We start from the raw sequence: 100000 nt of genomic DNA, 5'->3' as shown, positions 1-100000 counted from the left end.
GCATCGCCTTTTTCATAAAAGACATGGCCTTCTTCGCGTGCCAGAGCGGCTTCCAGCGATTGTTCAATCGCGCGGGTGTCCAGCGCGCCAGCGGGTCGCTGCTGCCACTCGACCGGCACCATCAAGGCCGCCTGCTGGGCCTGCCACCAGGTTTTACCCACCACGGCAAAGCCGGCAGTAGAGCCCGCATAGGCCGGCAGCCGCACCAGGCGCTCCACACCCGGCAAGGCCAGCGCCGTATTGACCTGGATCGCACCCGCTGAACCGCCCAGCATGGGACAAAGCCGGATCGCCGCATACACCATGCCCGGCAACCGGACATCGAGGCCAAAAACAGCCGTGCCATTGACCTTGGCAGGTAAATCCAGCCGCGGGGCGCTGCGCCCTATCAGCTTCCAGTCCCCGCGGCTTTTGAGTGTCACGTCGCCCGGCGGAGTCGCTGCGGCAAATTTCGCCAGTTCACCGTAGTGGGATGAGGGACCTGAAGGGTGCGAAATCACGCCGTTTTTGACTGTGAGCTCATCCACCGGCAATTTCCAGTCCAGCGAGGCGGCCCCCAGCAGGGATGCCCTGGCCGTGGCAGCGGCCAGCCGCACCACGTCCCAGGCATCCGCCAGGCTTGAGGAACCCCCTGTCGCGTTGATGCCGAGCTCACGGGCGACCTTGCCCATCATCCACTCGCCGATCCTGACCGGAGTAGGGCGAACCCTGGGGGCGCCTTCTTTGGCAAAGTCATCGACGTCCAGTGGGTGAAAAGGCAGGCTGCCCACCAGCATCGCGACATTACCGTAAATGGCATCAGAACCCGCCTGCGCCACGGTCACCCGCTGCAGCGGCACGTCAAGCTCTTCGGCCACCAGCATGGCCAGCGCCGTGTGCACGCCCTGGCCCATCTCGCTGCGCGGCATGGCCAGCACCACACCGCCGTCCGCCCGTATCTTGACCCAGCCATTGAACACCGCGCCATCAAGCTCGGGAATGCTCGCAGGCCAGGGCTTGGCCGGGCTGCCCAGCCGGGAGCGCGCCGGCAACAGGCTCCAGCCCACCAGCAATGCGCCTGCCGCACCGGTTGCACTGAGCAGCCAGGCTCTTCTCTTCATGAGGACGTGGCCCCCACGCTTTTCGCTTCGCGTAAGGCGCTGCCCCTTTTTTGCATATTCCGGGGCTCGTTTCCTTGGGGCGGCCCGGCGGAAAATTGAGCCCTAGGTGTTGGGCCCTTGCCGCCGGGCGCCATGCCGGCCGCGCGCTTGATGGCCACCCGGATCCGCTGGTAAGTGCCGCAGCGGCAGATATTGGTCATGGTGGCATCGATGTCCGCATCTGTCGGCTTGGGGATTTTGTCGAGCAGGGCGGCGGCCGCCATCAGCATGCCCGACTGACAATAGCCGCATTGGGGCACCTGTTCGGCAATCCAGGCGACCTGCAGGGCGTGGGGCTTGTCCGGCGCACCCAGCGCTTCAATGGTCTGAATGCGCTTGCCCACCACAGCGGACACCGGGACGACGCAGGACCGCACCGCTTCGCCGTCCACCCGCACCGTGCAGGCGCCGCACGCGGCCACGCCGCATCCGAACTTGGTGCCCGTCATGTTCAGCACGTCGCGCAGCAGCCAGAGCAAGGGCATGCCGGGGTCGGCGTCGGCCTGAACGGCCCGGCCATTGATTTGCAGTTCCAAGGTCCCTCCTTCAGCGATCGAATCGCCGGAACGGACGACTATATCGGCGAGGCGTGGCAAGCGATAGGGCGCAGATGCGACACCGGCCACCCACGTAATAACTTGTATTTAACGGATGGCACGTATGTGGCCAAGGGTGGGCTTGCGGGGCCGATGAAGAGCCTATAAAGAAACCGCGTCACGGCAGGGGCGGATAATCTGCCCCCTTATGGCACTTATTACCTTACTGGACGCCCAACTCGCTTTTGGGCACGTCGCACTGCTGGATCACGCAGATTTTTCCCTTGAAACCAACCAGCGCATCGGCCTGATCGGACGCAACGGCACGGGCAAGTCGTCCCTGCTGAAAATTCTCGCCGGCCTCGAAAAACCCGATGACGGCACGCTGCAACTGCAACAGAACCTGCGTATTGCCTACGTGCCGCAGGAACCCAGCCTGGACCCGCATGCTACGGTTTTTATAGCTGCCAGCGCAGGACTGGCGCGCACAAGGCATGTAGTTGAGCAATATCTCGCAGCCGACGAAAACACCGACCTGGACGCCCTGCAGTCGGAAATCGAGGCGCTGGACGGCTGGACCTGGGAGCAGCGGGTCGAGGAAACCCTGCACCGCCTGCACCTGGACAAGGACGCCATCGTCGGCTCGCTCTCGGGCGGTACCAAAAAACGCGTGGCGCTGGCCCAGGCGCTGGTCGCCAAACCCGACGTGCTGCTGCTCGACGAGCCGACCAACCACCTGGACCTCGATTCCATCGCCTGGCTGGAGGACCTGCTTGTCAATTTCAACGGCAGCATCATCACCATCACGCATGACCGGGCCTTCCTGGACCAGGTCGCCACCGTCATCGTCGAGCTCGACCGCGGCAAACTGAACAGCTACCCCGGCAATTTTGCCCAGTACCTGGTGCAAAAAGAAGAGCAGATGGCCCAGGAAGCCGTCATCAATGCCAAGGCCGACAAGCTGCTGGCGCAGGAAGAGGTGTGGATCCGCAAAGGTGTCGAAGCGCGCCGCACCCGCAGCGTGGCCCGCATTGGGCGCCTCGAAGCCCTGCGCGACAACCGTGCCGCACGGCGTGATGCGGTGGGCCGCGTCAACCTGGATGTCTCCAGCGGCGAGAAGAGCGGCAAGATCGTCGCCGAGCTCACCGACGTGAGCAAGAGCTTCGGCCATCCCGGTTCGGAAAAGCTCATCGTCAACAAGTTCACCGGCACGCTGCTGCGCGGCGACAAGGTCGGCCTGCTCGGACCCAACGGCGCCGGCAAGACCACGCTGCTCAAGCTCATCCTGGGCGAGCTGCAGCCCGACGTGACGAATCCGCCCGGCAAGATTCGCCAGGGTGCCAACCTGCAGGTCGCGTACTTTGACCAGATGCGCGACAGCCTGGACCTGGACGCCACCCTGGAAGACTTCATCAGCCCCGGCAGCGAGTGGGTCGAAATCAACGGCCAGAAAAAACACGTCAAGAGCTATTTGACCGACTTCCTGTTCTCGCCCCAGCGCGCAAATTCACCGGTGCGCACCCTGTCAGGCGGCGAGCGCAACCGGCTGCTGCTGGCGCGCCTGTTCGCGCGGCCGGCCAACGTGCTCGTGCTCGATGAGCCCACCAACGACCTGGACATCGACACCCTCGAATTGCTGGAAGACCTGTTGCAAAACTACGAAGGCACGGTGTTCCTGGTCAGCCACGACAGGCGCTTCCTGGACAACGTGGTCACCAGCACCATTGCCTATGAAGGTACGCCCGAGAACCCGGGCTTCTGGCGTGAGTACGAAGGCGGCGTGACGGACTGGATCACGCAATCCAAACGCGCAGCGCAGATCACCGGTGCCAACAAGCCCGCCAGCAGCCCCGCCGGCAGCAAAACTTCAAGCAAAACAAGCCCGCAGCCCAATAAGGACGAGCGCGAGCCGCTATCAAAAAAGAAGCTGAGCTACAAGGAGCAGCGCGAGCTCGACGGCCTGCCGGCGCTGATCCAGCAATTGGAGTCGCAGCAAAAAGCCATCGAGCAGGAGCTCTATGACGGAACGCTCTACACCACGAATGCCAAACGGGCGGCGGAACTCAACGCGCGCAACAGCAAGATCGAGGAAGAGCTGATGGCCGCACTGCAGCGTTGGGAAACGCTGTCGTCTTAACGCGCCGGCTTCGCGTGTTTCCGGCGCGGTCAGTGTAGTCAAGCCTCGCGCCTACAAGAAAAATAGGCGCGAACGCAGGGACCGGCGGCACCAAATACATCTCCTTACGCTAAAGTGGCCTGCACCATGCAGACCACTTCCCGCGCCCTTCCCGGCATCCGCTTGATCCCGCACACAGGCTGGCGCGCGTTGCAGGGGCTGGCCATGGCCTTCGCCGCTCTTTGGATTGCGGGTTGCGCCTCGCTGCCCAGCGAGGTTGACCGCCCGGTTTCCACGGCACTGGCCAACCCGGCCGAAACGCGCCTGGGCAGTCTGGTGGCAGCCCGTGCGGCCAAGGCGGGAACACGCAACGACTCGGGGTTCGCGCTGGTGGGTGACGCCGAGCTGGCTTTCACCAGCCGCATGACGCTGATCAAGGCAGCGCAAAAGACACTGGATATCCAGTACTACGCGATCTTTGCCGACGAAACCACTGAACGCATGTTTGACGCGCTGCGCGAGGCGGCCGGCCGCGGCGTGCGCATCCGCATCCTGCTGGACGACTTCAACACCTCGGGCAAAAACGCGCAGGTGCTGAAGCTGGCGTTTGAAAAAAACATCGAGCTGCGCCTCTTCAACCCCCTGCCGGGCGGCCGTGGCTCGCTGATGTTCCGAATCCTGGGCAACCTCAAGGACACGGCGCGCATGCAGCGGCGCATGCACAACAAGATTTTTGTGGCGGACAACGCGGTGGCCATTACCGGCGGACGCAACCTGGGCGAAACCTACTTCGGCCAAAGCACCGGTACCAATTTTGTGGACATCGACGTGTTGGCGGCCGGCCGCATCGCGCAAGATCTGTCGCGCAGCTTTGACCAGTACTGGAACAACCCGCTGGCATACCCGGTGCAGTCGCTGATGACCGAAAAGGAAATCGACGCACTCAAGCGCAAGCCGCCGGCCCCTGAAAACCGTTCTTCTCCCGCAGGCACGGCACAGGCCGCTACCCTCCAGGCGGGTGACGGCGCGGTACCCCCCTCAACCCGGCCGGAACGGGCGACCTCTGCATTGCCGACGCTGCCGGATTCGACCGACCTGCGGCTCTTAACCTGGACCTGGGCACCCTCGGTGCTGCTGGTGGACAAGGCGTCCAAGATCGCCGCCGACGCCGACACCACTGAAGAATCGCAGGACACCACGGTCGACGGGCTGCTGCAACTGATGTCGCAGGCCAAAAACAACCTGCTGATCGTTTCGCCGTACTTCGTGCCCGGCGAACGCATGATGAAGCAGTTTGCCGACCTCCGGCAACGCGGTATTCGTGTGCGGGTGCTCACCAACTCACTGGCATCCAACGACGCGCCGGCTGCCCACGTCGGTTACGCGCGCTACCGCAAGGCCTTGCTGGAGATGGGCATCGAGATTTACGAAATGCGCGCCGAGCAGGAAGGCTCTTTCAGCAGCTTCGGCTCGGCAGCGATCGCGGGGGGATCCACGGGCGGTTCCACCGGCGGCTCACGTGCCAGCCTGCATTCCAAGGTCGTCGTCATGGACGACCGGATGCTGGTCGTGGGCTCCATGAACCTGGACCTGCGCTCGCAGCTGCAAAACAGCGAAGTGGCCATCGTCATCCGCAACCGCGCCATCTCGGCCGAAGCCACGCGGCTGATCGAACCTACGCTGGCGTCGGGCGCCTACCGGGTCGAGCTGGAGAACAGCCGGCTGGTCTGGCGCGCGCCGCAGGGCTCGCCCCTCAAGGACTCCATGATCGAGCCGGATGCCAGTTGGGGACTGCAACTGATGCTCAAGCTGATCGGGCCCTTTGCGCCGGAAGAGATGCTTTAAAGATCGGGGCTTTGGCTCATCAAGCGGCCGCTGCAGCCTTTTGAATGGCTTCCCGGTGGGCGCCCGACTCGTCCTGAAACCCTGATTTCTGGTTTACATGACGCCCCTGCCGCGCTGCGCCCTGTCTTCCGGCGTGCAGCGGCGCAGCCGGCCGGGCGGCACCCAGCAGATCGGCCAGGCAATTGGGGCGGCCGCGTGCGCCGCTGGCCAGGTAGTCGGCCAACAGTGCGCTGAGCACCTCTGCGCTGACCAGGCCCCGCACTGCGGTGAGATGCTCAAACAGCAAATCCACCAGTTTCTCAGGTGCGAACTCATGGGTTTTACCGGTGCTGGCCCAGAGCCAGTCGCTGAAATGCAGAAAATGGCCGAATGCCGAGCCCGGTGCCAGGAGCAGCTGGAGCCCCCGTGCAAAACGCCCTGAGTTGGCCAGCATTTCCCAATACCGTGCGAAGCGGTTGATGCGCTGCATGGTGACAAAGTCAATCGTGGAGCTCTGCAAAATCGTGTACGGCGTCTGCGGGTCATACGCCATGGCGAACTCCGCCGTGTGCCGGGTAATCGGAGTGCCGCGCAAGCGCTTCAGGATGCCGAACTGGATTTCATGCGGCGCCAGTTCATGCAGGCGATCAAAACCCTCGGCGAAGCTCTCCAGCGTCTCGCCGGGCAAACCGAAGATCAGGTCTGCGTGCACATGGGCCTGGCTCTCGTTCACCAGCCAGCGCAAGTTGTCCGCGGTCCTGGCGTTGTCCTGCTTGCGCGAAATGCGCTGCTGCACCTCGGGGTTGAAGCTCTGGATACCGACTTCAAACTGCAGCGAACCTGCCGGGAACTGTGCAATCAGCACTTTGAGCCGGTCGGGCAGGCTGTCGGGCACCACTTCAAAATGCACGAACAGGTCAGGCGCCATCCGGTCCAGGAAAAACTGCAGGATGCGCACCGAGTTCTCGACCTTCAGGTTGAACGTGCGGTCCACAAACTTGAAGTTGCGTGCGCCGCGCCGGTAGAGTGCGTCCATCCCGGCCATGAACGCGTCCAGATCGAAAGCCCAGGCGGTCTTGTCGAGCGAGCTCAGGCAAAACTCGCACTTGAAGGGGCAGCCGCGCGAGGCTTCGACATACAGCAACCGTTTGGCAAGGTCTTCGTCGGTGTATTCGCCATAAGGCAAGGCCAGCGCCTCCAGTGCCGGCTGCTCCCCCGCAACGACCTTCATCAGCGGTTGCGGGCCCTCGAGCAAGGCACGGCAGAGCTTGGGAAAACTCACATCGCCCCAGCCGGTGACCACATGGTCGGCCAGGCGGCAGATTTCCTGTTCGCCCGTCTCGTAACTGACCTCGGGTCCGCCCAGCACCACCTTGATGCCGGGCCTCAGGGTTTTGAGCAGGCGCACGACCTGGGTGGTTTCCACCACGTTCCATATATAAATGCCGAGGCCGATGACTTCAGGATCGAGCGCCAGCAACTCCTCGACGATCTGCATGGGCCGTTGCTGGATCACAAATTCGCGCAGCAACGTTTGTGCGCGAAGGCCGGGGCCGCCATGCAGGTCCATATTGGCCAGCAGGTAGCGCAGGCCCAGCGAAGCGTGGATGTACTTCGCGTTGAGGGTGGCGAGGACAATGCGCGGCATGCCCCTATTATCTGGGCTGACTCTGAAAACGGCTGTAATAAGGCAGCGTGAAAACGGACTAACCGTCATCGAGCGATGCCCGCACGCTGTCTTGCCTCCTAGCCTTCCAGGAACTAATCTCTGCGCCACCCGCTCACACTTGCACAATGAATGCCCTGCGTTTTCCGTTTGCCAAGCTAGCCGCTACATTTTTGATAGCTGCTTGCGCAATCCCCGTGCCCGCCAGCGCCCAAAAGGCCTTTAGCGACATTCTGGGCAAAGGCACCCCGGGCACAACCGGTGCGGTGGTCACAACGGAGCAGGTCAGTGCCGAACTGCTGGCCTGGGCGCCGCAAGGCGTGGAGCCCGGCAAGCCGGTCTGGGTGGGGCTGCGGCTCACGCACCAGCCCGAATGGCATACCTACTGGAAAAACTCCGGTGATTCCGGGCTGCCGACGCAGCTCGACTGGCAATTGCCCGCCGGCATCACTGCAGGCGATATCGCCTGGCCGACGCCCAAAAAAATCCCGATTGGCACGCTGGCCAACTACGGCTATGAAAAGGCGGTGCTGCTGCCCGTGCCTTTGACCGTGGCGCCCGGTTTCGCCGCCAGGCAGCTGGACGTCAAACTCAAGGCGTCCTGGCTGGTGTGCCGCAAGGAATGCATTCCGCAAGAGGGTGACTTTTCACTGAGCATCCCGGTGCGAAGCTCGACCGCGGCCAGCGGCCAGTTGTTTCAGGACACGTTCGCCGCCACGCCCAAAACTCTGGCCGCCGGCGCCAGCCAGGTGGCAGTCGAAGGCAAGGCGATCAGCATTTCCCTGGCCGGCTTGCCCGCTGCCCTGCAGGGCAAAACACTGGCGCTGTACCCCGAAACCGGTAGCGTGATCGAGCCCGCCGCCCCCTGGCAACAGGCTTGGCAAGGCGCGGTGTGGACGGCCCAGGTGCCCCTGTCGGGCCAGCGCACCGAAAGCCCGGCCAGCATGCCGCTGGTGGTGGCCCTGGAGAACGCCGCCTATCGCATTGACGCGCCGGTCAAAGGCCCTTGGCCTGCGCCAGCGGCTGCCACCGTCGTGCCGCCGGCACTTGAAGCGGCCTTGCGCGCCAACGCGTCGGCCGGTGCGGCACCCGTGCAAACCAGCGCACCACCGGTCGGCCTCATCGCCGCCATGCTGGGTGCATTGCTCGGCGGCCTGATCCTCAACCTCATGCCCTGTGTGTTTCCGGTGCTGGCCATCAAGGTGGTGGGTTTTGTGCAGGTGAAGGACCAGGCCACGCGCCTGACCACCGGCCTGGCTTACACCGTGGGCGTTATGGTGTCTTTCCTGGCGCTGGGTGCACTGCTGCTGGGTTTGCGCGCCGCGGGCGAGCAACTCGGCTGGGGCTTTCAGTTGCAAAACCCGGCGGTAGTGGCATTGCTGGCGGCGCTGTTCACCTTGTTGGGGTTGAACCTGGCGGGCCTGTTTGAATTCGGCAATGTCCTGCCGGGCCGGCTCGCCGGCTGGCAGGCGAAAAATCCCACCGTCAACGCATTTTTGTCGGGTGTCCTGGCCACCGCCATTGCATCGCCCTGCACCGCTCCTTTCATGGGCGCCTCGCTGGGCTATGCGGTGGGGCTTCCGGCGCTTGAAGCGCTCGCGATTTTCGCGGCCATCGGTATAGGTATGGCATCGCCTTATCTGGCGGCGAGCGCCATACCGGCCGTGGCAAGAATGCTGCCGCGTCCCGGCCCCTGGATGGTGACCTTCAAGCAGCTGATGGCTTTCCCGATGTTTGCCACAGTCGCCTGGCTGGTCTGGGTGCTGGGCCAGCAAAGCGGCATCGACGGCGCGGGTGCACTGCTGGCCTTGCTGGTGTTGATGGCACTGGCGATCTGGGCCTTTACCCTGCGCGGCACGGCACGCACGCTGCTGGCAACCTTTTCCGTGGCGCTGGGTGCGCTGGGGCTGTGGGCCATTGGCCCGAACATCACCAAACCTGCGGCCCTGGTGTCGGCAACACCGGCAGTGGGCGGTTGGCAAGCCTGGGAGCCGGGCCGGGTTGACCAGCTCACCGCGCAAGGGCAAAGTGTGTTCGTGGATTTCACCGCCGCCTGGTGCGTGACCTGCCAGTACAACAAAAAGACCACCCTCTCGAATGCCTCGGTTCTGGCCGACATCGAAACGAAGAACGTGGCGCTGTTGCGTGCCGACTGGACGCGGCGCGACCCGGCAGTGACAGCGGCACTGAAGCAACTGGGCCGCAACGGTGTACCGGTATATGTGATTTACAAGCCCGGCCGCGCGCCGCTCGTGCTGTCGGAGATTTTGTCGGTGGACGACATGAGGGCCGAACTGGCCAAGCTGTAAAGAACCTGTTGTCGTGTTGTTGATTATTTCTTCCTGAAGGAGTTCAAGCCATGTTGAATACCCCTCTGCAGCCCGTCCGGGCACTTACCCGCCGCAACTTTTCCGGCGCTCTCGTTGCCGCCCCCTGGCTGGCGTCGGCCGCCTTTTCCGTGCAGGCGGCCACAGCAAGTGTCGGCCAGGCAGCCCCCGACTTTTCAGCCCCCGACACGGCTGGCAAGACCCGCAACCTGGGCGATTACAGAGGCAAGCTGGTGGTGCTGGAATGGACCAATCCGGGCTGCCCTTTTGTGCGCAAGCACTACAGCGGCAACATGCAAGGCCTGCAAAAGGAGTTCACCGCCAAAGGCGTGGTGTGGCTGTCCATCAACTCCACGGAGGCCGAAAGCAGCGACTACCTGGCGCCGGCCAAACTGGCCGGCTGGATGGCCGAGAAACAGGGCCAGCCGACTGCGACACTGATGGACGATTCAGGCAGGATCGGCCAGCTTTACGGCGCCAAGACGACACCGCACATGTACATCATCAGTCCGCAGGGCCAGCTGATTTACGCAGGCGGTATTGACAGCATCCCTTCTGCCCGCGTTGACGATATCAAGACCGCCACCAATTACGTGCGCCAGGGCCTGACCGAAGCGCTGGGCGGCAAGCCCTTGAGCGTAGCAACCAGCCGGGCTTATGGCTGCTCCGTCAAATACAAGGCATGAACCAGCCATGAACCCCTTGCCACCTGCGGAGCGCATGCCGCATATCCTCAACCACTGCCGCACCATCGCGGTGGTGGGCTTGTCGCCCAAGCCTCACCGCGCCAGCTTTGATGTGGCGCGCTACATGCAGGCCAATGGCTACCGCATCATCCCGGTCAACCCGAACGCCGCCGAGGTGCTTGGCGAAAAGGCCTATTCGACGCTGACCGAAGCCGCGCAGCACGAAAAGATCGACCTGGTGAACTGCTTTCGCAACAGCGAAGATATTCCGCCAGTGGTCGACGAAGCCATTGCGATAGGCGCCAGGGCCGTGTGGATGCAGCTCGGAATTTCCAACGCCACGGCAGCTGCGAAGGCGGAAGCGGCGGGCTTGCTGGTGGTACAGGACCACTGCCTCAAGATTGACCACCGGGTGCTGCTATCCCGCGGACTGTTGCACCCGATTGCCCAAGTGGGCGCGGCTTCCGCCTGAGCTTGCCCCTGCAGCCGGCGGCAGCCCGGGAAAGCCATGCTTGCGCGGCGCGGCGCAGCCGCTGAAAATGCCCCATGTCCTTGCGCACGGCACCCATCTCCCTTCCCGCACCAGCCATTTCTCCTTCCATTTTTTCATTCTTCCGCCCTCCCTTGCTGCTGGCCCTGGCTGCATTGGCCGGGTGCGCCAGCCAGGCGCCCACGCACAAGGGCGAAGCACAGGCCGCCCCGATGGCCGCCAGCGAGATCGGCCAGTCGGACGTGAACCGCATGGCCACCCTGGGCATGCGCGATAACCTGGAGGGTTTGCTGCGCCTGGCCGACAAGCTGTACCGGCGCAACCCGGCGGAATGGCGGAAAACCAGTACGCTCGGGCGCGACGCGGCCCTTGCCCAGCTGCGCGTGGCGGTCGATACCCGTACGCCCTGGCCCGAACTGCAGGGCAAGCGCGACATCGCCGCGCTGTCGCTGGCGCTGGGGCCCGACTTCAAGGGCGACCGCGTGGCGGCGTTCATTTATGCCAGCGCCGACATGGTGGTCACGGCCCACGGCGGGAAAACAGCGTATTACCTGACCGACAGCCTGGATGCGCAATACATCTACAACGCCGCCCGCAACATTGAAATCGCCGTATGGATGCTGTCCAACCGGCGCAATGCCGCAGGCCAGCCCTTGCTGCTGGCCGATGAAATCACCGAGCGCGAGCGCAACCTGAGCTTTGAGCGCGAGTTCGGCAAAATCATTGGCCGGCTGGATCTGCTGGCCTCAGTGCTGACGGAGAAGTACCGGCGCGCGGTGATCACCTATGTTCAGAACTTGCTGGGCGGCACGTTCCTCCAGTTCTTGCCCGTCAGGTAGGTTCACCCCCTTCTCGGCTCACTGCGTGTAGCCGGATCCCCCCTTGCAGGGGGCGGCCGCTGCGGCCCGGCAAAGCCGGTTCCGCGCGGCCACTGGATGGGAGAGAGGTTTCCGGCGCGGGGCGATCCTGGGCGGAGACAATAGGCTTTTGCCAATCGTTTTTCCGGAAGCCTCCATGCCCGACAACTATTTGCCCGAAGTCAGAAACCAGTATGAGGCGCTGCCTTATCCGCCCTGCAATCCGCAGGACGACCACAAGCGCCTGGTGCGGACCTGGCTGGAAGATTTGCCCATGATCAATCACTATTGCTTTGCGGGGAAGCAGTCGTTCCAGAATGGCTTTCGTGCGCTGGTGGCAGGCGGCGGCACCGGCGACGCCACCATTTTCCTGGCCGAGCAGTTGCGCGACACCGACGCACAAATCGTGCATCTCGACATGAGTGGAGCCAGCATCGCACTGGCGAAGGAGCGCGCGCAGATTCGCGGGCTGGCAAACATCACCTGGGTTCACGATTCATTGCTGAACCTGCCGGCCCTGGCGGCAGAGCTCGGCACCTTCGACTACATCAATTGCAGCGGCGTGCTGCACCATCTGGCCGATCCCGATCTGGGATTCAAGGCGCTGCGCAGCGTGCTCAAGGACGATGGCGCCATCGGACTCATGGTGTATGCCACCACGGGCCGCACCGGCGTGTACCAGATGCAGGAACTCATGCGCCTGGTCAACGGCGACGAGGCGGATGCGCAGCGGAAAATCGCCAACACGCGCGACTTGCTGGCTAGCCTGCCCGCCACCAACTGGTTCAAGCGCAGCGAAGACCTGCACCACGACCACAAGATGGGCGACGCAGGCATCTACGACCTGCTGCTGCATTCGCAGGACCGCTCATACAGCGTGGGCGAGCTGTTTGACTGGCTGGGCGGCGAAGCGCATGGCGCAAAGAGCGGACACGGCATGCACCTGGAGTTCACCGATGTACAGCGCGGCCTTTCGCCTTATTTGCCGCACATGGTGCTGGGAAGCAAGCCGCCGGCCATGGCCGCGGCATTGCGCAAACTGCCGCGGCGCAAGCAGTACGAAATGGCCGAACTGATGGCCGGTACCCTCATCACCCATTCGCTATACGTCACGCACGGTGACACTTGCAAGGCGCCCTATGGCGATGCGGAATACGTGCCGTTTTTCTACCACGAGCCCCTGACCGGCGAACTTGCCGCGCAGGTGTTCGGCAGCAACCGGGGCCAGCCCTTCATGCTCAGGCACCAGCATTCAGGCATCGCGGTCATGGTCAATCCCGGAAAATACGGCGCGAAGATTCTTTCGCTGGTGGATGGCCAGAGGAGTTTTGGCGAAATCTTCGACCAGTTCCGCGCTGCATGGCAAGGCAAGGCCGCGGCACCCGACAATGCCACGCTGTTTGCCGACTTCGCCGAATCCTTTGGCACACTGGCTGCCCTCGACAGGCTGCTGCTCAGGCATCCCTCGGCCGGCCCGTTAGCGGCCGGATAAGCATCCCGTCAGGGGTCCGGCCGGGCGGCACTCATGCGGCCGAGCCGGACAATTTGGGTGCCGCCAGGGGCTCTGTGGTCTGCAGATCCACCACCAGCACAAGCTCTCCGCCAAACCTGCCGATGCCCAGGCCACTCATCAGGCGTTGTTCTTCCTCGGCTGTGGCCATGCGCAGGAAGCACAGGGCCTGTTGCTTGCCGGCGTGGGAGGCCGGCAGGATATTGAGCTGGGTGACGGAGCCAAAACGGGAACACATGTTTCTCAGGACCGTTTGCAAAGTGTCGATATCGGGGCATTGCTGCAATTGATCGAGTTCAAGAGGGGGCATTTGTGCTTCGCTGAAGAGGAAAGATCACGAAAATCGGGAAACCTGAGGAGGCAGGAGCGATGGGCGATGAGAGGTGTTGCAGCATGCAACGCGCTACCGCCAGGTACGGTGAGGCAGCGACAGAGAGCAGCGTAGGACAAATTCGCTTCCGGGTACGCAACAGAACGTTTTGCAACGCTTTATGGTCAACACTTGCAAATCTCACACGCCGCTGACGCTAATTCACGGCGCTATGCATCAGCATCAAAGGCTGTAGTTTGAAAAGCAGGTGTTGCTCCCGTGTCCGTTTCCACTGTCGATCCAGCGTTTGCGCTGCACGTCCTGCCGCAGGGTGGCGAAGAGCACGATGCCACGCGTCCAACCAACGCCGACCGGCTTACCCGGCTGGCGGCCCGCTCCTGCGCCACGCCGATTGCCATCATGGTGGCGATGGAAAACGGGCAGCCGGCTTTCAGGTCGGGCACCGGCTTCGCTCCGCATGAGCGTGAAGGCCTGGTGACGCTCTGCGTCGCCACGCTGGAAAACCCGCCGCGCCAGCCGCTGATACCTGCCCGTTGTGCTCCCGGCATCAACTTTTACCGCGGTGTGCCGCTGGCCGGCGGCGACGGCGTTTTGCTGGGCGTACTGGCCGTCATGGACAGGGTTCCGCGGAACCTGGACGCAGCGCAAGAGGAAGACCAGGACACGCTTGCCGGATTGATCGCTGCGCAACTGAACCTGCAGCAGCATGCGCTGCGAACCGCAGGGGCAGAAGGACATGAGGAACCTGGGGACAGCGCAGCCGGTACGGCCGGCCAGCAGACCGAAGAAGACGCCCAGCGGCTGGCCACCCGCCTGGGCATCACGCTGGAAAGCATCACCGAGGGGTTTTACACGCTGGATCCGCAATGGCGCTTTACCTACCTCAACCGGGAAGGCGCGCGGCTGCTCCGCCGACCCAGCAAGGACCTGCTGGGCAAAAGCATCTGGAAGGAATTTCCGGGCGCCATCAACACCTCGTTTTCCGAGCAGGTCCGGGCCGCGGTTGCGGGCAACTACCAGGTGGAATTTGAAGCGCTCTATGCACCGCTGGACAAATGGTTCGAGATCCGCGCGTACCCGTTTCCGGACGGAGTCGCCATCTACTTTCGCGATATCAGCGAACGACGCAAGGCCAGGGAACAGCTCATGCTGCTGGAGACAAGCATCTCCCGCCTCAACGATATCGTGCTCATCACGGAAGCGGTACCTTCCGGAAAACCGGGCTTGCGCATCATCTTTGTCAACAACGCCTTCGAGCAACATACCGGTTATAGCCCGGAAGAGGCCCTCGGCCATTCGCCGCGCCTGCTGTGCGGGCCGTTAACCCAACGCAGCGAACTGGAGCGCATCAGCGCCGCCTTTCAGAAAGGCGAACCCGTCCAGGCCGAACTCATCACCTACAAGAAAAACGGCCGGCACTTCTGGATGGAAGTCGACATCGTGCCGGTCGCGGACGACGCCGGCGTTTTCTTTACCCATTGGGTTGCGGTGGGGCGCGACATCACGCGCCGCAAGGTGGCGGAGAGTGAAATCAAGCACCTGGCCTTCTACGACCCGCTGACGCAGCTGCCCAATCGCCAGCTGCTGATGGACAGGCTGCAAAAAGCACTCACCCACAATTACAGGCACCCGCGCGAAGCCGCGCTGATGTTCATCGACCTGGACAATTTCAAGACGCTCAACGACACCATGGGCCACCAGAAGGGAGACCTGTTGCTGCAACAGGTGGCCAAGCGCCTGGCGGCCTGCCTGGAGCAGCCCGACACGGTGGCACGGCTGGGCGGGGACGAGTTTGTGGTCATGCTGGAGGACCTGGGCCAGGATCCTCGCGAAGCGGCCGCAAAAGCTGAAGCGGTGGGCACGCGGATTCTTGCCGCGCTGAGCGAGCCCTACAGCCTGGCGGGCTACCAGCACTACAGCACCTGCAGCATCGGCATTACCTCGTTCAACCAGACCCTGGACAACATCGGGGACCTGCTCAAGCAGGCCGATCTGGCCATGTACCAGGCCAAGATGTCGGGGCGCAATACCATCTGCTTTTTCAACCCGGCGATGCAGGCCGCCGTCACCGCCAGCGCCGCGCTGCAGTCGGACTTGCGCCAGGGCCTGCGTGAAAAGCAGTTCCTCCTGTACTACCAGCCGCAGGTGGGGCGTGACGGGCGCATGACGGGCGTCGAGGCGCTGTTGCGCTGGCAGCACGGCGGGCGTGGCCTGGTACAGCCGTCCGAGTTCATTCCGGCGGCTGAGGAGGCCGGACTGATATTGCCGCTGGGCCAATGGGCGCTCGAGACAGCCTGCCGCCAGCTCGCAGCGTGGGCCCATCGTCCTGAAACCGCAGCCTTCAGCGTGGCCGTCAATGTGAGCGTGCGGCAATTCCGGCACCCGGAGTTCGTGGACCTTGTCATGGCTGCGCTCAAGGAGACGAAAGTCAGCCCGCACAAGCTCAAACTGGAGCTGACCGAAAGCCTGCTCGCCGAAAACATGGATGTCACCATCACAAAAATGGCCCGGCTCAAGAAGATGGGCGTGACCCTTTCCATTGACGATTTCGGCATGGGCTATTCCTCACTCTCATGCCTGAAGCGCTTGCCGCTGGACCAACTGAAAATCGACAAGTCTTTTGTGGAAGACATCCTGCGCGACCCTAACGACGCTGCCATCGCACGCACCATCATTGGCCTGGCGCAAAGCCTGGGGCTGGGCGTGGTGGCGGAAGGCGTTGAGACCGAAGCCCAGCGCGACTTTCTGTCGCGCCACGGTTGCGACTGCTACCAGGGCTATCTGTTCTGCAAGCCCCTGCCCATCGACGAGCTCGAAGCCTTCATCAAGACACTTCGGATTTAACGGTGACGGCAGGCAAAGGCGCGGCCTTGTGGTGTTCCAGCCGGAAGATCACCTCCTTGACGATGCCGTACATCACCGCGCGGTCGCGGCCAGGGTGGTCCGCGAAATGCACCGTCGTGGACCCGAGCGTCGCGCCCCCGGCGTCATAGCTCACCGTGATGCCGTAGGCCGTCATCAGCGGGCCACAGGCACGCCAGTCGCGCGTCCACTGCGGCAAAGCCTGATTGCTGTCCCAGAGGGTGCCTGCGCTTTCGTAGCATTCCTCGATGTGCGCATGGCCCAGCAGTTGCGCAAGGTGCCGCTCCTTGGCGATGCAACTGCGGAAATACTCCTGGTCGTTCATGCGCATGAAACACCTCTTTCGGACCCGGCGGGGCCCATGAGGCCATGGTAAATCCGAACCCGCACAAGTGCCACCCCTGCGGATATCCCGCGATGGGAGGGCCCGCCTCACACCTGAGACAATCAGGGCATGTTCGCACCCCTTCAAAACGACACCTTTTTGCGCGCCTGCCTGCGCCAGGCCACCACCCATACTCCCGTCTGGCTGATGCGCCAGGCCGGCCGCTATTTGCCCGAGTACCGCGCCACGCGCGCCCAGGCCGGCAGTTTCATGGGCCTGGCCACCAACACCGACTACGCCACTGAAGTCACGCTGCAGCCGCTGGAGCGTTACCCGCTGGATGCAGCCATCCTGTTCAGCGACATCCTGACCGTGCCCGATGCCATGGGCCTGGGCCTGTCGTTTGCGCTCGGTGAAGGCCCGCGCTTTGCCACGCCGGTGCGTGACGAAGCTGCGGTGGCCAAGCTGGAAGTGCCTGACATGAACAAGCTGCGCTATGTTTTTGACGCCGTCACGTCGATCCGCAAGGCGCTGAACGGCCGCGTGCCGCTGATCGGCTTTTCGGGCAGCCCCTGGACGCTGGCCTGCTACATGGTCGAAGGCGCAGGCTCCGACGACTACCGCCTGGTCAAGACCATGCTGTACCAGCGCCCGGACCTGATGCACAAAATGCTTGCCGTGAACGCCGACGCGGTTGCCTCCTACCTGAACGCACAGATCGAAGCCGGCGCCCAGGCCGTGATGATTTTTGACAGCTGGGGCGGCGTGCTGGCCGACGCAGCCTTCAAAACCTTCAGCCTGGCCTACACGGCCCGCGTGCTGGCCCAGCTCAAACGCGAGCACGAGGGCGTCAAGATCCCCCGCCTCGTCTTCACCAAAGGCGGCGGCCAGTGGCTCGAAGCCATGGCGCAGCTCGATTGCGAAGTGCTGGGACTGGACTGGACGGTCAACCTGGCCAGGGCGCGCGCGCTGGTCGGTGAAAACGGACCACATGCCAAAGCCTTGCAGGGCAACCTGGACCCCAACGTGCTGTTTGCCAACCCGACCCAGATAGAAGCCGAAGTGAAAAGCGTGCTGGACAGCTTTGGCAAGCCCCATATTGATGCCAGCAAGCCTGGACCGGCCCATATTTTCAACCTGGGGCATGGCATCAGCCAGCACACGCCCCCCGAAAGTGTGGAAGTGCTGGTGCGCGCAGTACACGCTCACTCTCGCAGCATGCGCGCCGCTGGTACCTAAACTTTCCGCCTACGTCCAGAAAAGGCCACTGGACGAATGATTTCAACCATGGCTAGCACAAAACCGGGCGATGGCGCCCGGACTTATGCACAAAATTCGTGTTGCGGTGCCGCAATGGTGAACGCAGGCGGCATGCTTCGCTATCAAAGCAATAGCGGACGTAAGTTGTTGATTTATATAGAGACTTTAAATTGCTTTTTTTCCGGGCAGTTTAAGAAAAGCCTTGATTTACAAGGCTTCGCGACGCGCCACGGCAAGCTATCAACAAAGTTATCCACAGAAAATCTGGAAATCTGTAAAGCGATGGTAAATCAAGGACTTAGCGCACTATCTGGATGTACTTCTCAAGAAGTAAACACATTTAGTTACTCCAAATGAGCTATTGGCTTCAAGTTGCCGTTGCCGCGCCCGCGCACAGTTCCATTGGCGGGCCACTGACCTACCAAAGCGAGTTGCCGCTTGCTGTGGGTGCCCTGGTGCGCGTGCCGCTGGGTAAACGCGAAGTCCTTGGGGTGGTGTGGGAAGTCGTACCTGACAGTGGAACGCTGCTGGAAATACAGACGCGTCATGTCACCGGTGTGCTGGAAGGGCTGCAGCCTCTTTCGGCGACCTGGCAAAAACTGGTGACGTTCACCGCCGCTTATTACCAGCGCTCCCTGGGCGAGGTGGCGCTGGCGGCATTGCCGCCGCAACTGCGCGACCTGAGCAATGTTCAGCTGGCGCGGCGGCTCAAGCGCCCGGTTGCGGACACCAGCGGCCCGCAGGACACCGCGGCTCTGATGCCGCTCAGTGCGCAGCAGGCTCTTGCCCTGGCTGAATTTGACAACGATACCCGGCCCGCGCTGCTGTTCGGCGCCACCGGCAGCGGCAAAACCGAGGTCTACCTGCGCGCCGCGGCCCGCGTGCTGGAGCAGGACCCCACAGCCCAGGTGCTGGTGATGGTGCCCGAGATCAACCTCACGCCCCAGCTGCAATCGCGCTTTGAAGCGCGTTTTGCCCACCTGGGCAAAGAGCGCGTGGTGGCCTTGCACAGCGGCCTGACCCCAGCCCAGCGCCTGAAAAGCTGGCTGGCGGCCCACGCCGGCCATGCGCGCCTGGTGCTGGGCACGCGCATGGCGGTGTTTGCCTCCATGCCGAATCTGCGCCTGCTGGTGGTCGATGAGGAACACGACCCAAGCTACAAGCAACAAGAGGGCGCACGCTATTCCGCCCGCGACCTGGCGGTCTACCGCGCCAAGATAGAGACCGAGGACGCCACGCATGACCATGGTCCTTGCAGGGTGCTGCTCGGTTCGGCCACGCCATCATTGGAGAGTTGGCAGGCGACACTGGCGGGCCGCTACCAACGCCTCACGATGAGTGAACGTATCGGTGACGTGGCCCCCACGCTTTTCGCTTCGCGTAATGCGCTGCCCCCCGAGGGGGCCAATTTTCCTAGGGGCGGCCCGTCGGAAAATTCCTCAGCGACGAGCTCTTCAGGAGGCCTGCCCACAGTTCGGCGCGTGGACATGAACCACCAGCCCAAGCACTGCGTGATTGCGCCGCCGCTGCTGGATGCCATCGCGCAGCGCGCAGCCCGTGGCGAGCAGTCGTTGATCTTTTTAAACCGGCGCGGCTATGCGCCTGTGCTGGCCTGCCACGACTGCGGCTGGAAAAGCGAGTGCCCGCACTGCAGCGCCTACCGCGTTTTTCACAAGATAGACCGCACCCTGCGTTGCCATCACTGCGGCTTCACCGAACGTGTGCCGCGCGCCTGCCCGAGCTGCGGCAACATCGACATCGCGCCCGTAGGACGCGGCACCGAACGGCTGGAAGAACATTTGGCCGAATTACTGGCCGGCGTGAAGCGGCCAGACGGCGAGCCGCCGCGCATTGCCCGTATCGACGCTGACACGACGCGGCTCAAAGGGGCGCTCGAATCGCAGCTGGCCAGCGTGCATGCGGGCGAGGTCGACGTGTTGGTCGGCACGCAGATGATCGCCAAGGGCCACGACTTTCGCCACATCACGCTGGTGGCGGCCATCAACCCTGACGGGGCGCTGTTCTCCAGCGACTTCCGTGCGCCCGAGCGCCTCTTCAGCCTCTTGATGCAGGCGGGGGGCCGCGCCGGCCGCGACGCGCGCCACAGTGAAGCCAGCGAGATGTGGGTGCAAACCTTCCATCCCGCCCATCCGCTTTTTGAAGCATTGAAAAAGCACGACTACCCGGGTTTTGTCGCGCAGCAGCTGGCCGAGCGCGAAGCGGCAGGCATGTCGCCCTTCGGTTTTTCAGCGCTGGTGCGCGCCGAGGCACGCGCGCAAGACGTGGCGCAAGGATTCCTGAACGCAGCAGCGGCCCAGGCCGAGGCGCAACAACTCACAGGGCACGAACAGGTCACCGCTTACCCGGCCGTGCCAATGACGATACAGCGCGTGGCCAATATCGAGCGTGCGCAAATGCTGGTTGAAAGCCCGTCACGCGCGGCGCTGCAGCGCTTCCTGGCGGTGTGGCAGCCGGTGCTGTTTGAAACGCGCCAGCAGGCTGAATTCAAAAGCCTGATCCGTTGGGCGATTGATGTGGATCCGATTGCGATTTGATGGGGTGGCGGGCAGCGCATGCTTGTCCGCTCGATGGAAGGACTAGGCGGCATCTTTCACGACATGGTGCTCCATGCGTGAGCTCCAAACTTCTGGCCGACCCACCAGGCGACCGCGGCGCAGCCATAGGCCAAGAGGATGAGCGGTGGGCTATCACCCGAAAGACGCGTGGAGGCGATGGCCGGTGCGGCAACGAGGCCAAAGAAGACAGCCAGCCAAACAAGCATGAGGAGCAGGAAGACAATTGCTTCCAAAAACTTCATTTCGCGCGTAGGGCGTGCCAGGAAGAGGATCAGCCGATTCGTCGTTGTTGGACGGACGCCTTGCAAGACATCTTTGTGCGACGCTACGGAAAACCCAAGCACCACACCAAGGCAGCCGCCTGCAAAAAAACCGACGAGAGCGACAAGAATGGCGGCGATCATGGGTGAATGATAGCTCTGACGGTTCTTGCGAAGCGCACGGATCCGCACATGTGACGGGTTCAGGCGGCCATGGGCCGCGGCACTTGCCGCGCAGGAAACGCATCCCCTTCGGTGACTTGCCGCCAATCCTCCTGCCCCATCCAGTCGCGCAGCGCCACCACGCCTTTGGGCGTGATCTCCAGCGCTCGCATGCCTTGGCGGCGCAAGAGCCAGCCGCGCTCCAGGCTGTGGTTGCAGATCAGCGTGCCGAGTTGCCCGGCGACGTGAAAGCGGCGCTCGCTCCAGTCAAGACATGGGCGGCAATAAGGCCGTTTGGTGTTGATGCTGGTGGGCGACGTTGACAGCTCAATGCCCAAGCGCGCCAGCACGGCGTCGGCTTTGGGGGTGACATGGCCGGCTTCGCCGTCAAACGTGATGGCGCCATCGGCCACCAGGTGGCGCGCGATGGCCACGCCGAGGCGGCCGGCGATGTGGTCGTAGCAGCTGCGGGCCATGCGCATGGCGGCGTCTTTGGGGCCGGGTACTACGGCGTGGCGTGGCACGGGTGCGTTTTGTGAGGCCAGCTGTGTGATGCCTTCGAGTACACGAGCCACCTCTACCGAAGCCAGGCGGTGATAACGGTGCCGGCCGTGCTGCTCTACGCACAGCAGGCCGCCTTCGACCAGCAGGGCCAGGTGGCGGCTGGCGGTTTGTGGCGAGACATTGCCGACGCCGGCCAGTTCATGCGCGGTGAGCGAGCGGCCATCGAGCAGCTCCATCAGCATGGCGGTGCGGGCCGGCTCGCCGACCAGCGAAGCGATGTGCGCAATTTGGTTGGTATTCATCATGGTTTATGACCTTCCGGGTACCAACCTTAGCAGCATCGCAAACCCCATGCTTCGTTCCGGGGCGAAACATCGCGCACCCTCTTCGCCGCACCATGAAGGCCATGCAGCAGCCGCTGCCTTCTCACCCGGAGAACTTCATGGAACTGCCAATGACCCCTGCCCTTCAGCCGCCGGCGCCTCGCGCGTTTTACGGAACCACCGTGGTACGGGCCGCCTTTGTGCTGGCCATCTTTGGCTGGGGTGTGGGCTTTTACAGCCCGGCGATTTTTCTGCATGCGGTGATCGCGCGCACCGGCTGGGCGCTGCCGCTGGTGTCGGCGGCCGTGACGTTTCACTTCCTGTTTGGCGCGGGCGTGGTGGCTTGCCTGCCGCGCATTCATGCACGCTTGGGTGTTGCCACCACTACCGCAGCAGGCGCCGCCGCGTTGGCACTGGGCCTGCTCGGCTGGGCGCTAGCCGCGCAGCCCTGGCAGCTGTTTGTAGCGGCGGTGCTGACGGGCGGCGGCTGGGTCACCATGGGCGCGGCGGGCATCAACGCCATCATCTCGCCCTGGTTTGTGCGCGGCCGGCCCCTGGCGCTGGCCAAGGCTTACAACGGCGCAAGCCTGGGTGGCGTGATCTTCTCGCCGCTGTGGGGTGCGCTGATTGCGGTGATGGGTTTTACTGCCGCCACCGTATTGGTGGGCGGCGCCATGCTGGCCATCGTGGTTTGCCTTTGTTTTTGCGTGATCGCGCAGACGCCTGAGCACATGGGCCAGCAGCCCGATGGTGACGCGCCAGGCACGCCAGCACGCAGCATCACCTCGGCACACGCCAAGCCGCTGCCAGGCCGCCTGCTGTGGCGCGACCGCAGCTTTCGCACGCTGGCCGCGGCCATGGCGCTCAGCCTGTTTGCGCAAGCTGGCTTGATCACGCATTTGTATTCGCTGCTGGTGTCGGCACTCAGCACCCAGGGCGCAGGCCTGGCGATGGCGCTGGCCACGGCCTGCGCCATCGGTGGCCGAACAGTGGTTGGCAAATTCATGCCTGCCGATGCCGACCGACGCGTCGTCGCCAGCGTGAGCTACGCGGTGCAGATCGCGGGCTCACTGCTGCTAGCTTGCGCGGCGGAACACCAAACGGCGCTGATCCTGCTGGGCGTGGTGCTGTTCGGCGTTGGCATCGGCAACGCGACCTCGTTGCCGCCGCTGGTGGCGCAGGTGGAATTCGTCAAGGAAGATGTGCCGCGCGTGGTGGCGCTGATCGTCGCGATGTCGCAAGGGCTGTGGGCATTGGCGCCTGCGACTTTTGCTCTGTTGCTGGTGACGGTGAACGGAAGCCCCGCGCACCTCGGCTCAGGAACAGGCCTTTACTTTGGCGCGACGGTGCTGCTACAACTGGCCGCCATCGCCTGCATGCTGGGCGGCCGCAAGCCTGCTGCGTGAAACACGTCAGGAAAGGCGCGGCGTGGCGTCGGGCTTGCAGGCCTCAGCACGCGCCAACAGCAACTCGCGTTCACGCAGGTTGCGCGTGAGTGAAGCAGCGCGTTCGAATTCGGCATGGGCTTCCTCGAGCCTGCCGAGCTTGAACAGAAAGTCCGCGCGCACGCTGGGCAACAGGTGGTAGTTTTTCATCAGGGGCTCTGAGAGCAGTGCATCGGCCACCTCCAGCCCCGTCGCCGGGCCAAAGGCCATGGCCAGCGCCACGGCACGATTGAGCTCCACCACCGGCGAGGGCATGAGCTGCGCCAGCGCATCGTAAAGCGCGGCAATGCGCTGCCAGTCGGTGTCCGCACCGGTGGGCGCACGCGCATGGCAAGCGGCGATCGCGGCCTGTAACGCATACGGCCCCAGCGCGCCGCCTAACGCCTCAGCGCGTGCCAATGCGGCAAAGCCGCGGCGGATCAGGATATGGTCCCAGCTCGCACGGTTTTGTTCCAGCAGCAAGATGGGCTCACCCGACGGCCCGGTGCGCGCCTTGGCGCGCGAGGCCTGGATTTCCATCAGCGCCACCAGGCCATGAACCTCAGGCTCCTGCGTCGCGAGTTCGGCCAGCACACGCCCCAGCCGCAAGGCCTGGTCACACAGAGCGGGCCGCATCCAGTCGCCGCCCGAGGTGGCCGAGTAGCCTTCATTGAAGATCAGGTAGATGACTTCAAGCACCGAAGCCAGCCGGGCTTCGCGCTCGGCAGGGCCGGGCACCTCAAAGGGCACCCGCGCCTCGGCCAGGGTGCGCTTGGCGCGCACGATGCGCTGGGCCACGGTGGGTTCGGGCACGAGGAAGGCGCGCGCGATTTCGTCGGTGCTGAGACCGCCCAGCAGCCGCAGCGTGAGCGCGATGCGCGCCTCAGTCGACAGCACCGGGTGGCAGGCGGTGAAGATCAGGCGCAGCAGGTCGTCACCATAGGCGTCATCGCCCTCGTCCCCGGAGCCGGGCTCGTCTACATCGGCGAAGGCCATTTCCTGCTCCAGCTCAAGTTCATGGCCCAGCTCTTCATGCTTGAGCGCGAGCAGCTTGCGCCGCCGCAGGTAGTCGATGGCGCGGTGCTTGGCGACGGCCATGAGCCAGGCGCCCGGATTGTCCGGAACACCGGTCTTCGGCCAGCGCTCAAGCGCCGTGACCAAGGCGTCCTGCGCGATCTCTTCGGCCAGGCCCACCTCTTGCACCATGCGTGCAACCTTGGCGATGACCTTGGCCGATTCGATGCGCCAGACGGCGTCGATGGCACGGTGGGTTTCATGCGACGCCATGCGGCTTCAGGCGCCCTTGCCTTTGCTGGTACTTTTGCTTTTCCCGCTGGGGGCCTGCTGCATCTCGACGAAGCCGGCGGCGGCTTCCTGCACGTCGGGCGGGAAGTCCGACATCTCCTGCACCTGGCGCACTTCGATGATTTCGTTCTCGCCGCCCGGGCAGCGCGTTGCCCACTTGATGGCTTCCTCGCGCGAGGCCACGTTGATCATCCAGTAGCCGCCCAGTACCTCACGGGCTTCGGCAAAGGGGCCGTCGCTGACATGGGCCTTGCCGCCCGGAAAGCTCACGCGCGCGCCCATGGAGGGCGGGTGCAGGCCGTCCAGCGCGAGCAACACGCCGGCTTTTTGCAGTGCTTCGTTGTATTTCATCATCGCGGCGACGGCGTCGGCGCTGGGCATGGTGCCTGCGTCGGCAGTTTCGTAGCCCTTGGGGATCATCAGCATCATGAATCGCATTTGAATACTCCTTGAGTGTGGGGCGGGTGAGCCGGGCTTACTTTTCTGCAGCAGCCTTCAGGTCGGCCAGGCCGGCTTCGAAATCCTTGCCCACCATCTTGTCCATATCGAAGAAGACATGCATGACCCTGGCCATCAGGGGCGCGGGGCCGGCCATATCCCAGCTGACCAAGCTGCCACCGGCTTGCGGCTGGAGAGTGAACACCACCTTGTTGTGGGCTTCGAAAGGTTTGCTGAAGTTCAGGTCTATCTTGACCAGGGAAGACGGTACGGACTCGGTGATCAGCATGTCACCCGTGCCGACTTCCTTGCTTTCCCAGGCGTAGGCAGAACCTTTGCCGGTGGCCGGGCCGCTGAAGCTGCGCTTCATGGCGGCGTCCTTCTTCTCCCAGGGCGACCAGGCGGCCCACTGTTTGTAGTCGTTGATCAGCGGAAAGATTTTTTCGGGTGGCGCCTGGATGGTGGTCTGGCGCTGGACGCGGAAGGTGTCGGGCTTGTTGGAGGCCAGTATCAGCACGGCCACGATAAACACCACAATGGCGACGGCTGCAATGATGGCGATGGTCTTGAACATGTTCTATTCCCTTAAGTTGGTGTTCGTTCACTTCGATGAATGGGCGAGCGCCGGGTTTATCGGGCCTCTCCGGCCCCAAAAAAACGTCTGCTCACTGGTACGACGAACGAAAAATGCGAAATCGACACGCCCGGTGAAAAAAATTTCAAATATTTTTGACCGAAGCCCTGAACGTTAGGCCGGGGCGAAATCTGCCGCCTCATATAGCAACCGGATCTCGACCTCAACCTCTTCCGTATCGCGAAACGGAAAGGGGTAACTCAGCGCCCAGTCCACCGCAGCCTGCAGCGAACGCGCCCGGATGATCCAGAAGCCGGCCAGCAACTCCTTGGCTTCGGCGAACGGCCCGTCCATCACGCTGGGTTTGCCTCGGGTGAACTTCATGCGGGAGGCGCTGGCGCTGGGCTTGAGCCCTTCACCCATGAGTAGCACGCCAGCCTTGACGGCATCGTCGTTGTGTTGGGCCATGCGCCCCAGCCACTGGTTGTCGGGCACGATGCCGGCTTCGGCGCGGTCATTGGCCTTGAGCAAAATCATGAAGCGGCGGAACCCCTCGGGCAGCGGCGGCGCGCCTTCCCCGGCGACGCCGCGCAGGCCGCCGGGGCAGCCACCCTCGCGGATTTCCAGCGAGGTATTGCCATCCGCATCCTCTTGAGGCCAGCGCTTGAGCCATTCCAGTGCGTCATCCCTGGAAGCCGCCTCAATCATGGTGAAACCGGCGATCAGCTCTTTGGCTTCGGTGAAGGGGCCATCGATGACCGTGGGCTTGCCACCGGAAAACCGGATGAGCGCGCCCTTTGAGCTTGCCTGCAGGCCCTCGCCGCCCAGCAGCATGCCGGCCTTGGCGAGTTCTTCGTTGTAGGCGCCCATGGCGGCCAGCAGTGCGGGGCTGGGCAGCTCGCCGGCTTCAGTGCTCGCGTCGGATTTGCGCAGGATCATGTATTGCATGCGTGGAATCTCCTTGGAACCCGGTTTTTACCTCAAACACGGGCCCGGCAGCCGGACGCCCGTTTTCAGGACTTTTCGCCGGACTGCGCCTCCACCTGCCGGCGCAGGCGTTCTTCGGCTTCGCGAAGCTCGGGCGTGAATTCCGCGCCAAAGTCTTCAGCCGAAAACACCTGGCGGATTTCAATTTCGGCCTCGCTCTCAGGTGGCAACGGGCAGCGCTTGACCCATTCAATGGCCTCTTCTTTGGACGAGACCTGCAGCATCCAGAAACCGGCGACCAGTTCTTTGGTTTCGGGAAAAGGCCCGTCGATGACGGTGCGCTTGCTGCCGGAAAATCTGACGCGCGCGCCTTTGGAACTGGGATGCAGCCCCTCGCCCGCCAGCATGACGCCGGCCTTGACCAGCGATTCGTTGAACTTGCCCATGTCGGCCAGCAGTTGTTCACTGGGCATTTCACCGGCTTCGCTGTGTTTGTCGGCTTTGATGAGAACCATGAATTTCATTTCGGACTCCTTGAAGTTGCGTTAGTTGCGTTGGGAGCGGAGAGCCCGGACAACCCAGGCAGAAAAATCCTGCTCTTACCGGTACGACGAACAGAAAGAGCGGAATCGACAGCGCGGGGCCATCTTTTTTCAGGTTTTTTTGTAACGACAGCCGAAAAGGCCTGGTACCTGGCTCAGGTCAGCAGGGTCACTGCTGCCGAAAAGCTGAAAAAGGCCAGCACCGTCGACAACAGGATGATGCGCGCGATGCGGCCGTTGTCCGCACCGAAACGCTCGGCCAGCAACGCCACATTGCTGGCGCTGGGCAGCGCCGCCACCAGCACGATGACGGTCAAAGCAAAAGGCTGCAAAGGCACGCCCACTGCGATGGCGCCCAGCCCGACGAGGCCCACCAGTACCGGGTGCACCACCAGTTTGATGAGAGCAACCGGCACATACTCCTTCAGGGGTGTGGCTGCCGTGCTGTTCATCTGCGAACGCGCCAGCACCGCGCCAATGGTGAACAGCGCTACCGGCGAGGCCGCATCGGCCAGCAGCCCGACGGTCTGCATCACCGGCGCGGGCAACATCACACCCAAGCCGGACGACAGCGCGCCCAGCACGATGGCCCACGGCATGGGATTGAGCGCCACGCCCTTGAGCGCATTCTGCGCGGCGACCTCGGCGCCATGAATGTCGGCCGAGTCCAGCCGCGACAGCGCGATGCACAGCGAGCTTGTCACCAGCAAATCAACCAGGATGGTGACGATGGCCGGTCCGGCGGCCTGCGCACCCAACAGCGCCACCAGCAGGGGCACCCCCATGAAGCCGGTGTTGGGGAAGGCCGCCACCAGCGCGCCAAAAGACGCATCGTTCCATGCAATGCGGCCCTTGCGCGTGAGCATCACGGTGAAAGCCACCATCAACAGAGCACACACTAAATAGACGGCCACCAGGCTCGCGTCCAGCAGCTGCGCAATCGGCGTGCCGGCGCCAAAGCGGTACAGCATGCAGGGCAGTGCGAAATACAACACGAAGGTGTTCAGGCCAGGAATGGCCAGCTGCGGGAGCAGGCCCCGGCGTGCGGCAAGGTAGCCGCACAGCACCAGGGCAAAAAAAGGAAAGGTGACGAAAAGAATGCTGAGCACGGCGCTGATTGTCGCCCACGCCCTTGCATACGGGTGCGTAGCACGGCCCCGCCAGCACGCCGATTGAGCATAAAAAATAGCTGCGACGCAGGCAGTGCCTGCGCAAGCAGCTATATTTTTAATAGCAAAAAGTGGCTGGCCAGCTGGCCCGCGTCAGGTGATCCCGATCTGAACCTGCCGGCCTGCCGCCGAACGCATGGAACTCGCCCGGCAGCGTTGCCCTTTAAAAGCTGTGCGCGATACCCGCGTAAACGGTTCTTTGCCCCTGGTTGACCGCCGGATTTCCCGAAATCCCCCCGTCCACCCCGAAGTTGGCACCACTGGAGTTGCTGACGCTACCGAATGACGCGTACAGCAGCGTGCGCTTGGACATGTTGTAGTCCGCACCCACCATGCCCAGCGTGGCCTTGCCGGCCACCCGGTCAGATTTGACGTGGAAGACCGAACCGATCAGCGTGAGCGCCGGGGTCACATCGTAGCGAACGCCAACCCAGGCATGCTTGAGCTTGGACGCGGCGGTGAGGGCCGCGTCGGGTGCGGTGATGTAGTCGTAGGCTGCATAGAGCTTGGCCGGGCCGAACTTGTAAGTGCCGCCTATGATGGTTTCCTTGGAGGTGCTGAAAACATCCGTGAAGGTGGCGGTAGCATTACGGCGCTGGGAATAGATGGCGCGCAGCATCAGGTCCTGGTTCGCATAGGTCATCGATATGCCTTCGCCGCGGTTGGCCTTGCTGTTTCCAGCCTGTTCGCCAAACGAGATTTGCCCGGTGGCGCTGAAGCCGCCCATATCAGGCGTTGAATACTCGACCACGTTGCTGGCACCGGGCCAGCTGCGGCCCCTGACCAGGGTGGCGCTGCCCACCCACTGTTGGCCAGTCGGGTCCAGGTCCCACACGTCGTTGCTGATGAACAGGTTCTTGCCAAGACGGAAGCTGCCCCAGCTGGCGTTGGACAGACCGACATAGGCGCGGCGGTTGAACAATGCCGAGCCGACCGAGCCGTTTTTCAGTTCAAACCCGCTTTCGAGAAGGAAGTTGGCCGCCAGCCCGCCGCCCAGGTCTTCCTTGCCCTTCATGCCCCACATGCTGGTGCCCCACTGGTTGCTGGCCACCATGGCTTTGGAGAAGCTGGCATTGGCCACCGGGTCATACACATTGTCAATATAGGCCAGGCCGGATACGGCACGTCCGTACAAGGTGACGCTGGACTGGGCCGAGGCCAACTGCGGCGCCAGCACGGCCGCGCAGGCCACGCCGAGGTACACACTACGGAAAGCAGCTTTCATGATTTGTCTCTCTTTGCTATGGTTAGGTTGAGTCAGTTAAAAAGTCCGGATATGCCCATTCGCCGGCATGGCTGCCCAGAGCGAACCCGGTTCGGGCGGGGAAAATCTGCGGCGAGCTTCATCGCGCTTTTCAGGGCTCGGTAGCTGGCAACGCCGCATGGCGTTTTGGCCGTATGGATGTCTGTTCATGACGGTCAGCCGACAGGTAAGGCGCGGTCCAGATGCACATAGCCGCCATCGGGATGAATCCACTGGCCCGTCGTGTGCGAGGCGCGATCGGACAGCAGGAACACCACCGTGTCGGCAATTTCGCGGTCGGTCGTCATGCGCTGGCCGAGGGGAATCCGGGCCGTGATGTCGGCCAGCGCCGCTGCGGGGTCGGCAAAGGTCTTGAGCCACGTTTCATAGAGCGGTGTCATGACTTCGGCCGGCAGCACCGCATTGACCCGCACGCCATGCGGCGCCAGCGCGGCAGCCCATTCGCGTGTAAGCCCCAGCTGGGCCGCCTTGGCCGCGACATAGCCGCTGGTGTTGCCCTGCCCGGTGAGCGCCGTCTTGGAGGAAATGTTGACGATGGCGCCGCGCCTGGCCTTGAGCTGGTCCAGGCACAGGTGCGCCATCAGGTAGTAATGCATCAGGTTGGACTGCAGCGAGCGCTTGAAGGCCTCGGGGCCGGCCTCCAGGCCGACGCTGTCGTTGACGCCGGCGTTGTTGACCAGCGCATCAATGCCGCCGAATTCGGCCACGGCGCCCTGCACCGCGGTCCGGCAGGCCGATTCGCTTTCAAGGTCGAGCTGGAAAAACCCGTGGCGTGCACCGAGATCCCGCAAGGCCGCGGAAAATTCCGGCAACAAGGGGCTGCGGCCGAAGATCACCGGCACGGCGCCTTCGCGTGCCAGCTGCAGGCTGATGGCCCCGCCAATTCCGGCGCCCCCGCCGGTGACAATGACAATCTTGTTTTGAAGGTGCAAATTCATCAAGGGCTCCGGTGTCAGATGTTGGTTATGGTCAGGCTCAGCCGAGGGTGTGTAGCGGCCATCAGCCCTTGAAGGCGTACTGCGCCAGCGATTCGCGCTTCATCTCAATCGAATAACCTGGCCGCTGCGGCGGCATGTAGGCGGCATGGCGAATCACGCAGGGGTCCACGAAATGCTCGTGCAGGTGGTCCACGTATTCGATCACCCGGCCTTCCTTGGTACCGGCGATGCAGAGGTAATCGATCATCGACAGGTGCTGCACGTATTCGCACAGGCCGACGCCGCCGGCATGCGGACAAACCTTGAGCCCATATTTGGCCGCCATCAACATCACGGCCAGCACCTCGTTGACCCCGCCCAGGCGGCAGGCGTCGATCTGCACCACGTCAATGGCGCCCTGCATGATGAGCTGCTTGAACATGACGCGGTTCTGGCACATCTCGCCTGTGGCGACCTGCATGTCGCCCTTCACCGCCTCGCGGATGCGGCGGTGACCCTCAATGTCGTCGGGGCTGGTCGGCTCCTCGATGAACCAGGGCTTGGCAAAGCCCAGGTGGCCCAGCCACTCAATCGCCTCGTTGACATCCCACACCTGGTTAGCATCAATCATCAGGGTGCGGTCGGGGCCGAGTACCTCGCGGGCGACGCGCACCCGCCGGATGTCGTCCTGCAGGTCGCGGCCCACCTTGAGCTTGATGTGCGAAAAGCCGGCGTCCACCGCCTCCTGGGCCAGGCGCCTGAGCTTTTCGTCGTCATAGCCCAGCCAGCCGGCGGAAGTGGTGTAGCAAGCGTAGCCTTCCTGCTCGAGCGTCTTCAGGCGCGCGTCCTTGCCGGCGGCCTGGCGCGTCAACAGTGCCAGCGCTTCGGCCGGCGTGATGCAGTCGGTGATGTAGCGGAAGTCGATCAGCCTGACGATCTCTTCCGGGCTCATGCGGGCCACCAGCTTCCACACCGGCAGGCCCTCCTGCTTGGCCCACAGGTCCCACACGGCATTGACCACCGCGGCTGTCGCCAGGTGGATCGCGCCCTTGTCGGGGCCGATCCATCGCAGCTGGCTGTCCGAGGTGATGTAACGCCAGAAGCGGCCCATGTCTTCGGTCACCCAGTCCATGTCGAGGCCGACCACCAGGTGGCGCATGGCTTCTATGGCGGCGCAGCAGACTTCATTGCCACGGCCGATGGTGAAAGTCAGGCCATGGCCTTCAAGCCCCGGCTCGCCGGTTTCCAGCACCACATAGGCCGCCGAATAGTCCGGGTCCGGATTCATCGCGTCCGAGCCGTCGAGATGCCGCGACGTGGGAAAGCGCACATCGACGACACGCATGGATTGGATAGTGCTCATGAATGATTGCCTGGGGATTGCTGTTTGCCTGGTGAAGAAGCGCTTCAGCGCGTGGCCCTGAGGCCGCCGCACCCATCAGTCATACAGAACCGCAGCGATCTTGGGATCGTTGATGGTGGTCTTGTCGTAGTAGTAAAAGCCGGTATCGATGATCTTGGGGAGCTTTTCGCCCTTGAGGGACTTGACCGCCGCCTCCACCGTCTTGTAGCCAATGCCGACCGGGTTCTGGGTGATGGCGCCGGCCATCGAGCCATCCATGATGGCGGCCTTTTGCTGCTTGCCGGAGTCGTAGCCGATGATCACCACCTTGCGCTTCATTTCCCTGGCGCCGTTCAGCGCGCCGATGGCCGAGCCTTCGTTCGCGCCGAAAATTCCCTTCAGGTTGGGGTTGGCCTGCAGGATGGACTTGGTGATCTCGGTCGATTTGAGCTGGTCGCCGCCGCCGTACTGCACGCTGACGATCTTGATGTTGGGATAGGTTGACTTGATACGGTTGACAAATCCGTCGGTGCGATCGATGCCGGTGCGGCTGGTCTGGTCATGCACCACCAGGGCGACATCGCCGCTTTTACCGATCAGCTCGGCCATCTTGTCGGCAGCGAGGGCGGCGGCGGCCACGTTGTTGGTGGTGGTCGTGGTTACCGGAATATCGCTGTCCACGCCCGAGTCAAAGGCGATGACCGGGATCTTGGCGGCCTGGGCTTTTTTCAGCAGCGGGATCGACGCCTTGCTGTCCAGCGCGGCAAAGCCGATGGCCGACGGCTTTTTGGCCAGCGCCGCCGCGAACATGTCGATCTGCTTGTCCACCATGCTCTCGCTCTCGGGGCCTTCGAAGGTCACCTTGACCTTGTAGTCCTTGCCGGCCTGCTCGGCGCCGGCCTTGACGGCTTGCCAGAACTGGTGCTGAAAGCCCTTGGAGATCATTGGAATGTAGATCTCGTCGGCGGCCAGCGCCGTCGTGCTCAAGGTGGAAGCCAGGCCAAGGCCCAGCGCAAGGCTCAAAAGTGTTCGTTTCAAAATCATGGTCATCTCCGGATCGTTATGGGTGTTGCAATGAAATATCAGAAATCAAACGTTGGCAGGGCCTGGGGTTTGGGTTTCTCCTTCGTAAGAACTGCACGCAGGCGGATAGCGGCTGAAACCGCACTTGCTTTCATTTACTTGCGCTTTCGCAAAATATCGGCATACACCGCCACGATGATGATCAGGCCCGTCACCACCGTCTGCCACTCCTGGGCCACCGACATGATGCGCAGCCCGTTGGTCAGCACACTCATGATGAAGGCGCCGATGATGGTGCCCAGGATCGTGCCCGCCCCACCGCTCAACGAGGTGCCTCCGATCACGACGGCGGCAATCGCGTCCAGCTCATAACCCTGGCCCAGCGCCGGCTGCGCGGAATTCAGGCGCGAGGCGATGAGCAGCCCGGCCACGCCGCAAATCGCGCCGCTGAGCGTGTAGACAATGATCTTCCAGCGGTCCACATTCACGCCCGACAGGCGTACCGCCTCTTCGTTGCTGCCCAGCGCGAAGGTGTAGGTCCCCAGCACCGTCTTGTTCAGGATCAGGCTGGATACCACCGCCACCACAAACAGGATCAGCACCGCATTGGGGATGGGCAGATCGGGCAAGAAATAACCGATCAACGACTCCTGGGAAATGACCGAGAACTCCGGCGTGTCGTTGAAATAGATTGGCTTGGATTGGGTGATGACCAGCGACAGGCCTTTGAGCATGAGCATCATGCCCAGCGTGGCAATGAAAGGCGGGATCTTCAGCTTGGCAATCAGCACGCCCGAGGTGAAGCCAGAGAACGCACCGAAGAAAATGGCGGCCAGCACGCCCAGGTAGAAGGGCAGGCCCCAATAGGTCAGCACCACCCCGGCCATGACGGCGCAAAAGGTCATCAAGGTGCCCACCGACAGGTCGATGCCCGAGGTGATGATGACAAAGGTGCAGGCGATGGCCAGCACGCCGTTAACCGCAGTGGCCTGCAAAATGCCCACCATGTTGTCGGTCTGCATGAAACTGGACGAGGCCATGCTGAAGAAAATCAGCAACCCCAGCAAGCTGGCAAATGCCAACAGCTTTTGACGGGTGTTGCTGCTAAAAGCTGCAGTTTTGAAACCTTGCAGCAACTTGGAGACGGTCATGGATGGTGGTTCCGGTATTCTTAGAAGGCAGCAGCGGCAACCGTGCCGGAAACGGTAGCCGTGGCTTCGCGCTGGGTGGCGAGCTGCATGATTTTTTCCTGGGTCGCGTCCCATGCCGCCAGCTCGCCGGTGATGCGGCCCTCGCACATCACCACGATGCGGTGGCTCAGCCGCAGCACCTCGGGCAGTTCGGAGGAGATCATCACGATGGCACGGCCCTGCGCCGCCAGCGCATTGAGCAGCTTGTAGATTTCACTCTTGGCGCCCACGTCAATGCCGCGCGTAGGCTCGTCAAAAAACAGGATCTCGCAGTCGCGCACCAGCCATTTGGCGACGACGATTTTTTGCTGGTTGCCCCCCGACAGCAGCGCCACTTTCTGCAGCGCGCTTGGGGTCTTGATGCCCAGTTGCGCGATCAGCTTCGCAGCCGTGTCCTGTATGGCCGCGGGCTTGAGAAGAAACCCGAAGCTCAAGAACCGCCGCAAGCTCGACAGCACAATGTTGGTCTGCACATCCATGCCGGTGGCCAGACCGAAGTGCTTGCGGTCTTCCGACAGGTAGCCGATGCCGTGCTCAACCGCGTCGGCCGGGCTATGCACCCCGATCTGGCGGCCCCTGACCCAGATCTCTCCCGAATCCCTTTTGTCGGCGCCGAACACGGCACGCGCCACTTCGGTTCGGCCCGCGCCCATCAGGCCGGCAAACCCGAGGATTTCGCCCTTGCGCACGGTGAAGCTGACATCCTTGATCGTACGGCCGCGATTGAGCCCGCGCACCTCCAGCACGGTCTCCCGGCCCTGACCGGTTGCCGGCGGCCTCTCGTCTTCAAGCAGCGCGCGCCCGACCATCATGCCGATGATGGTGTCCATGCTGGTGGTGGCAGTCGGCACGGTGCCGATGTACTGGCCGTCGCGCATCACTGTCACGCGGTCCGAGATGCGCTTGAGCTCGTCCATCTTGTGCGAGATGTACACGATGCCGACGCCGTGGCGCTTGAGCTGGCCGATGATGCGGAACAAGTCGTCGATTTCCGCATTGTTCAGCGCGGCAGTGGGCTCGTCCATGATCAGCACGCGCGAGTCGAACGACAGCGCCTTGGCGATCTCCACCATCTGCTGGCGCGCCACCGTCAGGTCGCAGACCAGCGTGTGCGGTTCCAGGTTCAGGTTCAGGCGGTCGAATATCGCTTTCGTGTCACGGGCCATCTTCTCGGTATCGATGAACAGCCCCAGCCGCCCGAGCGGCTCGCGTCCGATGAAGATGTTCTGCGCCACGCTCAGATGGCTCATCAGGTTGAGTTCCTGGTGGATGATGCCGATGCCCAGCGCCTGCGCAGCGCGCGGGCTGGCAATCTCGACCGCCTGACCGTCGATGCTGATCTCGCCCGCATCCTTCTGGTAGACCCCGGCCAGTATCTTCATCAGGGTCGATTTCCCGGCGCCGTTCTCGCCCATCAGCGCATGCACCTCGCCTGCGGCAACCTCAAGCCGGGCGTTGTGCAACGCGCGCACTCCCGGAAAGGATTTGCACAGGTTGCTGATGCTCACAAGAGGTGTCATGGGCGGTTCCGGACAGGCGCGGTGCTCGCTCAGATCGGCGCGATGTCGTTGACCGTGGCCAGACGGCCCGTCGACCGGCCCGGAGTGCGCCCAAACCAGGCGCTGCAGCAACGCCCGGAATCACCCGGGGCCAGGCAAACCGTTGTACGGGCCTGGCCGACGCCTTGGGCGGCCGCGCAGATCGATACTGTTTTTCCTTCCAAACTTCCTGGGTGCATGACAAAAACCTTTTTGCGTTGACGGAACCGTTCAATGAGGCGAAGGCACCAAAATCAGGAAACTTATTGTTACAAATGGTTCATTGATGAACAATCTATTCACTTATGGATTGAAGCGGTGTGAATCATAGAAATTTGCTCATCTTTCCAAGCCCCGGACTTTCCCTAGGTCAAGATTTAATTTATTGATGAACATTAAGTGCAAAAGTAAATAAATCTAAAACAATGAAGGCGAAAGTCTTCGCGAGCGCCGCGTGCCATATCAAGAGCGCTGCGTTACATATCAAAATTGCAATGCCTTTGACCTCACCCACCCTGCCGCCATGACACAAAAATATTCCGTTCTCCCGACGAATGACCAGAACACGAACGACGCCGTCGTCACCGCATCCCCGCCTCTTGCCGACGACCGCTACCGGGCACCGGCGCTTGACAAGGGCCTGGACATCCTTGAGTTGCTGGCTCGCCAGCCGCAGGGCCTGACGCGCGCGGAGATCGTCAAGGAAATGGACCGCAACGCGAGCGAGATCTACCGCATGCTGGAGCGGTTGGTGGCACGGCAATATGTCATGCGCTCGCTCTCGGGCGACCGCTACTCGCTGAGCCTGAAACTCTTCACGCTGGCGCACATGCATCCACCGCTCAACCGGCTGGTGACCCAGGCCATTCCCATCATGGAGGCCTTTGCGCACAAGGCTGAGCAGGCCTGCCACATGGGCGTCTATGACCAGGGCAACGTGCTGATCACCGCACAGGTCAACGGCCCCGGCACCTGGAGCATGACGATCCGCGTGGGCGTGCATGTCGGGCTGGTCGATACCGCCTCGGGCCGGGTGTTGCTGGCTTTCGCGGATGCCAGCCAGACTCAGCAAATGCTGACCCAGCACACCGCACTCGAAGGCGAAGTGCCGATCGGGTCCGATGCATTGGCTGCCGCCCTCGGTGTCATCCGGGAGCAAGGCTATTTCGAGCGCGACAGTCTGCAGTCTTTCGGCGTGGCCGATATTTCCTGCCCCATCTTCGGGCCCGACCACAGCGCCCTGGCCGCGTTGACCTGCCCTTACGTGCGGCGCATAGACCGCCACGTCGGCCCCGACCAGAAAACCGTGCGCCTGCTGCTGCAGCAGGCAGCCCAGGCACTGTCGTTGACGCAGGGTGGGTTCGCCCCGGCGAGCCGGAACGCATGAAGCCGCGCCTGCTCCTATGCTATTGATTCGATAGCTGCCAGCGCAGACCAGCACTGCGCTGCAAGCATTTATTGCTTGAATCCGGGGCTTGTGGTGGTTCCGTGCGGGCGCGGTCTTTTTTCATCCAGCTAAAGCGCCAGGCATGAAACCTGCGGTGCGGTCCAAACCGAGCTACAGGCTCCAAAAGGGCAGCCGCTATGATTTGCCGTTCCCTGGCTGTCCCTGACAGGGCCGGTCCCGCGCATTTTTCCCCTTGGAATCGATTGTTTTCATGACCCACGGCCTGAACCTCGCCCAACAAGAAGCCGTGAACTACCTGCATGGTCCCTGCCTGGTACTGGCGGGCGCCGGTTCCGGCAAGACGCGAGTGATCACACACAAGATAGGCCGGCTGATCCAGTCAGGGCTCAAGCCTGAGCAGATTGCCGCGATCACCTTCACCAACAAGGCCGCCGCTGAAATGCGCGAACGGGCCAAGGCGCTGATCGGCAAAAGCGCCAAGGGCGTGCTGGTCTGCACCTTCCACGCACTGGGCGTGCGCATGCTGCGCCAGGACGGCGCGGCGCTGGGCCTCAAACCCCAGTTCTCGATTCTCGACAGCGACGATGTGACCAGCATCATCAAGGACGCCGGCGGCAGCACCGATGCGGCCACGGCGCGGCAATGGCAATGGACCATCAGCCTGTGGAAGAACATGGGCCTCAATGCAGCAGAAGCCATGGTGCAGGCCAATGGCGACGAAGAGCGCGCCATCGCCCGCGTGATGGCGCACTACGAAGAGCGCCTGACGGCCTACCAGAGCGTCGACTTCGACGACCTGGTCGGCCTGCCGCTCAAGCTGCTGCGCGAGCACGACAGCGTGCGCGAAAAATGGCAGCAGTCGCTGGGCCATGTGCTGGTCGACGAATACCAGGACACCAACGCCACGCAGTACGAGATGCTCAAACTGCTGGTCGGTCCGCGCGGCCGCTTCACCGCCGTGGGCGACGACGACCAGTCGATTTACGGCTGGCGCGGCGCCACGCTGGACAACCTGAAAAAGCTGCCGCAGGACTACCCCAACCTCAAGGTCGTGAAGCTCGAGCAGAACTACCGCTCCACCAGCGCCATACTGCGCGCGGCCAACAACGTGATCGGCCCCAACCCCAAGCTGTTTCCCAAGACGCTGTTCAGCGAGCTCGGCGAAGGCGAGCCGGTGCGCGTGATCGATTGCGACAGCGAAGAGCACGAAGCCGAACGCGTGGTGGCCCGCATCCAGAGCCTGCGTGCCGAAGGCAGCTTGCAGGCAGAAGGCGGGCAGTACAAGGAGTGGAAAGATTTTTGCGTGCTGTACCGCGCCAACCATCTGGCCAAGCCTTTCGAGAAAGCCTTTCGCAAGGCCAACATCCCCTACAAGGTCTCAGGCGGGCAAAGTTTTTTTGACCGCGCCGAGATCAAAGACCTCTGCTGCTGGATGCGGCTGCTGGTCAACAACAACGACGACCCGGCGTTTATGCGCGCGGTGACCACACCCAAGCGCGGCATCGGCCACACCACGCTGGGCGCACTCGGCACCTTCGCGAGCCAGTCGAAGCAAAGTCTTTTCGAAGCGCTCTTCAGCAACTCGCTGGGCTCGGTTCTGCCGGCCAAGGCCGTCGGCTCGCTGCACGAGTTTGGCCGCTACCTCAACGACCTGGAATACCGCGCCAAACGCACTGTGGGCGCCGAAGACGCGCGCGCTTTTCTGAACGACTGGCTCAAGGAAATCGACTACGAGAAGCACCTGTACGACGGCGAAGACAGCGAAAAGCTGGCCGCCGCGCGCTGGACCAACGTGATGGATTTTTGCGACTGGGTGGCCCAGCGCTGCGGCGGGCAGATTGACGACACATCTGGTGCCGTGGTGGCAGCCGAAACCAAAACCATGCTGGAAGTGGTGCAGACGATTGCACTGCTTTCCACCATCAGCGAACGCGAAGGCGACCAGAACGTGGTCACCCTTTCAACCCTGCACGCCGCCAAAGGCCTGGAATGGCCACACGTGGTACTGGCCGGCGTGAACGAAGGCCTGCTGCCCTTCAAGCTGGAAGACGATGACGGAGTCAACACCGACAGCATCGCACTGCGCCTGCAGGAAGAGCGCCGCCTGATGTACGTGGGCATCACCCGCGCGCAGCGCACGCTGGCGGTGAATTGGCTGCGCAAACGCAAGAAGGGCCGCGACATGATTCCCGGCGCACCCAGCCGCTTCATCGCCGAGATGGCGCTGGACAAGGCCACCGTGAAGGAAGACCCGCGCGAAAAGATCAAGGCCTTGCGTGCGGAGTTTGCGAAGAAGTCAGCAGACGGGATTGCGGCGGCGGCAGCGGCGGCAGAGACGCGCTAGCGCTGCCCTGTTCCGTGGTTAATTCGGCGCGAGATCAGGTGCCGGGCCGCATGAAGGCGTTTTCAGTGCCGTGGTTACAAACCGTTTCAGGCCACGGGTTTTTACCGGTGCTTTACCTGATTGAGATGTATTCGTGAGATAGTGCGCAAGCTCCACGGCCTGCGCGTTGCATCAACCCCGCACTCGCGTGCCCGAGTTTTCCGTTTCACCCCCTGCACTGCAGCCTTGGCCGCTCCGTCCGCCTTGCTGCGTTGCTACAGCCCGTACCGCACGACCAGGCCGTGCACTCACTTGTTCATGACTTTGCTTTTTCTTCGACCCGCTTTTTTTTTAATCGCCGCTTGCGCAATATCCACTAGCGCTACGGCCCAAACGAAACCTGCCGCCGCTTGCCCGGCCGCCACGGAGATGAAGGCCGCACAACTCCATGGCCTGTGGGCCGTGCGCTTTGACCGCCCACCTGCCGGCTTGCCGGCCCGCGCCACCATGCTGCTGGAACGGCATGCCGAATTCGCCGAAAGCCTGGCCGGCATCGTGAGCCGCGACCTGGGGCCGGCCGTCGGTTCCAAAGCCATTGCCGGACATGCGGCCAAGGCCGCATTGGCCGGTGACCTGGAGGGCGGCATGTTGCTGCTCGACGAGTCCTCCGACAATGTCAGCATCACCGGCACCTGGAACGGCGAAATGGTCGAAGGTTCTTGCGGCAAGGCCTTCAAGGGCACCTGGAAAGACACCAGCAGCAGCGCCCCGGACAATGCACCCGATGTGCCCTTCACGCTGACCCGGCTACCCTGAACAGCGCAATTTTCAAGACCGAGCCATGCCACTGAAATCTCTCAATCCTGCTGCTGCATCGCTTTGCACGGTGCTTCTGGCCCTCCTGGGTCTTGGCACCACGGCTGCGGCACATGCACAGGCCACGCCGGCAAACCGCCCATCCAGCACAGGCTGGCAAACCTGCCAGGCCATGAAGGGCGACCCTGCGGCGCAGCTCACCTGCTTCCAGCAATGGGCCGATGCGCAAACGCCCGCCAACACGCCCGCGCCCAGCCTGACCACAGCGCCGGCCAATGCCCAGACCGGCCAGCCGGCCACCCCGGTGCTGCTGCTGCCATCACTGAACACCGAAGCGCCGGACGGCAAGCCGATCGGCTGCAAAAACACCAGGTACTCGGAACTGTCCCGCTTCTGGGAACTGCAGCGCGGCACCGACTGCGATACGTTTTCGCTGCGCGGCTACCGGCCGATCACGCTGGCCGTCTCCACCGCCGACAGCGTGAACACGCAACCCTCGTCACCCTCCGCAGGGCATACCGCGCTGACCTCTGTGCCCTATATGCGCACTGAAAACAAAATCCAGCTGTCGGTGCGCACCAAGGTCGCCAAAGGCCTGCTGAAAAGCGGCGACAACGATGACGACGACCATGACTCGGTCTGGTTCGGCTACACGCAGCAAAGCTATTGGCAACTGTTCAACGGCAGCATCTCGCGGCCGTTTCGCACCACCGACCACGAGCCCGAGGTGATCTACATCTACCCGCACCAGATCCCTTTGGCCGGTGGCTGGAACTACCGGCTCTCGGGCCTGGGGCTGGTGCACCAGTCCAACGGCCAGTCGCTGCCGCTGTCGCGCAGCTGGAACCGCGTCTACCTGATGGGTGCCGCCGAGAAAACACTGGGCCAGGACTCGGGCCTGATCCTTCAGGGGCGTATCTGGGACCGGCTCAAGGAGTCCTCGGGCAATGACGACAACCCCGGCATCGAAAACTATGTGGGCCGCGCGGAAGTCACGGGCAGCTGGCAGATCAACAAAGCCAACACGGTGGGCGTCACGCTGCGCCACTCGTTGCGCAAGGAAGCCCGCGGCTCGGCCCGGTTTGACTGGATGATGGCGCCGGCCTCGTCGCCCAACTACACCGGCTTGCGCTACCACGTGCAGCTTTTCAGCGGCTACGGTGACAGCCTCGTGGACTACAACCGAAAGCGCAATGTTCTGAGCATCGGCCTGAGCCTGGTGGACTGGTAGGCGCTGGAACGGCATTCCGCGGTTTGCTATAGTTTTTATAGCTGATTGCGCTTTTATTTATTGGCTTCAGAGCGGTTTTCGCTTAAAAAAATCGGACACAAACGTGTCTACAGGGCGCATCCAGGCACCACGGCAACGGCGCGTCGGCTGATACCGGGACGCCTGCGCTTGCCGTAAGGTGGGGCGATGACTTTTGCCGAGCCCACCACTTTCACGCTGGCCTGCATCGTGGCCGGTGCGCTGCTGATTGCCATGACACTGGGCGGCTCTTTCATTGCACGGTTACCTCTGAGTGCCGCCATGCTGTACCTCGGTGTTGGTGTGGCGGTCAGTCCCGTTGGACTGGGGCTGCTCAAACTCGACGCCCTCAAGAACACGGTGCTGCTGGAGCGCCTCACGGAGGTGGCGGTACTGATCTCGCTGTTCACCGCCGGCATGAAGCTCGAGTTCCGCGTACGGGATGGCCGCTGGCGCATTCCGGTGCAACTCGCAACCGTGTCGATGGTGGTCACCGTGGCCGCCATCACCGCACTGGGCGTTTATGTGCTGGAGCTGCCCGTGGGCGCCGCGGTGCTGCTGGGCGCCATCCTCGCGCCGACCGACCCGGTGCTGGCCTCCGACGTGCAGGTGGCCAACCCGGGCGACCGCGACCGCCTGCGTTTCGGCCTCACCGGTGAGGGCGGCCTGAACGACGGCACCGCATTTCCATTTGTGATGCTCGGGCTGGGCCTGCTGGGCCTGCACGAACTCGGCGAAGGCGGCTGGCGCTGGTGGGCCGTCGATGTGCTGTGGGCCGTGGCCGGCGGCCTGGCCCTGGGCTGGCTGCTGGGCACGCTGGTGGGCCGCGCCATTCTTTACCTGCGCATGCGCCACCGCGAAGCGCTGGGCTCGGACGAATTCATCGCGCTGGGACTCATCGGGTTGACGTACGGCCTGGCGCTGCTCTTTCAGACTTACGGCTTCCTGGCGGTGTTTGCGGCGGGCCTGGCGCTGCGCCGCATCGACGAGCCCGATGCGCGGCCCGTACCCCAGGCTGCGGCCGCACCCGATGAAACGCTGAGCCCCGATGACCAGGAAGCCTCGGGCGCGGAAGCGCCCGCCCACATGATGCGCGCAGTAGAGCGCTTTAACAGCCAGCTGGAAAGCTTCGTGGAAGTCGCCATCGTGCTGGCGGTGGGCGTGCTGGTCGCCACCACACGCTTTCGCGCTGAAGTGCTGTGGTTTATCCCGGCGCTGTTCCTGGTGATCCGGCCGGCGGCGGTTTTTATCGGACTGCTGGGAACGCCGGTCAGGGGTTCGCAGCGCCGCCTGATGGCCTGGTTCGGCATTCGCGGCATCGGCTCGCTGTATTACCTGCTCTATGCCATCAACCACCACCTCCCGCCCGCGCTGGCGCAACGGCTGCTTTCCATCACGCTCGCGGTGGTCGTCGCCTCGGTGATTGCCCACGGCATTTCTGTCACGCCGCTGATGAAACGCTATGAGGCGCGCAAACCGGGTAAACGCCGCGGGCCCTGAACAAGCGGTCCGGCGGGCGTCCGCACAGCGTCACAGAAAGTCACCTTATTGATAACGATAACGATTCTCATTTGTATAATCGCACTCTGACCGATTAACAAAGACACAGGAGTCGTCGTGAAACCAGCCATCAAACCCGCCATCCTTGCCGCCCTGGTGGCCCTGCTTGCCGTGCCGGCCATGGCCCAGCCCGCAGCAACGGCAGCGGCCGGCGCCGCGCCTGGCACAGTGGCGGCACCTGCCACCACGGCGGCCGCCGTGGCAAAGCATTACGCCCACCTGGTGCAATCAAACTATGACGACACGCTGGCCAGCACGCTGATCCTGCAAAAAGCGGTGCAGGCTTTTACCGACGCACCGTCGGACGACGGCCTCAAGGCCGCGCGCAAGGCCTGGCTGGACGCGCGCGAGTATTACGGCCAGACCGAGGCCTTCCGTTTTTACGGCGGCCCGATCGATGACAAAAACGGCCCTGAAGGCCGCATCAATGCCTGGCCCATGGACGAGTCCTATGTCGACTACGTGAAAGACGCACCCAACGCCGGCATCATCAACAACCGCAAGGCCGTGATCAACAAAAAACGGCTGGCCAGCCTGAACGAGCGCAACGGCGAAGAAAACATCGCCACCGGCTGGCACGCGATTGAATTTTTGCTGTGGGGCCAGGACCTGAGCACCACCGGCCCGGGCAACCGTTCGTTTGAAGATTTTGTGGACGGCAAGAAACCCAACGCCGACCGCCGCCGCCAATACCTCAAGGTGGTGACCGAGCTGCTGGTTGACGACCTCGGCACCCTCACCAAAGCCTGGGCGCCCACGTCGACCTCCTACCGCGCGAAGTTCGAGCGCGGCGGCATGGAGTCGGTGCGCAAGATGTTTGTCGGCCTGGGCTCGCTTTCGCGCGGTGAACTCGCCGGTGAACGCCTCGAAGTCGCCCTGGCCAGCCAGGACCAGGAAGATGAGCACTCATGCTTTTCCGACAATACGCACCGCGACGTGGTGAACAACGCCAAAGGCATCCAGAACGCCTGGCTGGGCCAGTACAAGCGCGCCGACGGCACGACGCTGGCCGGCCCGTCGCTGCGTGACCTGGTGGCGGTGAAAAACCCGGCACTGGCAGACCGCACCAGCAAGCAGATCGCAGCATCCGTCGCCGCCGCCGAAGGCATTCAGGCACCGTTTGACCGCGAAATCGTCGGCGCCAAAGACGCACCCGGCCGGCTGCGCGTGCAAAAAACCGTCGACAGCCTGGTGCAGCAAAGCAAGGACCTGGTGGAAGCCGCCAACGCCGCCGGCATCACCAAGCTGACGCTGGTCAAACCTTAATGGCCAAGGCCGCGTCGTCCCGGATGGTCACGCGCCCTGCGCGTGCAGTGCTTGCCTGCGTGGCCGCAGCGGGACTGGCGGGGCTGGCCTTCTGGGCGTCGGCAGGGCCGGGTGCGCAAGCCGGCACGGCGCCCGACGACGAGAAAACCGGCGGCGACACCACGGTGTTTGCCACTGGCCACAACGCGTTTTCATTTCCGCTGGCCAACCTGGACGATGAGGAACGCACGCGTTTTGTCATCGGTAATTCTTTCTTCAAGCGCAACTGGGTACAGGCGCCGTCCTCCACCACCGCGCGTGACGGCCTGGGCCCGCACTTCATCGCCCGCTCCTGCGGCGGCTGCCATGTGCAGGACGGCCGCGGCGCACCGCCCGACTTCAACCGCGGCCTAGCCGACCAGCCGGTCGGCCTGCTGCTGCGCCTGTCGGTGCCGGGCAAGGACGCACACGGCGGGCCGCTGCCGGATCCGGTGTACGGCGACCAGTTTTCCAATTTCGCGGTGCAGGGCGTGATGCCCGAGGGGCAGATATCGCTGCGCTACGACGTGGTGCGCGGCAAGTTTGCCGACGGCACACCCTACCAGTTGCAAAAACCCCGCTACGGTTTCAGCAAACTCCATTACGGCCCCATGGCCAAAGATGTGATGGTGAGCCCGCGCATCGCGCCGCAGATGGCCGGCGTGGGTTTGCTCGAAGCGATTCCCGAAGCGGAAATCCTGCGCAATGCGCGCGAGCAAGCCGCCTCCGACAGCCCAGTGCGCGGCGTCGTCAACCAGGTGTGGGACGCGCCGACGCAGCAGATGCGCACAGGCCGCTTCGGCTGGAAGGCCAACGTCGCCACCCTGGCACACCAGACCGCGGGCGCCTTCCTCGGCGACATGGGCATCACCTCGCCGGTCTTTCCGAAAGAGACCTGCACAGCCGCCCAGAAAGACTGCCTGGCGGCGCCGCGCGGCGCACAGGGCAAGGCGAGCGAGATTGACGAGAAAACATTCAACGACGTGGTGTTTTATGAAACCACACTGGCACCGGCGGCGCGCCGCAATCCGCGCGATGCCCAGGTGGTGCGCGGCCAGAAACTGTTTGCCGACGCACAGTGCGCCGCCTGCCACCGCCCGAGCTACGTCACCGGCGAAAGCCCATTTCCGCGGCTGGGCAGCAAGGCCGTGCAGGGCCAGACCATCTGGCCCTACACCGACTTGCTGCTGCACGACATGGGCGAAGGCCTGGCCGACGGCCGGCCCGACTTCCTGGCCGATGGCCGCCAATGGCGCACGCCGCCGCTGTGGGGCATCGGCCTTGTGCCCGACGTGAACGGCCACAACCGCCTGCTGCACGACGGCCGCGCGCGCGGCGCGCTGGAAGCCGTGCTCTGGCACGATGGCGAAGCCAAAGCCAGCAAGGACAAAGTCCTGCGGATGAATGCGCAGGAACGCACCGCGCTGGTGAAATTCCTTGAATCGCTATGAGTGCCATGAAGACATCAAGCGCCTGAACCAGGGAGCAGCCCGATGAATTCCCTCACCTCTTTGTTGCAGCCGGCCTGGCGCAGAGCCGTGCCGGCCATCGCCATGCTGCTGGCCGGCGGCGCGGCGCAGGCGCAAGTGGTCGCGCCCAACGTTGCCGTGCCGTTTTACACGGCGGGTGATTTCATGCGCGGCATCCATCGCTTCTGGTATGCGCCGCAAGCCGCCGCATTTGCCGAGCAGGCCGGCGGCCTGCCTGCGGCAATGCAAGCCGTGTGCGACGCGACCGCCACCACCGCACCCGCAAAGCTGGAGCAAGCCAAAGAGCGCTGGAAAACCACCGCGCTCGCCTGGGACCGTCTGAGCGGCGTGCAGGCCGGCCCGCTGGTGCAGCGGCGCTCGGCGCGGCAAATCGACTTTTCGCCGACGCGGCCCGAGCTCATCAAGCGGGCAATTCAGTCAGCGCCGCAAGATGCCACCGCCATGGAAAGCATAGGCTCGCCGGCCAAAGGCCTGCCGGCGCTGGAGTGGCTGCTGTGGAGCCAGCCTGTTTCGTCGTCTGCACCCGCCACACCGGCCTGCCGCTACGCGGTGCAGGTGGCCGCCGACATCCAGCGCGAAGCCGACACGCTGGCCAAAGCCTTCGGCGAACTGGCGGCGCGCAAACCCGGCGAGTCGGAAGAAAGCAATGGGCCGGCGATGAGCGAGCTGGTCAATCAGTGGACCGGTGCGCTGGAACGCCTGCGCTGGGCCGAGATGGAAAAGCCCCGCATGGCCGGGGTGCAAGGCAACCGCAATGCCGCCTACGCGCGCAGCGCCAGCGGCCAGACGGCGGCGCGCTGGGCCGCGCAATGGCAGGCGCTGCGCACACTGGGCGCATCGCAGGCGCGTGAAGCCCCTTTGCCCGGCGCCGGCCTGGCGCCGCTGGAAACCTATTTGCGCGGACTGGGCCGCAACGAGCCGGCCAACCAGCTCGCGCAAGCGGTGAACAAAACCGACAAAGCCATGCAAAGCGCATCGCCCGCCAACAAAGCCGGCATGGGCAGCGCCGGGCGCTCGCTGGCCGACCTGAAAAAACTCGCCGAAGCCGACATCGCGCCCGCGCTGGAAGTGAGCATCGGCTTTTCAGACGCCGACGGCGACTAGGCATCCACCATGAAAAAGGCTGACGCCCTGACAACACTGCAGCGCCGGCAATGGCTGGTGCTGGCGGCGGCCGGCACCGGCGCCTGGCTCAATCCCGCCCTGACAGCCGCCGTCACAGTCACTGCCCGGCCGCAGCAATTGGCCGCCGCCTGGGAGGCCGCGCACGGCTACCAGGTCGGTGTGCTGGCGTATCGCAGCGCCGCGCTCCGGGTCAGCGCCGCACTCGACGTACCGACGCGCGCCCATGGCGTGTGGGTCGAGCGCAGCGGCACGCTGCTGGCGGTGGCCCGCCGGCCGGGCGACTGGCTGCTGCGCTGGAAGCCCGAAGGCAACGGCACCGGTCAAGCCATCTCCTGGGGTTGGGCCGACCCTGACCGCGCCTTCAACGGCCACGTGATCGCCAGCCCCGACGGCAAAACGCTCTACACCACCGAAACGAATCTCGAAACCGGTGAAGGCCTGATCGGCCTGCGTGATGCCGCCACACTGGAGAAATTTGGCGAATGGCCGACCCACGGCATGGACCCGCATGAACTTTTGCTGGATGACGACGGCAGTTTGGTCGTGGCGAACGGCGGCATCCCCGCGCTGCCTGAAACCGGCCGGCTGAAAATTCACATGGACCGCATGGATGCCTCGCTGGTGCGGCTGGACACACGACGCGGCGCGCTGCTGGGACAGTGGCGACTGGCCGACAAACGCCTGAGCCTGCGGCACATGGCCTGGGGCCGCGCACCGGCGGCAGGCGGGGCGCGTGTCCTGGGCATCGCACTGCAGGCCGAGCATGACGACACGGCAACCAAAACCGCCGCGCCCGTGTTGGCGCTTTTTGACGGCCGGAAGTTGCAGACCTGTGCTGCAGGCGCCGGACAGGTGCTTGCGGGTTACGGCGGCGACATCGCCTGGGCCGCGGGCGGTTTTGCCGTGGGTTGCCCGCGCGCCAACGGCGTGGCCGTGTGGCAGGCCGATGGGCGCTGGACAGGTTTTTTTCCGCTGGAAGAAGCCTGCGCCGTCACGTCGGCCCCGGCCGCGGGCCAGGCTGACGCCATGTTGTGGGCAGGCGGGCGGCTCGCCGCACTGACACGCGACGGCGCAGGCCACACGGCTTTGCCGGCGCTCAAGAATGTGCGGCTGGACAACCACTGGGCGCCGCTGGCGGGTTAGATAACGGTTGGGTTGGCTGGCGGCATCGGCGAATCGCTATCTTTTTGATAGCTGCTCGCGCCTGTTCTTATTGGGCTACCGGCACATTTGGCAAACAAAAAGGCCCTGAAACCGCGTCCTGGCAGGGATTTTTCCGGATTTTTGTCGTCCCCCGGACAACCAAAAAAGGCTATTTTCAAAGCGAAAAACGGCTTTGACCCAAGCGGGTCCTGCGCAAGCAGCTATTGTTTTTATAGCGCCCCGATGACCTGCGGATTCGAACGCAGCTTATTCGGCGCCCTATTCGGCACCGTTATTCGGCGGACTTCACAGCTTCTTCCACAGCTCGCCATCCCTGGAGCGGTAAGTGCCACCCGTGGCGCAGCAGCCCCCTGCACCGAAGGCGATGCGTCCGAGGGTGACGGTGACGACACCGTTGTCTGCCTGCAGCGATTGCCGCTCGCAATACGTGAAGAAGGGATAGAGATCGGGTTCGAGCACCATCTGCCAGTCGCCCTCGCCGCCCTTTCCGGGCTCCCTGGCCTCCTTTGGTATGGCGCGGTAGACCTTGCAATCATGCACCGCGAGGTGCACCGGCTTACCCTCCAACAGTCCCTTGAATACGCGCTCCGGCGGTATCGCTGCCATGGGGTCCGGCTCGGCAGGTGACGGAGCCGGGACACTGCCGCCGCCTGCCAGCCCCAATCCAATCCCAAGCCCGACAACCAGCAGGAGCTGACCCCACAGCATGTTCCGCTCAGGCCTTGTCACCGGTGAAAACGCCTGCCACGCCAGCGCAGCAGCAGCCGCGGCCGAAAGCGCTGTGGCGACCCAGACCAGCAGCTCGGCGGCTTCGGTGGCTGGACTGATCGTCCAGGCAACAGCCAGCACGGCCGCATTGACCAGCAACAGCACGAGGCAAGCCCATGGCCGCACCCGGGAGAACAAGCCAGCAATCAGCAAGAGCACCGTGCACAGCAACACCGCGGGCAGGACCACCACGCCTGAAAACAGCAGTTCGAACACGCCCAGCAGCCAGCCACCACTGCCCGCCACCTTGCCAACGGTGTACAGGTAAAGCGCCAGACCCAGGCCCGGCAGGGCCAACAGCTGTGCGGCGACAAAAGCAAAGGCGTAAGGTGCGTTGGAGGTCTTCAAGGTGTCTGGGATTCTAGAGTGCGGCCGGGATACTTCCGTATGCGGACCTGAGTGAATCCCGTACGCCCAAATGCCATCGCCCCGGCAACCTTTGGCTACCGGGGCGATAGTGCTGAAGCCGGCTGCTACCGGCGCCTTAGCAGGCTTATTGCTGGCTGGTCTTCACGAGTTCAGCAGCAGCTTGGGGTGCTGCACCGGCCTTCTCGGCGCGGGGAGCGCCGAGGTTTTGCTGGGCGGTGGCGCCGTTGTAGCTGGAAGCAGAGCTGGCATTTTGGGCGTGTACCACTTCGCTTTTGACTTCCGCGCGGGTTCTGGTCGCAGGTGCCTGCATCTGGTCAAACAAATAGGAGTTGAAGGTTTGGGCAGAAGCAGCCACAGAAGTCAGGGCGGCAACAGCCACAACGGAAGCGGCGATAAAGTTCGATTTCATGATGAATATCCTCTCAAAGTTAAGTGACGTTCCGGGCATGGCGGGCTCATCTTCCCGTCTGTCCAGCCTCGGTGAGTCGCCTTGTAGTGGGCTTCGGCTCATCGATGTATGAACTTTATTCCATTCAAAACTATCAAAAAATAGCAATTTCAACAATACATTACTGTCGAATCAGCAACAATAGAGGCATTATTTAGGGGTAAACCATGGACCGGCTTCAATCAATGCGCGTTTTTCAGCAAGTGGTGGATGACGGGAGTTTTGCAGCGGCAGCGCGCAAATTCGACATGTCTTCCGCCGTGGTGACCCGGCTGGTCGGCGACCTGGAAGATCACCTTGGGGTGCGGCTGCTGCAGCGCACCACCCGCCGCCTGGCACTCACCGATGCGGGGGAAACCTACCTGGCCCGCGTGCGCCATATCCTGAACGACATTGATGAAGCCCACGCCGCCGCCCAGGCGCACGCCCAGGAAATGTCAGGCGTCATCCGCATCCTGACGCCGCCGGTGTTCGCCACCCATGTGCTGGCGCCGCTGGTGGCCGAGTTCGGGCGGCGCTACCCCAAGGTCGTGCTGGACATCCATGCGGACTCGCCACTGGTGCCGCCCATTGAAGACTACGACCTGACCCTGCTGGGCGCCGCTGATACTTTCGACGCCAACATCATTGCGCGGCCCATCGCCTCCTCGGACGGCATCCTGTGCGCCTCGCCCGACTACTTGCGGGAGCATGGCATTCCGCTGCAACCGGAAGATCTCGCCAGCCACCGCTGCCTGCGCGTCAAGCTCCAGGCGAACCGGCACCGCACCCTGCGCCTCATCAACCCGGAGGAACACAACCGGGAAGTGGAGGTTCAGATCGAACCCGCGCTGCTGGTCAACAACACCACCGCGCTGATTCGGGCTTGCCTTGACGGCGCCGGCATCAGCATCCAGGCCATCGACATCGTGGCGAAGTACCTCCAGAACGGCGAGCTGCAGCGGGTTTTGCCGCATTGGATCACGGGAAGGAACACGCTGTATGCAGCGCTGCCCAGCCGCAAATTCATTCCTGCCCGCACCAGCGTGTTTCTGGAGTTCATGACCGAGTACACGCGCGCTGTGCTCAAAAAGATGGAAGCGCGGCAGGACTGAGCCTGCGCCGGGCGCACGGCAAAAGCACTCACGCCAGCGGCCGGTGTGGAAATGCGGCCTTGCGGCCCCATGTATCAACGGCAGCCTTTGCCCGGTTTGCCGGCGTATGCCGTGAAACTCCACCCCTCGCCAAACACGTTGCGCCAATCGCGAAGACGTGAACGAACTTTTTGCACACCAAAAAGTTCCAGGACTACACGCCGTTATTGTTCCGGTTTCGACAATTGAATGTTCTGCCAATACGCACTTGTGTATCTGCGCCGCGGAACAAGGTTTGATACATCGGTGAGCCACCTATTCAAAGCGACTCAGCGATGAAGGCCTCACGGGCAGAACGCCCGTCCGACCTGTTTTCACAATTGTTCTTAAAGGAAATTCACCATGAAATCGACGAAACTTGTTTCCGCATCCGTTCTTGCCCTTGCAGCGCTCGCCTCGGCGAACAGCTTTGCCCAGGACAGCAACTACCCCGGCAATGAAGTGAGCGCCGCCAGCACCAGGACCCGCGCCGACGTCCGCGCAGAGTTGCTGCAATCACCGCGCGCGTCATACCAGGTCAACAGCGACAGCAGCTATCCTGGCACTGATGCCACCCCCGTTGCAGGCACCAAGACCCGCGCCGAAGTCCGCGCTGAACTGGAGCAGGCACAGCACGAAGGCTACAAGCTGAGCGTTGACAACTCCTACCCCAGCGACTTCAACGTACCTGCCGCACACGGCAGGGCACACTCCGCGGGTTAAGCAGCGCCGCACCGCCAGCCGGCGTGTGCATCTCTCGTTAAACCGCATTGCAACGTCCAGGAAGCCTCCGGCTTTCTGGACGTTGGCCTGCGCGCAGCACCGTCCCTTCCTTCCCTGTTGTCCATCCTGGCGTCGCGTGAAGGACATTCAACAAGTCAGCGATCAAAATTGCCTTGGCACGCATAGTTGCAAAATCATGTATGATGCGTATCATGCGAAACACCAAGATCAACGCCAGAACGGCCGCCAAGGAGGCCTCCCACGAACGTATCGTCTCCGTAGCCGCGCGGGCAATACGCCGCAGCGGCTATAGCGGCACCGGCGTGGCCGACATCATGAAAGAGGCCGGCCTGACCCATGGTGCGTTTTACGCCCACTTCGCGTCGCGCGAGGCCATGCTGGCCGAAGCCGCAACGCGGGCCTGTGCCGAATCGGCGGCCGTGGTGGCGGGTGTTGCGGCCGGCTCGCCGCCTGAACAGGCCATGGCGGCCATGTTGCGCGCCTACCTCTCACCGGAGCACCGGGAGCAGGTTGAGATGGGCTGCCCCCTGGCCGCGCTGGGTTCGGAGACGCCGCGCCAGGCGCCTGAAGTGCGCCGCGCGACCACCCGGCATGTCAAGGAAATGGTGGATTTCGTCGCCCGCCAGTCACCCGATTGGGGCCAGCCCGGCGCCCACGAGCGCGCGCTGGCGACGGTCGCCACCATGGTCGGCACCTTGCTGCTGGCGCGCGTGGTCGACGAGCCCGCGCTGGCGGACAGCTTTTGCGAAGCCGCGCTGAAGCAGCTGGTACCGGTCTCCCACTGAATTCATTTTTTTTGAAGCACGCCTGCTTTTTTCTTCGCCATTACATATGACGATCATCATTCAAAATTCACTTCAAACTGAAAGAACAACACCATGAACACCGAAAACAAAATTGCCCTTGTGACGGGCGCCTCCTCAGGCATCGGAAAAGAGACGGCAGAGCGGCTTGCAAAAGCCGGCTACAAGGTCTACGGCACCAGCCGGCGCGGCGACCGGACGGGCGGGCAGCCCTTCGAGATGCTGGCCCTGGATGTGACCCAGGACGCGTCGGTTGAAGCCGCGGTGCAACAGCTGATTCAGCTTGAGGGCCGCATCGACCTGCTGGTCAACAACGCGGGCTTCGGCGTCGCCCCGGCTGGTGCGGAGGAAAGTTCGATCACGCAGGCCCAGGCGATCTTCGACACCAACTTCTTCGGGATCGTCCGAATGACGCGCGCCGTCGTGCCGCACATGCGCCGACAGGGCGCGGGACGCATCATCAACATCGGCTCGGTGCTTGGTTTCCTGCCAATGCCGTACGGGGCACTGTATGCGGCGACGAAGCATGCCATCGAAGGCTACTCCGAGTCGCTTGACCATGAGCTGCGCACGAGGGGCATCCGGGTCTCGGTCATCGAGCCTGCATACACGAAGACGCCGTTCGACGCGAACTTCCTGGAACCCGACGCTCAGCTCGATGAGTACCGCGAGGTTCGCGCTGCCGTGAGCCAGCGCGTGAAGGAAGTGATGGCAACTGCGGAACAGCCAGGCGTCGTGGCGGACGTCGTGCTGAAAGCTGCCAGTGCCGCTCGTCCCAAACTCCGATACACCGCAGGCGGACTCGCGAGTCGCCTGCGATTGCTCCGCACATTTGCGCCTGCGGGTCTGGTGGATGCCGGGATTCGAAAAGATCTGCGGCTCGACGTGATGCCAACAGTGACAACATCATGAAAGCATTCATCGTTGAACGTTATGGAAAAAAGAGCAGTTTGCGGTTGACGGACATGCCGAGCCCGGAGCTGCGCGATGACGAGGTCATGGTCCAGGTGCATGCCGCTGGCGTGAACCAGCTGGACTTCAAGATCCGCGACGGCGAGTTCAAACTCATACTGCCCTATCGCCTGCCTCTCATTCTGGGCCACGACGTCGCTGGGGTGGTCGTCAAGGTCGGCCCAGGCGTGCGGCAGTTCAAGCCGGGCGATGAGGTCTACGCCCGGCCGGATGATTTCCGGATCGGTACCTTCGCTGAATTCGTCCCGGTCAAGGAGGCATCCCTGGCGCTCAAACCTGCGGGGCTCACGATGGAAGAAGCCGCGTCCATCCCGCTGGTGGCCTTAACGGCCTGGCAAGCACTGGTCGAGAAGGCCAAGCTGAAAAAAGGGCAGAAGGTTTTCATCCAGGCTGGCTCAGGGGGCGTTGGCACCTTTGCCATCCAGTTGGCCAAGCACCTGGGCGCTACCGTTGCCACGACGACAAGCACGGGCAATGTCGCACTTGTGAAGAGTCTGGGCGCGGACGTCGTGATCGACTACAAGACGCAGGACTTCGAAGACATCTTGCGCGACTACGACGTGGTCCTGAACAGCCAGGACGGCAAGACGCTTGAAAAATCCCTGCGGATTCTCAAGGCCGGCGGGAAGCTCATCTCCATCTCCGGCCCACCTGATCCCGCATTCGGCAAGGAAAGCAGTGCTCCTGCATTCGTAAAGCTGGTGATTCGCATGCTGAGTTCAGGCATCCGGCGCAGGGCAAAGAGCCGTGGAGTGGACTACGCGTTCCTCTTCATGAAGGCAAGTGGCAGCCAACTGCGCGAGATCACGCGGCTCTTCGATGCTGGAGCCATCCGTCCAGTGATGGACCGGATCTTTCCGTTCGAAGCAACCAACGAGGCCTTGGCCTACGTCGAGGCGGGCCGTGCAAAAGGCAAGGTCGTCATCAAGGTCAAGTGAGCCAGTTTTCCCTAATCAGCTTTTCCCACCCACTGGAGTTTTCTCATGCAAATCAAAAACGCTGTTGTTCTCGTCACCGGCGCCAATCGCGGCATCGGCCTGGCATTCGCGCACGAGCTGCTCGCCCGCGGTGCCCGCAAGGTCTACGCGGCCGCTCGCGACCCTGCCACCATCACCTTGCCAGGCGTTCAGGCTTTGAAGCTCGACGTCACCAAGCCGGAAGACGTAGCGGCCGCCGCGGCACTGGCGTCGGATGTCACGCTGGTAATCAATAATGCCGGCATTGCCCAGCCGGGCGGTTTTCTGGCGGCCGACAGTGAAGATATCACCCGGCGCATCTTCGAGACCAACGTCTACGGCGTGTTGCGCATAAGCAAGGCCTTCGCGCCAGTGCTCAAAGGCAACGGCGGCGGCGCCCTGCTCAATGTGTTGTCGGTGGCCTCGTGGGTGAACGGCGGTGAGCTGGCAGCTTATTCAGCCAGCAAGTCCGCGGCCTGGTCGCTCACCAATGCCTTGCGCAGTGAACTGGCGGCGCAAAAGACGCAGGTGCTGGGGCTGCACATGGCCTATGTAGATACCGACCTCACGCGCGGCTTCGAGGTTCCGAAGGCCAGCCCTGAAGACATCGTCAAGCGTGCGCTCGACGGACTCGAATCGGGGGCTGATGAAGTGCTGGCCGATGAAATCACCCAACATGTCAAAGCCGGGATGACGGCGGCCAGACCCAGCTACCTTCCGCAGGCATCCTGACTTCGAAACCTGGCCGGAGCCTCTGCGCCTGCAGGTTGTGGCCGATGCCATCGCCACGCCAACGCACGGGTGGTGACTCCACTTTCTATGGCTGAAAGTGAGGTGCGAGGCTGCTGTACAACCCTGCCAGACGGGCGGCGCGGTCCTGCATCCGCGTGCGCTCGGCCGCTCGCACCTCGAATACGCCAGTCACCTCTGGCGCACGAAATATTCCCGCCGCTTCGCCCGGATCGCAGGCCAGCCAGGCCAGCCGGGCCGCGCCCAGCGACGGGCCAACCTCGGCATCCGCGTGCCGGACTACCTGCAGGCCGGTAGCGTCGGCCAGCATTTGAGCCCAATAGGCATTGCGCGAGCCGCCGCCAATCAGGCTGACACACGCCAGGCCAGGCTGAACCGACTGCAGCGCGGCAATCCCCTGCGCCATGCCCAGGCACACACCCTCGAGCGTGGCATTCACAATGTCTTCGCGCTGCGTGCCTGCGTGCATGCCGAAGAACACGGCTTTGGCATGCGGATTGTTGTGCGGCGTGCGTTCGCCGTTCAGATAAGGCAGGAACAACGGCGTATCTTCACGCAAGCCGCGCTGCTCCGCCTGCGCAAGCAGCACGGCCACGTCGCGCTCTCCCAGCAGCCCCGCTGTGAACTCGAGGCACGAGGCGGCCGACAGCATCACGGACATCAGGTGCCAGGCCTGCGGCAGCGCGTGGCAGAAGCTGTGCACCGCCTGCTGCGGATTCGCGACAAAAGCGCCGGTAGCCACGAACACCACGCCGGACGTTCCAAGGGACAGCATCGCGTCGCCCGGGTTGACCACGCCGGCGCCCAGTGCACCTGCGGCGTTGTCGCTGGCGCCGGCCACCACCGACACTTCGCGCAAGCCCCAATGCTGCGCCACCTCGGGCAGCAGGGTTCCGGTGACCTCCGGGCCTTCATACAACCTGGGTATGCAGTCGGAGGACAGACCGCAAGCGGCCAGGAGCTCGTGACTCCATTCGCGCCTTCCGACATCCAGCCACAGCGTGCCGGATGCGTCGGACAGATCGGTCGCATAGTCGCCGGTCAGACGCCAGCGCAGCCAATCCTTGGGCAGCAGTACTTGCCGGATCCGGTCGAACACGCCGGGCTCGTGTCTGGATACCCAAAGCAGCTTGGGCGCCGTGAAACCCGGCATCATCAGGTTGCCGGTGATCTGCCGCGACTGCGGCACCGCCCGCTCCAGTTCCGCGCATTCCGCCGCCGCCCGGCCGTCGTTCCAGAGGATGGCCGGCCGCAGAACTTCACCGCGCCCATCCAGCAAGGTTGCGCCGTGCATCTGCCCGGTCAGGCCGATGGCCTCGATCTCGCTGCCTGTGCGGCCGCCGCGCCGCAACTCCTGCAACGCGGCACCTACGGCGGCATCGCACGCACGCCACCATTCGGAAGGATGCTGCTCGCGCCACAAGGGATGGGGGGCATCCACCGACAGCGGCGCGGAGCCGCTGGCCACCAGGCTGTGGCCACGGTCCAGCACGACCGCCTTGACACTGGAGGTGCCCAGATCAATGCCCATGAACATCGGTCAGTCCCCGAACGGCGTCCACTTGGCCGTACTGGCCGCAGACTGCACCACCTTCTCGATGAACCGCACACCGCGGGCGCCATCTTCGAGGCGGGGATAGTCGGTGTCCAGCGGATCCGGTGTACTGCCGGATTGCAGCGCGCGGATGTGCGCAGCCACTCCCAGGTAGACATTGGCAAAGGCTTCGATAAAGGCCTCGGGGTGCCCCGTGGGCAGTCGTGTCGCGCGGCGGGCTGCCTCACCGAGCCACGGCGAGCCCCGCGTCAACATGCGGGCCGGGCCGTCGATGGGGACATGCAGCAGCCGGTTAGGCTCCTCCTGGCGCCAATCCAGCGTACCGGTGGTGCCGAACACGCGCAGCCGCAGGTCGTTCTCGCAGCCCACCTCGATCTGGGACGCGATCAGCACGCCCCTGGCGCCGTTCTTGAACCGCAGCAGGACATTGCCGTCGTCGTCAAGGCGCCGGCCCGGCACGAAGATGGTGAGGTCCGCGCAGATGCTTTCCAGCTCCAGCCCCGTCACCGTCGCCACAAGGTTCTCCGCGTGCGAGCCGATGTCGCCGATGGCGCCGGCCACGCCGCTGCGCGCCGGGTCCGTCCGCCAGTCGGCCTGCTTCTGCCCGCTTGCCTCCAGGTGGGTGGCAAGCCAGCCCTGGTTGTATTCGACGATGACCTTGCGCACCACGCCGATCGCGCCGCACGCAACCATGTCACGCGCCTCGCGCACCATAGGATAGCCCGTGTAGTTGTACGTTACACCGAAGATGGAGCCGCTGCGCTTGACAACCCGAACGAGCTCCGCTGCCTCCTCGCTGGTATGGACCAGCGGCTTGTCACACACCACATGGATGCCCGCCTCGGCGAACGCGCGGGCGACGGGGAAATGCACATGGTTGGGCGTGACGATGGAAACGAAATCGATGCGCTCGTCCTTGCTGCGCCGCAGTTCGCCTTCCAGCAGGTCTTCCCAGCGACCGTGGTTGCGTTCATCCCGCAGGCCGAGGTCGCGGCCCGATGCGCGCGCGCGCTCAGCATCGGAGGACAGTGCACCGGCCACCAGCTCCATCTGCCCATCCAGCGCCATGGCCTTGCGGTGCACAGCGCCGATGAAAGCACCCTGCCCGCCGCCCACCATTGCATAGCGCAGTTTTCTCATGAGCCCGCCATCCCGCCCTGCTTGGCCTTGTCGAACACGGCATCGAAAGCACCCGCGGCAGGTTTGAAGTCCAGCCGCTTGCTGTAGGCCGCGCTTTCTGTGGCGCCATGCACCCGATCCATGCGGCTGTCTTCCCACTCAACGCTCAAGGGCCCGTTGTAACCCACGTCGTTGAGCGCGACGATGATGGATTCGAAGTCGATCTGCCCGCGCCCGACACTGCGAAAGTCCCAGTGGCGGCGCGCGTCGCCGAAATTGGTGTGCCCGCCGAAGACCCCCACGGTGCCGTCGCCCCGGCCCCACCACACGTCCTTCATGTGCACGTGATAGATGCGGTCACCGAATGTCCGGATGAACTTGACGTAGTCCACGCCCTGGTAGCCCAGGTGGCTGGGGTCGAAGTTGAAACCGAAACGCTTGTGACCTCCCACGGCGTCGATGGCGCGCTGCGCCGAAGCGATGTCGAAGGCGATTTCCGTGGGGTGCACTTCCAGCCCGAAATTCACGCCACACTGCTCGAACACATCGAGGATGGGTTTCCACCGGTTGGCAAAGTCGACGAAGCCCTTGTCCCAATACTCCTGCGAAGTGGGCGGAAACGCGTACAGCGAATGCCAGATGGACGAGCCGGTGAAGCCCGTCACCACCTTCACGCCCAGCTTGGCGGCGGCACGCGCGGTGTCCTGCATTTCCCGCGCGGCGCGCTGCCGCACGCCTTCCGGATCGCCGTCCCCCCAGACTTGCGGCGACAGGATGGCCTTGTGCCGCTCGTCGATGAGGTCGCACACCGCCTGGCCCACCAGGTGGTTGCCGATGGCGAAGCAGCGCAGCCCGTGCTGTTCCAGCAGATCGCGCCGGTCCTGCACGTAGCGATCGCTCGCCAGGGCCGCCTGCACATCGAAATGGTCGCCCCAACATGCCAGCTCCAGGCCGTCGTAGCCCATGCTGCGTGCCAGGGGTGCCAGCTCCTTGAGAGGCAGGTCCGCCCATTGCCCGGTAAAAAGAGTGACAGGTCTTGCCATGGCTGCCTCAGAACGGGGAATCGGGGAAGTAATACTGCTTGGCGTTTTCCCTGGTCACCAGCACCGACGGGATGATGGTGGTGGCCGGCAGTTTCTCACCCTTCACCCGTGCGGCGGCCGTGAGCTTCATCGCATCGGCAATCATGGCGGGCGAGTAGGTGACGTCGGCCGTCACGATCTTGTCGCCGTCCATGACCTTCTTGATGTAGTCCTTGGAACCTGCGCCGCCCAGCACGAGCTTGACATCGGTTCGCTTGGCCTGCGCGATTGCCTTTTGCACGCCGACCGCCATGTCATCGTCCGAGGCCCAGACGGCGTCGATCTGCTTGAAACGGGTCAAGTAGTCCTGCATCACCTTGAAGGCATCGTCGCGGTTCCAGTTGCCGTGCTTGGCATCCAGAACCTTGATATCGGGATAGTTCTTCATCACAGCCGTGAACGCGTCTACCCGCTGGTTGTCGATGACCGTGGGAATGCCCCGCAGTACTACGACGTTACCCTTGCCGCCCAGGGCTTTGGCCATGTACTCCGCCGATACCTTGCCGAAGCCGGGGTTGTCGCCGGCAACGTAGGCGTCCTGCGCATTCGCATCCGTCAGGCCGCGGTCGACAACCGTGACGTACACGCCTTTGCCCTTGACCTGCGCGACCGGTTGCGTGAGCGGCGCCGACTCGAATGGCAGGATCACGAGGGTGTCGATCTTGTTGGCTGTGTGCAAGTCCTGTACCTGGTTCGCCTGTTCCGAAGCAGACCCGGCCGTCTTGATGGTGACTTTCAGGCCCGGGTACTGCTTTTCCAGCTCGGACTTGGTCCGGTTGGCCCAGTACACGACCCCGCCCGTCCAGCCGTGCGTGGCGGCCGGTATCGAGACGCCGATGTGGGGCTTGCCCTGGGCCATGGCGGAGGGCGCCGCACCCAGCGCCGCGAGAACTGTGGCGCCTGCGGCCATCAGACTTATCAGTGATTTCATGGTTTGTCTCCTTATGTTGTGAGAAACGGCAGCCTTGCCACCTGTGGGGAACCGGTTACTTGCGCCCGCGCTGGAAGAACGCGACGGCGATGATCACGAAGCCCTGCACCGCCGCGTTCAGGTACACACTGATGATGCTGGTCAGATTGAGGATGTTGCCGATCACCGAGAGCAGCACGGCGCCGATTACGGTGCCGGTGATGCCGCCGGCGCCGCCACGCAAGGCAGTGCCTCCGACGATGACCGCAGCGATGGCTTCCAGCTCCCACAGCAGCCCGGTGCTCGGCGAGGCCGAACCCAGGCGCGGCACATAGAGCACGGTGGCAATACCCACGCAAATGCCCAGCAACATGTATGTGAGAACCTTGACGCGGTCCACCTCGACGGCCGCGTAGCGCGCAACCTGCTCGTTGGAACCGATGGCCTGAACGTAACGGCCAAAGGCAGTGCGGTTGAGAACGAGGCCTCCCAGCAAAGCGACAGCGGCGAATACCCACACGGGCACCGGCACCCCCAGCCAGCTGCCGTAATACACCGGGCTGTAAACATCGACCAGTGCACTGTCGAGCGTGATGGCGCCGCCGTTGGAGAAGTAGGTCAGGTACGCGCGGAAGATGCCCAGCGTTCCCAGCGTCACGATGAAAGGCTCGATACGACCCTTGCTGATGAGCAGCCCGTGGCCCAAGCCGAACAGTGCGCCAAGTACGACTGCGAAGGCCATGCCGGTCACCACGGCCGCCATGGGGTTCCAGCCGGCGCCTGCTGTCGCATTCATCAGCAGGATCGTGCTGCCCGCAATCAGCGCGGCCATGGATCCCACCGAGAGATCGATGCCGCCGGAAATGATGACGAAGCACATCCCCACCGCGATGATTCCGATGAAAGCCGTGCGGGTGAGCACGTTCATCGCATTGTCGAGGCTGGCGAAGTTCTCGTTGAGAATCGCACCCGCGATGCACATAAGTGCCAACCCGGCCAGTGGCCCGGCTCCCGTGAAAGAGGGCCATTTGCGCAGTGCCGGCCTGGCGACAGGCACTGGAGCGGCGGCGGTATCAGTGGGTTCCAGTTGCATGGGCAATCAACAGTTCTTCGGACAGCTGATCCTGCGCGAGCTCGGCAGTGAGCCTTCCCTGGCGCATCACAAGGACGCGATGACATAACCCGATCAGCTCGAGCAGCTCGGAGGACACGACGATGATCCCGCGGCCTTCGCTGGCCAGCCGCTGGATCAGGAAATAGATATCGCGCTTGGCGCCGACGTCAACTCCTCGCGTCGGTTCATCCAGCACCACGACTTTGGGATCGGGCTGTAACACCCGCGCGAGCGCCAGCTTCTGCTGGTTGCCGCCGGACAGGGCGGAAGCCGGTATGTCAGAGCGTTGCGTGCGGATGCCAAATGCCGTGGTCGCGGCCACGAGGGCTGCCTGTTCCCGCTGCGGGTCGAGCAGCGGCTTCGCATAACGCTCCAGCGCCATCAGCGTGAGGTTCTGCGCCAGCCCCATGCGCAGGTGCAGGCCACGCGTCTTGCGGTCCTCGCTGAGATACGTGAGCCCCAGCCGTGCGGCCGAACGCGGATTGCGCCGCATCCAGGTTTTGTCCGCTACCTGCACAGATTCCGCGCTGGAGGGGCGCAACCCCAGGAGCCCTTCGAACAGCTCGGTCCGGCCCGCACCGACCAGCCCTGCAAAGCCAAGCACCTCCCCGGCGCGCACCTGGAAACTTGCGTCGTGGCACCACCCGGGTACGGTCAGTCCTTTCACGTCCAGCAGGACGGGCGCGCCGGCCGCCACGGGAAGCCTGCCCGGAAAGAGATCGGCCAGTTCGCGCCCCACCATCAGGCTGGCCATCTGCTGGCGTGTCACGCTCTGCGTGGACCGGCGAGCCACGAAGCGACCGTCGCGCATGACGACCACCTCGTCGGTGATGCGTTCGACTTCGTCCAGCTTGTGGGAAATATAGAGGATGGTGGAGCCTGCCGCTCTCAATTGCCCGATGAGGGAAAACAGGCGCTCGGTCTCGGAGGGCGTCAATGTGGCGGTGGGCTCGTCCATCACCAGTACGCGCGCGCGCCGGCTGAGCGCGCGTGCGATCTCCACCAGCTGTTTCTCGGCCACGATGAGGTCGCCCACGCGGCGCGCGGGGCTGCAATTCAGGCCAACCTGACGCAATGCGGCGCCCGCCTCCCTGGTCATCAGGTCTTCATCCAGCAGCCCGTAGCGCTTGCGCTCATGGCCGAGGAATATGTTCTGCGCAATGGTGAGGTCATCAGCAAGGTTGAATTCCTGATGGATCATCACCACACCGGCCGCTTCGGCCTCGCGCGGCCCCTTGAAACGTACGACATGCCCGCCCACCTCTACCACACCCTCACTGGCGGCCTCGTAGCCGGCCAGGATTTTCATCAGCGTCGACTTGCCGGCTCCGTTTTCTCCAAGCACCCCGTACACCCGGCCCGGTGCGAGTTCGAAACTGACCCCATGCAGTACCTGCACGGGGCCGAAGCTCTTGCTCACGTCTTTGAAGCCGACCGTCAAACTCACTGAGTGCTCCTGCGTTCGGTTCTTCAGGCCGCGCCGGCGAAGATCGCGGCATTGACCCGGTTTTCCAGCCACTCCTGACGGCCGCTCACAGGCTTGGGCCGAAGATCGTTGACGAAGGCATGTTCGGCGAGCTGGCTGAGGCTCATGTCGCCAGTGATGATGCGCCGCCCCAGTTCACCGTCCCAGTTCGCGTAGCGCTGCTGGCGGAACTGCTCAAGCTCGCGGGACTCCATCAAACGCGCGGCACTCTTGAGTGCCAGCGCCAGCGCATCGATCGCACCCACATGCCCGTGCAGAATGTCAACCGGATCCATGCTTTGGCGCCGCACTTTCGCGTCGAAGTTGAACCCGCCACTGCCGATTCCGCCGGCGCGGAGGACTTCGTAGAGTGCCAGCGTGAGGTCCTCCACACTGTTGGGAAACTGGTCGGTGTCCCATCCGTTCTGCGGGTCGCCACGGTTGGCATCGATGCTGCCGAAAATTCCGAGGGAGGCAGCGGTTGCGATCTCGTGCTGGAAGCTGTGGCCCGCCAACGTGGCGTGATTGGCCTCGATGTTGAGCTTGATCTCCTTTTCCAGGCCGAACTCCTTCAGGAAGCCATACACAGTGGCGCTGTCGAAGTCGTATTGGTGCTTGGTCGGCTCCAGCGGCTTGGGCTCGATAAGCAGTTGCCCTTTGAAACCGATCTTGTGTTTGTGGTTCACCACCAATTGCATGAATCGGCCCAGCTGCTGGCGCTCGCGCTGCAGATCGGTATTGAGCAGGGTGTCATAGCCTTCGCGCCCACCCCACATCACGTAGTTGGCACCGCCAAGCTGCTGGGTGGCATTGAGTGCGCTGAAAACCTGCGTCGCCGCGTACGCGAAGACGTCGGGGTCCGGGTTGCTCGCTGCGCCGGCTGCGTAGCGGGGGTGGCTGAACAGGTTGGCAGTCCCCCATAGCAGCGAAATGCCGGTTTCTTTCTGCTTCTGGGCGAGCACATCCACCATCGCGGACAGATTGCTGCGGTACTCGGCCAGGTTCGCGCCTTCCGGCGCCACATCGGTGTCATGGAAAGTGTAGAACGGGACATCGAGCCGGGAAATCAGGCCAAAGGCTGCGTCCGCTTTCTTCCGCGCCATCGTCAACTCGTCTCCACCGGCATGCCAGGGCCGCGCAAACGTGCCTTGTCCGAAGACATCGCTGCCGGGCCACACGAAAGTGTGCCAGTAGCAGACGGCAAGCCGCAGGTGCTGTGCCATCGGCTTGCCTAGCACGACGGCACTGGCGTCATAGTGACGGTAGGCCAGGGGCGTCGTGGCCTGAGGGCCTTCATAGCGTACGGGTGCGATGGATTCGAGAAAGTTCATGTTTGTGGTGGGTAACAGCTTCCAATGGCACCATCCTAGAACCGCCGGCCTCCGCCCGCGATTGCGAAATTTGCGAGGGCAGCTTGCGAAATTGCTTTCTGCAGCGCAGCAATCTGTCCGATATGCCGGTATCCTCATGGTCAACCGACCCGACCATGAAATCGTCATTACGTCAAAGTGGCCCCACCGTGCTGCGCGTGGCATTGCTCTTCCATGCGAGCAAGGTGTACGACCGTGAGATCATCACGGGCATCGGCGACTATGTGAACCACACGCGCGTCGCCTGGGATCTCTTCCTTGAAGAGGATTTCCGCTTTCGGCTTGACGGCATCCACGACTGGGACGGCGACGGGATCATCGCGGACTACGACGATCCGGCCGTGGCGCATGCCCTCACAGGAGTACGCGTACCTGTCGTCGCCGTCGGGGGCTCCTACGAGGATCCAGCGTGCTACCCCGTCGATGTGCCGTATGTTGCGACGGACAACCGCGAACTGGTCGCGCATGCGCTGACCCACCTGGTGGAGTCCGGGCTTTCTCGTTTTGCCTGCTACAGCCTGCCGGAATCGCCACTCAACCGTTGGGCCCAGGAGCGCGAAAAAGCGTTCACTGCCCGCCTTGCCCGCGATGGGTTGGCTGGTGAGATCCACCGGGGCCTGGCAACCAGCGCGCCCACATGGGGCAGCGCGACAAGGAAACTGCTCTCCTGGCTGCAAAGCCTGCCCAAGCCCGTTGGCATAGTCGCCGTCACAGACGCGCGCGCACGGCAGGTGCTGCAGGCTTGCATCGTCGGCGCAATCGCAGTTCCCGACGAAGTCGCCATCATCGGGATCGATAACGACACACTGGGCCAGCACCTGACGAGAATCCAGCTCAGCTCGGTCAGCCAGGGAACCCACGAAATGGGCCATCGCGCGGCGCACCTGTTGCACCAAGCCCTGAGCGGCTCGCCGGTGAACGACGTGCGTGTGGTCGTGCCCCCGGCTGGCGTGCATTCGCGCGCGTCCACCGCGCGCGACGTCGAACACAGCGCAACCGTGATGCGTGCTCTCCATTACATCCGTCAATACGCCTGCCAGGGCATCAAGACGGAGCAGGTTGCCGAAACGGTGGGGCTTTCGCGCTCATCGCTGGAGATGTACTTTCGCCGCGAGTTGAAGCGCTCCGTCCACGACGAAATCCTGCTGTACAAGTTGCAGCGTTGCTTTCAGTTGCTCAGCAACACGCAAATGGGCATCGATGACATCGCGCGGGCGAGCGGCTTTCGTTCCGTCCAGTACCTCAATACAGTGTTCAAACGGGAACTGGGAGCAACGCCGGCTTCGTGGCGGGAAAGCCGTCGGAGCTGAGCCGGCAGTTTCTCTGGTCCGCTACGCCTTGTGCCGGCGATAGAACGCGAGGGCGTTCTTGAACATCACTTTGTCGCGCACGCCGGCACCGAACGGGGCCAGATACGCCTCGGCGACAGCGATCTGGGCTTCGAAAGTCCCGTGCAGGGTGATTACCGGCCAGTTGCTGCCCCAGATCAGGCGGTCCTTGCCGAACGCGGACATCAGCACGTCGAAGTGCGGCTTGTACGAAGCGAGGTCGGTGGGAGACGGAAAAACCACGTCGCCGGGAGCGTACATGTCATAGAACGACGAAAACTTCATGTACAGATTCGGGCAGTCGCTGGCGAGGTGACGAACGTCGGACGCCCAGGCGGGGTCCACCGCCGGCCCGGTTGCGCCGCCCAAATGGTCGATGATGACGCGCAGATTGGGCACCGCGGTACAAAGCGCCTGCACCTGGCTCTTCGGGTTCCTGGTCCCCCGGCTGATGATGTCGAGCGTCATACCGCGCGCTGCCAGGTCGCGCAGGCTGGTGAGCTGTGCCGCGCTGAGCGTGATGCCCTCAGCCGGGCCGGTGAGATAGCCGCGGATTCCCACAAAGCGCGGGTCAGCTGCGAAACGCGCGAGGTCAGCGGAAAAGTTCGGCGCGCCAATTTCGAGATTCCCGACGAAGAACGCGTAAAACGGATCGTTTTTGGTGAGGTCGAGGACCCACTGGTTGTCCTGAACAATGCCGCTCGCTTCCACGATCCCGGCCGCCACCACGCCCTGGGACCTGGCGAATGCGCTGTACTCCGGCGGCAGCACGTCGCGGAAGATCGGCCCTTCCGCCGCTGTGGGCCATGGCACACCGCCGGGCCGCGTCATCTGCCAGAAATGAATATGTGTCTCGACGATGGGCCGTTTGCCGGGCGAGGCGTTGCGTTCGGCGGATTCGATCGCAGCCTGCAGCGCCTGATCGACGGCACCACGCCCCCCGCGCGCCGTTGCGAGCCACGTCATGCCAGCGCCGCCGCTGCTGCCGCACAGTGCCTCAGGCCTTTGCTTACTGTCTCCTTCATGGTCCCCTCCTTGTCGGGTTGATGGGTGTTCCGGAACGAACCCTGTCATACGGTAAGTCAGTGATGGCTGACACAGTGTTGACGCTGATCGAGACGCCATTGGACGGTGACACGTCTCCGGCAGGATCGCGGATCAGGGTAAGACCAATATTACATATGTGTCAATATTGGCCTGACCAACCAACACCGCAGACCCGCGAAGCCCACAGAGAAGCAACGATGGATCGGAAATAACCGGCACCTCCCCGGCAAGTGGTTTTCACTCGGTGCAAGCGCCCGAACGCAGTGACCCGGCGAGAAACAGGGACGGCGCCGGCGTCGTAGAGAGCCGCCACCCTCTCTAATCGGTGAAGGCTCGCGCCCGAGGCCAAGTCCACTTTCTTTCCTGCCGGCTTCGCCATGTCGTTTGCAGCGAAGTCTTTTCTCCTCTGAAGCGCACAGCCAGGAGGACAACTCCGGAATCGATATAGGTTGCAACCCATACGAATTCGTGTATGGATCAAGCCCAAAACATGATCGCCAAAGCAGGGCCGGCTTGCTATCATCCGCGCCATTCAGAGGGCCCGAATGCAACCACCTTCTTCCGGACTCCTTCTCGTCACGGGTGCCACCGGCAAGGTGGGCCGCGCGTTCATCCAGCGAGTACTGGAGGACGCCAGTCTCGAGCGCTTCCGCGTGCGGGCGCTCTGCCACAACCGTGTGTTGCAGCCCCGCGAACGCCTGGAGTGCGTGCGGGGCTCCATTCAGGATCGCGCGGACGTGCAGCGCGCGCTCGAAGGCGTGACACACGTGCTGCACCTGGCCACAAGCAAGGAAACGCCGGACGAGGTGATGGATGTCGCCGTCAAGGGCATGTTCTGGTTGCTCGAGGGCTGCCGGACAAGCACCACCTTCCGGCAATTCGTGCTGGTCGGCGGCGACGCCGCTGTCGGGCATTTCCACTACGCGCACCCCGTACCGGTGGTAGAAAGCCAGCCGCATACCGCCTACCCTGGATGCTATGCCCTGTCCAAAGTACTGGAAGAAGTAATGCTCCAGCAGTACCAGGCCCAGTATGACCTGAACGGCTGCTGCCTGCGTGCACCCTGGATCATGGAGAAAGACGATTTCCGCTTCACCTTGTCCTTCGGCGACGACGTGTTCGGAGGCCCGCGCTGGCGGGACCTGGTGACACAGAGCGAAGCGCGCGACCATGTACGCAGCGGCGCCGTCCCGGTGATGCTTGATCCGGATGGGCAACCGGTGAAGCGCAACTTCGTCCATGTATGCGATCTTGTGGATGCCATCTTGCTGGCCCTGGACGCACCACGCGCCCGGCAGCAACTGATGAACGTGTGCATGGACGAGCCACTCGACTATGGCGAGCTTGGGACATACCTGGCACGCACGCGGGGCCTGCCGCTCGTGCCAGTCCGCACACCCTACCACTCCACGTGGCTGGACAACACCAAGGCGAAGTTCCTGCTGGGCTGGCGCCCCCAGTTCGACATGGCCCGGATGGTCGAGTCCGCGTGGACGTACCAACGAGCGCCCGACGACCCTCGCATGGTCTGGTATCCCGGCTGAGTTCAGCCGCCCGTCACAGCACCGGGCGGTCAGTAAGGCAAGAGTGCTGCACCCGATCGAACAGATACGAAGACAGGAGACACAAGATGAACCCGATGAAACGACGCAGCTTTGCCGCCATCATGGCGGCCGCCGGCCTGGCATACGCTTGGGCGACACCGGCCTGGAGCCAGGCGAAAGGCAAGAAGCTGGTGATCGGCTTCGCGCAGACCGGCGCCGAAAGCGAGTGGCGCACAGCCAATACGGACTCCGTCAAGGCCGCTGCCAGCGCGGCCGGCTATGAACTGAAGTTCTCTGACGCACAGCAGAAGCAGGAGAACCAGATCAAGGCAATCCGGTCCTTCATCGCCCAGAAGGTGGACGTCATCATCCTCGCGCCGCTCGTCACGACGGGCTGGGATACCGTGCTGCGGGAGGCCAAGTCCGCCAAGATCCCCGTCATTCTGGAAAGCCGCAGTGTGGTGGTGAAGGATCCCTCCACCTGGACCACCTTCGTGGGTTCGGACTTCGTCGAGGAAGGCCGGCGCGCCGCCCAGTGGTTGCTTGATAACACCAAGAACACCACGGGCGACGTGAACATCGTCGAACTGCAGGGCACCGTGGGCTCCGATCCCGCGATCGAACGGAAGAAAGGCTTCGAGGAAGGGCTCAAAGCCAATCCGCGCTACAAGATCATCCGCTCGCAGACCGCCGACTTCACCCGCGCCAAGGGCAAGGAAGTCATGGAGGCCTTCCTCAAGGCTGAAGGCAAGAAGGTCAACGTGCTGTACGCGCACAACGACGACATGGCCATCGGCGCGATTCAGGCCATCGAGGAAGCGGGCCTGAAGCCGGGCAAGGATATCCTGGTAATCGGCGTGGATGCGGTCAAGGGCGCCTTCGAGGCGATGATCGCCGGCAAGATGAATGTCAGCGTGGAGTGCAACCCCCTGCTTGGTCCCCAGCTGATGGAAGCGGCAGCCAAAGCCGCCTCGGGGCAAACGCTGCCACGCTGGATCAAGTCGATCGAGGGCGTGTTCCCGGCCGAAGTGGCTGCCAAGGAATTCCCGAACCGCAAGTATTGACACTGACAGTCGGGGCCCGCTGCAAGCCACAGCGGCGGGCCCAGCTGCGGCTCATCATTCTCAGAGTCGCCGCGACGTCGTGAGCTACACCAGGCTGCGTGCCCAGACACCAGACGTCGCCAGGTAGCAGGCGTACAGCGACGTCGTGGCCGTGATGAAAAGGCGGTTACCTCGCGGCCCGCCGAACTCTACATTGGCCACCGGCTCGGGAACGAGGATCCGGCCGAGCAGTTCGCCCCGCGGCGAGAAGCAATGCACGCCGTCTCCGGCGCTGGTCCACACATTGCCGCGCAGGTCTACGCGAAGGCCGTCCGGTATGCCCGCATCCACGGTGGCGAAGACTTCGCCGCCTCGCAGCCGGCCGCCGGCTGCCACGTCAAACACCCGAATGTGTCGTGGCCCCTGCGGATCATGCGATGCCCCGGAATCCGCCACATACAGCAGGGTGCCGTCCGGAGAAAACGCCAATCCATTGGGCTGCACGAAGTCCGTGGCGGCAGCTTCCATTCGCCCGCTCCCGGCGTCGACCCGGAACACGTAACGGCCACCGTACTCGGGCTCGGCCGCATAACCCTCGTAATCGGACAGGATCCCGTAGGTCGGGTCGGAGAACCACACGGCGCCATCGGGCGCGACAACGGCGTCATTCGGCGAGTTCAGCCGCTTGCCTTCAAAGGCGCGTGCGATCACGATGCGCCTGCCATCGAGCTCGGTGCGGCTGACACAGCGCGTGCCATGCTCGCAGCTGATCAGGCGGCCTTCGCCATCACGCGTATGGCCGTTGGCGAAGTTGGAGGGCCTGCGAAACTCTACTACGTTGCCCTCGCCTGCGCCGTCAGGCACCCACCGCAGGACGCGGTTGTTGGGGATGTCGCTGAACAGCAGGAAGTCGCCGGCCGGAAAATACACGGGGCCCTCCGCCCAACGCGTGCCGGTGAAGAGCTTTTCTACAAACCCGTTCGGCGGAACCAGTCCGCGAAAACGCACATCGTGCAGCAGGAAATCGCCCCGGATGCCATAGCGGTCAGCCAAGATCACCTCACCCTGGCCGAACGGCCATACAGCAGCAGCATGCACAGGATCAGCGCGCCGTAAATGATCTGGCGGCCCGCCTCGGGCATCTGCAGCACCGCAAGCACGCTTTGCAGCAGCACGATGAACACTACGCCTGCAACGGTGCCCAGGTAGCTGCCGCGGCCGCCCAGGATGTTGGTGCCGCCCAGCACGACCGCGGCGATCGCGGGCAGTACGTAGGGATCACCCATGGCCTGGTAGGCGTTGGCCGAGTAGCCGGCGAGCAGTATGCCGGCGAGCGCTGCCAGAGCCCCGCAGGCCACGAAGCACAGCACGATGACTTTGCCGGTGCGCACGCCGGACAGGTAGGCGGCGCGCTCGGTGTTGCCGATGATGTACACGTAGCGGCCGATGGCAGTGCGCGCCAGCACCAGGTAGAACAGCAATGAGACGGCCACCCAGGTCCACACGGCATTGGGCACGCCAAACGTCCTGCCGACGCCCAGTGCACGCATCAGCTCGGTAGCGCCGTGCACCGGTGCATGCCCGCCTGAGTAAAGGACCATCAGGCCCTGCAGCACGGCGTTCGCGCCCAGCGTGAAAATCATCGAAGGGATGCGCAGGATCGCCACCCCCAACCCATTGACCAGGCCGATCAACGCGCCGCAGGCGATGCCTGCGGGGATCGCCCAGCCGGCGCCATAGGTGGCGCCCGCGGCGGCGGCCATCATTGCCCCGGTGGTGATGGTCCAGGGCACCGACAGGTCAATGTGGCCCAACAGGATGACGGCCATGAGCCCGGCGGCTGTGATGCCAAGGAAGGCGGCGATCTGCAGTTGCAGCAGCAGGTAGCCCGGCATCAGGAAGTTGCTGTTGACGACGCTGGCGGCCAGCAGAAGGGCCAGCGAACACAGGGCCACCATGGCCGGCGGATTCAACAGCAGTCGCTGGAACACACGCTTGCTGGTGGCGGAGGAGCGCGGAGTGTCAACGGAGAGGCTGGTCATCAGAACAGGTCCAGGCGGTTTCGCAGGCGAAGCACGTGGAGCGCGCCGACGCACACAGCAGCCAGAAGGATGAGTCCTTCGAACAGCGGCTGCCAAAGCGCAGGCGCATTGAACACGAACAGCAGGTCGCCAATGGTGCGCAACACGAAGGCACCCAACACCGATCCCACCATGCCCCCTGCGCCCCCATAGAGCGAGGTTCCGCCGATCACGACCGCCGCGATGGAATTGAGGGTGTACAGGCCCGCCTGCGGCGAGCTGGCCTCGCCCGACAGGGAGATCAGCGACAGCAGCAACCCGGCAAGCCCTGAAAGCAGTCCCGCGGCGGTGTACGCGATGAATTTGGCCCGCTGCGACGGAACGCCCGAAAGATAAGCCGCCTGCTCGGACGACCCCACGGCATAACAGGCGCGGCCGATGACCGTGCGCCTGAAGGGCATCCAGCCCAGCACGATGACCACGGCCAGCAACACCAGCGTTGTGGGAATCGTGCCGAAGAGACGACCGGTCAGCGCGTCTGACAAGCCCTCGCTGACCTCCCCGCCCGGCGCAGGACGCAGCAGCAAGGCCAGGCCGAAGAACACTGCGCCCGTGGCGAGCGTGACGATGATCGGCTGCAGGCGCCCGAATACGACGATTGCACCATTCAGGGCACCGGCCGCCGCCCCGGAGGCCAATACCAGCACCACCCCGAGTGCCACTTGCCAAGGCGCACCGTTCACCACGACGGAGGCCAGGCAACTGGTGAGCACCATCACCATCCCCACGGAGAGGTCCAGGCCGCGCGTGATGACAGGCAGGGTCTGGGCCATCGCAACGATGGCCAGCAGCGCCGCCTTGTTCGAGGCCGTGGTGACGATGCCGACCGATATCGAGCGCGGATGCTCCAGCAGGTACAGCGAAAACATCAGGATGAACACCACCAGCGCACTCAGCGGACCACTGTTGCGGCGCAGCCCTCGCAGCCATTCTTCCCTGTTCATGTGACGGCCTCCGGTTCGGTTGAAGCGAGGGATACGTTGAGGGATGAGGCCACAATCGCCTGCTCGGTGATCTCCTCCCCGACAAGCGTGCGCGCGATGCGTCCTTCGTACATGATCAGGATGCGGTCCGCCAGGCCGATCAGTTCTTCGTAGTCGGTGGAGTAGAGCAGGATGGCCACGCCCTGGGAAGCAAGCTGGCGCAACAGGACATAGATTTCCTGCTTGGTGGCCACATCGATGCCGCGTGTGGGATCGTTCAGCAGGAGCACGCGCGGCTGGGTCATCAGCCACTTGGCGATCACCACCTTCTGCTGGTTGCCCCCGGACAAGGTCTGCACCGGGTCTTCCACGGAACCGATCTTGATGCGCAACTTGTCCACCATCTGCGCCACGGCCGCCTGCTCGCCCCCCGGGCTCAGCAAGCCGTAGCGCGTGAGCGCCTCCAGCCGGGCAAGGCTCGCATTCTCCCGGATACTCATGGGCAAGACCAACCCTTCGGTCTTGCGATCCTCCGGGATGAGGGCAATCCCCAGCCCGGGTTGCTTGCATATGTGTGGCGCCAGATTGGTGACCGGTTGACCAAAAACCTCGATTTCGCCGTGCACACCCTTAAGCACGCCGAAAAGCGCCAGCAGCAATTCGCGCTGCCCCTGTCCGTCCAGCCCTCCCAGGCCGACGATCTCGCCTCGCAGAATCTCCAGCGAAATGTCCCGGAGGCTGGGCTCCCAGCTCAAGGACTTGACCGTGACAGCCGGTCGCGCATCCGTGGCCGGACCGGTCTTGGGCGGGTACGACTTGGCGACGTCACGACCGATCATGAGTTGCACCACTTCAGCGTCGGTCCGCGTGCCGTTGGCAAACGTGTCGACGCGGCGACCACTGCGAAAGACCGAACAGGTACCAGCGAGCGCCTTGACCTCGTGCATGCGGTGCGAGATGAACAGCGCTGCGACGCCCTGGTCTCGCAGACTGAAGAGCAGGCGGTACAGGCGTTCCACGTCTTCGCTGCTGAGGGCGGAGGTCGCCTCGTCCAGGATGAGCAGGCGCGGCTGCGCACCTAGCGCCTTGGCAATTTCGACGACCTGCCGGCGGGATAGCGGCAGGTCGCGCACGCGGTCCATGGGATGGATGTCGCCGCAACCCAGCAAGGAGAGTAGCTCGGTAGCTCGCTCTTGCTGAGTCCTGGCGTCGATCAGGCCGTACTTCATCGGGGGCCTGGACAGGAAAATGTTGTCGCACACGGACAAGTCCGGGACCAGCGACAGTTCCTGGAACACGCAGACGATGCCGCGCTCGCGCGCGGCGTTCGGAGAGTCCAGCCGCAGTTCCTTGCCGTCCAGCAGGATGCGACCCGCGTCGGGCTGAACGACGCCGGCGATGATCTTGATCAAGGTCGACTTGCCGGCACCGTTCTCGCCCAGAACAGCGTGGATTTCACCTGCCGTACAAGCAAAGTCCGCGCTGTCAAGCGCACATACGCCGCCGTAGTGCTTGGTGATGCCCTGGAGTTCGAGCAAGAGTTTCTGGGTCACGAAAAGAAAAGCCTCCAAACAGGAAAAAGCCGGGCGCGGCCACACAGCCCGGCGTTAAAACTCCAAGGCTGATCTCAGGTATTTCCCTCGCTCTGCTTCATGATGTCCGGCGCCGTCAGGTTGATGTTGCAAGGCGGAAACTCGTTGGCCACGTAGAAGGTGTCGGGCAAATCCGGGTAGAAGTTCTTGCCGGGTGCCATGTTCTGGTATTCCACGTAGGGAATGGGCACCGAGATGTACTGCGGCAGCTTTTGGCCTTGCAGTGCGGCGATGGCCGCCTTCAGGGCCACGGAGACCAGGCCAGGCGACTGCGCGGCCGAAGCGCCTTTGAGGCCGTCCTTATGGTGCTGATAGACCATCTTGCGAAAGCCATTTTCCCCTTCCGCACCGATCGGCACGAACGGGTGCTTGGCCTCGATCAGCGCACGAATGGTGCCGTTGGATCCAGCCTGCGTGTAGATGCCGTTGAAGCGGCCATGCACGGCAATCGCGTCGGCCGCTACCTTCTGCGAAGTGCCATCGTCCCAGTTGCCCACCACTTCGATGATCTGGACCTGCTTGTGCTTGTCCATGATCTCGCGGAAACCCAGGTGGCGGTCGCGGTCCACCGAGTTGCCCGGCAGGCCGCGGATCTCCAGCACCTTGCCGCTGGTCACGCCATTTTTCTCCAGCCAGCGGCCCATCAGGCGGCCCATCTCCAGCTGGTCTTCGTTCACCTGAATCACCTCGTCGGTGTCGAGCACATTGTCGAACGGGATCAGCACGACACCGGCCTCCTTGGCGCGCTTGATCACCGGCTTGAACGAGGTGGGCGACACCGCGATCGTGAGGATGGCGTCGAAGCCCGCATTGATGAAGTTGTCGATGGCACCCAGTTGCGCAGCCACGTCCGTGCCGGTGGACACGACCTTCAGCTCCTTGATGTGCTGCTTCATCTCCGGCGTTGCTGCATAAGCCTTCAGCGACTTGATCATCTGGATGCGCCAGCTGTTGCCGGCATAACCATTGGCCAGCGCGATACGGTACGGCCCCTTCTTGGCCGGATACTGGATGGTCTTGGTGTTGCCGGAGAACGGCTTGAAGCAGGCCGGCTCGTAGGTCTGCGCCAGCGCCGGCGCGCCCAGGCCGGCCAGTGTTGCGGCCGCGCCCGCGGCCAGAATATCTCGTCTCGTTTGCATGCTTGTCTCCTGTTTAGAGTAAGCCGGTCTCTGAAGCCGGCGAGCTGACAACGGCGCAGGATTGCGCGAAGCATTTGGCCAGGCCAAAACTTAACCAATTCATTTTTGGTCTGGCCATAACGGACCGCATCAGGGCTTTCCCTTGACTTGCGCCGCTTCGAAGGCTGCATCGCCCCTCAGGGCCCAAGGCGCCGCAGGCGGGTCAGCCTGCCTGCGACGCCAACACGGACGGCGAGCTCCAGGAGCGGGGCGACATGACAGTCCGGAAATCCTCGACCGTCGCGTTGCGGCCGCCAAGTAACGTGGCTTCGCGCTTGTGGAACTCAGGATCGGAGAGAGTAATACTGTCGCGGACGATGGAAACGAGGACGTACTTTCCATCGTGGGCGAGGAACCGGAATCCGCGTTCCTTCACGGATCACGTCAGCATGATTGGCCTTGTGCAGGGGTCAGGCCGGTAACGATATATTTGCTAATTTGGACTGACCACTCTCGGCAGCGAGCTTTCGAATCTCGGAAAACCTGGGGAGACTCCCAGCAGCGGAAGCGGTACTTTCGCAGCCTCTGATACTCCGTTCAAAATTCGTTCCGGCATCTCGCCATCAAACAAGGCCGGCCCGGCCAGGCGGTCGACCCAGTCCAGAAGCTGCATGCCGCAGTACACCACGTGGCGCCCACGGATGGTGATGCGCAGTCCCCGGCGGTGGCGCTGGAAGACGGGCTCCCCGACCGCGTCCTCGAAAGCTTTCAGCCGGTGGCTGGCGCCCGACAGGGACAAGTGGCAGCGACGCGCAGCTTCCGACAATGAACCGGACTCGGCGCAAAGCACCACGAGCCGGATCGAAGCGAGATCGAAGCGTTGAAGGTTGATAAATTTGGTCATGCCAATTTTTTGAATGTACCAATTTTGGTCTGACCAGACAAGGTTTTTCCACCACAACTTACCGGCCATGGCCACGCAGGGGCACCGCCCGACGGTATGATCCTTTCGTTACACCTTCCCCGTCATGAGAGTTACCAAGCCTGCCGAACCCCGCCGCCTGTATCAGCAGATCGCCGATCAGATCAGGGAATTGATCGCCAAAGGATCGTTCCAGGTCGGCGACCGTCTGCCGGCCGAGCGCGAGCTGGCATTGCTCCTGGGCGTGTCCCGCCCTTCGCTGCGCGAGGCATTGATTGCCCTGGACGTCCAGAGCAGTGTCGAGATCCGTGGCGGCTCGGGTGTCTACGTCTGCCCTCAACCTAAACGCACTTCCGGGAAGGCCACACCCGCACTCGGCGAGAGCCCAAGGGAACTGATGCAGACGCGCTCCGCCCTGGAGAGCGCGGTGGTGATCCTTGCCTGCGCGCGCGGCACCCCTGAGCAGCTCAAGCAGCTTAGGACGATCGTCACGAGAATGAGGGCTGAAACGGATCGCAACCGCGCCCCGCTGGATCTTGATCGACGCTTTCACATGACGCTCACGCAGATGAGTGGTAATTCGGTTATGGCCCGCATCATCGCCGAGTTGTTCGATGAACGGCACAGCCCGATCTCGGCCAAGCTGTCTTCGAAATACGAGAACCCACGCACCTGGAAGGCTGCGCTGAAGGAACATGAAGCTATTCTCAGCGCTCTGGATGCACGCGATCCGATAGCCGCACAGGCTGCCATGCTCGCCCATCTGCGCGCCTCCGAGCTGCGTTGGGTGGGGGACTGACCCCGTCCCCTGAGGTGTGCATCCATGAGCGCACGATGCGCGGATTGCTATCGCTCGCACCGGAAATTGAATTGGTGCCGGGCCCGAGTCGAGCCTAGCATCGCGCGTGCCCCCCGCCGCTGCACATCGCAATTTAGGAGACGATTCACATGAACATGCAAACTCGCTATCCCAGCCTGAAAGACCGGTCCGTCCTCATCACCGGGGGGTCGACCGGCATCGGTGCCACCTTGGTGCGGCAGTTCGCAGCGCAAGATGCGAAGGTCGGGTTCATCGACATCGACGTGGACAACGCACTCGCCCTTCAGGCAAGTGTGGCGAAGGAGCTCGGCAAGCGCGTGCATTTCATGCGCAGCGACGTCACCGACACTGACGAAATGCGCCAGGCGATCAAAGTGCTTCGCTCCCAGATCGGGCCGATCCGGGTGTTGCTGAACAACGCGGCCAACGACGAGCGACACCTGATCGAGGACACGACACCGCAATCCTGGGACGCGGGTGTCGCCGTGAACCTGAAGCACCAGTTCTTCGCGGCACAGGAAGTCGCGCCGGACATGAAAGCGCTGGGCGGTGGCTCCATCGTCAACTTCGGCTCGGTCAGCTGGATGCTCAAGCAAGGCGGCATGCCGGTTTACACCACCTGCAAGGCGGCCGTGCAAGGGCTCACCAGGAGCCTGGCGCGAGACTTCGGGCCCTTCCGCATTCGGGTGAACACCCTGGTGCCGGGTTGGACCATGACGGAAAAACAGTTGCGGCTGTGGGTCACACCCGAGTCCAAGGCAGACCTGGCCCGTGCGCAATGCCTGCCGGGGGATTTGATGCCTGAACATATTGCGAAGGCAGCAATGTTCCTGGCTTCCGATGACAGTGAAATGATGACGGCGCAGGACCTGGTCATCGATGGAGGCTGGACATGAGCGACGGGCCACTCGAAGGCTGTTGAGTTCCGTTGAAAGCCCGAACGGGAACGCGGGTGAAACCGGACGCCAGCAGGCTTGTCATCATCGCCAAAATCGAAACTCAGCCTTCAACGGCTCTATTGAAGTATGGTTTTTCAAGCAGGTAATACAGTCCACTAGCCAAAATTATGACGGCGCATAGAACCACGGCGTAATAAAAAAACACCATGCCGATTGAATCAGCGGGCGAAAAGCGGTTAAGAAAAGTGCCGATTACTATCGCGTGAATGATGTAAAAAGAGTAGCTGATTTTCCCAATGAAGCGCAACAATGTATGAGCAAAAAACCGCTGCACTTTACTTCCTTCCTGTAAGCAAGCTTGCAAAATGACGGTAAAAAAAATACCCGCAATTATGTAAAAACCTGCTTGAAAAGGATAAGTCACAATTCGTCCGCTCCAAAGAGACCAAATTATTTGCAAAATCAAAATGCCCAAAAATGACGTGCCTACTGCAGCCTGCCAGACAGCCGACTGGACAATTGACTCCTTAAACCTTTGAAACAAGACCAGGGCGACACCAAACAAAAATCCAATGAATCGCTCCGGTTGGAAAAACACTGGCCAGCCAATGACTTCACGTGCCAGATATGGGAAACTGGCTGCAAGTAGAGCTACCGTGACAATCAACCAAATCTCGTTTTTAAAGTTCAGTGCCGCCGCTGCAAAAATGAACAGGTAAAAAAGCCATTCCCATGTTAATGACCACGTTACATCGTTAAGTAGTGGTACTCCAAATAGGGGGGCAAGAAAACTGGCATTCAACGCCACAATTCCAATGCTGATTCCTGTGGTACCGGTTGCAACGTAGAGGCAAACAAGGACATGAACAGGAAGCAACCGAAGTGCGCGTTTTTTAAAGAATGAAAACCCTTGGCGCTTACCGCGAATGCTCAGATAGATTAAATATCCGCTGATCACAAAAAACAGATCAACACCCAAATGCCCTGCGCGAAGGATGCCAATCACCCTGCTCAGCAGACTGTCGTTGGCCAGGAAGTAGTTTTGGGCGGAATAGAAGCCAAAAAAATGGACGTTGAATACCATCAGTATTGCCAACGCCCGTAAACCATCCACTGATCCTATGCGCGACCTTTCCAGGTCGAAGGTTGCTTTGAAGCTTTCCAAGCTAACACCGAACAACCTGGAAGTCATGGGATTGTAGAAAACCTACAAGAATTGTAGAAACGCCCCAGAACCCTAAAAGGGCGCTGGGGCGCATGGAATATGGTGGCCTGGGGCGGAATCGAACCACCGACACAAGGATTTTCAATCCTCTGCTCTACCGACTGAGCTACCGGGCCTGAGCCTCAGATTATATATCACCAGAAAGGGAGGCCCGGCCCGCTGGGGGCCGGCGAGTCAGACGCCGCGTTTGCCGCGGGTCAGATCCACGCCGAGTTGCTTGAGCTTTCGGTAGAGGTGGGTACGCTCAAGGCCGGTTTTCTCCGCCACACGGGTCATGGAGCCGCCTTCCTTGGCCAAATGAAATTCGAAGTAGGCTTTTTCAAATTCGTCACGTGCATCGCGCAGGGGCTTTTCAAGCAAAAAGCTTTGTGTGGCCTGAGGACCCAGGTCGACGGGTGTCGGCAAGGTCCCGCCGGTCATCACGGCTTCTACCGTGAGGTCGGCTGCGTGTGCCGCGGGGCTGCTGTTCATTACGGCGGGTTTGCGGGGAGCTGCCTTGGTGAGGCCCTGCTCCACGGCCTTCAGGAGTTTTTGCAGGGTGATGGGTTTCTCAAGAAACGCCATGGCACCGATCTTGGTAGCCTCGACTGCCGTATCGATCGTGGCGTGGCCGCTCATCATGATGACGGGCATGGTCAGCAAGCCACTGGAAGACCACTCCTTGAGCAGCGTCACGCCGTCAGTGTCGGGCATCCAGATGTCCAGTAGCACGAGGTCGGGCCTGGAACGTCCGCGGGCGGCGCGGGCCTGAGCGGCGTTCTCGGCGAGCTCGACCTGATGCCCTTCGTCATTAAGAATTTCTGAGAGAAGGTCGCGTATGCCCAGCTCGTCGTCGACCACCAGAATATTTGCCATGATTGAATTGCTGCCTGCCTGTTATTGCGAATGCCGTGCGGATATCGAAGTGTTACTGAATGTGTTGTTAAGCCACAACTGCAAATGATAACGACACTTGTGCCCCTTGCACCAAACCGTCTGCTACGCGATTTGAAATATCGATACGGGCTCCGTGTTCATCTGCAATTTTTTTGACGACCGCGAGCCCCAGACCCGTGCCCTTTACCTTGGTCGTGACGTAGGGCTCGAACGCGCGTTTAAGGATATGTTCGGGGAAGCCCGTTCCGTTGTCGCGCACCGTCAGACGCACACGCCTGGACGTTTCAGAGTATTCGGTCTTGAGCGTAACCCGTCCGTCCTCCTTGCCTTCCTGCGCATCCTGGGCGTTCTGCAGCAGGTTGTGGATGACCTGGCGCAGCTGCTGATCGTCGCCCTGGATTTTCGGGGCCTTGGGGTCCAGCTCTGTAACGACCGGAACCGCGGCACTGCCGCTGCGCAGTTCGCTGTGATCGTCACTGAGGTAGAGCTGCATCACATCGTTGATCAATGCATTGAGGTCAACAGGCTTGAGTTCGGCTGCCGGCAGGCGGGCGTAGTCGCGGAATTCATTCACAAGCCGCTTCATCGCGTCGACCTGGTCGACGATGGTTTTGACGGATTTGGTGAGCAACAGCTGCTCGGGTTCGCCGACCTTGCCGGTGAGTTTCATTTCGAGGCGCTCAGCCGACAGCTGGATCGGCGTGAGCGGATTCTTGATCTCGTGGGCCAGGCGGCGCGCCACCTCGCCCCAGGCCTGCGCGCGTTGGGCCGACACCATTTCGGAAACATCGTCAAACACCAGCAAAAACTCTTCGGTGCCCGGCATCTTGGCGCCACGGGCGATCAGCGTGATGGCGTTGTCGGGCGCACCGGGCACGGCCGCGTTGAGCTCAAAAGACTGCTGCCAATGCTCAAGCCCGTGCGGCGCACCATCGCTGAGGTAATCGGTGAACTGGGCCAGCACATCTTTGGCAAACAGGCCCAGGCCTGGCACTTCGCCCAGCGATTTTCCGTGGTATGCCGCCAGCGGCGCACGCAGGATGCGGGTAGCCCCAGGGTTGCTGGACTGGATGCGGCCATGCACATCCAGCACGATCACGCCGGCGGTGAGGTTGTCCAGAATGGTCTGCAGGTTGGCGCGCGCGGCATCAACCTGGCTCATGCTTTGCTGCACTGCCGAGCGGGCATCGGCCAGCTGCTGTGTCATGTCGGCAAAAGAACGCGTGAGCCCGCCCAGCTCGTCCTTGCCCTGCAGGGCGGCCTTGGGTGTCAAGTCGCCCTGGGCCACTTGGCGCACGCCCTCCGCCAGCACCAGCAGCGGCTTGGCCAGCTGGTTGCCCAGCACCACGGCCAGCAGTACCGCACCGAATACGGCCAGGAACAAGCTGAGCGTGAGTGTGCCTATATACATCTTGCGCAGGCCTCCGCGTGCCAGCGCGCGCTCCTGGTATTCGCGGTTAGCTTCCTGGACGGCGACAGCATTGGCCACCAGGCCCTCAGGCAGCAGCTGGGTCACCTGCAAAAACCGCGCGTCGCCCAGCACGTTCACATTGGGGTTGTTCACCACGGCAATCGCCTTGACCCGCGCAACGGCCCCCGGCGCGGTACCGGCAGCCCCACCTGCGGCCAGCTCGCCGTTGCCGGCAGACACCACCTCATCGAGGCCTTCAATCTGCGTGACGACGCGCTGTGTGCGTGCTGCGCGCAGTTGCTGCACCGAAGGGCGTTCGGGTTTCAGCAGAAATCGCGACTCACCTGCGCTGGCGATCACCTGGCCCGAGGGGCTCCAGAGCACCACATCGCTGGCCTGGAGCTGGTCGCGCAGGCGTTCAAGTGCGAGGCCAGCCATGGCGTCCGGCGTCTCGGAAATTTGGGTGGCGGCCTGTCGTGTCTTGTTGCCAAGGTCGGCGGCCAAGGTGTCCAGCGTGGCCCGGCCCAGGTTCAACCCGGCCGCCAGCGCCCCCTCCACTTCCACGTCAAACCAGCTTTCAATCGACCGCGACACAAACTGGTAGGACACCACATAAATCATCAGCCCCGGCATGAGGCCGACCAGCGCAAAGATGGCGGCCAGCTTGACCAGCAGCCGGCTGCCGAAGCGGCCGCGGTACAGCCGCAGTGCAAGGCGCGCCACAATCCATCCGATGACCAGCAGCAGCAAGCCGGCAACGGCCACGTTGAGCACAAAGAGCAGTGCGTAATTGCGCTCGTACAGCTCGCGATTGCCGGTGGCCTGCGTCAGCAGGAACATCAGCACCAGGCCGAGCGCCGCGATGGCCCCCACCCCGACACCGACCGTCCAGCGAAAAGCCTTGCTGCTCTTGAGGGAGCCGCCGCTGACCTGCAGGTTCACTTGACGCCCTCGGCGCTGGAGACCACAGGCGTGGCGGGCTCCAGTTTCAGCCGCTCCCTGACCTGCGCGGAGATATTCCAGTCTTTTTGCCCGGCTACCCCGATCTGGAAGGGGCGCGGCAGCTGCGTCAGGTCGAGCCTGAAACTGAAATCAAGCTTGTGGGCGGCGTCGGGGTCGACCTCGGCCGCATCGGCGATTTTCCAGCGCGCCACGCGCTGGATGGCAGACAGGGCCTCGGGAAGGGTCTCGTAATTCTGGTTCAGTGTGGCGCGCAGGCCCGCCGAACTGGTGATGAGGCCCGAAGCAATGTTGACGCGCCAGCGGCGGGTCAATGGCTGGTATGCCAGGCGAACGGTGCGGGCCGCACTGGCCACGCGCGGGTCCGTCCAGTACCAGCGGTCGCGGTAAATGTCGGCTTCGACCACAAAAAACATCGGGATCCCCTTGAGCAGGGCGTCTTCCACGACCGCCGGAAGCTCAAACCGGACCTGCGCGGACAGGTGAACACCATCGTCACCGCGCTCCACGCGCAGCTGCGTGATCTCGGTGGCCAACGCCGGTCCCGGTGCGGCCATCGCGATGCAAAGGCACAGCCCTGGCAGAAAACGCCCCATGATGCCCACCGCACGCCGCCAGCTGTCAGCGGCTGCGTTTTTCAAGGAGGGCGTAATAGAAACCGTCGTGTTCACGCATCAAATTGTCCGGGAAGACCGTCGCTCCGACGCCACTTTGGGGGAGCAAATGCCCCGGCGAAGGCTTTAATAAGGCGTCGGTGTGGTGCGTAAGAAACGTTTGTATCTGGTTGTCGCCTTCCGCGCGAAAAACTGAACAGGTGCAATACAGCAGGCGCCCGCCGGGCTTGAGCAAAAGCCAGAGCGTTTTAAGCAAATGCGCCTGGATGTCGGCCAATTGGGTGATGTCCGTGGGCCGGCGCAGCCAGCGTACATCCGGGTGGCGCCGCACGATGCCCGAAGCCGTACAGGGTGCATCCAGCAGGATCGCGTCGAATGCCTGCCCATCCCACCAGGAATCAGGCTGGCCGGCATCGCCGACACGGATGTCAGCCTGCAGACCCAGGCGGTGCAGATTCTGCTTCACGCGCTCGCAGCGGCGCGCATCAATGTCCAGCGCTGTCACGTCGCAATCGGCCAGTTCAAGCAGGTGAGCGGTTTTGCCGCCCGGTGCAGCACAGGCATCCAGCACTTTCAGCCTCCCGGCTTCACCGCCCTCGGCTTTCAAACCATCCAGAAGCAAAGGCGCAGCCAGCTGCGCCGCGGCGTCCTGAACCGAAAAATGCCCTTCCGCAAAGCCCGGCAACGAGCTCACGGCCTGCGCACGGGCGAGGATGACTCCCTGCCTGCCGACCGGTGTTGCTTCAATATTGATAGCTGCCAGCGCATGCTGGTATTGGGCTTGAGTCGTTTTTCGCTCATTAATGCGCAAGATCAGCGGTGCCTGGGTATTGTTGGCCTGCAGTATGGCCTGCCAGTCCCCGGGGTGGTCCTTGCGCACCCGGTCTATCCACCACTGGGGATGGTTCCACACGGCCTGCGGGCTTTTCTCGGTGCGTGCCACCAGCTCCTCGCGTTCGCGCAAGAACCGGCGCAGGCACCCATTGATAAAGCTGGCCTGGTGCTGTGTGGCGTCGCCGCGCTTGGCGGCTTCAACGGTCTGGTCGACCAACGTGTGTGCCGTGTATCTGGCCCCCGCGCTTGTCGCTTCGCGGGCCTTCGGCGGTGCGCTGCCCCATTCAGAAGAAGAAGGGGCTAATTTTCCTGGGGGCGGCCCGCCGGAAAATTGTTCCGGCCAGCTGACATCGATTTCGTTCCAGGCCAAGGCGAGGGCGACACACAGCAACGCATCTGCCTCGGGCGGCGGCGGGCGGCGCGCCAGTTGCTGGCGCAAGGCCTCGGCGCGGCCCAGCCAGCGCAGCGTGTGAAAACCCAGCGCCTGGACGCCGGGCCGCAACGCGGCATCCACATCTTCCAGCGCGGCGGTCATGGACTGGCCATCACGCACGGCCATTAAAAGGGAAGCAGCGCCCTGAAGCTGGCGCCACAGGGGGACTTGGGTCGGGTTGTCTTGCATTTGTCTCACGGATACCGCCCGAAGGGGACGGCAACCTGTATTAGACCAGTAGCAAGTCCCCGCCGCGCCACCCCGAATTGCAAGCAGGGGCCGCGGGACCGGCTTTGCCGGACCGCAGGCGCAGCGGCCCCCTCGGGGGGCAGGGAGTTACGCGAAGCGAACGACCGTGGGGGCTAACTGAGACTGTCTGCCCAGATATTGCTCGCCCAGTTCAGCGCGTAGACGCCCTCAAGCTCGGTAGGCCCGGCACTGACGCCGCCGGAGCCGGCTACCGCCTTGAAAGTTTTCTCTGCCACCACATACTCATGCACGCTGGCCACATGGATCACATTCTTGTTGTCGACAAAGCTGTAGCAGGTATTGGTGAGCATGGGCGCGGGGTTGACCTCCCAGCCCGAGAGCTGGGCCACGATGGCGGCGGCCGCCACTTTGCCATGGTTGTTGGCCATGTGGCCGCTCTTGGGCATGGCCGGCGCGACCTGAATGGAGTCGCCGAGAACATGCACGTCCTTTGCGGCAGTGGATTCAAACGTCAGGTAATTAACGCCGCACCAGCGGTTGTTGGCCTGGTTGTTGAGGCCTGCCTGCACGGCAATCGTGCCGGCACGCATGGCGGGCAGCACATTGAGCACGTTGGCTTTCACGTCGTCCTGCACATCAAATTTGATAAGGCCGGCCTTCGCATCGACCGACGTGGCCTTGTGCTGGCCCCGGTATTCGACGATGCCCTTGTACTGCTCGGCCCACACTTTCTTGAAGAGCGGCCCTTTGGATGTCACGTCCGGATTGGCATCAAGGATGAGCACCTTGCTGCGCGGTTTGGCGGCCTTGAAGTAGCCGGCAATGACGCTGGCGCGTTCGTACGGGCCGGGTGGGCAACGGTATGGCGCTTCGGGAATGGTGATCGCGTAAACGCCGCCGTCGGGCATGGCTTCAAGCTGCCGGCGCAGCGCCACGGTTTCCGCGCCGGCCTTCCAGGCCTGCAGGACCTGGCCGGAGGCATTGGCGTCTTTCAGGCCCTCGATGCTGCCGAACATCAGTTCGACACCAGGCGAGACCACCAGCTTGTCATAGGCGATGGTGGCGCCGCCTGCCAGCGTAACCGTTTTCTTCGCGGTATCGATGGCGCTGGCGTAGTCCTTCACCACGGTGACGCCGTGGTTGCGCGACAGGCCCGCATACGACGTCGTAAGGTCGCCGATCTGCTTGCCGCCGCTGAGCACGAGGTTGGAGATAGGGCAGGAGATAAACGCGTCCTGCGGCTCGATCAGCACCACGTCGATCTTGTTGTCCGAGAGCAGGCGCACATATTTGGCAGCTGTGGCGCCGCCGTAGCCGCCGCCTATAACAACCACTTTGGCCTTGGAAGGAATCGAGGTGCTGGCGCAACCGGCCAGGCCCAGCAGGCCCAGGGCAGCGCTTGACTGCAGGAAAGAGCGGCGCTTGAAGCCCGCCAGCGAAACAGTGTGAGGAGACGTATTCATGGTGTCTGTTCCTTACTTCTTCTGTGCAGCAAAGTAGCTGGCCAGCGACTCGATCTGCGCGTCGTTGAAGCCCTTGCTGATCTGGTGCATCACCGTGGCGGGCCGCGTACCGGCCTTGAAGGCGTTCATCTGCGCAACGATGTAACCCTTGTCGAGGCCTGCAAGCGAAGTGACCGCGGAACCCTGAACCACTTTGCCATTGGTACCGTGACAGTTGGCGCAGGTTGCCGCCAGACCCCTGGCGTAGAGCGCTTCTTTGGTGCCGGCGTTTTGCGCCTGCGCCATGGGGCTGAGCGCAAGGCAGAGCAAGGGCAGCGCAAGGCGCTTGAAGCTCCTGAATATTGGAAGACGTAACGTTCTCATAGGTTCTCCTGTCGTTTTGGGGCAGCCGTCTTTTCAACTGACAATTTAACGTCGCGCTCCCTGCACCCTATAGGGAGTATCCAGTACTTCGGCAGCAGTTGGAGCCCTGCCGTTCAACCCAATGGCGATGTGCTTATTGGAAAGTTATTGCTGCCATGGCGAATCTAGAAAATGGCGTCCGGCCGCGTCGGCATTTCATCATCGCGCTGCGTGGGTAGCGCCTCCATTGACCGGCCATAGATGCGGCGAATGCGCTCGGCCAATGGAGGATGGCTGGCGAACCAGTGGGTATCTGCACGAAGGCCCACCAGCAGCATGTGCTGCACGGCCGGGTGCACGCTGCGCGGCATCAGCCCCTGCGCCTGCTGGCCCGCCACCTTGCGCAGCACGCCACCCAGGCCATCCTTGCTGCGCGTGAACTGCACGGCTCGCGCATCTGCCAGGAACTCGCGCTGGCGCGACACCGCCGCCTTCAGTGCACGCCCCGCAAGCCATCCGAGCGAGCCTGTGGTCATGATGGCAAAGCCGGGCAAGGCAAGGAAAGAACGCCCGCCGCTGTCGTTCTGCGCGCACATGCTGCGTCCGAGGTTGAAGACCATCTCAAGCCCGAACACCATACCGGCCAGCCGCATGTTCAGACGCGTATCGCCTTCGCGTATATGGCTGAATTCATGTGCCACCAAGCCCTGCAGCTCGTCGCGTGTCAGATACTCCAGTGCACCGCGCGTTACCGCCACCACCGAGTCGTCCTCATTCCAGCCGGTGGCAAACGCATTGATGCCCTCTTCCCGGTCGAGCACCATGGCCTGGGGCGGCCGCATGCTGGCGGCAATGGCAAGCTCACTCACGATGTTGCACAGCTTTTGTTCGGCCTCCCGGCTGGCTGGCCAGGCTTCCCGGGCACCCGCACGGCGCGCCAGCTTCTCACCGCCGCCCTTCAGCGCAGAGGTTTCCAGCCACCAGCCGCCAAACACGAACAGCAGGGTCATGCCCGTGTTGACCGCAAAGAAGTAGCCGGGGTAGCCACTGAAGCCGGGGGCCACCAGGCGCCAGGTGAGCGCCAGCGCGGCATTGACCGCCACAACCAGTGCAAGCACTGTCAAGCCGAACAGCACCAGCAGCCGCGTGGTCTGCCCGCGCGCTGTCTCCTGGCGCTCAAAAAAGCGCATTCACAGCCCCTCGGGTCATCTCACCCTTCAATACCCGAGGAGCACGCAGGCAGCTTACAGAGGATCCAAACCAGCCAGGGCCGCGGAACCGGCTTTGCCGGGCCGCAGGCGTAGCGACCCCCGAGGGGCTGGAGCCTGCGGCTCCAAAGCTGCTTGAGCAGCTTTGGACAGGCGACAGAGGCGAAGCGTCTCGCGAGCCGCGGCCTGCAAGGCCTCGCGTGATACACGAAGTGACAAGCGTGGGGGCCACGTTTTCAGAACTGGACACGCACAGCCTGACGCTCGGCCGGTGTTTCGGTTGCGCGCAGCATGGCTGAGGGCGCAAAACCGAACGTGCGGGCAATCAGCAGCGCGGGAAACTGCCCCTGCGCATTGTTGTAGTCCAGCACGGCATCGTTATAAGCCTGCCTGGCAAAACCGACCTTGTTTTCGGTGCTGGTGAGCTCTTCGCTGAGTTCACGAATGGTCTGGTCGGCCTTGAGTTCGGGGTAGGCCTCGGCTACGGCAAAAAGCCGCCCCAGGCTGCCGTCCAGCGACTGCTCGGCGGCGGCCAGCGCCACAACGGCGCCAGCATTGGCCGGGCGGCTGCGCACCGCATCGCTGGCCGTGCGCGCCTGGTTGCGCGCAAGCATCACCGCCTCAAGCGTGCTTTGCTCATGCTGCAGGTATTTTTTGGCGGCTTCGACCAGATTGGGAATCAGGTCGTAGCGGCGCTTGAGCTGCACATCGATCTGGGCGAAAGCGTTGGCAATGATGTTTTTCAGCCGAACCAGCCGGTTGTAGGCGCCTACGGCCCAGAAAACCAGCAAGGCAAACACAATGACGAAAACAAGCGTGCTAAGAGGCATGGATATTCCTTGGTGCGACATGAGCTGACACTCACCCGACAGCTCGGCGGGCGACTGCCGCGAGGTTAACTGTTTTTGGGCTCAATCGGCAAGCTTGCAGGCTGTTTTTGATTGCCACCAAACGCTATGATTTTTATAGCTGATTGCGCACGTCCGATATGCGCAAAACCCCAATTTCGCTTAGATCCCCGCCTGCATGATTGCCACGCGACGGACGTCCTGCCATAAAAAAAGCCCCACACCCTTGCGGGATGTGGGGCCTGGCGCCTTTTACGGCGCGGGAGTCAGTCTGGCTTACTCGGAAGCCGCGCTGTCGCCACCCGCTTCGGCTGCGGCGGGCATGGCTTCGAGCTCGGCCGCTTCGGCTTCAGCGATGGCGCGGCGCTCTGCGTCGTCCATCTGGTCCTTGGCTTTGCGTGCCTCGTGGTAGGCCATGCCGGTACCGGCGGGAATCAGGCGGCCGACGATCACGTTTTCTTTCAGGCCACGCAACTCGTCGCGCTTGCCCATGATGGCAGCCTCGGTGAGCACGCGGGTGGTTTCCTGGAAGGAAGCCGCAGAAATGAACGAATCGGTCGACAGCGAAGCCTTGGTGATACCGAGCAACAAGTTGCTGAACGTTGCCGGAATCTTGCCGTCAGCGCGCAGGGCGTCGTTGGCATCCAGCATGGCAGAACGCTCGACCTGTTCACCAGCGATGTAGCTGGAGTCACCCACGTTTTCAACGACCACGCGGCGCAGCATCTGGCGAACAATCACTTCAATGTGCTTGTCGTTGATCTTCACGCCCTGCAGACGGTAAACGTCCTGCACTTCGTCGACGATGTAGCGTGCCAGCTCTTCCATACCCAGCAGGCGCAGGATGTCTTGCGGGTCGGCCGGGCCGTCCACAATCGACTCGCCCTTGTTGACCACCTGGCCTTCGTGCACCAGGATGTTCTTTTCCTTCGGAACCAGGTCTTCCCAGACCTTGCCTTCAGGATCAGTGATCTGCAAGCGGACCTTGCCTTTGGTTTCTTTACCGAAGGACACAGTACCGGTCATTTCAGCCAACGTGCCCTTGTCTTTCGGCGTACGGGCTTCGAAGAGCTCGGCAACACGCGGCAGACCGCCGGTAATGTCGCGGGTCTTCTGGCCTTCGATCGGGATGCGGGCCAGCACTTCGCCGGGGCCCACGTCCTGGCCGTCACGCACCTGGACCAGCGCACCCACCTGGAAGCCAATCGTCACCGAGTGATCGGTGCCGGGGATCTTGACTTCATGGCCGGAGGCGTCAATCAGCTTGACCTGCGGACGGATCACTTTCGTGGCGCCGCGGCGTTTCGGATCGATCACCACCAGGGTGGACAGACCCGTCACATCGTCAACCTGCTTGGCAACCGTCACGCCTTCTTCCACATTCTCGAAGGCCACCTTGCCGGCGAACTCGGTAATGATGGGGCGCGTCAGCGGATCCCAGTTGGCCAGAATGGCGCCGGCCTTGATGGTCTGGTCGGCCTTGACGGTCAACGTGGCACCGTACGGCACCTTGTGGCGCTCACGCTCACGGCCGTGTTCATCATGGATGATGATCTCGCCGGAACGGGCGATCACGACCAGCTCGCCCTTGCTGTTGGTCACATAGCGCATCGGCGCATTGAAACCGATCACGCCGTTGGACTTGGCTTCGACGCTGGAGGCAATCGCTGCGCGCGATGCGGCGCCGCCGATGTGGAAGGTCCGCATCGTCAGCTGCGTGCCGGGCTCACCGATCGACTGCGCGGCGATGATACCGACGGCTTCGCCGATGTTGATGAGGCCGCCGCGACCCAGATCTCGGCCATAGCACTTGGCGCACAGACCGAAACGGGTTTCGCAGGTCAGTGCCGTGCGCACTTTCACTTCGTCCACGCCGGCTGCTTCGAGCTCTTCGATCAGGTCTTCGTCCAGCATGACCCCGGCCTTGGCCAGCACCGAGCGGTTTTCCGGGTGCAGGATGTCTTCGACCGCTGTGCGGCCGAGGATACGGTCGCGCAACGATTCGATGACTTCACCACCTTCGACGATGGCGCGCATGAGGGAACCCTCTTGCGTGCCGCAATCTTCTTCGGTGACCACCAGATCCTGAACCACGTCGCAAAGGCGGCGCGTCAGGTAGCCGGAGTTGGCCGTTTTCAGCGCCGTATCGGCCAGACCCTTACGGGCACCGTGGGTGGAGATGAAGTACTCCAGCACGTTCAGGCCTTCACGGAAGTTGGCGGTAATCGGCGTTTCGATGATGGAGCCGTCTGGCTTGGCCATCAAACCGCGCATACCGGCGACCTGGCGAATCTGCGCAGCGGAACCGCGGGCGCCGGAGTCGGCCATCATGTAGATGGAGTTGAAGGACTCCTGCTCGACTTCCTTGCCGTTGCGGTCCAGTACTTTTTCTTTCGAAAGCTGGGCCATCATCACCTTGGACACTTCGTCGCCGGACTTGCCCCAGATGTCGACCACCTTGTTGTAGCGCTCGCCGGACGTCACGAGACCCGAGACATACTGCTGCTCGATTTCTTTGACTTCCTTTTGTGCGCGCGCAATGATGGCGGGCTTTTCCTTGGGGATCAGCATGTCGTCGATGCAGATCGAGATGCCGGCTTTTGTCGCCAGGCGGAAGCCCGACTGCAGCAGCTTGTCGGCAAACACCACGGTCTCTTTCAATCCGCACTTGCGGAAAGACACGTTGATCAGCTTGGAGATTTCCTTTTTCTTCAACGCCTTGTTGATGTTGGAGAAAGGCAAACCTTTGGGCAGGATCTCGGACAGCAGTGCACGGCCGCCCGTGGTTTCCCACAGCTTGGTCGACGGCACAAATTCGCCGGTGGCCTTGTCTTTGGTGTACTCGGTCAGGCGCACGCTGATGCGGGCGTTCAGGTCAAGCTCACCCGCGTCAAATGCCCGGCGCACTTCGCCGGTGTCGGAGAACACCAGGCCTTCGCCCTTGCCGTTGGTACGGTCGCGGGTCGTGTAGTACAGGCCCAGCACAACGTCCTGCGAAGGAACGATGGACGGTTCGCCGTTGGCAGGGAACAGGATGTTGTTCGAAGCCAGCATCAGGGTGCGGGCTTCCATCTGTGCTTCTACCGACAGTGGTACGTGGACAGCCATTTGGTCACCGTCGAAGTCGGCATTGAAGGCCGAACAGACGAGCGGATGCAGCTGGATGGCTTTGCCCTCGATCAGGATGGGTTCAAAGGCCTGAATGCCCAAACGGTGCAGCGTAGGCGCACGGTTCAGCATCACAGGGTGCTCTTTGATCACCTCTTCCAGGATGTCCCACACCACTGGCGTGCCGGATTCGACTTCCTTCTTGGCTGCCTTGATCGTCGTGGCGATGCCGCGCGACTCAAGCTGCGCAAAGATGAAGGGCTTGAACAGTTCCAGCGCCATGAGCTTGGGCAAGCCGCACTGGTGCAGCTTGAGTGTTGGGCCCACGGTGATCACGGAACGGCCGGAGTAGTCGACGCGTTTGCCCAGCAAATTCTGGCGGAAACGGCCTGACTTGCCCTTGATCATGTCGGCCAGAGACTTCAGTGCGCGCTTGTTGGCGCCCGTCATGGCCTTACCGCGGCGTCCGTTGTCGAGCAACGAGTCCACAGCTTCCTGCAGCATGCGCTTTTCATTGCGGGCAATGATTTCAGGCGCCTTCAGCTCCAGCAAACGGCGCAGACGGCTGTTGCGGTTGATCACGCGGCGATACAGGTCGTTCAGGTCGGAGGTCGCAAAACGGCCGCCGTCCAGTGGCACCAGCGGACGCAGGTCCGGCGGCAGCACAGGCAGCACGTCGAGCACCATCCAGCCCGGTTTGATGCCGGACTTCTTGAACGCTTCCATCAATTTCAAGCGCTTGGCGTTCTTCTTGATCTTGATTTCGGAACCGGTCAGGTCGTTGCGCAGCTTCTCGATTTCAACGTCGAGATCCAGCCCTTCGAGCAGGTCCTTGATGCCTTCCGCGCCCATCTTGGCGGTGTATTCATCACCGTATTCCTTGCGCTTGGCGTCATAGTCGTCTTCCGACATGATGCTGAATTTCTTCAGCGGGGTCATGCCGGGGTCGGTGACTACATATGCTTCAAAGTACAGCACGCGTTCGATGTCGCGCAGCGTCATGTCGAGCACCAGGCCCAGGCGCGACGGCAGCGACTTCAGGAACCAGATGTGCGCGCACGGTGCGGCCAGATCGATGTGACCCATGCGCTCGCGGCGAACCTTGGTTTGTGTGACTTCAACGCCGCACTTTTCGCAGATGACACCGCGGTGTTTCAGGCGCTTGTACTTGCCGCACAGGCATTCGTAGTCCTTGATGGGGCCAAAGATCTTGGCGCAAAAAAGACCGTCGCGCTCTGGCTTGAAGGTACGGTAGTTGATGGTTTCAGGCTTCTTCACTTCGCCGAAAGACCACGAACGGATCTTCTCGGGCGAAGCCATGCCGATCTTGATGGCATCAAAATGCTCATCCGGCGTGAATTGCTTGAACAGGTCGAGTAATGATTTCATGAGTTAAATCCTTTTCTTTCCTGTTGATTAGCTGCGTTCGAGTTCGATGTCGATACCGAGCGAGCGGATTTCCTTGACCAGCACGTTGAACGACTCGGGCATGCCGGCCGTGATCGCGTGCTCGCCCTTGACGATACTTTCGTAGACCTTGGTACGGCCCTGCACGTCGTCCGACTTGACGGTGAGCATTTCCTGCAGCGTGTAGGCGGCGCCGTACGCTTCCAGCGCCCAGACCTCCATCTCGCCGAAACGCTGTCCGCCGAACTGCGCCTTGCCGCCCAGCGGCTGCTGGGTGACGAGCGAGTAAGGACCGGTCGACCGTGCATGCATCTTGTCGTCCACCAGGTGGTGAAGTTTCAGGAAGTGCATGTAGCCCACCGTGGTCGTGCGCTCGAACGCATCACCCGTACGGCCGTCATACAGCTGGGCCTGGGTACGCGTTGCCGTCAGGCCCTTGGCCTTGGCAATGTCGTCCGGATACGCCAGCTGGAGCATGCCCATGATCTCGGCCTCGGAAGCACCGTCAAACACGGGAGTGGCAAAAGGCACGCCAGTGGTGAGGTTGCCGGCCATCTCGATGATGTCGGTATCCGACAACTTCGCCAGGTCCTCTGCGCGGCCTGACTTGTTGTAGATCGTTTCCATGAACTTGCGGATTTCCTGCACCTTGGCTTCGGCTTGCAGCATGTCCCCGATGCGATGGCCCAGGCCCTTGGCGGCCCAGCCCAGATGCACCTCAAGCACCTGGCCCACGTTCATCCGTGAAGGCACGCCCAGCGGGTTCAGCACGATGTCGCACGGTGTGCCATCGGCCATGTGCGGCATGTCTTCGACCGGAACGATCTTGGACACGACACCCTTGTTGCCGTGACGGCCGGCCATCTTGTCGCCAGGCTGCAGGCGGCGCTTGACGGCCAGGTAAACCTTGACCATCTTGAGCACGCCCGCTGGCAACTCGTCGCCCTGCGTGAGTTTTTTGCGCTTTTCTTCGAAAGACAGGTCGAAGCTGTGGCGCGTCTGCTCCATCGAGTTCTTGACGCTTTCGAGCTGCGCAGCCACTTCGTCATCGGCAGGACGGATGTCAAACCAGTGGTACTTCTCGACATCGGCCAGATAGGCCTTGTCGATCTTGGTGCCCTTGGCCAGCTTCTTCGGGCCGCCGTTGGCAACCTTGCCTATCAGCAGTTTTTCGATACGGTCGAACGCGTCGGCCTCGACGATGCGCAACTGGTCGTTCAGGTCCAGGCGGAAGCGCTTGAGTTCGTCGTCAATGATCTGCTGGGCGCGCTTGTCACGCACGATGCCTTCACGGGTGAAGACCTGCACGTCGATCACGGTGCCTTGCGAGCCTTGGCTCACGCGCAGCGAAGTGTCTTTCACATCGCTGGCTTTTTCGCCGAAGATGGCGCGCAGCAGCTTTTCTTCCGGTGTCAGCGTGGTCTCGCCCTTGGGCGTGACCTTGCCGACCAGCGTGTCGCCCGGCTGGACTTCAGCGCCGACATAAATGATGCCGGACTCGTCTAGGCGGTTCAGCTGTTGCTCGGACAGATTGGGAATGTCGCGCGTGATTTCTTCGGCACCCAGCTTGGTGTCACGGGCCATCACGACGAGTTCTTCGATGTGAATCGAGGTGTAGCGGTCTTCGGCCACTACGCGCTCGGAGATCAGGATCGAATCCTCGAAGTTGTAGCCGTTCCATGGCATGAACGCGATCAGCATGTTCTGGCCAATGGCGATTTCCCCCAGGTCAGTCGATGCACCGTCGGCAATCACGTCACCCTTGGCCAGCTTGTCGCCGATCTTGACGATAGGACGCTGGTGGATGTTGGTGTTCTGGTTGGAACGCTGGTACTTGATCAGGTTGTAGATGTCCACACCGACTTCGCCGGCGAGGGCTTCTGCGTCGTTGACGCGCACCACGATACGGGTTGCATCAACGTAGTCCACCACACCGCCGCGATTGGCAGTCACCACGGTGCCGGAGTCAACCGCAGCAACCCGCTCAATGCCCGTGCCGACCAGCGGCTTTTCAGGGCGCAGTACAGGCACGGCCTGACGGGACATGTTGGCGCCCATCAACGCGCGGTTGGCGTCATCATGCTCGAGGAACGGAACCAGGGAAGCCGCCACCGAGACGATCTGTGCAGGAGACACGTCCATGTACTGGACGCGTTCTGCGCCCACCAGTACGGACTCACCGTTTTCCCGGGCAGACACGAGGTCACCGGTCAGCTTGCCGGCATCGTCCAGAGCCGCGTTGGCCTGGGCGATGACGTATTTGCCTTCTTCGATGGCCGACAGGTAGTCGATCTGGTCGGTGATTTTGGCGTCCACCACACGGCGATACGGGGTTTCAATGAAACCGTATTCGTTGAGGCGGGCATACAAGGCCAGCGAGTTGATCAGACCGATGTTCGGACCTTCAGGCGTTTCAATCGGGCAGACGCGTCCGTAATGGGTCACGTGCACGTCGCGCACTTCAAAACCGGCGCGTTCGCGGGTCAAACCGCCCGGGCCAAGAGCCGATACACGGCGCTTGTGGGTGATTTCGGCCAGCGGGTTGGTCTGGTCCATGAACTGCGAGAGTTGCGATGCACCGAAGAACTCTTTCAGCGCAGCCGAAATCGGTTTGCTGTTGATGAGATCGTGCGGCATCAGCGGCTCTTGCTCGGCCTGGCCGAGACGCTCTTTCACGGCCTTTTCGATACGTGCCAGACCGGTACGGTACTGGTTTTCAGCGAGTTCGCCGACACAACGCACGCGGCGATTGCCGAGGTGGTCAATATCATCGACTTCACCGTTGCCGTTGCGCAGGTCCACCAGGATCTTGACGACAGCGAGGATGTCCTCGTTGGTCATGACCATGGGGCCAGTGGACGAATCACGGCCCACGCGGGCATTGAACTTCATGCGGCCGACCTTGGACAGATCGTAGGTATCCGGGTTGTAGAACAAGCGCTGGAACAGGGCCTGCACGGCATCTTCGGTGGGTGGCTCGCCGGGGCGCATCATGCGGTAGATGGCAACGCGCGCAGCAAACTCGTCTGCGGTTTCGTCGGAGCGCAAAGTCTGGGAAATGTACGAACCCTGGTCGAGTTCATTGGTATACAAAACCTGCAGGTCCTGCACGCCGGCAACGCGCAACTTCTTCAGCAGCACTTCGCTCAGTTCATCATTGGCCTTGGCGATGATTTCACCGGTCTCAGCATCAACGATGTTCTTGGCGACCACACGGCCGATCAGGAAATCTTCGGGAACGCTGATCGTCGTGGTGCCGCTTTGCTCCAGCTCGCGGGTATGGCGAACCGTGATGCGCTTGTCTTTCGCGACCACGACCTTGCCGTTTTTGTCGGTAATGTCGAAACGGGCCACTTCACCGCGCATGCGCTCGGCCACGAATTCCATCTGTGCACCGCTATCCATCAGGCGGAAATTGTCGAACACAAAGAAATTGGCCAGGATGGATTCCGGGTTCAGGCCAATGGCCTTAAGCAGAATCGTGACAGGCATCTTGCGACGACGGTCAACCCGGAAGTACAGGATGTCTTTGGGGTCGAACTCGAAGTCGAGCCACGAACCGCGGTAGGGAATGATACGGGCCGAAAACAGGAGCTTGCCCGAGCTGTGGGTCTTGCCCTTGTCGTGTTCAAAAAACACGCCAGGCGACCGGTGCAACTGGGACACGATCACGCGTTCGGTCCCGTTGATCACAAAAGAGCCCTTGTCGGTCATGAGCGGCACTTCGCCCATGTAGACCTCTTGCTCTTTGACTTCCTTGACCACCTTGGACTGCGATGTGGAGGATTCGCGGTCATAAATGATCAGCTGCACCTTGGCACGTACGGCCGAGGCGAAAGTAAGGCCACGAGTCTGGCACTCGCGCACGTCAAATGCGGGTTTGGCCAGGTTGTACTCGATGAACTTCATCTCGACAAAACCATTGTGCGAGACGATGGGGAAGGCGTTTTCAAACGCTGCCTGCAGGCCTTCAACGGTCCGCTTTTGAGGCGCACGGTCGGCTTGCAGGAACGCTGTGTACGCGTCTTTCTGCATTTGCAGCAAATAGGGAACAGTCAACACGCTTTCGCGGTTGCCGAAGCTTTTGCGGATGCGTTTACGTTCGGTGTAGGAATAGGCCATGAGTTCTCCGCGTTGATGGGCTCTGGCGACTCTCGTGCCCGAATACACCACGTATTCAGGCAGCTTGGTGGTTGGCCACTACCAACCATGGCGGACGGTGACGCATTGCACGTCACCCGAACCAAGGCGTTTTCTGCAGTCGGGGTCAGAAAACACTGGAAAAAGGACTGGTATCAATCATTTTTCCAGTGTTTCTACAAAACACTGAACAGGCTGCAGGCCTGTCAGGGTTCGAAGAACACTGGAAAGCAGACGGTTAAGTCTGCTTTTCGGTGTGTTCCTTGAAACACGAAAGGCTGGAAGCCCGACTACGGTCTTCCAGCCTTCTCAAACACCAAGAATTACTTGAGTTCGACTTTCGCGCCAGCTTCTTCGAGCTTCTTCTTCGCAGCTTCTGCGTCAGCCTTTGGAGCGCCTTCCTTGACGTTCTTCGGAGCGCCGTCAACCAGGTCCTTGGCCTCTTTGAGGCCCAGACCGGTGATTTCGCGAACGGCCTTGATGACCGACACCTTGTTGGCGCCAGCTTCGAGCAGCACGACATTGAAGTCGGTCTTCTCTTCAGCAGCTGCAGCAGCACCGCCGCCACCGCCAGCAGCGGGAGCAGCCATCGCAGCTGCGCTCACGCCAAATTTCTCTTCGATGGATTTCACCAGTTCGTTGAGTTCGAGGACCGTCATGCTATCCAGCGCGGTCAAAAATGCGTCTTTATCGAATGCCATTTTGAATTTCCTAAAAAGTTGGGTACAAATTACGCTGCTACAGCTTCAGCTGCTGCGGGGGCATCGGCTGCGCCGCCGCCCTTTTTGGCCGCCAGGGCGCCCAGCACAACGGCCGTACGCGACATAGGCGACATCAGCAAGCCACACAACTGGGCGAGCAACACTTCCTTGGAAGGAATGTTGGCCAGTTGCTTCACGCCGTTCACGTCCAGGGATTTACCGCCAAATGCACCACCGCGAATCACCAATTTGTCATTGGTTTTTGCGAAGTCAGCGACTACTTTTGCAGCAGCCACAGCATCTGTGGAAAAGCCATAGATCAGCGGGCCCGTCATCTGGTCGGACACGACTTCGAATGCACTGCCTGCCACGGCACGGCGAGCCAGGGTGTTCTTCAGAACACTCAGGTTCACGCCTTTGTCGCGGGCTTGGCTGCGCAGACGGGTCATGTCAGCGACCGTGATACCACGGTATTCCGCCATCACGAGCGTTTGAGCTTTAGCGGCGAGGCCAGTCACTTCATCAATGACGGCTTGTTTCTCACTGCGGTTGAGACTCAAGGTCTACTCCTTAAAAATGTGTGGTCAGCTTCCAGCGGCTTTCACCACCTTCAACCTTCAACACGCTCATGTTCAGCGACCAACTGTTTCAGATTCTTTGCAAAACCATCTGCAGCGGGACCGCCATCTGCGTTGGCTGTCTTTCGATTAAGCGGCAAGCCCAAAAAGCCTGCCACGCCAACGGTCTTTGATGACCTGCCGGAACGAACCCCGGCAGCCCACCACATTGGGCGCCCTTTGCGGGGCACCCAAATTTCTGCGATTACGCCGCGATGGTTTGCGTGTCGACGCGAACGCCCACACCCATCGTTGACGAAACCGCAACTTTCTTCAAATACACACCCTTGCTCGAAGCCGGCTTGGCTTTTTGCAACGCGTCGATCAGTGCAGCCAGATTGCCTTGCAACTTGGCGGTGTCGAACGAGCGGCGGCCAATCGTGCCGTGAACAATACCGGCCTTGTCGACACGGAACTGGACCTGGCCGGCTTTGGCATTCTTGACGGCTTGCGCCACGTCAGGCGTCACGGTGCCAACCTTGGGGTTGGGCATCAGGCCGCGGGGGCCGAGCACTTGGCCCAGCGTACCCACGATACGCATGGCATCAGGGGAAGCAATCACCACGTCGAAGTCCATCTTGCCTGCCTTGATTTCGGCAGCCAGATCGTCCATGCCGACGATGTCTGCGCCAGCGGCTTTGGCTTCTTCAGCCTTGGCACCCTGGGCGAACACGGCCACGCGCTTGGTCTTGCCGGTGCCGTTTGGCAGCACGACAGCACCGCGAACGACCTGGTCGGATTTCTTGGCATCGATGCCGAGCTGCACAGCCACGTCGATGGATTCATCGAACTTGGCGACAGCAAATTCCTTCACGAGGCCAAGGGCGTCGGAGATTGCGTACAGCTTGTTGCTGTCGATTTTGTCGCCAATGGTTTTTTGGCGTTTGGTCAGTTTGCTCATACAACACCCTCCACCGACACGCCCATGGAGCGGGCCGTGCCAGCAATCGTACGAACTGCAGCGTCGAGGTCAGCAGCCGTCATGTCTTTCATTTTGGTTTTGGCGATTTCTTCAAGCTGTGCGCGGGAAATCTTGCCGACCTTCACCGTGTGCGGCGTGGACGAACCCTTGTCGAGCTTGATGGCTTTTTTGATCAGGACGCCTGCCGGAGGCGTCTTGATGACGAAGGTAAAACTCTTGTCGGCAAATGCCGTGATCACCACAGGCAGTGGCAAGCCTGGCTCAACACCTTGGGTCTGCGCATTGAATGCCTTGCAGAATTCCATGATGTTCAGGCCACGCTGACCGAGCGCAGGGCCGATCGGGGGGGACGGGTTGGCCTTACCAGCTGGCACTTGCAGCTTGATGAAGCCGACGATTTTTTTCGCCATACTTTTCTCCTTGCGGGTCATAACGCCTGAACGCTGCCAAGGCAGGTCCGGGCTCCCCGGGGGTTACACAACTCAAAAACAATCCGCAAGGACCGTTTCGCGCCGAGTTGCAAGGCGCGAAATTATTTACCGAATCGAAATTACGTTTTTTCGATCTGGCTGAATTCCAGCTCTACCGGCGTTGCACGTCCGAAAATCGTGACTGAAACGCGAACCTTGTTTTTGTCGTAATTGACTTCTTCGACCGTACCGTTGAAGTCGGTGAAAGGACCATCCTTGACGCGGACGTATTCGCCCGTTTCAAACTCGACCTTGTGGCGCGGTTTCTCGGTGCCAACCTGCATCTGGCTGACGATCTTCTGAACGTCTTCCTCAGAGATCGGGGCCGGACGATTCTTGGCGCCACCGACAAAACCCGTCACCTTGTTGGTGTGTTTCACCAGATGCCAGGTCTCATCATCCATGACCATTTCAACCAGCACATAGCCCGGAAAAAATCGGCGCTCGGTCGTCTTCTTCTGACCGTTCTTGATCTCAACCACCTCTTCAGTGGGCACCAGGAAACGACCAAACTTGGACTGCATGCCCGCGCGGTTGATGCGCTCAACGATGTTGCGCTCGACCGCTTTTTCCATGCCGGAATAGGCATGGACGACATACCACTGCATGCCTGGGGTCGGCGTGAGAGACGTTCCCGCCGCCACTTCGCTGACTACCGTGCCGTTCAGATCGCTCATTATTTTTTCCATCCCAGGATCAGGTCGTAAAACACCCATTCGAGCGTTTTGTCCGTAAGCCACAAGAACAAGGCCATGATCACCACAAAACCGAATACATAGGCCGTCATCTGGATGGCTTCTTTACGAGCCGGCCAGACAACTTTCCGGACCTCGCGCCATGAGTCGCGCCCAAAAGCCACAAATTGCCTGCCCGACTCCGAAGTCATGAACACAGCAACCGCCGCCACCAAACCAGCAATCAAGGCACCCCACTGGGCTAATTGACCCTGCTTGGCAAAGAAATAGAAGCCCACCAGCGAGGCCAGCACCAGCGCGACAGCCACAGCCAACCTGGCCTTGTCGGCGTTGGTACTGACAGTTTCAACTTGAGAAGAGGCCATGGTCGCCGATTTCCTGTTCAATCTTCATGCGTCTCTGCAGACGCTTAAGCCCACCTGGAGTTTTTGACTCCTGGCGGGCTTGCTTTTTATCTTTTCAAACCACCCTCAGCATCGACACTCATCAAAGCCGGGTGGCAGGGGCAGTAGGAATCGAACCTACAACCTTCGGTTTTGGAGACCGACGCTCTGCCAATTGAGCTATACCCCTCCATCAAACCTTACAAATTACGCAATGATTTTGGCAACGACGCCGGCGCCGACGGTCTTGCCGCCTTCGCGGATGGCAAAGCGCAGGCCTTCTTCCATGGCGATCGGGTTGATCAGCTTGACGGTGATCGACACGTTATCGCCTGGCATGACCATTTCCTTGCCTTCTGGCAACTCGATCGCACCGGTCACGTCCGTCGTGCGGAAGTAGAACTGGGGGCGATAGTTGTTGAAGAATGGCGTGTGGCGGCCGCCTTCGTCCTT

84 protein-coding genes, 2 tRNA genes and 2 pseudogenes (1 of these 88 cut by a window edge) are annotated in these 100000 nt (G+C 62.4%); 32 read left to right on the top strand and 56 right to left on the bottom strand.

All coding sequences use genetic code 11. The features are described 5' to 3' along the window. Window positions 1–1100, bottom strand: the 5' end (the start) of a protein-coding gene (locus tag AC1DVV_RS17355) for a xanthine dehydrogenase family protein molybdopterin-binding subunit (protein ID WP_457282700.1). 1210 nt of this gene lie to the left of the window's left edge; only the first 1100 of its 2310 coding nucleotides appear in the window; the start codon lies at window positions 1098–1100; its stop codon lies off the left edge, out of view. Window positions 1101–1237: 137 nt separating this feature from the next. Then, a pseudogene (locus tag AC1DVV_RS17350) lies at window positions 1238–1675 on the bottom strand ((2Fe-2S)-binding protein); the annotation flags it as partial. A gap of 208 nt (window positions 1676–1883) precedes the next feature. Here AC1DVV_RS17350 and AC1DVV_RS17345 point away from each other — a divergent pair. Further along, window positions 1884–3812 (top strand): ATP-binding cassette domain-containing protein, encoded by a 1929-nt coding sequence (locus tag AC1DVV_RS17345; protein ID WP_477666851.1) that lies wholly within the window; start codon window positions 1884–1886, stop codon window positions 3810–3812. 126 nt (window positions 3813–3938) lie between these two features. Then, on the top strand, window positions 3939–5636 hold the full coding sequence (locus tag AC1DVV_RS17340; protein WP_477701909.1) for a phospholipase D-like domain-containing protein: 1698 nt from the start codon (window positions 3939–3941) through the stop codon (window positions 5634–5636). A gap of 19 nt (window positions 5637–5655) precedes the next feature. On the opposite strand, the gene AC1DVV_RS17335 is transcribed toward AC1DVV_RS17340, so the two are convergent. Further along, a complete protein-coding gene (locus AC1DVV_RS17335; protein WP_457282697.1) occupies window positions 5656–7263 on the bottom strand; it encodes a B12-binding domain-containing radical SAM protein in 1608 nt (535 codons plus the stop codon). Window positions 7264–7409: 146 nt separating this feature from the next. On the opposite strand from AC1DVV_RS17335, the gene AC1DVV_RS17330 reads away from it, so the two are divergent. The 5 genes from AC1DVV_RS17330 to AC1DVV_RS17310 all read left to right on the top strand — a co-directional run bounded on the left by AC1DVV_RS17330 (window position 7410) and on the right by AC1DVV_RS17310 (window position 13133). Next, entirely contained in the window at window positions 7410–9590 is a 2181-nt protein-coding gene (locus tag AC1DVV_RS17330) for a protein-disulfide reductase DsbD family protein (protein ID WP_477701910.1), read from the top strand. 50 nt (window positions 9591–9640) lie between these two features. Next, on the top strand, window positions 9641–10294 hold the full coding sequence (locus AC1DVV_RS17325; RefSeq protein ID WP_477666854.1) for a thioredoxin family protein: 654 nt from the start codon (window positions 9641–9643) through the stop codon (window positions 10292–10294). A gap of 7 nt (window positions 10295–10301) precedes the next feature. Continuing rightward, on the top strand, window positions 10302–10766 hold the full coding sequence (locus AC1DVV_RS17320) for a CoA-binding protein (RefSeq protein WP_477666855.1): 465 nt from the start codon (window positions 10302–10304) through the stop codon (window positions 10764–10766). Between the two features lie 74 nt (window positions 10767–10840). Continuing rightward, window positions 10841–11623, top strand: coding sequence for a hypothetical protein (locus AC1DVV_RS17315; protein WP_477666856.1), 783 nt, complete (start codon window positions 10841–10843; stop codon window positions 11621–11623). A gap of 175 nt (window positions 11624–11798) precedes the next feature. Further along, complete coding sequence (locus AC1DVV_RS17310) at window positions 11799–13133, top strand: class I SAM-dependent methyltransferase (protein ID WP_457282692.1); 1335 nt, start codon at window positions 11799–11801, stop codon at window positions 13131–13133. A gap of 31 nt (window positions 13134–13164) precedes the next feature. On the opposite strand, the gene AC1DVV_RS17305 is transcribed toward AC1DVV_RS17310, so the two are convergent. Beyond that, entirely contained in the window at window positions 13165–13461 is a 297-nt protein-coding gene (locus AC1DVV_RS17305; RefSeq protein ID WP_457306745.1) for a hypothetical protein, read from the bottom strand. Window positions 13462–13740: 279 nt separating this feature from the next. Here AC1DVV_RS17305 and AC1DVV_RS17300 point away from each other — a divergent pair, with 279 nt between their 5' ends. Further along, window positions 13741–16326, top strand: a complete 2586-nt coding sequence (locus AC1DVV_RS17300) for a putative bifunctional diguanylate cyclase/phosphodiesterase (protein ID WP_457282690.1) — start codon at window positions 13741–13743, stop codon at window positions 16324–16326. Here the strand turns inward: AC1DVV_RS17300 and AC1DVV_RS17295 are convergent. After that, a complete protein-coding gene (locus tag AC1DVV_RS17295) occupies window positions 16307–16675 on the bottom strand; it encodes an aminoacyl-tRNA synthetase (protein WP_457282689.1) in 369 nt (122 codons plus the stop codon). The two genes, AC1DVV_RS17300 and AC1DVV_RS17295, sit on opposite strands and share 20 nt — an antisense overlap. Before the next feature lie 123 nt (window positions 16676–16798). Between AC1DVV_RS17295 and hemE the strand changes: the two genes are divergently transcribed. The 3 genes from hemE to priA are packed head-to-tail and all read left to right on the top strand — an operon-like array spanning window position 16799 to window position 20484. Then, window positions 16799–17908, top strand: coding sequence for a uroporphyrinogen decarboxylase (gene hemE, locus AC1DVV_RS17290; protein WP_457282688.1), 1110 nt, complete (start codon window positions 16799–16801; stop codon window positions 17906–17908). Window positions 17909–17944: 36 nt separating this feature from the next. Then, window positions 17945–18286 (top strand): hypothetical protein, encoded by a 342-nt coding sequence (locus AC1DVV_RS17285; protein ID WP_457282687.1) that lies wholly within the window; start codon window positions 17945–17947, stop codon window positions 18284–18286. Beyond that, on the top strand, window positions 18283–20484 hold the full coding sequence (priA, locus tag AC1DVV_RS17280) for a replication restart helicase PriA (protein WP_477707220.1): 2202 nt from the start codon (window positions 18283–18285) through the stop codon (window positions 20482–20484). The genes AC1DVV_RS17285 and priA overlap by 4 nt, the downstream gene beginning before the upstream one ends. Window positions 20485–20540: 56 nt before the next feature. Here priA and AC1DVV_RS17275 read toward each other — a convergent pair whose 3' ends face one another. Further along, window positions 20541–20909 (bottom strand): DUF1129 domain-containing protein, encoded by a 369-nt coding sequence (locus tag AC1DVV_RS17275; protein ID WP_477701912.1) that lies wholly within the window; start codon window positions 20907–20909, stop codon window positions 20541–20543. Window positions 20910–20968: 59 nt separating this feature from the next. After that, window positions 20969–21733, bottom strand: a complete 765-nt coding sequence (locus AC1DVV_RS17270; protein WP_477701927.1) for an ArsR/SmtB family transcription factor — start codon at window positions 21731–21733, stop codon at window positions 20969–20971. 152 nt (window positions 21734–21885) lie between these two features. Between AC1DVV_RS17270 and AC1DVV_RS17265 the strand changes: the two genes are divergently transcribed. Beyond that, window positions 21886–23160 carry an MFS transporter gene (locus AC1DVV_RS17265; protein ID WP_477701913.1) on the top strand — a complete coding sequence of 425 codons (1275 nt, stop codon included), beginning with the start codon at window positions 21886–21888 and terminating at the stop codon, window positions 23158–23160. A gap of 6 nt (window positions 23161–23166) precedes the next feature. Here the strand turns inward: AC1DVV_RS17265 and AC1DVV_RS17260 are convergent, their stop codons facing one another. From AC1DVV_RS17260 to AC1DVV_RS17205, 12 genes are all read right to left on the bottom strand, one after another. Next, window positions 23167–24465, bottom strand: a complete 1299-nt coding sequence (locus tag AC1DVV_RS17260) for an RNA polymerase sigma factor (RefSeq protein WP_477701914.1) — start codon at window positions 24463–24465, stop codon at window positions 23167–23169. A 6-nt stretch (window positions 24466–24471) separates the two neighbouring features. After that, entirely contained in the window at window positions 24472–24921 is a 450-nt protein-coding gene (locus AC1DVV_RS17255) for a YciI family protein (protein ID WP_457282680.1), read from the bottom strand. Window positions 24922–24958: 37 nt separating this feature from the next. Beyond that, window positions 24959–25495, bottom strand: a complete 537-nt coding sequence (locus tag AC1DVV_RS17250; protein ID WP_457282679.1) for an SRPBCC family protein — start codon at window positions 25493–25495, stop codon at window positions 24959–24961. 174 nt (window positions 25496–25669) lie between these two features. Then, window positions 25670–26443 (bottom strand): YciI family protein, encoded by a 774-nt coding sequence (locus AC1DVV_RS17245; RefSeq protein ID WP_457282678.1) that lies wholly within the window; start codon window positions 26441–26443, stop codon window positions 25670–25672. A gap of 65 nt (window positions 26444–26508) precedes the next feature. After that, window positions 26509–26946, bottom strand: a complete 438-nt coding sequence (locus AC1DVV_RS17240; RefSeq protein WP_457282677.1) for a YciI family protein — start codon at window positions 26944–26946, stop codon at window positions 26509–26511. 173 nt (window positions 26947–27119) lie between these two features. Beyond that, window positions 27120–28073, bottom strand: a complete 954-nt coding sequence (locus AC1DVV_RS17235) for an AEC family transporter (RefSeq protein WP_457282676.1) — start codon at window positions 28071–28073, stop codon at window positions 27120–27122. Between the two features lie 223 nt (window positions 28074–28296). Further along, entirely contained in the window at window positions 28297–29358 is a 1062-nt protein-coding gene (locus AC1DVV_RS17230) for a porin (protein ID WP_457282675.1), read from the bottom strand. Window positions 29359–29552: 194 nt separating this feature from the next. Then, window positions 29553–30335: an L-fucose dehydrogenase gene (locus AC1DVV_RS17225; RefSeq protein ID WP_457282674.1), complete on the bottom strand. Its 783-nt coding sequence runs from the start codon at window positions 30333–30335 to the stop codon at window positions 29553–29555. A gap of 61 nt (window positions 30336–30396) precedes the next feature. After that, window positions 30397–31677, bottom strand: coding sequence for an L-fuconate dehydratase (locus AC1DVV_RS17220; RefSeq protein WP_457282673.1), 1281 nt, complete (start codon window positions 31675–31677; stop codon window positions 30397–30399). Between the two features lie 75 nt (window positions 31678–31752). Continuing rightward, complete coding sequence (locus tag AC1DVV_RS17215; RefSeq protein WP_457282704.1) at window positions 31753–32697, bottom strand: ABC transporter substrate-binding protein; 945 nt, start codon at window positions 32695–32697, stop codon at window positions 31753–31755. A 137-nt stretch (window positions 32698–32834) separates the two neighbouring features. Next, entirely contained in the window at window positions 32835–33830 is a 996-nt protein-coding gene (locus AC1DVV_RS17210) for an ABC transporter permease (protein WP_457282672.1), read from the bottom strand. 20 nt (window positions 33831–33850) lie between these two features. Next, the gene (locus AC1DVV_RS17205; protein ID WP_477666861.1) at window positions 33851–35389 is read right to left on the bottom strand and encodes a sugar ABC transporter ATP-binding protein; all 1539 of its coding nucleotides are present in this window, start codon (window positions 35387–35389) and stop codon (window positions 33851–33853) included. Window positions 35390–35930: 541 nt separating this feature from the next. On the opposite strand from AC1DVV_RS17205, the gene AC1DVV_RS17200 reads away from it, so the two are divergent. From AC1DVV_RS17200 to AC1DVV_RS17160, 9 genes are all read left to right on the top strand, one after another. Continuing rightward, on the top strand, window positions 35931–36794 hold the full coding sequence (locus AC1DVV_RS17200; RefSeq protein WP_457282670.1) for an IclR family transcriptional regulator: 864 nt from the start codon (window positions 35931–35933) through the stop codon (window positions 36792–36794). Between the two features lie 271 nt (window positions 36795–37065). Next, the gene (locus AC1DVV_RS17195) at window positions 37066–39159 is read left to right on the top strand and encodes an ATP-dependent helicase (protein ID WP_477666862.1); all 2094 of its coding nucleotides are present in this window, start codon (window positions 37066–37068) and stop codon (window positions 39157–39159) included. 408 nt (window positions 39160–39567) lie between these two features. Further along, window positions 39568–39954 (top strand): hypothetical protein, encoded by a 387-nt coding sequence (locus AC1DVV_RS17190; protein WP_457282668.1) that lies wholly within the window; start codon window positions 39568–39570, stop codon window positions 39952–39954. A 25-nt stretch (window positions 39955–39979) separates the two neighbouring features. Next, window positions 39980–41185: a phospholipase A gene (locus AC1DVV_RS17185; RefSeq protein ID WP_477701915.1), complete on the top strand. Its 1206-nt coding sequence runs from the start codon at window positions 39980–39982 to the stop codon at window positions 41183–41185. 186 nt (window positions 41186–41371) lie between these two features. After that, window positions 41372–42703 carry a cation:proton antiporter gene (locus tag AC1DVV_RS17180; RefSeq protein ID WP_477666864.1) on the top strand — a complete coding sequence of 444 codons (1332 nt, stop codon included), beginning with the start codon at window positions 41372–41374 and terminating at the stop codon, window positions 42701–42703. A 180-nt stretch (window positions 42704–42883) separates the two neighbouring features. Next, window positions 42884–44029, top strand: a complete 1146-nt coding sequence (locus AC1DVV_RS17175) for an imelysin family protein (RefSeq protein ID WP_477701928.1) — start codon at window positions 42884–42886, stop codon at window positions 44027–44029. Continuing rightward, complete coding sequence (locus AC1DVV_RS17170; RefSeq protein WP_477689806.1) at window positions 44029–45498, top strand: di-heme oxidoreductase family protein; 1470 nt, start codon at window positions 44029–44031, stop codon at window positions 45496–45498. Before AC1DVV_RS17175 ends, AC1DVV_RS17170 begins: the two co-directional genes overlap by 1 nt. 42 nt (window positions 45499–45540) lie before the next feature. After that, window positions 45541–46641 carry an imelysin family protein gene (locus AC1DVV_RS17165; RefSeq protein ID WP_477701916.1) on the top strand — a complete coding sequence of 367 codons (1101 nt, stop codon included), beginning with the start codon at window positions 45541–45543 and terminating at the stop codon, window positions 46639–46641. 9 nt (window positions 46642–46650) lie between these two features. Then, window positions 46651–47805 carry a DUF1513 domain-containing protein gene (locus tag AC1DVV_RS17160; RefSeq protein WP_477701917.1) on the top strand — a complete coding sequence of 385 codons (1155 nt, stop codon included), beginning with the start codon at window positions 46651–46653 and terminating at the stop codon, window positions 47803–47805. Between the two features lie 306 nt (window positions 47806–48111). On the opposite strand, the gene AC1DVV_RS17155 is transcribed toward AC1DVV_RS17160, so the two are convergent. Next, window positions 48112–48942 carry a hypothetical protein gene (locus tag AC1DVV_RS17155; RefSeq protein WP_477701918.1) on the bottom strand — a complete coding sequence of 277 codons (831 nt, stop codon included), beginning with the start codon at window positions 48940–48942 and terminating at the stop codon, window positions 48112–48114. Window positions 48943–49087: 145 nt separating this feature from the next. After that, the gene (locus AC1DVV_RS17150) at window positions 49088–49372 is read right to left on the bottom strand and encodes a DUF4148 domain-containing protein (RefSeq protein WP_477666869.1); all 285 of its coding nucleotides are present in this window, start codon (window positions 49370–49372) and stop codon (window positions 49088–49090) included. A gap of 206 nt (window positions 49373–49578) precedes the next feature. Here AC1DVV_RS17150 and AC1DVV_RS17145 point away from each other — a divergent pair, with 206 nt between their 5' ends. From AC1DVV_RS17145 to AC1DVV_RS17120, 6 genes are all read left to right on the top strand, one after another. Continuing rightward, complete coding sequence (locus tag AC1DVV_RS17145) at window positions 49579–50505, top strand: LysR family transcriptional regulator (RefSeq protein WP_477666870.1); 927 nt, start codon at window positions 49579–49581, stop codon at window positions 50503–50505. A gap of 381 nt (window positions 50506–50886) precedes the next feature. Continuing rightward, window positions 50887–51246: a DUF4148 domain-containing protein gene (locus AC1DVV_RS17140; RefSeq protein ID WP_477666871.1), complete on the top strand. Its 360-nt coding sequence runs from the start codon at window positions 50887–50889 to the stop codon at window positions 51244–51246. A 200-nt stretch (window positions 51247–51446) separates the two neighbouring features. Then, complete coding sequence (locus AC1DVV_RS17135) at window positions 51447–52052, top strand: TetR/AcrR family transcriptional regulator (protein WP_477666872.1); 606 nt, start codon at window positions 51447–51449, stop codon at window positions 52050–52052. A 93-nt stretch (window positions 52053–52145) separates the two neighbouring features. Next, window positions 52146–52982: an oxidoreductase gene (locus AC1DVV_RS17130; RefSeq protein ID WP_477689801.1), complete on the top strand. Its 837-nt coding sequence runs from the start codon at window positions 52146–52148 to the stop codon at window positions 52980–52982. Beyond that, on the top strand, window positions 52979–53980 hold the full coding sequence (locus AC1DVV_RS17125) for an NADP-dependent oxidoreductase (RefSeq protein WP_457282656.1): 1002 nt from the start codon (window positions 52979–52981) through the stop codon (window positions 53978–53980). The genes AC1DVV_RS17130 and AC1DVV_RS17125 overlap by 4 nt, the downstream gene beginning before the upstream one ends. A 45-nt stretch (window positions 53981–54025) precedes the next feature. Next, on the top strand, window positions 54026–54730 hold the full coding sequence (locus AC1DVV_RS17120) for an SDR family oxidoreductase (protein WP_457282655.1): 705 nt from the start codon (window positions 54026–54028) through the stop codon (window positions 54728–54730). Window positions 54731–54815: 85 nt separating this feature from the next. On the opposite strand, the gene xylB is transcribed toward AC1DVV_RS17120, so the two are convergent. From xylB to xylA, 7 genes are read right to left on the bottom strand one after another with little or no spacing between them, the layout of a single operon-like run. Continuing rightward, window positions 54816–56285 carry a xylulokinase gene (gene xylB / locus AC1DVV_RS17115; RefSeq protein ID WP_477701921.1) on the bottom strand — a complete coding sequence of 490 codons (1470 nt, stop codon included), beginning with the start codon at window positions 56283–56285 and terminating at the stop codon, window positions 54816–54818. A 3-nt stretch (window positions 56286–56288) separates the two neighbouring features. Continuing rightward, window positions 56289–57443 (bottom strand): Gfo/Idh/MocA family protein, encoded by a 1155-nt coding sequence (locus AC1DVV_RS17110; protein ID WP_477701922.1) that lies wholly within the window; start codon window positions 57441–57443, stop codon window positions 56289–56291. Beyond that, window positions 57440–58465 carry a sugar phosphate isomerase/epimerase family protein gene (locus tag AC1DVV_RS17105; RefSeq protein ID WP_477666878.1) on the bottom strand — a complete coding sequence of 342 codons (1026 nt, stop codon included), beginning with the start codon at window positions 58463–58465 and terminating at the stop codon, window positions 57440–57442. Before AC1DVV_RS17105 ends, AC1DVV_RS17110 begins: the two co-directional genes overlap by 4 nt. Before the next feature lie 7 nt (window positions 58466–58472). Then, window positions 58473–59435, bottom strand: a complete 963-nt coding sequence (locus tag AC1DVV_RS17100; protein ID WP_457282651.1) for an ABC transporter substrate-binding protein — start codon at window positions 59433–59435, stop codon at window positions 58473–58475. Window positions 59436–59490: 55 nt separating this feature from the next. Then, window positions 59491–60501, bottom strand: a complete 1011-nt coding sequence (locus AC1DVV_RS17095) for an ABC transporter permease (RefSeq protein WP_457282702.1) — start codon at window positions 60499–60501, stop codon at window positions 59491–59493. Beyond that, window positions 60488–61975 (bottom strand): sugar ABC transporter ATP-binding protein, encoded by a 1488-nt coding sequence (locus AC1DVV_RS17090; RefSeq protein ID WP_477666879.1) that lies wholly within the window; start codon window positions 61973–61975, stop codon window positions 60488–60490. The genes AC1DVV_RS17095 and AC1DVV_RS17090 overlap by 14 nt, the downstream gene beginning before the upstream one ends. A 23-nt stretch (window positions 61976–61998) precedes the next feature. After that, window positions 61999–63324: a xylose isomerase gene (gene xylA / locus AC1DVV_RS17085; protein ID WP_457282649.1), complete on the bottom strand. Its 1326-nt coding sequence runs from the start codon at window positions 63322–63324 to the stop codon at window positions 61999–62001. Window positions 63325–63479: 155 nt separating this feature from the next. On the opposite strand from xylA, the gene AC1DVV_RS17080 reads away from it, so the two are divergent. Next, window positions 63480–64673, top strand: a complete 1194-nt coding sequence (locus AC1DVV_RS17080) for a XylR family transcriptional regulator (RefSeq protein ID WP_457282648.1) — start codon at window positions 63480–63482, stop codon at window positions 64671–64673. Window positions 64674–64694: 21 nt separating this feature from the next. Here AC1DVV_RS17080 and AC1DVV_RS17075 read toward each other — a convergent pair whose 3' ends face one another. Next, on the bottom strand, window positions 64695–65657 hold the full coding sequence (locus tag AC1DVV_RS17075) for an amidohydrolase family protein (protein WP_477666880.1): 963 nt from the start codon (window positions 65655–65657) through the stop codon (window positions 64695–64697). A gap of 626 nt (window positions 65658–66283) precedes the next feature. Here AC1DVV_RS17075 and AC1DVV_RS17070 point away from each other — a divergent pair. Both AC1DVV_RS17070 and AC1DVV_RS17065 read left to right on the top strand, forming a co-directional pair. Further along, window positions 66284–67282, top strand: coding sequence for an NAD-dependent epimerase/dehydratase family protein (locus AC1DVV_RS17070; protein ID WP_457282646.1), 999 nt, complete (start codon window positions 66284–66286; stop codon window positions 67280–67282). An 86-nt stretch (window positions 67283–67368) separates the two neighbouring features. Beyond that, complete coding sequence (locus tag AC1DVV_RS17065) at window positions 67369–68346, top strand: ABC transporter substrate-binding protein (RefSeq protein ID WP_457282645.1); 978 nt, start codon at window positions 67369–67371, stop codon at window positions 68344–68346. 84 nt (window positions 68347–68430) lie between these two features. On the opposite strand, the gene AC1DVV_RS17060 is transcribed toward AC1DVV_RS17065, so the two are convergent. The 7 genes and pseudogenes from AC1DVV_RS17060 to AC1DVV_RS17030 form a co-directional block, all read right to left on the bottom strand. Further along, the gene (locus AC1DVV_RS17060; RefSeq protein WP_477689798.1) at window positions 68431–69378 is read right to left on the bottom strand and encodes an SMP-30/gluconolactonase/LRE family protein; all 948 of its coding nucleotides are present in this window, start codon (window positions 69376–69378) and stop codon (window positions 68431–68433) included. 2 nt (window positions 69379–69380) lie between these two features. After that, a complete protein-coding gene (locus AC1DVV_RS17055; RefSeq protein ID WP_477689797.1) occupies window positions 69381–70367 on the bottom strand; it encodes an ABC transporter permease in 987 nt (328 codons plus the stop codon). After that, entirely contained in the window at window positions 70367–71350 is a 984-nt protein-coding gene (locus tag AC1DVV_RS17050) for an ABC transporter permease (RefSeq protein WP_457282642.1), read from the bottom strand. The genes AC1DVV_RS17055 and AC1DVV_RS17050 overlap by 1 nt, the downstream gene beginning before the upstream one ends. After that, window positions 71347–72882, bottom strand: a complete 1536-nt coding sequence (locus tag AC1DVV_RS17045) for a sugar ABC transporter ATP-binding protein (protein WP_477701923.1) — start codon at window positions 72880–72882, stop codon at window positions 71347–71349. The genes AC1DVV_RS17050 and AC1DVV_RS17045 overlap by 4 nt, the downstream gene beginning before the upstream one ends. A gap of 74 nt (window positions 72883–72956) precedes the next feature. Then, entirely contained in the window at window positions 72957–74060 is a 1104-nt protein-coding gene (locus AC1DVV_RS17040; protein WP_457282640.1) for a sugar ABC transporter substrate-binding protein, read from the bottom strand. A gap of 253 nt (window positions 74061–74313) precedes the next feature. Continuing rightward, window positions 74314–74466 (bottom strand): annotated as a pseudogene (locus AC1DVV_RS17035) (dehydrogenase); the annotation flags it as partial. Window positions 74467–74532: 66 nt separating this feature from the next. Beyond that, window positions 74533–74943 carry a helix-turn-helix domain-containing protein gene (locus AC1DVV_RS17030; RefSeq protein WP_477666883.1) on the bottom strand — a complete coding sequence of 137 codons (411 nt, stop codon included), beginning with the start codon at window positions 74941–74943 and terminating at the stop codon, window positions 74533–74535. Window positions 74944–75067: 124 nt separating this feature from the next. Between AC1DVV_RS17030 and AC1DVV_RS17025 the strand changes: the two genes are divergently transcribed. Both AC1DVV_RS17025 and AC1DVV_RS17020 read left to right on the top strand, forming a co-directional pair. Next, window positions 75068–75760 carry a FadR/GntR family transcriptional regulator gene (locus AC1DVV_RS17025; RefSeq protein WP_457282638.1) on the top strand — a complete coding sequence of 231 codons (693 nt, stop codon included), beginning with the start codon at window positions 75068–75070 and terminating at the stop codon, window positions 75758–75760. 149 nt (window positions 75761–75909) lie between these two features. Then, complete coding sequence (locus tag AC1DVV_RS17020) at window positions 75910–76677, top strand: SDR family NAD(P)-dependent oxidoreductase (RefSeq protein WP_457282637.1); 768 nt, start codon at window positions 75910–75912, stop codon at window positions 76675–76677. A 103-nt stretch (window positions 76678–76780) separates the two neighbouring features. Here the strand turns inward: AC1DVV_RS17020 and AC1DVV_RS17015 are convergent, their stop codons facing one another. From AC1DVV_RS17015 to AC1DVV_RS16920, 20 genes are all read right to left on the bottom strand, one after another. After that, window positions 76781–77872: an acyltransferase family protein gene (locus AC1DVV_RS17015; RefSeq protein WP_477666884.1), complete on the bottom strand. Its 1092-nt coding sequence runs from the start codon at window positions 77870–77872 to the stop codon at window positions 76781–76783. A gap of 73 nt (window positions 77873–77945) precedes the next feature. Continuing rightward, window positions 77946–78021, bottom strand: a tRNA-Phe gene (locus AC1DVV_RS17010). 58 nt (window positions 78022–78079) lie between these two features. Beyond that, window positions 78080–78760, bottom strand: coding sequence for a response regulator (locus tag AC1DVV_RS17005; RefSeq protein ID WP_457282636.1), 681 nt, complete (start codon window positions 78758–78760; stop codon window positions 78080–78082). Between the two features lie 67 nt (window positions 78761–78827). Next, on the bottom strand, window positions 78828–81134 hold the full coding sequence (locus AC1DVV_RS17000; RefSeq protein WP_457282635.1) for an ATP-binding protein: 2307 nt from the start codon (window positions 81132–81134) through the stop codon (window positions 78828–78830). Then, complete coding sequence (locus AC1DVV_RS16995) at window positions 81131–81793, bottom strand: DUF4390 domain-containing protein (RefSeq protein WP_457282634.1); 663 nt, start codon at window positions 81791–81793, stop codon at window positions 81131–81133. Before AC1DVV_RS16995 ends, AC1DVV_RS17000 begins: the two co-directional genes overlap by 4 nt. Next, complete coding sequence (gene rsmB / locus AC1DVV_RS16990) at window positions 81774–83222, bottom strand: 16S rRNA (cytosine(967)-C(5))-methyltransferase RsmB (RefSeq protein ID WP_477666886.1); 1449 nt, start codon at window positions 83220–83222, stop codon at window positions 81774–81776. The genes AC1DVV_RS16995 and rsmB overlap by 20 nt, the downstream gene beginning before the upstream one ends. Before the next feature lie 173 nt (window positions 83223–83395). Continuing rightward, window positions 83396–84706 (bottom strand): FCSD flavin-binding domain-containing protein, encoded by a 1311-nt coding sequence (locus AC1DVV_RS16985; RefSeq protein ID WP_477666887.1) that lies wholly within the window; start codon window positions 84704–84706, stop codon window positions 83396–83398. Window positions 84707–84718: 12 nt separating this feature from the next. Then, window positions 84719–85069, bottom strand: a complete 351-nt coding sequence (locus AC1DVV_RS16980) for a c-type cytochrome (RefSeq protein ID WP_477666888.1) — start codon at window positions 85067–85069, stop codon at window positions 84719–84721. Window positions 85070–85233: 164 nt separating this feature from the next. Then, window positions 85234–86238: a M48 family metalloprotease gene (locus tag AC1DVV_RS16975; protein ID WP_457282631.1), complete on the bottom strand. Its 1005-nt coding sequence runs from the start codon at window positions 86236–86238 to the stop codon at window positions 85234–85236. Between the two features lie 254 nt (window positions 86239–86492). Further along, entirely contained in the window at window positions 86493–87086 is a 594-nt protein-coding gene (locus AC1DVV_RS16970) for a LemA family protein (RefSeq protein ID WP_457282630.1), read from the bottom strand. Between the two features lie 294 nt (window positions 87087–87380). After that, window positions 87381–91601, bottom strand: coding sequence for a DNA-directed RNA polymerase subunit beta' (gene rpoC / locus AC1DVV_RS16965; RefSeq protein ID WP_457282629.1), 4221 nt, complete (start codon window positions 91599–91601; stop codon window positions 87381–87383). Between the two features lie 27 nt (window positions 91602–91628). After that, window positions 91629–95741 (bottom strand): DNA-directed RNA polymerase subunit beta, encoded by a 4113-nt coding sequence (gene rpoB / locus AC1DVV_RS16960; RefSeq protein WP_457306669.1) that lies wholly within the window; start codon window positions 95739–95741, stop codon window positions 91629–91631. 341 nt (window positions 95742–96082) lie between these two features. Further along, on the bottom strand, window positions 96083–96460 hold the full coding sequence (rplL, locus tag AC1DVV_RS16955; RefSeq protein ID WP_431094480.1) for a 50S ribosomal protein L7/L12: 378 nt from the start codon (window positions 96458–96460) through the stop codon (window positions 96083–96085). A gap of 29 nt (window positions 96461–96489) precedes the next feature. Then, the gene (gene rplJ / locus AC1DVV_RS16950) at window positions 96490–97020 is read right to left on the bottom strand and encodes a 50S ribosomal protein L10 (RefSeq protein WP_457282627.1); all 531 of its coding nucleotides are present in this window, start codon (window positions 97018–97020) and stop codon (window positions 96490–96492) included. A 262-nt stretch (window positions 97021–97282) separates the two neighbouring features. Further along, a complete protein-coding gene (gene rplA, locus AC1DVV_RS16945) occupies window positions 97283–97978 on the bottom strand; it encodes a 50S ribosomal protein L1 (RefSeq protein WP_457282626.1) in 696 nt (231 codons plus the stop codon). Next, complete coding sequence (gene rplK / locus AC1DVV_RS16940) at window positions 97975–98409, bottom strand: 50S ribosomal protein L11 (RefSeq protein ID WP_007871338.1); 435 nt, start codon at window positions 98407–98409, stop codon at window positions 97975–97977. Before rplK ends, rplA begins: the two co-directional genes overlap by 4 nt. Before the next feature lie 140 nt (window positions 98410–98549). Further along, window positions 98550–99077: a transcription termination/antitermination protein NusG gene (gene nusG / locus AC1DVV_RS16935; protein WP_228778638.1), complete on the bottom strand. Its 528-nt coding sequence runs from the start codon at window positions 99075–99077 to the stop codon at window positions 98550–98552. Between the two features lie 68 nt (window positions 99078–99145). After that, on the bottom strand, window positions 99146–99529 hold the full coding sequence (gene secE / locus AC1DVV_RS16930; protein ID WP_457282625.1) for a preprotein translocase subunit SecE: 384 nt from the start codon (window positions 99527–99529) through the stop codon (window positions 99146–99148). Window positions 99530–99661: 132 nt separating this feature from the next. Then, window positions 99662–99737, bottom strand: a tRNA-Trp gene (locus AC1DVV_RS16925). Between the two features lie 17 nt (window positions 99738–99754). Continuing rightward, on the bottom strand, window positions 99755–100000 hold a 246-nt coding region (locus AC1DVV_RS16920; protein WP_477686924.1), incomplete at its 5' end, for an EF-Tu C-terminal domain-related protein.

The organism is Polaromonas sp. P3_B4, assembly GCF_056402835.1.
The sequence above is the reverse complement of the archived record's forward strand: the minus strand, read 5'-3'. Positions and strand labels throughout refer to the sequence as shown.

Excerpts from the sequence above, each read along its gene's own strand:
- AC1DVV_RS17330 (WP_477701910.1), top strand. The coding sequence starts at position 7,410 with ATGAATGCCCTGCGTTTTCCGTTTGCCAAGCTAGCCGCTACATTTTTG.
- AC1DVV_RS17025 (WP_457282638.1), top strand. The coding sequence starts at position 75,068 with ATGAGAGTTACCAAGCCTGCCGAACCCCGCCGCCTGTATCAGCAGATC.
- AC1DVV_RS17255 (WP_457282680.1), bottom strand. The coding sequence starts at position 24,921 with ATGCGATTCATGATGCTGATGATCCCCAAGGGCTACGAAACTGCCGAC.
- AC1DVV_RS17250 (WP_457282679.1), bottom strand. The coding sequence starts at position 25,495 with ATGTTCAAGACCATCGCCATCATTGCAGCCGTCGCCATTGTGGTGTTT.
- AC1DVV_RS16980 (WP_477666888.1), bottom strand. The coding sequence starts at position 85,069 with ATGAGAACGTTACGTCTTCCAATATTCAGGAGCTTCAAGCGCCTTGCG.
- AC1DVV_RS17130 (WP_477689801.1), top strand. The coding sequence starts at position 52,146 with ATGAACACCGAAAACAAAATTGCCCTTGTGACGGGCGCCTCCTCAGGC.
- rplK (WP_007871338.1), bottom strand. The coding sequence starts at position 98,409 with ATGGCGAAAAAAATCGTCGGCTTCATCAAGCTGCAAGTGCCAGCTGGT.
- AC1DVV_RS17070 (WP_457282646.1), top strand. The coding sequence starts at position 66,284 with ATGCAACCACCTTCTTCCGGACTCCTTCTCGTCACGGGTGCCACCGGC.
- AC1DVV_RS17105 (WP_477666878.1), bottom strand. The coding sequence starts at position 58,465 with ATGGCAAGACCTGTCACTCTTTTTACCGGGCAATGGGCGGACCTGCCT.
- AC1DVV_RS16985 (WP_477666887.1), bottom strand. The coding sequence starts at position 84,706 with ATGAATACGTCTCCTCACACTGTTTCGCTGGCGGGCTTCAAGCGCCGC.
- AC1DVV_RS17260 (WP_477701914.1), bottom strand. The coding sequence starts at position 24,465 with ATGGCGTCGCATGAAACCCACCGTGCCATCGACGCCGTCTGGCGCATC.
- AC1DVV_RS17200 (WP_457282670.1), top strand. The coding sequence starts at position 35,931 with ATGACACAAAAATATTCCGTTCTCCCGACGAATGACCAGAACACGAAC.
- AC1DVV_RS17075 (WP_477666880.1), bottom strand. The coding sequence starts at position 65,657 with ATGACGTGGCTCGCAACGGCGCGCGGGGGGCGTGGTGCCGTCGATCAG.
- AC1DVV_RS17265 (WP_477701913.1), top strand. The coding sequence starts at position 21,886 with ATGACCCCTGCCCTTCAGCCGCCGGCGCCTCGCGCGTTTTACGGAACC.
- rplL (WP_431094480.1), bottom strand. The coding sequence starts at position 96,460 with ATGGCATTCGATAAAGACGCATTTTTGACCGCGCTGGATAGCATGACG.
- hemE (WP_457282688.1), top strand. The coding sequence starts at position 16,799 with ATGTTCGCACCCCTTCAAAACGACACCTTTTTGCGCGCCTGCCTGCGC.
- AC1DVV_RS17345 (WP_477666851.1), top strand. The coding sequence starts at position 1,884 with ATGGCACTTATTACCTTACTGGACGCCCAACTCGCTTTTGGGCACGTC.
- AC1DVV_RS17220 (WP_457282673.1), bottom strand. The coding sequence starts at position 31,677 with ATGAGCACTATCCAATCCATGCGTGTCGTCGATGTGCGCTTTCCCACG.
- AC1DVV_RS16975 (WP_457282631.1), bottom strand. The coding sequence starts at position 86,238 with ATGCGCTTTTTTGAGCGCCAGGAGACAGCGCGCGGGCAGACCACGCGG.
- AC1DVV_RS17310 (WP_457282692.1), top strand. The coding sequence starts at position 11,799 with ATGCCCGACAACTATTTGCCCGAAGTCAGAAACCAGTATGAGGCGCTG.
- AC1DVV_RS17240 (WP_457282677.1), bottom strand. The coding sequence starts at position 26,946 with ATGAAATTCATGGTTCTCATCAAAGCCGACAAACACAGCGAAGCCGGT.
- AC1DVV_RS17175 (WP_477701928.1), top strand. The coding sequence starts at position 42,884 with ATGGCCCAGCCCGCAGCAACGGCAGCGGCCGGCGCCGCGCCTGGCACA.
- AC1DVV_RS17160 (WP_477701917.1), top strand. The coding sequence starts at position 46,651 with ATGAAAAAGGCTGACGCCCTGACAACACTGCAGCGCCGGCAATGGCTG.
- AC1DVV_RS17275 (WP_477701912.1), bottom strand. The coding sequence starts at position 20,909 with ATGATCGCCGCCATTCTTGTCGCTCTCGTCGGTTTTTTTGCAGGCGGC.
- AC1DVV_RS17080 (WP_457282648.1), top strand. The coding sequence starts at position 63,480 with ATGAAATCGTCATTACGTCAAAGTGGCCCCACCGTGCTGCGCGTGGCA.
- AC1DVV_RS17305 (WP_457306745.1), bottom strand. The coding sequence starts at position 13,461 with ATGCCCCCTCTTGAACTCGATCAATTGCAGCAATGCCCCGATATCGAC.
- AC1DVV_RS17020 (WP_457282637.1), top strand. The coding sequence starts at position 75,910 with ATGAACATGCAAACTCGCTATCCCAGCCTGAAAGACCGGTCCGTCCTC.
- AC1DVV_RS17295 (WP_457282689.1), bottom strand. The coding sequence starts at position 16,675 with ATGCGCATGAACGACCAGGAGTATTTCCGCAGTTGCATCGCCAAGGAG.
- AC1DVV_RS17055 (WP_477689797.1), bottom strand. The coding sequence starts at position 70,367 with ATGACCAGCCTCTCCGTTGACACTCCGCGCTCCTCCGCCACCAGCAAG.
- rplA (WP_457282626.1), bottom strand. The coding sequence starts at position 97,978 with ATGAGCAAACTGACCAAACGCCAAAAAACCATTGGCGACAAAATCGAC.
- rpoB (WP_457306669.1), bottom strand. The coding sequence starts at position 95,741 with ATGGCCTATTCCTACACCGAACGTAAACGCATCCGCAAAAGCTTCGGC.
- AC1DVV_RS16970 (WP_457282630.1), bottom strand. The coding sequence starts at position 87,086 with ATGCCTCTTAGCACGCTTGTTTTCGTCATTGTGTTTGCCTTGCTGGTT.
- AC1DVV_RS17335 (WP_457282697.1), bottom strand. The coding sequence starts at position 7,263 with ATGCCGCGCATTGTCCTCGCCACCCTCAACGCGAAGTACATCCACGCT.
- AC1DVV_RS17195 (WP_477666862.1), top strand. The coding sequence starts at position 37,066 with ATGACCCACGGCCTGAACCTCGCCCAACAAGAAGCCGTGAACTACCTG.
- AC1DVV_RS17190 (WP_457282668.1), top strand. The coding sequence starts at position 39,568 with ATGAAGGCCGCACAACTCCATGGCCTGTGGGCCGTGCGCTTTGACCGC.
- AC1DVV_RS17245 (WP_457282678.1), bottom strand. The coding sequence starts at position 26,443 with ATGCAATACATGATCCTGCGCAAATCCGACGCGAGCACTGAAGCCGGC.
- AC1DVV_RS17165 (WP_477701916.1), top strand. The coding sequence starts at position 45,541 with ATGAATTCCCTCACCTCTTTGTTGCAGCCGGCCTGGCGCAGAGCCGTG.
- rpoC (WP_457282629.1), bottom strand. The coding sequence starts at position 91,601 with ATGAAATCATTACTCGACCTGTTCAAGCAATTCACGCCGGATGAGCAT.
- AC1DVV_RS17100 (WP_457282651.1), bottom strand. The coding sequence starts at position 59,435 with ATGAAATCACTGATAAGTCTGATGGCCGCAGGCGCCACAGTTCTCGCG.
- xylB (WP_477701921.1), bottom strand. The coding sequence starts at position 56,285 with ATGTTCATGGGCATTGATCTGGGCACCTCCAGTGTCAAGGCGGTCGTG.
- AC1DVV_RS17180 (WP_477666864.1), top strand. The coding sequence starts at position 41,372 with ATGACTTTTGCCGAGCCCACCACTTTCACGCTGGCCTGCATCGTGGCC.
- xylA (WP_457282649.1), bottom strand. The coding sequence starts at position 63,324 with ATGAACTTTCTCGAATCCATCGCACCCGTACGCTATGAAGGCCCTCAG.
- AC1DVV_RS17270 (WP_477701927.1), bottom strand. The coding sequence starts at position 21,733 with ATGAATACCAACCAAATTGCGCACATCGCTTCGCTGGTCGGCGAGCCG.
- secE (WP_457282625.1), bottom strand. The coding sequence starts at position 99,529 with ATGGCCTCTTCTCAAGTTGAAACTGTCAGTACCAACGCCGACAAGGCC.
- AC1DVV_RS17050 (WP_457282642.1), bottom strand. The coding sequence starts at position 71,350 with ATGAACAGGGAAGAATGGCTGCGAGGGCTGCGCCGCAACAGTGGTCCG.
- AC1DVV_RS17005 (WP_457282636.1), bottom strand. The coding sequence starts at position 78,760 with ATGGCAAATATTCTGGTGGTCGACGACGAGCTGGGCATACGCGACCTT.
- AC1DVV_RS17325 (WP_477666854.1), top strand. The coding sequence starts at position 9,641 with ATGTTGAATACCCCTCTGCAGCCCGTCCGGGCACTTACCCGCCGCAAC.
- AC1DVV_RS17145 (WP_477666870.1), top strand. The coding sequence starts at position 49,579 with ATGGACCGGCTTCAATCAATGCGCGTTTTTCAGCAAGTGGTGGATGAC.
- AC1DVV_RS17015 (WP_477666884.1), bottom strand. The coding sequence starts at position 77,872 with ATGACTTCCAGGTTGTTCGGTGTTAGCTTGGAAAGCTTCAAAGCAACC.
- AC1DVV_RS17225 (WP_457282674.1), bottom strand. The coding sequence starts at position 30,335 with ATGAATTTGCACCTTCAAAACAAGATTGTCATTGTCACCGGCGGGGGC.
- AC1DVV_RS17285 (WP_457282687.1), top strand. The coding sequence starts at position 17,945 with ATGATTTCAACCATGGCTAGCACAAAACCGGGCGATGGCGCCCGGACT.
- AC1DVV_RS17065 (WP_457282645.1), top strand. The coding sequence starts at position 67,369 with ATGAACCCGATGAAACGACGCAGCTTTGCCGCCATCATGGCGGCCGCC.
- rsmB (WP_477666886.1), bottom strand. The coding sequence starts at position 83,222 with ATGCAAGACAACCCGACCCAAGTCCCCCTGTGGCGCCAGCTTCAGGGC.
- AC1DVV_RS17205 (WP_477666861.1), bottom strand. The coding sequence starts at position 35,389 with ATGACACCTCTTGTGAGCATCAGCAACCTGTGCAAATCCTTTCCGGGA.
- AC1DVV_RS17030 (WP_477666883.1), bottom strand. The coding sequence starts at position 74,943 with ATGACCAAATTTATCAACCTTCAACGCTTCGATCTCGCTTCGATCCGG.
- AC1DVV_RS17140 (WP_477666871.1), top strand. The coding sequence starts at position 50,887 with ATGAAATCGACGAAACTTGTTTCCGCATCCGTTCTTGCCCTTGCAGCG.
- AC1DVV_RS17135 (WP_477666872.1), top strand. The coding sequence starts at position 51,447 with ATGATGCGTATCATGCGAAACACCAAGATCAACGCCAGAACGGCCGCC.
- AC1DVV_RS17340 (WP_477701909.1), top strand. The coding sequence starts at position 3,939 with ATGCAGACCACTTCCCGCGCCCTTCCCGGCATCCGCTTGATCCCGCAC.
- AC1DVV_RS17185 (WP_477701915.1), top strand. The coding sequence starts at position 39,980 with ATGCCACTGAAATCTCTCAATCCTGCTGCTGCATCGCTTTGCACGGTG.
- AC1DVV_RS17230 (WP_457282675.1), bottom strand. The coding sequence starts at position 29,358 with ATGAAAGCTGCTTTCCGTAGTGTGTACCTCGGCGTGGCCTGCGCGGCC.
- AC1DVV_RS17210 (WP_457282672.1), bottom strand. The coding sequence starts at position 33,830 with ATGACCGTCTCCAAGTTGCTGCAAGGTTTCAAAACTGCAGCTTTTAGC.
- AC1DVV_RS17315 (WP_477666856.1), top strand. The coding sequence starts at position 10,841 with ATGTCCTTGCGCACGGCACCCATCTCCCTTCCCGCACCAGCCATTTCT.
- AC1DVV_RS17120 (WP_457282655.1), top strand. The coding sequence starts at position 54,026 with ATGCAAATCAAAAACGCTGTTGTTCTCGTCACCGGCGCCAATCGCGGC.
- AC1DVV_RS17040 (WP_457282640.1), bottom strand. The coding sequence starts at position 74,060 with ATGCAAACGAGACGAGATATTCTGGCCGCGGGCGCGGCCGCAACACTG.
- AC1DVV_RS17150 (WP_477666869.1), bottom strand. The coding sequence starts at position 49,372 with ATGAAATCGAACTTTATCGCCGCTTCCGTTGTGGCTGTTGCCGCCCTG.
- priA (WP_477707220.1), top strand. The coding sequence starts at position 18,283 with ATGAGCTATTGGCTTCAAGTTGCCGTTGCCGCGCCCGCGCACAGTTCC.
- nusG (WP_228778638.1), bottom strand. The coding sequence starts at position 99,077 with ATGCAGTGGTATGTCGTCCATGCCTATTCCGGCATGGAAAAAGCGGTC.
- AC1DVV_RS17170 (WP_477689806.1), top strand. The coding sequence starts at position 44,029 with ATGGCCAAGGCCGCGTCGTCCCGGATGGTCACGCGCCCTGCGCGTGCA.
- AC1DVV_RS17110 (WP_477701922.1), bottom strand. The coding sequence starts at position 57,443 with ATGAGAAAACTGCGCTATGCAATGGTGGGCGGCGGGCAGGGTGCTTTC.
- AC1DVV_RS17125 (WP_457282656.1), top strand. The coding sequence starts at position 52,979 with ATGAAAGCATTCATCGTTGAACGTTATGGAAAAAAGAGCAGTTTGCGG.
- AC1DVV_RS17320 (WP_477666855.1), top strand. The coding sequence starts at position 10,302 with ATGAACCCCTTGCCACCTGCGGAGCGCATGCCGCATATCCTCAACCAC.